The following is a 115,343-nucleotide window of genomic DNA, read 5'->3' as shown; positions in this document are numbered from 1 at the left end:
TTCACCAAACGCCTCGGCCTTAATTGGCCCCTGCGTGGCTGCAATCGTATCTTGAATGGCTGGCTTCACGTCCGGCGCGAAATCCTTCCTGACGGCTTCCGTCGGCAGGTATAAATAGCCGTCCGCCGTTTTGGCAATGCCCGCGCTGCCCGGCGGTGCAGGGTAGCTTCCTGCCAGGTCCGCCGTCGACTGGCCGGAGTCCGGCGCGAAAGCCGCCACATACACCAGCGATTTTACCCGCGCATCGTTGCCCGCTTCGCTAATCACGGTGCCGCCCCAGGAGTGACCCACCAGCACTACGTCACCCTGCGCGCGGGCGATGGCCCGCTTTGTGGCGGCAACGTCATCTTTTAGCGACGTGAGCGGCAGCTGGACGGCAATGACCTCTGCGTGCTGTTTCTGCAACAGGGTAATGACCTTATTCCAGCTGCTGCCGTCGGCAAACGCGCCGTGGACCAGCACGACGCTGGTTTTACTCTGCGCAAAGGCGCTGGCGGAAAGCGCCAGCAGGCCTGCCGTGACTACAGACAGTGCTTTCATCTTCAGACTCCTTAAAAATGGTGGACCGCCGCGTGGGGCGGGACGGTGAATTCAACGGTTTTGTGGTCGAGCGGCTTGTGCGTCGGGTCGGCCAGAATTATCGTCACCTTGTGTTTACCGGCGGGCAGCCCCACCAGGATCACCGGCTCTCCGCTGGTGTCAGCCCAGTGCCACGGCGCATCATCCACCACCACGTGAATGTGCCCAATGCGCGGGGTGACCTTGAGCGCGTCGGGCCCGAATACCGGCTCGATGCGAAGGTTTTCGGCGCGGTACTGGATAAACACCGCGCCTTTGCTCAGCGGCCCGGCAAGCGGCGGATCGACGATCAGTTTTGCAGGCGGCTGCGGCTGCGCCAGCGGGGCAACGGCGGCGGGGCCGTTAACGTCCGCGGCGCTCAGATTGTCCAGGGGAGTGGCCTGGGCACCTGCGACGGATGTCAGGACAAGCAGGGGGAAAAGTACGTAGCGACGAATCATTGCTCTCTCTCCTCATCAGTTCTCAATGGCGACAGGGAAAGAAAACCATTTTTATGTATCGGAGATATTTGCCGGAGGGGGCGTTTTGTACCCGTTTGTCACCGTGGCCCGCGGGATACAGTGCGATACAGTTTGCCTCCCGGGACGGCGCACAATGGCTATCGCCAGCCCGGCAATCAGCAGCGTCAGGCCCGTCGACACCCCCATTGCACCCGCGATCCCCAGCGTTTTATTTAGCCACGCATAGGCATACGGTGAGGCTGCAGCCATCAGCTGGCCGGGAATAAGCAGCATGCCCGTGCGGCGGGCATAGCTTTCCGCGCTAAACAGCTCCAGCGGCAGGGTGGCTTTGACAAGGGTAACCAGCCCGTTGATGGCCCCATAGCCCAGCACAAAGCCGGCCGCACACCAGACAAACAGGGCGCTGCTCAACCCAACAAGAAAACAGAGCGGCATGGCGAGAGCGGTAAAAAGCGTTAATGTGAATGGCGTTAAGCGAGCCCCCGCCAGTACCTCCAGCGAGCGCGCGCCTGTCTGGCCGATTCCCCACAGCATGCCGATAGCGACCGGCAGGCCGTAGTGGGCAATAAACTCCGGCAGATGGGTGGAGGTGCCGTTAGAGACAAAGGTGATGAGGGCAATGAAGGCGGCATAAAGCCAGCCGTTTCGGCGCTCGTTGTTCAGCGGCGGTGCGGCGATTTTCGTCGTCACCGTCAGCCGCTGCCGGGGAAGCGTGCGGATCAGCAACGCGCTCAGCAGGCCAAGCAGGGCATAAATGCGTAATGCGTCCTGCCAGCGCATCACGTGAAGCAGCGCATCGCCCAGCGGCCAGAAGACGACAGAGGCCAGCCCGCCCGCCAGCGTGACGCGCGAGATTGTTCTTCGCGCCTGTTGTCCGTAGAGGTTGACCAGCGCGGCGAACAGCGCATCGTACAGCGACAGGCGCATTCCCACGCCCGTGACCAGCCAGGCGCCGTACCAGCCATAAAGCGTCCGGATATACGCCATACAGGCGCAGCTTGCGGCGATCAGCAGCGTTCCGCCCATCACCACCTTTTGACCGCCAAAGCATGCCAGCAGGCGGGCGACAAAAGGGGAAACCGCCGCCATCACCAGCATCGCCAGCGTCAGGCCGAGGTAAATCTGCGGTGACGACCATCCCCGGTCGGCTGAAATGGCCAGCGCAAAGGTGCCGGGCATATAAAACGAGATCCCCCAGTTGATGAGCTGATTGCACCCGGCCGTAAGGGCGAGGCGGTGTGGCAGGGCAGGTGTTTCCATGAGTGTTCATTCCGCTATGCAGTTGTCCAGAGCATAACGGGCGCGGTATTGTGCTGGCAGGGCCGCAACCTTATGCGCGGTATAAGAGAAACTTTGAATGACGACGCTTAATCTGGGCTATCTCGCCACCTTCCGTCTGGTGATACAGCGCGGCAGTTTTTCAGCGGCAGCGGACGTGCTGGGCCTCTCCCAGCCCGCCGTCAGCCTGCAAATACGCCAGCTGGAGCAGTTTCTGCAAACGCGGCTGGTGGAGCGTACCGGGCGAGGGATTAAGGCGACGGCTGCCGGAGAAACCTTGCTGGCGCACGGGGAGCGTATTCAGCAGGTGGTGGATGACGCCATCCGGGCCGTGAATGCGTTTAGCCACGACGTAAGCGGCACCATTACGCTTGGCACGGGGGCAACGGCCTGCATCCATCTTCTGCCGCCGCTGCTGGAGCAGCTACGCCGCGACTATCCGCTCCTGAGCGTGGGGGTGACGACGGGCAACACCCTCGACATCGTCAGAGCTATCGAAGAGAACCGTCTCGATATGGGGCTGGTCACGCTGCCGGTGAGTGGCAGAGCGCTGGACGTGATGCCGGTGATGGACGAAGAGTTTGTCTTTATCGCCTCAAGGGAACAGCAGGCAGCTTTCAGGGACTTCACCCCAGCCGCGCTGCACGTTCATCCGCTGATAGCCTTTGAATCAGGTAGTGGCACCCGGGCGCTGATCGACGGCTGGTTTGACGGCCAGGGTTTAGCGATCGCGCCGGTGATGCAGCTTGGCAGCATCGAGGCGATCAAACGCATGGTTCGCGCAGGGCTGGGCTACAGCATCGTGCCGCGCATGGCGGTGGAACAGGAGGTCGATCGCGAAGGGCTATGCGTGATGTCGCTGAAGCCCATGCTGCAGCGGCAGCTGGCGGTGGTCATGCGGCAGGATAAAATCCTCAGCAAAGGGATCGCGGCCCTTATTCGGCTCGTGCAACATCCTTCGGCGGGTTAGCGGTCAGCGGTGTCGACGGTCAGGCTGGATTGCTGCGACTGGGTTTTATCCTGATGGTGGTACCAGGCGCCAATCGAAGAGTAAACGAAGCGGCCAAAGAAAAACAGGAAGCTGATGAGCAGTATGATGCGGGTCATTCGGGTGTTAAATCGATGTCGTTTGCGCATACGCGTGACCTGACTCACTCTGTTTTTCCTGGATAAGCCCTTCCGGGCGATAAGGATATTAAGGCACAGCGGGAAGATGGGGTCAATTCTGTGATGTGTAAATAACCGTCAATGTTTACATTAATTAATGTTATTGAAAATAATCAACGCATTTACCATATTGATAATATGAAGAAAAAGATGTCGAAAAAACGCCACAAAATGTTATTTGCGTAAAGTAGTTTGATTTATGTCAACGGATTCCCGGCCCTGATATTTAAAATCCTTCCTCCACACTGTTCGCCCGACATGCTGCCGGGCGGCGCGTACGTCAGGTTGGATGCCTGTCTTTATTTCCCTCTGGAGCGATAGGGGTTTAACCGGGCATCTATGACTATTCTCGCTTTCCTGAAAAACAATGCAAACCGCTGGTGGGCATTGCCGCTTATTTTACCTGTGGTTTTACTTCCCGCGCTGAGCGTTGCGAATACGTTTACGCAGCTGGGCGACGGCATTGTGGCACTCTATTATTTACCGCTCTCATTTTTGCTTTCGCTGATGATGTTCTTTGGCCTGGAAGCGCTGCCCGGGATCGTATTATCCCTGTTTATCCGCTATTACCCGTCGGTCGGGATGTTTGAAACGGTTGCCGGTGTGCTCCATTTTATCGTCCCTTTAGTGCTCAGCTGGGGCGGCTACCGGGTGTTTGCGCCCAGACGCAATATGACGGCGTACGGCGACATCCGCTTGATGGCGCAGCGCATCTTCTGGCAGGCCTTCTGCCCCGCGACGCTGTTTCTGATGCTGTTTCAGTTTGCCGTGTATCTGGGCGTGTATGAGAGCCGCCAGAGCCTTGCGGGATTAAACCCTCTTAATATTCGTACGCTCATCAACTACCAGGCGCTGCTGGTCAGCGGGCTGACGGGCGTGCCGCTGAGCTATCTGCTGATCCGCCTGATTCGCCATCCGCGCTATATCAAAAGTCTTCTCTCGCAGATCCGTGCCCAGATAGACAAAAAGGTGACGGTCGCTGAGTTTGTGCTTTGGGCGATTGCGCTAGGCGGGCTGCTTACGCTGCTGCTGCTCCCGATGAATGAAAACAGCTCCATATTCACCACAAACTATACCCTGTCGCTGCTGATGCCGGTGATGCTCTGGGGCGCGATGCGTTTTGGCTATAAGCTGATATCGCTGATCTGGACGCCGGTGCTGCTGGTGTCTATTCACTACTATTATCACTATATCCCGCTGAACCAGGGGTATGACATTCAGCTGGCGATCACCTCGTCCAGTTACCTGGTCTTCTCGTTTGTGGTGATTTATATGTCGATGCTGGCGACTCGCCAGCGCGCCGTGAATAAACGCTCCCGCAGGCTGGCGCTGCTCGACCCGGTCGTCCATATGCCTAACCTGCGGGCGCTGTCGCGCGATCTGGCGAAGAATCCGTGGTCGGCGCTCTGCCTGCTGCGCATTCCGGAGCTGGAAATTCTGGGCCGAAATTACGGCGTGCTGCTGCGTATTTTGTACAAACAGCAGCTGGCGCAGTGGGTAAACGGTACCCTCCAGCCCAACGAGCAGGTGTATCACCTCACCGGGTATGACATGGCGGTGCGGCTCAACGCGGAATCGCACCAGCAGCGAATTGAAACCCTGGACGAGCATATCAAGCAGTTCCGCTTTGTCTGGGACGGCATGCCGCTGCAGCCGCAGGTGGGCGTAAGCTACTGCTATGTCCGGTCCCCGGTTAACCATCTTTATCTGGTGCTGGGTGAGCTGGGGGTGGTGGCCGATCTGTCACTCTCCTCAAACCATCCGGAAAATCTTCAGCAGCGTGGTGCCGTCCATTTGCAGCGCAGCCTGAAGGATAAAGTCGCGATGATGAGCCGCCTGCAAAAGGCGCTCGATAACGACGAATTCACCCTGCTGGTTCAACCCGTTCGCGGCCTGCGTGGCGATCGCTATCACGAAGTCCTGCTGCGGATGCCGGATACAAACGGGCTATTGATCTCTCCCGACCAGTTCCTGCCTGTCGCGCAGGAGTTTGGTTTGTCCTCCCGGGTGGACCTGTGGGTGCTTGAGCATACGCTGCGCTTCCTGGCCGCGCATCGCGAGAGCCTGCCCGGCCAGCGTTTTGCCATTAATCTGGCCCCCTCAACCGTATGCCGGGTGCCGTTCCCGCTTGAGGTGAGTCGCCTGCTGGCGAAATACGCCATTGAGCCGTGGCAGCTGATTTTTGAGGTGACGGAGTGCAGCACCTTCGGCAGCGGGGAGCAGGCGCTACACATCCTCCAGCAGTTGCAGAAAATGGGGGTACGCATTGCGATTGATGATTTCGGGACCGGCTATGCAAGCTATGCGCGGCTGAAAAGCGTGGATGCCGACATTCTCAAGATCGACGGCAGCTTTATCCGCAATATCGTCAACAACAGCCTGGATTATCAGATCGTGGCGTCTATCTGCCATCTGGCGCGCATGAAGAAGATGCTGGTGGTGGCAGAGTATGTCGAGACCGAGGAGATACGTAGCGCGGTTCACGCGCTAGGCATCGATTATGTGCAGGGCTATCTGATTGGCAGGCCAGCGCCGCTTGAGTCACTGCTGGAAACGGAGGCGTCCTGCGCGGACGCCTGAACCGTTACGCGGCGACGTCAGCGCTCTCTTCTTCAATTTTGAGCAGCCAGCCGGTGACCGCTTCCCAGTACTGTTGTTCTTTTTCCAGGTCCAGCAGGACCAGCGCATTCTGGCTGAACCAGTCGTGCGGGAAGCTCAGCGTCCAGTGATGGTCGTCGGTTTTAAGCTTCAGCGTGGGCGGCGTGGTGGTCGCCTGACGCTGGTTATTGAGTAGCACGCCAAGACGCAGCAGCTGAATGAGCGGCAGGAACTGCTTTTTCTTGAACAGCGTGAAGCGCGGCAGGTCGTCGAGCTTGATGGCTTTGCGGTGATACCGCACCAGGGTCGCCATCATGGTTTGCTGCTCCTGGTTGAAGCCCGGCAGATCGCTGTTTTGCAGAATATAGGCCGAATGGCGGTGCATCCCGCTATGGTTGATGTTCAGCCCCACCTCATGGAGCATCGCGGCCCATTTTAACAGCGCGGCAAGCTGCGGGTGCGCGAGCTTCGGATTCTGCTCTTCCCACTGCTCGTACATCTGCACCGTGGTGTCCAGCACGCGCTTCGCCTGCTCGCGGTCGATGTTGTACTGGTTAGCCAGGCTTTGCGCGGTGCGGCTGCGAATATCCTGATGGCGGAAACGGCCTTCCATTTCGTACAGCACGCCTTCGCGCAGCGCGCCGTCGGAAAGGCGCAACTCTTTAATGGCGAGAGCGTCAAACACGCCGCAGAGGATGGCCAGCCCCGGCACGAAGACCGCCTTACGCTCGTCGGAAAGACCTGGCAGGCTTAAGGCGTCAAAACTTTTATGCTTCAGCACTTCGTCGGTCAGCAGCGTCAGGCGTTCGGGCGTGATGAACCCGTCTTTTTCACCCATTGCCAGCAGCACCTCATGTGCCGCTTTGATGGTGCCTGACGCGCCCAGCGCCACGTTCCAGCCCTGAATACGGTACTGCCAGGCCAGGTTTTCCAGTTTCTGGACAGCTGCCATACGCGCACGCTGGAAGTTCTCGCGGGTGATGGTGCCGCCCGGGAAATACATCTGCGCGAAGCTGACGCAGCCCATACGGCGGCTTTCCACCAGGCGAGGCTCAAAGTCTTCGCCGATCACCAGCTCCGTAGAACCGCCGCCGATGTCGATTACCAGCTTGCGCCCTTTTTCCGGCTGGGTGTGTTCGACGCCCATGAAAATCAGACGCGCTTCCTCGTTACCGGAGATGATCTCAATCGGGTAGGGGATCACCTTTTCGGCCCGCTTGAGAAACTCTGGCGCGTTCAGCGCCTGGCGCAGGGTGTGGGTGCCCACAATGCAGACGCTGGAGGGCGAGAAGCCCTGCAGGCGTTCAGCAAACAGCGACAGGCAGTTTAACCCACGCTCCATTGCCTCTTCGCTGAGCATGCTGCGTTCATCAAGGCCATCCGCCAGGTGCACGCGCTGCTTCAGACGACCAATGATCTGCAGCGCGCCATCCACCTCACGGGCGATGACCATATGGAAACTGTTAGAGCCTAGATCGACCGCGGCGAATTCCTGCGGGCGTGGGGTCTTATCATTTATCGGCATAGGTTAATCGGGTTGCTCGAGTGATTTGATATAGTCGTAAATCGCCAGTTGCGACCGCACTTTGCGGCGGTTGCCGCGCGGTACATAGCGGTTACTGAGTTCTTTGTCGATATAGCGTGCTTTCACGGTATCGCTGAACAGAATCTCGATGATGTCGAGGATCTGCTGCTTCAGGCGCGGATCCAGCAGCGGTGCCGCGACTTCAATTCGGTAGTCAATATTGCGCGTCATCCAGTCTGCCGAAGAGAGATAGACCTGTTTATCACCCGCATTATCGAAAATATAGACCCGATCGTGTTCCAGGTAGCGGTCAACAATGCTGATCACGCGAATATTGTCGCTGATGCCTTCCAGTTCCGGGATCAGCGAGCACATGCCGCGGATCAGCAGGTTAACCGGTACGCCGGAGCTGGACGCGGCGTACAGCCTGTCTACCAGCCCTTTGTCCACCAGGTTGTTGAGCTTCAGCGTGATGCCGGACGACAGCCCTTTCTGGGCATTGGCGATCTCTTTATCGATCATATCGTACAACAGACGGCGCGAGTTCTGCGGCGAGACCAGCAGATAGTCGAAGCTTACCGGACGGTACGGGTTCTCAATAAAGTTAAAGACCCGGCGCACCTCGTTGGTGATGCGGGCATCGGCGGTCAGCAGCGAGTAGTCGGTATAGATTCGCGCCGTTTTCTCGTTAAAGTTCCCGGTACCGATGTGGGCGTAGCGCACCACCTCGTCGCCCTCTTTACGGGAGATCAGGAACAGCTTGGCGTGAATTTTCAGCCCCGGCGCGGAGAAGATGACGTGTACACCGGCTTCCGTCAGACGACGCGCCCAGTGAATGTTCGCCTCTTCGTCGAAGCGCGCCTGCAGCTCCACCACCACGGTCACTTTTTTGGCGTTGTGCGCCGCGTGGATCATCGCATCGATGATGCGGGAATCTTTTGCCACGCGGTAGATGTTAATTTTGATCGCCAGCACGCTCGGGTCGAACGAGGCCTGACGCAGCAGTTCCAGCACGTGTTCAAAGGTGTGATACGGATAGTAGAGCAGGACATCGCGTTCGCGGATGGCGTCAAAACCGTTGCGGAATTTATCGAACCAGAGATGGCGCAGGCGCGGCAGCGGCTTGTTCACCAGATTGGCTTTGCCGACGTTCGGGAAACCGATAAAGTCTTTAAAGTTGTGGTAACGGCCACCCGGCACGATGGAGTCATAGCGCGAAATGGTCAGCTTCTCGCGCAGCATCTCCACCATGGCGTCCGGCATATCGCGCTGATAAACAAAGCGCACCGGCTCGGCCGTCAGGCGCTGTTTCAGGCTGGAGGACATCAGCTCCATCAGGCTGGCTTCCATCTCGTGCACCAGGTCATATTCGGCGTCACGGGTCATCTTCATCGAGTAGGCGTTTAACGCATCGTAATCGAAGAAGCCTTTGAAGATGTCGTCCAGACAGTAGCGCAGGATATTATCGAGCAGGATCATCGGCTTGCGTCTGCGCGGGGTTTCCGGCGGCAGGTTCACAAAGCGCGGCACTTTGTCGGACGGGATCTCCAGCAGCGCGTAACGGATAGATTCACCGCGGATAATTTCCACAGCCAGATAGGTGTAGTCATCTTTCAGGAACTGCACCAGATCGGTTTCGCGGTTGATGAGAATCGGGGTAATGTGCTGGCGCAGGTACTGTTTAAAATAGTGGCGCAGCCAGTTTTGTTGGTTAACGGAAAGCTGACGTTCGTTAATCAGGAAGATTTGATTACGCGCCATCTCCAGCAGCAGTTCGTTATACAGGCCGTCAAATTCCTGATCGGCTTTCAACACGCGGGACTGGATTTTGCCCAGCAGGTGCCGCGAGTGCGAGTTTAGGCCCTGTTCTTCGCTGATGATGATGCGTCTCTTTAGCTCGGCAAAGCGAACCTTGTAGAACTCATCCAGGTTGTTGGAATAGATGCCCAAAAAACGCATGCGTTCGATCAGCGGGTTACTTTTGTCAGCCGCTTCCTGGAGTACACGTTCGTTAAATGCTAACCAGCTTAGCTCTTTCTCGATATATAACTTTTCCTGACCCATTACAGCTCACACTCCAGTTCAATCACAGGACGTGGTAAATCCGTCTCGTCCTTATTATGGCGAGCATTTCCACGATATGTCCAACAGTGCCAGAAAAGTATGACAGTTATTTTTTTTGTTGGGGAATTTAGAGGGTTGGGGGAGGGGGGCGCTGCGCTTATCACGACCTACGGGATCGTAGGCCCGTGCAAGCGAAGCGCCGCCGGGCAATTCAAAGAGACTACTCTTCGGCAGCATGACCCTGTGGGGGTAACTTCACGCCATCCAGCCAGGCTGCGCCGTCGCGCATTTCAAGACGCCCGTCAACAAACCAGCTTACCACCAGTGGGTAAATGGCATGCTCCTGGGTCTGCACGCGTTCGGTCACGTCTTCTTCGCTGTCGCCGTCAAAGACCGGGACTTTGGCCTGCAGGATCACCGGACCGCCGTCCAGCTCGTCGGTCACGAAATGCACGGAGGTGCCGTGCTCCTCATCGCCGTTTTCCAGAACCTGACGATGGGTGTGCAGGCCGGGATATTTCGGCAGAAGAGAAGGGTGAATATTCAGCAAACGTCCGGCGTAGTGCGCGACAAAGGCCGGGCTCAGAATGCGCATATAGCCCGCCAGCACCACGACGTCCGGCGCGTAGGCATCAATCTCCTGAACCAGCTCGCGGTCAAAGGCTTCACGCCCGGCGAACTGGCTGGCTTCCAGCGCGTGCGCGGGTATGTTTGCTTCCCGCGCGCGCTCAAGGCCGAACGCGTCGGCCTTGTTGCTGAATACTGCCCGAATGGTGCCGTTGATTTTCTTCTGCTTGCAGGCGTCTATGATGGCCTGCAAATTACTTCCGTTGCCGGAAATGAGCACCACGATGTTTTTCATTCAATGACCACACGCTGTTCGGAATCGGAGGCTTTAATCGTACCGATTTTCCACGCGTTTTCACCTTTCTCGGTCAGCAGCTTGACCGCTTTATCCGCTTCGCTTGCCGGCAGGGCGATAACCATGCCCACGCCGCAGTTAAAGGTGCGGTACATTTCGTGAGAGCTCACGTTGCCTGCGGTCTGCAGCCAGTTAAAGACCGCTGGCCACTGCCATGAGGACTCGTCGATCACCGCCTGGGTGTTGTCCGGCAGCACGCGCGGGATGTTTTCCCAGAAGCCACCACCGGTCAGGTGGGCAATAGCGTGCACGTCAACGTTCTCGATCAGTTCCAGCACGTTCTTCACGTAGATGCGGGTTGGGGCCAGCAGATGGTCAGCCAGCGGTTTCCCTTCAAGCTCGGTCGTCTGTGGGTCGCAACCGCTCACCTCGAGGATTTTACGCACCAGGGAGTAGCCGTTGGAGTGCGGGCCGCTGGAGGCCAGCGCGATCAGCACATCGCCATCCGCCACTTTGCTGCCGTCAATAATTTCTGATTTTTCTACTACGCCGACGCAGAAGCCTGCGACGTCATAATCTTCGCCGTGATACATGCCCGGCATTTCCGCGGTTTCACCGCCGACCAGCGCACAGCCAGACTGCAGGCACCCTTCGGCGATACCGTTGATCACGCTTGCCGCGGTATCCACGTCCAGTTTGCCGGTCGCGTAGTAATCGAGGAAGAACAGCGGCTCTGCGCCCTGAACCACCAGGTCATTCACGCACATCGCGACCAGATCGATACCGATCGTGTCGTGACGTTTTAAATCCATCGCCAGGCGTAGTTTGGTGCCTACACCGTCAGTTCCCGAGACCAGAACAGGTTCACGATATTTTTGCGGCAGCGCGCACAGTGCGCCGAATCCACCCAGACCACCCATCACTTCCGGGCGGCGGGTTTTTTTCACCACACCTTTGATTCGGTCAACCAGCGCATTACCTGCGTCAATATCAACACCGGCATCTTTGTAGCTGAGAGAAGTTTTGTTGGTCACGGCTTAAATCCCCACGCGATTGCATAGCTAGTAAGAAAAATCGGCGCAATTCTAACAGTCCAGGCAAACGTTTGCGAGCCTATTCTCGGCGAGAGGATCTTTTTTTACGCGCAGCCTGCCAGTGCGCCCAAACTTGCGTCTGTTCACGAAAATGAAACCGGTTTCGGTATTCTCCTTGCAACCCGAAACGGCTTTGCACATCATTCAACTGAAACCGGTTTCTGTAATTGTTTTTGCAGAAAATAACGCAGAATGAGGGAAAGCGAATGTCAGGATTTAAAGCAGATTTTCTGTGGGGCGGTGCGGTTGCGGCGCACCAGCTGGAAGGCGGCTGGAAAGAAGGGGGGAAAGGCGTAAGCGTAGCCGACGTCATGACTGCAGGCGCGCACGGCGTGCCGCGTGAAATCACCAACGGCGTGCTGCCGGGGAAAAATTACCCTAACCATGACGCCATCGATTTCTACCACCGCTATAAAGAAGACATCAAACTCTTTGCCGAGATGGGGTTCAAATGCTTCCGCACCTCTATCGCCTGGACGCGCATTTTTCCGAGAGGGGACGAGCTTGAGCCGAACGAGGCTGGCCTGAAATTCTATGACGACCTGTTCGACGAGTGCCTGAAGTACGGCATCGAACCGGTTATTACCCTCTCTCACTTCGAGATGCCTTTCCACCTGGTCACCGAATACGGCGGCTGGCGCAACCGTAAGCTGATCGACTTCTTCGTTCGTTTTGCAAAAGTGGTTTTCCAGCGCTATCAGCATAAAGTGAAGTACTGGATGACCTTTAACGAGATCAACAACCAGGCCAACTTCCACGAAGACTTTGCGCCGTTCACCAACTCCGGACTGAAGTACGCGCCGGGCGAAGACCGTGAGCCGGTGATGTTCCAGGCCGCGCACTATGAGCTGGTGGCCAGCGCGCTGGCGGTGAAGGCGGGGCGCGAGATTAACCCGTCCCTGCAGATCGGCTGCATGATTGCCATGTGCCCAATCTACCCGCTGACCTGCGCGCCGGACGACATGATGATGGCGATGAACGCCATGCACCGCCGCTACTGGTTCACCGACGTGCACGTGCGCGGCAAGTACCCGCAGCATCTGCTCAACTACTTCGAACGTCGCGGCTTCACGCTGGATATCACCGAAGAAGATAAAGCCGCGCTGACGCAGGGCTGCGTGGATTACATCGGGTTTAGCTATTATATGTCCTTCGCCACCAAGGCGACGGCGGACAACCCGCAGCTGGACTATGACGAAAGCAAGAGCCTGGTCTCCAACCCGTACGTGCAGAAATCCGACTGGGGCTGGCAGATTGACCCGGTGGGGCTGCGCTACTCCCTCAACTGGTTCTGGGATCACTACCAGCTGCCGCTGTTTATCGTTGAAAACGGTTTTGGCGCAATCGACGTGCAGGAGAGCGACGGCACGGTGAACGACCAGTACCGCATTGGCTACCTGGCCGCCCACATCCGCGAGATGAAAAAAGCGGTGGTGGAGGATGGCGTAGACCTGATGGGCTATACCCCGTGGGGCTGTATCGACCTGGTGTCTGCCGGTACCGGTGAAATGAAAAAACGCTACGGCTTTATCTTTGTCGATAAAGACAATGAAGGCAACGGCACGCTGAACCGCAGCAAGAAGAAATCGTTCGACTGGTATAAGCAGGTGATCGCGAGCAACGGGGAGCAGCTATAATTGCCCGGTGGCGCTGCGCTTACCGGGCCTACGGGATGTGTAGGCCGGGTAAGCGTTAGCGCCACCCGGCAGAACCCCGCACCCAAGCCGGAGCCCAGCCTCTGGCTTTTTTGTTTTTGATTGATGTACATCAAGCAACATGGGTATGGCCTAATCCGAAAAAAGCGGTATAATCCCGCGATTTTTTTGCGGATGCCATTCAGAGGAGAAAGAGAATGAAGATTGTGGAAGTGAAACACCCACTCGTTAAACACAAGTTGGGCCTGATGCGTGAGCATGACATCAGCACGAAGCGTTTTCGCGAACTGGCCTCTGAAGTCGGCAGCCTGCTGACCTACGAAGCGACCTCTGATCTGGAAACGGAAAAAGTCACCATCGAAGGCTGGAACGGTCCGGTACAGGTTGAGCAGATCAAAGGTAAGAAAATTACCGTCGTGCCTATCCTGCGTGCCGGTCTCGGCATGATGGAAGGCGTGCTGGAGCACGTGCCAAGCGCGCGTATCAGCGTGGTGGGGATCTACCGTAACGAAGAAACCCTCGAGCCGGTTCCTTACTTCCAGAAGCTGGTGTCCAACATCGACGAGCGTATGGCGCTGGTGGTTGACCCGATGCTGGCAACCGGCGGTTCAATGATTGCCACTATCGACCTGCTGAAAAAAGCGGGCTGCAGCAGCATTAAAGTGCTGGTGCTGGTTGCGGCACCGGAAGGGATCGCGGCGCTGGAAAAAGCGCACCCGGACGTTGAGCTGTATACCGCCTCTATCGACCAGGGTCTGAACGAGCACGGGTACATCATCCCGGGGCTCGGCGATGCCGGCGATAAGATCTTTGGTACGAAATAATCGAATAACGATAAATAAGCCGACTTTGATAGTCGGCTTTTTTTTGAATAAAACACCAACAACGATACTACTCAGAGGAAAACACTATGACGCGCCGTGCTATCGGGGTGAGTGAAAGACCGCCGCTTTTACAGACTATCCCGCTTAGTTTGCAGCACCTGTTCGCCATGTTTGGCGCAACCGTGCTGGTGCCAATCCTGTTCCACATTAACCCGGCTACCGTGCTGCTGTTCAACGGCATCGGTACGCTGCTGTACCTCTTCATCTGTAAAGGCAAAATCCCGGCGTATCTCGGGTCAAGCTTTGCCTTTATCTCTCCGGTGTTATTGTTGCTGCCGCTGGGTTATGAGGTCGCGCTGGGCGGCTTTATCATGTGTGGCGTACTGTTCTGCCTGGTCTCCTTCATCGTGAAGAAAGCCGGGACCGGCTGGCTGGACGTGATGTTCCCACCAGCGGCGATGGGTGCTATCGTGGCCGTCATCGGTCTCGAACTGGCGGGCGTGGCGGCGAATATGGCCGGTCTGCTGCCTGCGGACGGCCAGTCACCGGATTCCAAAACCATTATCATCTCGCTGGTGACGCTGGGCGTAACGGTGTTTGGCTCCGTGCTGTTCCGCGGCTTTATGGCGATTATCCCGATCCTGATCGGCGTGCTGGCAGGCTATGCGCTCTCCTTCGTGATGGGCGTGGTGGATACCACCCCGATTGCCGAGGCGCACTGGTTCGCGCTGCCAACCTTCTACACGCCGCGCTTCGAATGGTTTGCGATCTTCACCATTCTGCCTGCGGCGCTGGTGGTGATTGCGGAGCACGTCGGCCACCTGGTGGTAACGGCGAACATCGTTAAGCGCGATTTAATCCGCGATCCGGGCCTGCACCGCTCCATGTTTGCGAACGGTTTCTCCACCATCATCTCCGGTTTCTTTGGGTCTACGCCAAACACCACCTACGGTGAAAACATCGGCGTGATGGCGATTACCCGCGTTTACAGCACCTGGGTTATCGGCGGCGCGGCGATCATTGCCATTCTGCTCTCCTGCGTCGGCAAGCTGGCGGCAGCGATTCAGATCATCCCGGTTCCGGTGATGGGCGGCGTGTCTCTGCTGCTGTACGGAGTAATTGGTGCCTCCGGTATTCGCGTGCTGATTGAATCTAAAGTGGATTACAGCAAAGCGCAGAACCTGATCCTGACATCGGTGATCCTGATTATCGGCGTGAGCGGGGCGAAGGTGCACATCGGCGCGGCCGAGCTGAAAGGCATGGCGCTGGCAACCATCGTCGGCGTGGGCCTGAGCCTGATTTTCAAGCTGATCTCCGTGATCCGTCCGGAAGAGGTGGTGCTGGACGCTGACGAAAACGAAAAAGCGTCACACTGATCCTATAACCGGGCGGACGATCCGCCCGGTTCTCTCCTTGCAGGTTCCGTGTTAAACTCCATGCCGATTTTATGTCAGATCTGGTTGAGGTACTTCTGAACGGACCGGCACAGCTCTCTCTGCCACTCTATCTCCCTGACGACGAAACGTTTGCGAGTTTCTGGCCGGGTGATAACCCCTCTTTACTGGCTGCACTGCAAAACGTGCTGCGTCAGGAACACAGCGGATACATCTATATCTGGTCACGCGAAGGCGCGGGGCGCAGCCACCTGCTGCATGCCGCCTGCGCGGAGCTCTCTGCGCGCGGTGATGCGGTAGGCTATGTGCCGCTGGATAAACGAACCTGGTTTGTCCCTGACGTGCTGGAGGGGATGGAACATCTCTCCCTGGTCTGCATCGATAACATCGAATGCGTGGCGGGGGATGAGCCGTGGGAAATGGCTATCTTTAACCTCTACAACCGCATTCTGGAATCGGGCAAAACCCGGCTGCTGATCACTGGCGATCGTCCGCCTCGCCAGCTGAATCTGGGACTGCCGGATCTGGCGTCTCGCCTGGACTGGGGCCAAATCTATAAGCTTCAGCCGCTGTCGGACGAAGATAAGCTTCAGGCGCTACAGCTGCGCGCAAAGCAGCGCGGCTTTGAGCTGCCGGAAGACGTGGGCCGTTTCCTGCTGAAGCGGCTGGATCGCGAAATGCGTACGCTGTTTGACACGCTGGATCAGCTCGATCGCGCCTCCATTACCGCCCAGCGCAAGCTGACCATTCCGTTTGTGAAAGATATTCTGAAGCTATAGTTGTGCCGGGTGGCGGCTGCGCCTTACCCGGCCTACATATGGCACCCGTAGGCCCGCTAAGCGCAGCGCCACCGGGCGAAACCATCAGAGGATCTCGAGCACGTCTTCCGGCGGGCGTCCAATGCGCGCCTGGCCGTTCGCCACGACAATCGGGCGCTCAATCAGCTTTGGATTTTCAACCATCGCCTGTATCAGCTGAGCCTCGGAGAGACGGCTGTCATCCAGGTTAAGCGACGTATACAGATCTTCTTTCTTGCGCATCAGATCTCGCGCACTGCCCATGCCCAGCATATGCAGCAGTTGGCGGAGGGTCTGCGCGTCCGGTGGGGTGTCGAGGTACAGCACCACCTCCGGCTCCACGCCGTTAGACTTCAGCAGGCTCAGGGTATCGCGGCTCTTGGAGCAGCGCGGGTTGTGGTAAATTTTTACGGCGTCTGTCATGACGTGAATTCTCCTTGATTACATCTTCTCGTACGGCTTGAAGCGCTGCTGCAGGCCGCGAAGCTGATCGATACGCGCGTCGTATCGGGCCTGCTGGAGGCTGCCGAGTTTGACCTGCGAGCTGGCGCTACTGAGCGCGGAAATGGCCTGATCGAGGCGCCCCACCAGGGCAAAGCCTTCTGCGCGTGCCGCCAGCTCCTGATCGCGGTTGCCGAGCTGGGCTTCCGCCTGAGCGAGCAGATCCCAGCCGTTTTGATCGTCTTTATTATTAAAGGTGTAGCGGTTCAGGATGGTCGCCGCTTCACCCGGCTGGCCGCCCTGCAAGTAAGCATTCGCCAGGTTAAGCTGCAGCACCGGGTTGGTACGGACGTCTTTTGCCCCTTTCAGGCGGTTAATCGCATCGGCAGGCTTCTTCTGCCCCAGATCGATATCCGTTGACAGATCGAGGTACCACGGGTTGTTTGGGTCGGCAGCCAGAAGCGGCTGCAGCGCCTTACGCGCCTCGTCGTATTTGCTGGCTTCCATCGCCTGGAGCGCCTGACCATACTGCGCGGCGTTCTTCTCGCGCACGTTGCCTTTCGCCAGGGTATCCAGCAGGTCGCTGGTGAGCTGGTTACGCCCGGAATTGTACATCCCCAGCGTTCTCACCTTCGCCATGTAGAAATCCTGCGAAGACTGGACCACGACCGGGCGCATCTGGTTGGCACGGTTACGCGCGTCCGACAGACGGCTTTCAGGCAGCGGGTGCGTGAGCAAAATTTCCGGTGGACGGGAAGAATAACGCGCCTGATCGAGCAGTTTTTCGAGGAAGCTCGGCATGGCCTGCGGATCAAAGCCTGAGCGCTGTAACACCTGAATGCCGATGCGGTCCGCTTCCTGCTCGTTCTGCTGGGTAAAGCTGATCATCCCCTGGCGCGTTCCTGCCAGCGTACCGGTCAGCGCTGCCATCCCGGCCTGCGGGCTGGCCATCGCCAGCAGAATCGATCCCAGTGCGCCCACCCAAGTGAGGGGAGCGTTACGTTTCTGGTCTTCCATCGCTCGCGCCAGGTGACGCTGGGTGACGTGCGAAATTTCGTGCGCCATCACCGAGGCCAGTTGGCTTTCGTTGTCTGAGTAACGGAATAACGCCGAATGCAGCACCACGTTACCGCCAAAGAAGGCGAAGGCGTTGATTTCGTCGTTATTGATTAAATAGAAATGGAAGGGGGTTCTGACCGAATCGGCGTGTGCCACCAGACGCATTCCCAACCCGTTTATGTACTGTACCAGCAAAGGGTCGTTAATCAGCGGGGCGCTGCCGCGCAGCTGGCGAACATAGTAATCCCCCATTTGCATCTCTTGCCCAATAGAGAGCGTGCTTCCTGCTGTGGTGCCCATGTCCGGCAATGTATCGGACGAGTCAGCAAAAGCGGGCAACACCTGACCGACCGTCACCGCGGCAATCAGTGTTGCAACCAGTGTTTTTCTCAATTGCCTGAACATAACCACTGTCCTGTATGTTGGATGTGCTAATTTGACCGATGAACCGGCATATCGTTCATCTCTGCTGCCCTGCGAGTGTAGCCGTGTTGTAGCATGAAGAAAATCCCATTCATCAGGCTTTTGCGGATTGCGATCGGGATACAAAAAGCGAAAGTCTTTTTTGTGACAGTTAGATACAATTCACCGTCTCACTCCCGCCATTCGATTCAGGGAAGGGTTGTATGCTCGAAATGTTAATGCAGTGGTACCGGCGTCGCTTCAGCGACCCGGAAGCCATTGCTTTGTTGGTTATTCTGGTTGCCGGGTTCGGTATCCTGTTCTTCTTTAGCGGTCTGCTCGCCCCTCTGCTGGTGGCGATTGTGCTGGCTTACCTGCTGGAGTGGCCCACGGCGCGCCTGGAACATATCGGCTGTTCCCGCCGCTGGGCGACCAGCATCGTGCTGGTGCTGTTTGTTGGCATCCTGCTGCTGATGGCCTTTGTGGTGATGCCGGTTGCCTGGCAACAGGGAATCAACCTGATCCGCGATATGCCCGGCATGTTGAACAAACTCTCTGATTTCGCTGCCACGCTGCCGCGCCGTTATCCTGCGCTGATGGATGCCGGGATTATCGACGCGATGGCCGAAAACATGCGCGCCCGCATCATGACGATGGGCGATTCGGTGGTGAAGTACTCGCTGGCATCCCTGGTCGGACTGCTGACGCTGGCGGTCTACCTTGTGCTGGTGCCGCTGATGGTCTTCTTCCTGGTGAAAGATAAAGACCAGATGCTCAACGCCGTGCGCCGTATTCTGCCGCGCAACCGCGGGCTGGCGGGGCAGGTCTGGGAAGAGATGAACCAGCAGATCACCAACTACATTCGCGGCAAGGTGCTGGAGATGATTGTCGTGGGGGTCGCCACCTGGATTGGCTTCCTGATTTTCGGCCTGAACTACTCGCTGCTGCTGGCGGTGCTGGTGGGGTTATCGGTCCTGATCCCGTATATCGGCGCGTTTGTGGTGACCATTCCGGTGGTTGGCGTGGCGTTGTTCCAGTTTGGGCTGGGGACCGAGTTCTGGAGCTGCTTCGCGGTGTACCTGATTATTCAGGGGCTGGACGGTAACCTGCTGGTACCGGTGCTGTTCTCCGAAGCGGTAAATCTGCATCCGCTGGTGATTATCTTATCGGTGGTGATTTTCGGCGGGCTCTGGGGATTCTGGGGCGTGTTCTTCGCCATTCCGCTGGCAACGCTGATTAAAGCGGTTGTCCACGCGTGGCCGGATGTGCCGGCGGTAGAAGAGCAGTAAGTTTTGCCGGGTGGCGCTGCGCTTACCCGGCCGACTTATCCTTGTAGGTCGGGTAAGGCGAAGCCGCCACCCGACACTCACTTTCAGGCACTTTCTTTCAGCCAGTTCAACACCACGTCGTGGTGGTTGCTGGTTTTGAAGTCGTCAAACACGTGTTCAACTTTACCGTCAGCGTCAATCAGGAAGCTGATGCGGTGAATGCCGTCGTAGGTTTTACCCATAAACGTCTTCTCGCCCCAGACGCCGAACTGCTCGCAAACCTGATGATCTTCATCAGAAAGCAGCGTGAAGTTCAGCAGCTCTTTTTCAGCAAATCGTGACAGCTTTTCTGGTTTATCGGTGCTGATACCCAGCACTTCCACGCCGACTTTCTTCAACTCATCCATGTTGTCGCGTAAGCCGCAGGCCTGTACGGTGCAGCCGGGGGTCATGGCTTTCGGGTAGAAATAGACCAGAACACGCTGTCCCTGGAAGTCGGTCAAATTTACTTGCTCGCCGTCTTGATCCGGTAAGCTAAATTTCGGTGCGATGTCACCGGCTTTCAGTGGATTCATTACTCAACTCCATCCTGTTCGTGCTGCGAATAATTGACGACGCTTATACTGCCCTGCGCGTTTAATTCTGTACAGAGGGCTTTGAACGCTTGCTCGATATTTGACGCATCCTGTGATGCAGGACTGTGCGCAGTAATTTGAATAAAGAGCGTGGGAACCGTGCTTGCGTCGCCCGGCTGTGTGCGGGAAACGAGCTCGGCGATGTTCATCTGATGGCTGTCAAACAGCGCGGTGAAGCGCTCAATCAGATGCGGAGAATCAGGCACTTCAACCTGCACCCAGACGGTAGAAGGCATAGCCGGACGCGGTCGCGCGGTGGTGCGCTTCATGACGATCAGCAAGTCCAGCTCGGCGCCTTTCAGCGGCAGGGTCGATTCAATCAACGTGATGGCGTTCCATGTCCCGGAAAGCAACATAATGAATGTGAACTCTTCGCCGAGCATGGCCAGACGGCTGTCTTCGATATTACAGCCGCAGCTGCTTACGTGGCGGGTGATGGTGTTCACGATACCCGGCCTGTCGGCACCCAGCGCAGTGATAACCAGGTAATGTTGTGATGAGGTTGTCAAACCTGTTCTTCCTTTGCATGGTTAAGTCTTCCTAAGGAAAGCATAAAAAAAACATGCATACAACCGCCTGAGGGCCTCAGGTCGCTTGCTTTTATTACAGTTCCAAACGTACCATTGAGACTCTTGTTCGCACAGAGGATGGCTCATGTTCACGGGAAGTATTGTCGCGCTTGTAACACCGATGGATGAAAAAGGTAACGTCTGCCGGTCTAGCATGAAGAAGCTGATTGATTACCATGTCGCCAATGGAACCTCGGCGATCGTTTCGGTAGGGACTACCGGTGAATCTGCAACGCTGAGCCACGACGAGCACGGCGATGTGGTTATGCTGACCCTGGAACTGGCTGACGGACGTATTCCGGTCATCGCGGGCACAGGCGCGAATGCCACCGCAGAAGCGATCAGCCTGACTAAACGTTTTAACGACAGCGGCATTGTCGGCTGTCTGACGGTAACCCCTTACTACAACCGTCCCACTCAGGAAGGTTTGTTCCAGCACTTCAAAGCCATCGCTGAACATACTGACTTGCCACAAATTCTGTATAATGTGCCGTCCCGTACTGGTTGCGATATGCTGCCGGAAACCGTTGGCCGTCTCTCGGAAGTAAAAAATATTATCGGTATTAAAGAGGCGACAGGGAACTTAAGCCGCGTTCATCAGATCAAAGAGCTGGTTTCAGACGACTTTATCCTGTTGAGCGGTGATGATGCGACCGCGCTGGACTTTATGCAGCTCGGTGGTCATGGCGTGATCTCCGTAACGGCAAACGTTGCGGCGCGCGACATGGCTGAAATGTGCAAACTGGCCGCGGCCGGTCACTTTGATGAAGCGCGTGTCATCAATCAGCGTCTGATGCCGCTGCACAATAAATTATTTGTCGAACCCAATCCGATCCCAGTGAAATGGGCATGTAAGGAGTTGGGGCTTGTAGCAACCGACACGCTGCGTCTGCCAATGACACCGATTACCGACCACGGTCGTGATATCGTCAGGGCAGCGCTGAAGCATGCCGGTTTGCTGTAGAGTTTAGGGAGATTTGATGGCTTATTCAGTACAGAAGTCGCGCCTGGCGAAGGTTGCGAGTGTTTCGCTTGTTATGCTGCTCGCTGCCTGTAGTTCAGACTCGCGCTACAAGCGCCAGGTGAGCGGTGATGAATCCTATCTGGATGCGACCCCGCTTGCTGAACTTCACGCACCGGCTGGTATGATCCTGCCGATTCAGAACGGCGATTATAATATTCCCGTGACCAACGGCAGCGGCCTGGTCGGTAAAGCGCTTGATATTCGTCCACCAGCACAGCCTCTGGCGCTGGTTAACGGGGCGCGTACCCAGTTCACCGGTGATACCGCGTCTCTGATGGTTGAGAGCGCGCGCGGTAGCACGCTGTGGCCACAGGTTGTCAGCGTCATTCAGTCGAAGAACTACACCATCGATAAACGCGATGACGCCAGCCAGACGTTAACCACCGACTGGATCGAATGGAACCGTCTGGATGAAGATCAGCAGTACCGCGGTCGCTATCAAGTCTCCGTAAAACCACAGGGTTACCAGCAGGCGGTCAACGTTAAGCTGTTGAACCTGGAGCAGGCGGGTAAACCGGTTGCGGATGCCTCGTCCCTGCAACGTTACAGCACCGAAATGCTGAACGTGATTGCCGCAGGTCTGGATAAAACCGCGACCGATGCCGCCAACGCCGCGCAGAGCCGCAACGGTGTAACCTTCGATGTCCAGAGTGGCGCGGACGATACCGGCCTGCCAATGCTGGTGGTGCGCGCACCGTTTAACCAGACCTGGCAGCGTCTGCCAGCGACGCTGGAAAAAGTGGGCATGAAAGTGACCGACAGCACCCGCTCAACCGGCAGCATGACGGCAACCTATAAGCCGCTCTCCGACAGCGCGTGGCAGGAACTGGGTGCGAAAGATCCTCAGCTTGCCTCCGGTGACTACAAAATTCAGGTCGGTGACCTTGATAACCGCAGTAGCCTGCAGTTTATCGATCCAAAAGGTCACACGCTGACCCAGTCGCAGAACGATGCGCTGGTCGCTGTCTTCCAGGCAGCATTCAGCAAATAAATACGAGGGCTGGTGAATCCAGCCCTTTTTATTTTCGTGCTACGCAAACGTGTGCGTGGCATAATATTCCCAGTTTTGAACACAAATCATCACACCAGGAGTAATGAAGATGCAGAAGCAAGCTGAGTTGTATCGTGGCAAAGCGAAGACCGTATACAGCACGGAAAACCCGGATCTGTTGGTGCTCGAGTTCCGCAATGATACGTCAGCAGGGGATGGCGCACGCATTGAGCAGTTCGATCGTAAAGGCATGGTGAACAACAAGTTCAACCACTTCATTATGACCAAACTGGCCGAAGCGGGTATCCCGACTCAGATGGAAGCGTTGCTGTCCGATACGGAATGTCTGGTGAAAAAACTGGATATGGTTCCGGTTGAGTGCGTTATTCGTAACCGTGCGGCGGGCTCCCTGGTGAAGCGTCTGGGCATTGAAGAAGGTATCGAACTGAATCCACCGCTGTTCGATCTGTTCCTGAAAAACGACGCCATGCACGACCCGATGGTCAATGATTCCTACTGCGAAACCTTCGGCTGGGTGAACAAAGAGAACCTGGCGCGCATGAAAGAGCTGACCTACAAAGCCAACGACGTGCTGAAAAAATTGTTTGATGACGCGGGCCTGATCCTCGTCGACTTCAAGCTGGAGTTTGGTCTGTTCAAAGGCGAAGTGGTGCTGGGTGATGAGTTCTCTCCGGACGGCAGCCGCCTGTGGGACAAAGAAACCCTGGATAAAATGGACAAAGACCGTTTCCGTCAGAGCCTGGGTGGCCTGATTGAAGCCTACGAAGCGGTTGCTCACCGTTTAGGCGTTAAGCTCGACTAACTCCCTCACTTGCCAAAGGATGTTCGCATCCTTTGGCGTCTTACCTTTGTTTCCTATGGTAATCTTGCCGTTAACCGCCTACGATCATAGCTATTATAAATGGAATAGTTCGAGGTGGTTATGCGCTGGCAAGGGCGTCGTGAAAGTGACAATGTAGAAGACAGACGCAGTGATGGCGGCGGCGGTCCTTCCATGGGGGGACCCGGCTTCCGCTTACCCAGCGGCAAGGGCGGTATTATCCTGCTGATAGTGGTGCTGGTCGCGGGGTATTACGGCGTCGATCTCACCGGGTTAATGACCGGTCAGCCGCTGCAACAGCAGCAGCATTCTCAGCGCTCCATCAGCCCGAATGAAGATGAAGCGGCCAAATTTACCTCCGTGATCCTCGCCACAACGGAAGATACGTGGGGTCAGCTGTTTGAGAAGATGGGGCGTACCTACCAGCAGCCGAAGCTGGTGATGTACCGGGGCGCCACCCGCACCGGATGCGGTACCGGACAGTCCGTGATGGGGCCGTTCTACTGCCCGGCGGACGGCACCGTCTATATCGATCTCTCCTTTTACGATGACATGAAACGCAAGCTTGGCGCTGATGGCGATTTTGCCCAGGGCTACGTGATCGCGCATGAAGTTGGCCATCACGTGCAAAAGCTGCTGGGGATTGAGCCAAAAGTGCGCCAGCTGCAGCAAAATGCGTCTCAGGCGGAAGTGAACCGTTTGTCCGTCAAAATGGAGCTGCAGGCGGACTGCTTCGCGGGCGTCTGGGGCCACAGCATGCAGCAGCAGGGCGTGCTGGAATCCGGCGATCTTGAGGAGGCGCTGAATGCCGCTCAGGCGATCGGTGACGACCGTCTTCAGCAGCAGAGCCAGGGGCGCGTCGTGCCGGACAGCTTCACCCACGGTACCTCACAGCAGCGCTACAGCTGGTTTAAACGCGGTTTCGACAGCGGCGACCCGGCGCAGTGTAATACCTTCGGCAAAGCGATGTAATGCTGGCGTTTGATCAGCTGATACGCGAGCTTGAGCGCACCGGCCATCGTCGGCTGGTGGTGCTCAGCGGCGAGGCGCAGTGGACGTTGAGTCAGGCGACTGACCTGCGTAATACCCTGCCGGGAGACTGGCTGTGGCTGGATGATAATCCCTCTAAAGCCCTCAGCGGACTGCTGGGACGCGAATATCGGCATGCTGTCTTTGACGCGCGCGCCGGGTTTGACGTCTCAGCGTTCGCCGCGCTCAGCGGAACGCTGCGCGCCGGAAGCCTCCTTGTACTGCTGGTTCCTCCGCTTGCTGACTGGGCCGACAGGCCAGACAGCGATTCTTTGCGCTGGAGCGACAGCGCGGAGCCGATCGCCACTCCACACTTTGTGCACCACTTCTGCCGGACGCTTGCCGCCGATTCGGATGCGATTGTCTGGCAGCAGCATCGTCCCTTGTCCGTTCCCGTTGCGCCGGATTTACCCGCCTGGCAGCCTGCCAGCGGCGCACCGCAGCGTGAGCAGGCGGAGATCCTCGACGCGCTTCTGACCATGCCTGCGGGCATTGCCGCGGTAACGGCACCGCGCGGGCGCGGAAAGTCAGCGCTGGCGGGGATGCTGCTCAGTAGCATTCAGGGGCGTGCGGTGGTCACGGCACCGGCTAAAGGGGCAACGGATGTCATTGCGCGCTTTGCAGGCGAGCATTTTCACTTTATGGCCCCGGATGCGCTGCTGGCCTCCACGTTGCAGGCCGACTGGCTGATTGTCGATGAAGCTGCTGCCATCCCGGGCCCGCTGCTGGAAAAGCTGGTCACGCGCTTTCCGCGCGTAGTGTTAACCACCACGGTGCAGGGCTATGAAGGGACGGGCAGGGGTTTCCTGCTGAAGTTTTGCGCCCGTTTTAGCGGATTGCGGCATTATGCCTTATCGACCCCCATTCGCTGGGCCGCCGGATGTCCGCTTGAGCGATTCGTGGCGAATGCTCTGTTATTTGATGATGCGCTTATCGACCGCAAACCGGAAGGCGACGTGCGTATAACGCCGCTGGCGCCGCTGATGTGGGAGAGCGACCCGGCACGCGTGGCAAGCGTGTATGAACTGCTGTGTGCGGCACACTACCGCACGTCACCGCTCGATTTACGCCGGATGATGGACGCGCCCGGCCAACACTTTGCTGTTGCCGGGACGGAGGCAGAGATTGCAGGCGCGCTCTGGCTGGTGGAAGAGGGCGGGTTGTCCCCTGAGCTTAGCCGCGCCGTGTGGGCGGGATACCGGCGTCCACGCGGAAATCTCGTGGCGCAGTCCCTGGCGGCGCACGGCGGCTCTCCGCTCGCGGCGACGCTGAAAGGGCGACGGGTTAGCCGCATTGCGGTTCACCCCCTGCGCCAGCGGGAAGGCATCGGGCAACGGCTTATCCGTAGCGCCAGCGGGGAAGATTATCTGTCGGTGAGTTTCGGTTATACCGACGAGCTGTGGCATTTCTGGCAGCGGTGCGGGTTTGTGCTGGTGCGGATGGGGAGCCATCGGGAAGCCAGCAGCGGCTGCTACACGGCGATGGCGCTGCTGCCGCTGAGCGAGGCAGGGCATCGGCTGTGCGCGCAGGAACATCAGCGTTTGTGCCGGGATATGCGCGTCCTGTCGGCCTGGAACGGTGAAAAGATCCCGGTGGACGACGGCTGGGAAGCTACCCTTAATAGTGATGACTGGCGGGAGCTGGCGGGGTTTGCTTTTGCCCATCGCGCGTTTTCAACCTCGGTTGCTGCGCTGACGCGGTTGTTGCTCACCGTTGATATGCCGCTTCCGGCCCTGCGGGGGAAAATGGCTGGGAAAACGGATGAGGCCGGGCGAAAAGCGTTGCTGGCAAAGCTGCGCAGTGAAACTGCGCAAGCGCTTGAAAGCCTTGATTATCCCCGCTGCCAGCAGTTGAAGGACGCCATTTTGCAATGGCAATTTTTTCAATGACTTCTTCAGTAAAGTGGCATGGTCATTCCCGCCGGGAGGCGTAGAATCCAGGTCATCTATTAAGGAGACCACCATGAAACATGACCATTTTGTTGTTCAAAGCCCTGACAAACCGGCTAAACAGTTACTGCTTCTGTTTCATGGGGTTGGCGATAATGCCGTCAATATGGGTCAGATTGGCAGCTGGTTTTCGCCCGTTTTCCCCGACGCGCTGATTGTCAGCATTGGTGGCGTAGAGCCATGCGGCCCGAACGGGCGCCAGTGGTTCTCGGTTCAGGGCGTGACGGAAGAGAACCGTCAGGCGCGCATTGATGCCATCATGCCGACCTTTATCGAGGTCGTCCGCTACTGGCAGCAGCAGAGCGGCGTAGGAGCCGATGCCACCGCGCTGATTGGCTTCTCGCAGGGGTCAATCATGTCGCTGGAAAGCGTAAAGGCGCAGCCAGGTCTGGTGTCACGGGTGATCGCGTTTAACGGCCGTTTTGCGACGTTACCGACAAGCGCAACCACGCAGACCACGATCCACTTAATTCACGGCGGTGAAGACCGGGTGATTGAACTCTCGCATGCGGTTGCTGCCCAGGAAGCGCTGATTCGGGAAGGTGGGGATGTGACGCTGGATATCGTTGACGATCTGGGCCACGCCATTGACGACCGCAGCATGCAGTTTGCGCTCGATCGTTTACGCTATACCGTACCGAAGCACTACTTTGATGAAGCGCTCAGCGGCGGTAAGCCGGATAACGATGATATTGTTGAGTTTATGTGAGGCTATCCCCTCTCCACAGGAGAGGGGATACAGACCGGTTACTTCTTCTGGTCTTTCTTCGGCCAGTCGTCGTCATCGTCCCACTTGTCGTTGAAATCACGGTGCGGGGGAAGATCCGGTTTGTTGGCGAGAAATTTTTTATGGTCCACGCGCTTAAGGTCTTTAATCACGTTAAGCAGTACGCCGACCAGAAAAACCAACACCAGAACCCACCAGTACTTTGAAAGCCAATCCATTCGCTATTCCTCTCAGAGCGTTCGTCAGGCGACGATTTGCTCCATAATACGTTGATACATACGGGCCAGCAGTTGTAAATCTGCCGCATTGACACACTCATTTATTTTATGAATGGTTGCGTTCACTGGCCCCAGTTCGACAACCTGAGCACCCATACGGGCGATAAAGCGTCCGTCTGAGGTACCACCCGTTGTCAGCAGCTGTGGCTTAATTTCATTATAGTGCTCGATGGCGTTCACCACCGCATCCACCAGTTTGCCACGCTGCGTCAGGAACGGCTGGCCGGAAAGCCACCACTCCACGGTATAGCGCAGCTGATATTTTTCCAGCAGGGCGATAACGCGCGCCTTGATCATCTCATCGGTCAGTTCCGTGCTGAAGCGGAAGTTGAACTGGACGAAGTAATCCCCCGGGATCACGTTATTGCTGCCGGTTCCGGCCTTGACGTTTGCTATCTGCATGCTGGTCGGCGGGAAGAACTCGTTACCCTTATCCCACTCAATCGCCACCAGCTCGCTCAGCATTGGCGCGGCGCGGTGGACCGGGTTATCGGCGAGATGCGGATACGCAACGTGGCCCTGAACGCCGTGAATGGTCAGGTTACAGGTCAGCGAGCCACGGCGTCCGTTTTTGACGACGTCACCCACCACTTCGGTGCTGGACGGCTCACCGACCAGACAGTAGTCGAGACGCTCGTTGCGTGCCATCAGCGCTTCAACGACCTTTACGGTACCGTTGTGCGCGCTGGCTTCTTCGTCGGAGGTGATCAAAAACGCGAGACGGTTTTTGTGGTTCGGATGCTGCGCCACAAAGCGCTCTGCCGCCACGACCATCGCCGCCAGAGAGCCTTTCATGTCTGCCGCGCCGCGACCAAACAGCATGCCATCCCGAATGGTCGGCTCAAACGGCGGGTTAATCCAGCGATCCGCATCACCGGCGGGAACGACGTCAGTATGCCCGGCGAAGGCCAGCGTTTCGCCCTGTCCGCGCCACGCCCAGAAGTTCTGGGTATCGCCAAAATCCATGCGTTCAACGGTAAAACCGATGGCGCGCAGGCGTTCAATCATAAGAGCCTGACAACCTGCGTCGTCCGGGCTAAGGGAAGGACGGCGAATAAGCTGCTGAGTCAGCTCAATGACCGGGCATGACATAAACTACACCTCAACGAAAAAAGTCGGAATAAAGGGTTTCACTGAAACCCAGCAGCATAGGCTGCCCTGGCGCGCAGAGCAATGGGCGTTTGATAATTGCCGGCATCTCGAGCATCAGTTTTGCCGCGCTGTCGGCATCTTTGATGCTGGCGCGCAGAGAGTCGTCCAGTTTACGCCAGGTGGTACCGCGGGTGTTCAGCAGGGCTTCCCAGCCCAGTTCGCGAATAGCGCTATGCAGAAATTCTGCATCGAGCCCATCGGCACGGTAATCGTGGAAGCGGTACTCTACGCTGTTAGCGTCCAGCCAGCGGCGGGCTTTTTTGATGGTGTCGCAATTTTTAATGCCGTACATCACAACCATGGTGAATCCTTTTGATGTTCTGATAATTAAATGTTCAGTAAATTCGAAGATATATCCTTAAGTGGAATATAACACATTCAGGAATTGTCTGGATTAATGCGCCTGCTTAATTCGACTCACAACTGTACGCTGAATATTCTTTCATCATTTAAGCATAGATGTCCATAAACTTTAAAAACCCAATAAACTCAGCCAATAAAATAAAACTCACCCGTTCGTAGGGTTATTTCAAAATATTGCTGGCCGTCACAAAAAATTGAGGGCTCTCCGTTCATATTTATCATAAATCCCCGCAGGACGTGGGGTACAATCACAGCAATTGGTTAAATAGTCTTCACAATGATGGTACGTTTTTGTAGAATGCGCATAATAATAAGAGAGGTTGTTATGATTGAACGTGAACTGGGGAACTGGAAAGATTTTATCGAAGGCATGCTTCGTAAATGACATTCAGTAAGAATTGCAAGAGCACTAAAATAAGTAAAATAACCATAGTGTGAATTAATCACACAGTAAAAAGGCGGCCGATAAAGCCGCCTTTTTTTATTTCAACCACTTACTCAGGACGTTCCTTTAGCGGGAAGCGGCGACGCACCAGCACAAAGAACAGCGGAACGAAGTAAATGGCCAGGATGGTGGCCGAAATCATGCCCCCCATCACCCCCGTGCCGACGGCATGCTGGCTGCTGGAACCTGCGCCAGTGCTGGTCGCCATCGGCAGCACACCAAAAATAAACGCCAGCGACGTCATCAGGATCGGACGCAGGCGCTGACGGCAGGCGTGCAGCGTGGCGGCCATCAGTTCGTGGCCTTTGGCATTCATCTCGTTGGCAAACTCAACGATCAGAATGGCGTTTTTCGCCGATAGCCCAATGACGGTGAGCAGGCCCACCTGGAAGTAAACATCGTTCTCCAGGCCGCGCATCCAGGTCGCGAGTAGCGCACCGATAACCCCAAGGGGCACGACCAGCATGACCGAGAACGGGACCGACCAGCTCTCATACAGAGCGGCAAGGCAGAGGAAGACCACCAGCAGCGAGAGCGCGTAAAGGGCGGGGGCCTGCGCCCCTGAGAGACGCTCCTGGTAAGACATGGCCGTCCACTCGAGACCAAAACCGGCGGGCAGCTGTTGCACCAGTTTTTCCATGGTGTCCATGGCGGTACCGGTGCTGACGCCCGGCGCGGCTTCCCCGACGATTTCAACCGCAGAATAGCCGTTATAGCGTTCCAGGCGTGGCGATCCGCTCTCCCAGTGCGAACTGGCAAAGGCGGAGAACGGCACCATGCCGCCAGCATTATTTCTGACAAACCAGCGGTTAATATCATCCGGCAGCATGCGGAACGGCGCGGCGGACTGGACATACACTTTTTTCACGCGGCCGCGATCCATAAAGTCATTCACATAGCTCGACCCCCACGCCGTTTGCAGGGTGTCGTTGATATCGTTGATCGAGACGCCCAGCGCCTGCGCCTTACGCTGGTCGATATCCACCTGAAGCTGCGGGCTGTCGTCGAGGCCGTTATGGCGAACGCGGGTCAGGCCAGGATCGTTGCCTGCCAGCGCTAACAGCTTATCGCGTGCCGCCATCAGCGCCGTATGGCCTGCACCGGCGTGATCCTGCAGCTCCATATCGAACCCGGCGGAACTGCCCAGCCCGCTTATCGCCGGCGGACTGCTGGCAAAGACGCGCGCCTCTTTGATGTGCGCAAAGGCTTTTGTCGCACGTTCAATAATGGCAAACGAGGTGCCCGTCCGGGTATCGCGCTCGTCCCAGTCCTTCAGGCGGACAAACATGCGGGCGACGTTCTGCCCGTTACCACCCGGGCCGGAGCCGACGGTGGAGAAGACAGACACAACGTTGTCTTTCTCTTTGGTGAAGAAGTACTGTTCCACTTTCTGCACCACTTTCAGCGTCTGCTGCTGCGTTGCGCCGCTCGGAAGCTGCACCGAGGTGGTGAACATCCCCCGGTCTTCCATCGGCAGGAACGAGGTGGGCAGGTGCAGGAACAGCCAGACCATGCCGCCCAGCAGCACAACGTAAATCATCATCCAGCGCAGGCTGCGGTGCAGTACGCGACCGACGGCAGATTCATACCGCGCGGCGTTGCGGTTGAACATGCGGTTAAACCAGCCGAAGAACCCTTTCTGCCCGTGATGCTCCCCTTTGTGCAGTGGTTTCAGAATGGTGGCACAGAGCGCGGGGGTGAGGATCAGCGCGACCAGCACCGAGAGCACCATCGCCGAGACGATGGTGATCGAGAACTGGCGGTAAATCGCCCCGGTGGTGCCGCCAAAGAAGGCCATCGGGATAAAGACGGCCGACAGCACCATCGCAATCCCGACCAGCGCCCCCTGAATTTGCCCCATGGACTTGCGCGTCGCCTGGCGCGGAGAGAGCCCTTCTTCGCTCATGATGCGCTCGACGTTTTCAACCACCACGATGGCATCATCCACCAGAAGGCCGATTGCCAGCACCATCGCAAACATCGTCAGGGTATTAATGCTGTACCCGAAGGCGTAGAGCACCGCAAAGGTCCCCAGCAGCACCACCGGGACGGCAATGGTGGGGATCAGCGTCGCGCGGAAGTTTTGCAGGAACAGGTACATGACCAGGAACACCAGCGCGATGGCTTCGAGCAGAGTCTTCACCACGTCCTCAATGGAGGCTTTAACGAAGGAGGTGGTTTCATAGGCGACTTTGTACTCCAGCCCGTGCGGGAAATACTGCGACAGCTCGTCCAGACGGTCTAACACCAGTTTTGCCGTCGCCATTTCGTTCGCGCCGGAGGCCAGTTTAATCCCCAGACCGGAGGCCTGATTGCCGTTAAAGCGGCTCAGGTAGTCGTATTTCTCCGCCCCCATTTCCACCGTGGCGACATCGCCGAGGAGCACTTCCGACCCGTCCTGATTCACGCGCAGGGTGATATTGCGGAACTGGTCCGGCGTCTGCAGCAGGGATTGCGAATTAATGGTGGCGTTCAGGGCTTGCTTATCAACGGAAGGCGTTCCCCCCAGTTGCCCCACGGCAATCTGGGCGTTCTGGGCTTTAATGGCATCCGTCACGTCGGTTGCCGTCATCTGGTAGCTGTTCAGCTTGTTGGGATCGAGCCAGATACGCATGGAGTATTGTGAGCCGTAGGCGTCAATATCCCCGACGCCGTTGATCCGGCTGATGGGATCCTGAATATTACTGGCGACGTAGTCCGCGATGTCCTGTTTATCCATCGAGCCATCTGTCGAGACAAAGGCGATGGTCAATATGTTGGTATCGCCGGTTTTACGCACGGTCACGCCCTGGTTTTGCACCGCCTGGGGCAGCTTGCGCATGGCCGACTGCAGCTGGTTTTGGACCTGCTGCACCGCTTCGTCCGGGTCGGTGCCCGCCTTAAAGCTCAGGGTGACCGTCGCCTGTCCCGTGGCGCTGCTTTGCGAGGACATGTACATCAGGTTATCCAGACCCGTCATGTTCTGCTCGATAACCTGCGTCACGGTATTTTCCAGCGTTTGTGCCGACGCGCCGGGGTAGTTTGCGGTGACGCGCACGTTCGGCGGTGCCAGGTCGGGGTATTGCTCAACGGGAAGTGAAGTAATCGCCAGGACGCCTGTCAGACACAACAGGATGGCAAGCACCCAGGCAAAAATGGGGCGATCGATGAAAAAATTCGCCATGAAAGTGTGACCTCGTTTTGCTGCACGTCATTATTGTTTATTGCCCGCATAACTTTAGCGGTAAGGCCCAGGTCAAACGTGGAGAAATAAAGGAGATAGTGTAAATTATCATGCGCTTTTCCCTGCGCTTCCCTCTTTACCGTTATTTACCCGTTAACGGCAAAGGCGCCGGGAACGTCACGCTGACCAGCGTGCCGCCGTTTTGCGGCTGCGAGAAGTGCAGCACTCCTCCAAGCCGCTGCGCGCGTTCGCGCATGATGTTCAGCCCGTAATGTCCCGGCGGCTCGCTGGCTTCGCCAATCCCGATGCCGTTGTCGCGAATGCTGACGCTGTGTGTACCGTCCGCTGCAGTCACGCAGCTGACGGTGATTTCGCTCGCCTGCGCGTGCTTAATGGCGTTCAGCACCGCCTCACGCACGATCTGCAGCAAATGCACCTGCTTTTGCGCGTCCAGCGCCAGCGAGGAGAGGCGGCAGTCGAGATGCAGTTTCGCCTCAGTCTGGCTCTGCAGCCCGTCGAGTGACTCCTGCAGCGCCGCGGGTAAATTCGCGTGGTTCAGCGTCAGGCGGAAGGTGGTCAGCAGCTCGCGAAGCTGCTGCCAGGCGTTGTTCAGCTCACGGGAGAAGTCGGTGATAATGGCCTGCGCTTGGGTATTTTCTTCCGGCACGGCGCGTTTGAGCAGCGCAAGCTGAATGCGCAGATACGACAGCACCTGCGCCAGCGAATCGTGCAGCTCGCGGGCAATGGTGGCGCGCTCTTCCATCAGCAGCAGCTGCTGGTAATGCTTTTGCGCCTGGTTAAAGTACAGACCGCGCCCGAGCATGGTCGCCACGCTTCTCATCAGCGGAAGGGGGACGCTGTCCGCCTCGCTTTGCCAGCGCAGCTCGCCGTAGAGCGTGTCCTGCATCAGTACCGGCAGGTTTTGCAGAGGGATACCCTCAGCCTCCGTCCCTTCACACAACCGCCAGTCGTCGCTGGTGCGCAGTTCCAGATAATTCATCTGCGTATAGTCATGGACAATCTGCAGGATATGCCGGAAACAGTGGCTGTCTATCTGGCCGGTATTGAGCGCCTGCGAGCACTTGAACAGCATGTCGAGCTGCTGGTGGGCTTCGTGCAGGTGCCGCGTCTTTTCCGCAACCGAGGCTTCGAGCGAACGGTAGAGCGTATCGAGCTCGGCTGACATGTGGTTAAAGGCGCGTGAAAGCTGGCCCAGCTCGTTCGGCAGGGCGCTATCCGGCGCAGGAGTGGCAAATTCGCCGCGCTCAATGCGTTCGCTGGCCGCCACCAGGTTATTCAGCGGCAGCACCACCTGACGACGGATGCGTCGCAGGGTAAACAGCGTCAGCAGCAGGATCCCGAGTGCGCCAGCCAGCGAGAGCAGGGTGACCGTCTGAATTTTATGTTCGGTGTAGTGCTGGAGGGCGAGCACAAAGGCATCAATGCGGCCGACAAAATCTTCAATATTGCGTTGATACCACGCGCTGTCGCCGCGGGCGATATGCGCATCCATCTCCTGCCAGGCCACATGCAGCTGCTGATAGCGTGCTTTCACATTGTCCGGGACGTACCAGCGGTTCAGCTTCTGCAGGGCAGGCGCGCCGAGCGTCTGTTGCCAGCTCTCGCGATGTGCCGAAAGGGACGGGCTGTTGCGCTGCATCTCGTAGCCCAGACGATAGCTCTGCATGCGCAGTGAGCCAGCGATGTTGATGGCTTCGGCATCGCGCTGGCTGCTGGCCAGCGTCAGCAACGCGACGGTGCTGCTGAGTACGGATAGGGCAATGATCGAAAAGAAAGCCCAGGCAAGGCTTCCGGAAACGGGTCGTTTAACGGTCACAGAACGGCTCTCTGAATAAAATTGATCTGCCACAGGTTCACTGGAAATAATTGGGCGCTTCAGGCATTTGAACATTGCCCGAACGCACCGTGATGCGTAAATACCATACTCTTATAAAGAGAAAGGTTATTGAACCAAAAACAGGTGTGGTTATGAATCGTTTTATTATGGCTAACAGCCAGCAGTGCATTGGGTGTCGCGCCTGCGAAGTCGCCTGCGTGATGGCGCACAACGATGAGCAGCATGCCCTGAGCGAGCGCCATTTTCATCCCCGTATCACGGTCCTGAGATCCGGCGAGAAGAGCCACCCCGTGACCTGTCATCATTGCGAAAATGCACCCTGCGCGCAAAGCTGCCCGAACGGCGCCATCAGCAAATGCGATGACAGCGTACAGGTGAATCAACAAAAATGCATCGGCTGTAAGGCCTGCGCGGTGGCCTGCCCGTTTGGCACGATGGAGATTATTGTCACTCCGCTCAACAATGGCAGCGTGAAGGCCTCGGCGAATAAATGCGATCTCTGCCTGACGCGTCCACACGGCCCGGCCTGTATCGAAAATTGCCCCGCAGATGTCCTCTCCCTGGCGACGCCTGCCGTGCTGGATAATCTGGCGAAATCGCGCCGACAGCGCACGGCCTGCCTGGAGGCGCAACCCTGGCATGGTGCTGAGGCCGTCAGCGTAGACGCGCCGCGTACCAAACTGCAGCAGATGCAGGCGACGGCGCCCCGCGGCGAGCCCGATAAGCTGGCTGCCGCCGAACGCGTGAGCCATTTTAGCGAAATTTACCTGCCGTTCCGGGCCGAACAGGCCGCCCGCGAGGCGTCGCGCTGCCTGAAGTGCGGCGAGCACAGCATTTGCGAATGGACCTGCCCGCTGCACAACCACATTCCGCAGTGGATTGAGCGCCTCAACGCGGGGGATATCACCGGCGCGGCTGAGCTTTCTCATCAGACCAACTGTTTACCTGAAATTACCGGCCGCGTCTGTCCGCAGGACCGGCTATGCGAGGGTGCCTGCACGCTGCGTGAAGCGGCGGGCGGCGTGACCATCGGCAACATTGAGCGTTATATCGCCGATCGGGCGCTGGCGATGGGCTGGCGGCCGGATATGTCCTCCGTCACGCCGTCAGGTAAACGTGTCGCGATTGTCGGCGCGGGGCCCGCCGGGCTGGCGTGCGCCGACGTGCTGGCGCGCCACGGCGTGAGCGTGACGGTCTATGACCGGCATCCGGAGATCGGCGGTTTGCTGACCTTTGGCATCCCGGCATTTAAGCTCGACAAATCGCTGCTCGCGCGGCGCAGAGAGATATTTACCGCGATGGGGATCCGCTTCGAGCTGAACTGTGAGGTGGGCCAGGACGTGTCGATGTCACAGCTAAAGCACGATTACGACGCCCTGTTTATTGGGGTGGGAACCTATCGTTCGATGAAGGCGGGTATCCCGAACGAGGACGCGCCAGGGGTCTACGACGCGCTGCCTTTCCTGGTGGGCAACACGCGGCATGTTATGGGGCTGGAGGCGACGGCCAGCGAACCGTTCATCGACACCCGTGGCCTGAACGTGGTGGTGCTGGGCGGAGGCGACACCGCGATGGACTGCGTCCGCACTGCGTTACGTCACGGGGCGGCAAACGTCACCTGCGCCTATCGTCGGGATGAGGCCAACATGCCAGGCTCGAAGAAAGAGGTGAAGAACGCCAGAGAAGAGGGGGCCGCGTTTGAGTTTAACGTTCAGCCGGTTGAGCTGACGCTGGATCCGAACGGTAAGGTCAACGGTATCCGGATGCTGCGAACCGTGCTCGGTGAACCGGATGCGCAGGGACGGCGTCGGCCCGTTCCGGTGGCGGGCAGCGAGTTTGTGATGGCTGCGGATGCGGTCATCATGGCGTTTGGTTTTAATCCTCACGCGATGCCCTGGCTGCAGGCGCAGGGGGTTGAAACGGACGACTGGGGACGGATCGTGGCCTCGGTCGAAAGCCGCTACCGTTACCAGACGACCAACCCGCAGATCTTCGCCGGGGGCGATGCGGTACGCGGCGCGGATCTGGTGGTGACCGCGATGGCGGAAGGACGTCATGCCGCGCAAGGGATACTCGACTGGCTGGGAGGTAATGCGCCACAGCATCATTAATCCGGCGGGCGACAAAGCGGGATTCACGGCGTAGTATAGGACGACTCATTGTGTCGTGGAGCCCGTATGACCCTGAAAATAGACGTTATCAAAGACAAAATTCTCTCTGAAAACTACTTTGTCCTGCGTAACATCACCTACGATCTGACGCGTAACAACGGTGAAGTGATCCGCCACAGGCGCGAGGTCTACGACCGCGGCAACGGGGCAACTATCCTGCTCTATAATCGTGAAAAGCAGAGCGTGGTGCTGATCCGCCAGTTCAGGGTGGCAACATGGGTCAATGGCAACCCGGACGGACGTCTGATTGAAACCTGCGCGGGCCTGCTCGATGACGATGAGCCGGAAGTCTGCATCCGCAAAGAGGCCGTCGAAGAGACCGGCTTCGAAGTGGGCGAGGTCAAAAAGGTTTTCGAGCTGTTTATGTCGCCGGGCGGCGTGACGGAAATCGTCCATTTCTTCATCGCGGAATACAGCGACGCGCAGCGCACTCACCGGGGCGGCGGCGTAGAGGATGAAGATATCGAAGTGCTGGAGCTTCCTTTTGCCCGGGCGCTGGAGATGGTGCGTTCAGGCGAAATCAGGGATGGTAAGGCGGTGATATTACTGCAGTATTTACAGACTACCGGGCTGATGAATACCCCTTTCGAACGGATATAGCCTGTTTTTCGGGTATATCTGATAAATCCGATTGAGCAACCCCGGCGGGAACACGAAGATACTGCCCAGTTACGCGTTTTCGTTCCGGGATTGTGCCATTCATGCGCTACAGCGTCTTTTTATTTTCCCTGTTTTATGTGCTCCTCGCGCCGCAGGTGCGGGCTGCACCCGCGCAGCAAGCCTTTTCTGACTGGCAGGTGACCTGCAATAACCAGAACTTTTGCCTTGCCCGCAACACGGGCGAACACCGTGGTCTGGTCATGACGCTCACCCGAAGCGCCGGGGCGAAAACGGATGCCACGTTGCGTATCGATCTTGGCGGGCTTGATACGCCTTCCGTGAAAGAGCCTGAGATTGCCCCCCGACTGCTGCTGGATAATGTTCCCCTGAAGCTGGACAAACAGCGCTGGCAACTCACGCCCTGGCATCTGAAAACGGACGATGCGGCCACCATCACCGCCTTTCTGAAAAATATCCAGGAAGGGAAGGCCCTGACCCTTCGCGGCGGTAAGCAGGTGATTTCTCTGAGCGGTCTGAAAGCCGCGCTGCTGTTCATTGATGCGCAGCAAAAGCGCGTGGGCAGTGAAACCGCGTGGATCAGAAAAGGTGACGATCCGCCGTTAAGCGTACCGCCCGCACCCGCCCTGAAAAAGGTGGCGACCGTTAATCCTACCCCAACACCGCTTTCCCATGCCGAACTGAACGACCTGCTGGATTATGGCACCGGCAGGATGAACAGCAGCCAGTGCTCGCTGGATCCTAACCGCCGGGAAGTGCGCGTCACCGCGTTGACCGATGACAAGGCGCTGCTGATCGTCAGCTGCGAGGCGGGGGCCTATAACACCGTCGATCTGGCGTGGCTGGTGTCACGTAAGAAACCGTTCTCTGCCCGCAGCGTCAGGCTGCGTCTGCCGTTTACGCCGTCAAGCGACAGCAGCGAAATAGAGTTGATGAACGCCAGCTTTGATGAGAAGACGCGCGAGCTGACCACGCTCTCGCTGGGGCGCGGTATGGGCGACTGTGGGTTCCAGACGCGCTGGCGGTTTGACGGCCAGCGTTTCCGCCTGGTGCGTTATGCTGAGGAACCCAGCTGCGATAACTGGAACGGGCCAGACGCCTGGCCCACGCTGTGGATCACGCGGTAGCTTTTAGCCGGGTGGCGGCTTCGCCTTACCCGGCCGACAAAAAAACGAGCCGTAGGCCGGGTAAGCGATAGCGCCACCCGGCAGGCAGACCGCACGACAGAAACGTAGGCTGGGTAAGCGACTGCGCCACCCGGCAAAGCAGACAGCTCCCCGTTACTGTTTACGGAAAAAGTCGTTATACAGCATATAAAGATGCGCCGCGCTCCAGGAGAAGTTAGGCGCGCCCTGCTGCGCGCCGGTCAGCGGGTTGTAGTTTTCCTGAATCGGGCCGTCGGACGTTAACCCCTTCGCGTGCTTAAAGAAGTTTTCTGCCAGCGTTTGAGCCTGCTCACGGTAACCATAGCGTTCCATCCCTTTCAGGCCAAACCAGAACTGGTCGACCCACACCCGGCCTCGCCAGTAGATATCCGGACCAAATGCCGGGTTGGTGAGCGCGGCAGTCCCGAGCGGCACATAGGTATTGAACTCTTTCGGATCCAGCATCACCTTCACCACGGCATCCGCATGCGCCTGCGTTGCCGCACCGTTAAACAGTGGCGACCAGCCTTCCGACCCTTTACCGCGCTCGACGATAGGCTTGCCTGCGCAGCCGTTCGCCAGCGGTTTATCCTCGATACGGATGTCATAGTAAAAACCGCTCTTCGCGTCGAACATGCAGGTATTGATGTAAGTCGCGAGCTTATCCGCCAGCTGGCGATAGCGGCTGGCCTCCTGCTCTTTACCCAGCAGGCTCGCCATTTGCGCCAGATAGTGATTGTCGCTGTACATGTAGCTCGCCTGATCGACGGACTCCTGCAGCAGCGAATAGCCCAGCAGCTTGCCCTCGTTATCGCGGTTTTCGGCAAATTTCACCGTCCAGTCGCTGCGCTTGCCGCCGTTTTCAACGTATTTATCCAGCTGGGCCTTATCGATAAAACCGAAGACGGCGGCATCATCGCGGCCTGACTCCCACGAGGCTGCAACCTGCGCCGGGATCTCCAGACTGTCGTAATGGCCCTTGTCGATCACCCGGGCATAGTTGTTCAGGCCGGAAAGCGATTCCTCTTTATCGCCTTTTTTGACCGTAAAGAGCATCTCCCCGCTGGCGGTGTTATGGGCTTTGTCACGCGTCGCGCCGTACTCCGGCACACCGTTGCCGTTATGGTCGCGGTTGCGCAGCCACCAGTCGTGGTAAGCCACCAGTTTAGGGTACATTTCCGCCAGCCAGGCTTTATCCTGCGTGGTGTTATACACCTCCATCACCGACCACGCAGCCAGGCTTGGTTTAGTATTGCGCTCATTCCAGTTACCGCCGTCGCCGCCGCGTTCCGGGTTCAGGTTCCAGGCGATGAGATCCGGCACAAAGCCGGCATCCTGCGGGCGTACCGGATCGTCGGGTTTGATTTGCCAGGAGAAGACCGCGCGAATGTTCTCTTTGGCGATATCCGGGTTGAAATGCGACATGGCAAACGCCTGTTTCCAGGTATCCCACGGCCAGGTCTGGTTGCCGGAGAACCACCGTCCGGTGACGGATGGCGTCACCGTGTTATAGCGCACCGCGCCGCCGGCCGAACGCCAGTTGCCGTTCAGCGTCTCGATGGCCTTCACCGCCACGCGCGTTTGCTCTGGGGTCGCATCAGGGTTGGTCAACCCTTTCTGCAAATAGCCTTCCCAGCGCCGTTGCGAGGCCGCCATATAGGCTGCCGGGCGTGCCAGAATATCGCGGATCTGCACCTGCTCGCGCTTCACCTCTTCGGCATTCAGCAGATGGGAGTAGGTGGTATACAGCGTGGTGCTGCCGGTAACGTGCGCCCGGCTGGTAAAGCGATGCCCGTCGATGGTGGTGTCAACGGGGAGGGATTTATGAACCTGATATTCGGAACTGCCGGAGGTCAGCAGATCCCAGGTGGAGCGCACTTTGCCAAAAGTCACTTTCAGGCCGTCACGTGTGGGGACCAGCCTGCGCTGATAGTCTGGATACGCGGCGTCGATAGTCTTATCCGACAGCGGTTTGCCCTCTTTGGCCTCCAGTTTTTCCAGCAGTTCGCCGTCCCACACCAGCTCGAGTGGTGCCTTGCTGGTGATGCGGGTCTCCAGCAGCGAGGTGCGCGCGGTGGCAAAGCGCAGCGTCATCGCGATCTGCACATCTTTCGCGTTCAGCTTCTGCACCAGCGCGCCGGGAAGGCTGTAAGCCTCAAGGGTAAAATCGACTTTTTTGCCGTTCTGATACACGCTCAGGCGATCGAAATTGGTCGCCATAAAGTTGATGTACTCTTCGGTGAGCAGCGCTACGCCGGGAAATCCTCCCTGGGTCTGCGGCCCGTTCGGCAGCAAATGACCATGCCAGGCACCCAAATCGAAAAAGGGATTAAACCGCTGGTGGTCGTCAGCGTCGAAATCGTGCATATATTCCGGCGCACCGGAACGGTTGATGACGTTTTTAAAATCAGCAGGGGTGGCGGCGTGAGCCGAAAAGCTGATCGCCAGCGCGCAGGCCAGCGGTGTAAGGCTGAGTTTCATATTGGAAGATCCTTTTACCAGTAGAAATATTGCATCAGGAAGAGCTGATCGCTCGGGTCGCCGGAGGCATTTTTCATATAGAAGCGGCTGTCGGCTGCGGTGGCAAAGCGTCCACCGCCGTACTCATACCAGATGCCGAACTGCATAAATGAGGTTGTTTCATCGGCGGCATTGTCCGGGCGGTGCTTTGCATAGCTGTAAGCGGTGGAGAGATAGACACCTTTTAACGCTTCAACCATGGCGCTGACCATATAGCCAGTTTCAGTCCCGGAGACGCCCTTGCCGCTGGCGCGTCCGGTGTGATGCCAGGCGCGCGCCGCCAGATTGGGCGACAGAATGCCGGTCAGGAAAAGTTGTCCCGTGCCGTCGGTGACCTCAAGTCCGTTCATCCAGGTGACATCTTTGACGATGTCATACTGGATATAGCCGTTGGCCATTGCCGGATAGGTATACTTATCGTCATAGCGATCGTATTTACCAAAATGCAGCCAGGCTTTGCTTTCGTCATGGTGCCCCGCAGGCGTGGCGGTGACGCTATAGCGCAGGTTCCCGGAGAGGTTCTGCACCTTCAGCGCGTACATAATGTCGCGGGTGTTGGGGATCACGTAGCCCAGATCGGGCGTGAAATCTCCCCACCACTGCAGGTCATCAAGCGATGAGTCCTGACGCAGGCTGAGCATGATTTCGGTGTTGCTGTCGGTCTTGTAGCCGCCGTACAAGCGGTTAAGCCCACCTTCAAATCCGCCCCAGCTGTGATCGGGCACCCAGGCATTACCCTGATGGTCAGCCTGTACGGTCCAGCCCTCGCCGTAAATCAGGCCGAACCAGTGTCCTTGCTTCATTTCCAGACCGCCCTCAATATAGGTGCCGTCACTGTATTTATGTTTATTCTGACCTTCTAAATCCATATATCCGCCAACACCCAGTTCGCCATAAAAACGAAACGACGGAGAGGTAATTTCCGGGGTTCGGGTATCGTCATGTTCAGCGGGTCTGGCTTCTTCTGCGGCAAATACGGGGCAGCAGAAAGAGAGGGCAGCGAGTGCCCCAATTGTTTTCTCTTTAATTTTCATGCACTCATCCCAATGAGAGAATATCCATGCCTTTAGCGTTAGTGAAGATTTGAGGCAGGTGACGCTTCTGTTTGTTGTTGTTCTTTTGATAATCCCTTGACGTATTTGCTGTATTTCCACCAGGCAAATCCGAGGAATAACACAATGCCACCGACGTTATAGAAAATAATCGTCAGAATATTGGCACCGGTGGGGAAAGTTGAGGCCACAAAGCCGATGGCAAAAATCACAATCAGCATCGACACCACCACAATACCGGTGGTGCGCGAGCCCATTTGGAAGTCGCGCGGGAGATGATCGAGCTTACGACGCATGTTCAGGTAGGCCAGCATAATGAACAGCGGCGGCAGCATGGAGGCAGCAGCGGTCATATTGATGACGGTGTTCATTAGCTCCTGCGCGGTATTCGACCCCATGGTTGGGATAATCATGAGCGGAATGACGATCAAATACTGGATCCACGCCGCGCGCGCCGGAACGCCGTTCTCGTTCAGCGCCACGGTTTTTGGCCCAAAAATGCCGCTTGGGATCTCAGAGAAGAAGATTTTGACTGGCGTTGCCGTCCACATTAGCAGGGAGCCGAACATTGCGGTAAAGGAGACCAGGCCGACAAAGCGGTTCATCAGCACCTCCGGCAGGCCAAACCATACCGCCAGACCGTGGAACACCTGCACTGAGCCGCCGGTAAATTTCAGTTCTTTACTGCTGATGAAGACGTTAATCAGCACCGAAGAGATGGAGTAGAGCACGCCGATGAAAATGCCCGCCAGAATGATCACCTTCACGAAGGATTTTGAGCCTCCCTTAACGTCGTTAACGTATACCGCAACGGACTCTGCGCCCCCGGCAGCCATGAATATCCAGGTGGTGATGCCGAGGAAGGCCCAGTTGAAGTTGGGGATCATCGCGTCAACGGTAATCGGGTCGGCTGGCTGGACGCCGCCCACCAGCGCCCCGCCGGCCAGCAGAATGTAGGAGAGGGTGAGCAGCAGCATCAGCGTAGAGGTCACAGAGGTGATCGGCCCCAGCATTTTCGCCCCGTTGGTGGAGACCCAGGTCGAAAAGGCAAACAGCACCATGCTCAGTACTGTGGTGGCGAACGGCGTAAGAATGTACTCATACCCCAGAAAGGCGTAAGAGGCGTAGGCAATAACGCGCGGTAATAACGAGGTGAAGAAAAACAGGTTCACGAACCAGTAGGTGTAGGCGGTAATAAACGCCCATCGCCCGCCCAGCGAGCTTTTCACCCAGGCATACACGCCTGCTTCGGAGTTTTTATTCAGGGAGACAAATTCCGCGATAATCAGGCAGAAAGGAATGAAGTAGAACAGGGTGGCTAAAAAGAACATCGGCGCGGAGGCCAGCCCCAGCTCAATGTTGTTATTAATCACGTTGTTAAAACTGAATACGGCGGCAAACGTCAGCGACAGCAGGCCGAATTTGCCGATGGTATTACGTTTGGTAGTTTCAGACATAATCTTTCTCCGGGTACGAGGAGGAGGGCGGTGCTTCATTGGCACCGCTGGATTTTTTATTTGTTATGGAAATAGCCGTCTTCGATGGTCACATAGAGGACGACTTTTTTGGCCGGCGTTTCGCTGATAAAGCGATACGCCTCGTGGTTTTCACATATCACGATCTGTCCCTCGCGCACCTGTTCGGTTTGACCCACGCCTTTCAGGTATTCGCGGTCGGTTTCATCTCGGTAGCACTCCACAAGCTGAAGGGCATCTTTTGCGGCGTATTCAATTTTCTGCGCGCCCTGCAGGTAGTAATGCACCTCGAAATAGCGGCGATGGCCGACGAACAGCGCGTCAGTGCGGGTATCATTGGTCACGCGGTAGGCCAGAGAGTCGCCAATCGAGTGGGCAACGCCGGGCTGGATGTTGTCGATGTTATTAATGGCCTCTACGCAGCGCTGCCATTTACGGCCCGTGCGATAACGCTGCTGGAACTGTTCCAGGCTGTCGAGAACGATCATTTGTCTGCCTCGCTGTGCGAATTCATGGAGAAGAAACCGGTGCCGAACCGATGGCGCGCCAGCGCCTGCGCGGCGGTGTGTCCGCCTTCCAGCGGAAGCAGGGTGAAGCCGTAGCGGAACGGTCTGAACCAGACGCGCCAGGTATCCAGCACTTCGCTTCCCCAGGAGTTGGAGCCTAAGCCCAGTACCTGGTGGTCGAGATTGAGGGTAATGTCCTCGCCACGACGCAGTTCGTTGCAGTGCTGCGCAGCGTGGATGTTCTCTGCTGTGTAGCGCCAGGCGCTGAGGTGAATCGGCTGCTCAGGCACCACCAGCAGGCCGCTGCCGTGTCGGCTGGCAAGCGTTGCCCAGCGCACCTGTTGGCGGTTGCCGTTGTTCTGCGGGAACGGGTAGTTCTCAAACATCTCATCCACCGTGGTGTGCCACAGATCGACGGTGCTGGCCTGCTGGCTGTCCGGATAGTTCTCTCCGGGTCCGCGTCCGTAGTAGCTCACCTGGTCGAATTCCCCGTTGATGCCGAGGGTAAAGCCGATGCATGGGATAATGTGCGGATAATCACCGTAGCGTTCTCCGCTCAGCTCAACGTTGATTTGCCCGTCGGCGGCGATGCGCCAGCGATAGGTACAGCGCATGCCAAAATCAAATACCGGCGGAGCAATCAGCGTGCGGGTCGTAATGATGACCGCATCGTCCTGCTGCTCGATCTCAAATCCGCGCAGGTGCTCCTGCATAATCTGCAGGTGGTTGGGCTGCCACAGGCCCTCATACTCCTGCTTGTGGTTATCGATCGTCGGCTTGAAGAAATTAATCTTTGGCTCGCGGGTGAGGTTTTCCTCACCGTTAACCTGCCAGGAACAGAATTTCCCCGTCACTTTTGAGAACCGTGCGCGGAAGTTGTGCCCGGTCACGGTGCAGTTCAGGCGGTCTTCGTCCAGCAGCAGCGGCGTCGCATTGGGGTTAATAAACGGCGTGGCGTGAGCCGTACGCGCCTTTAGCGGGAACTGGTACACCGCGATCTCGTGCCCGGCTTCGCTGTAGCGCGTGCGGCTGTTTTTGCTGATACGCACGGTCAGGAACGTTTCGCGCTCGTCGGATTCCGGCAGCTCCAGGCGCAGGCTGCGCGCGCTGTTGGGGGCGAGGCCGGTGATTTGCAGCGGCTGGCTGTAGCGCGTTTCACCTTCTGCCCGCACCTCGACCAGCAGGGTGTAATCATCCAGGCTAGTGAACCAGAAGCGGTTTTCAACGCGCAGCTCGCCGTTCTGCCAGCGCAGTTTGACCGGGGCAATCACCTGCTTATATTCACGCAGCCCCGGACCCGGCGTTTGGTCGGAGTAGATCAGCCCGTCGAGGCAGAAGTTATAATTATTCGGGTAGTCGCCAAAGTCGCCGCCGTAGGCGTAATACGTATTGCCGCTGGCATCTTCCGCCTGAATGCCGTGGTCGCACCACTCCCAGACGTAGTGGCCCTGAATGCAGTCGTGGCGATCGAAGACGTTTTGATATTCCGTTAACCCGCCTGGGCCGTTGCCCATCGCATGGGCGTATTCGCAGATAATGCGCGGTTTGGCGTGGGGATATTCACCGAATAAATTCATCAGCGGCACGCGGGTGTACATGGTGGAGATGATATCCACCACCTCGGCATCGCGATCTTCTTCGTAATGCAGCAGGCGCGTGTCGTCCAGCGCCTTCGCGGCCCGGGCCATGGCGCGAATATTGCAGCCGTAGCCGGACTCGTTTCCAAGCGACCAGATGATGATTGAAGGGTGGTTTTTCTGGGCGTGAATATGGCGCTCGATGCGCTCAACGTACACCGGTTCCCATACCGGATCGTCCGTGATGCGGCTCAGGTCGCCGACGTTGGCAAAACCGTGGGATTCCACATCTGTCTCCGCCATCACGAACAGGCCGTAGAGGTCGCACAGCTCGTAGAAGCGCGGATCGTTGGGGTAGTGGGCAGTGCGTACCGAGTTGATGTTGTGCTGCTTCATCAGGATCAGGTCGCGCTCGACGCGATCCATGCCCACAGCGCGGCCCTTCAGGTGATCGTTGTCGTGACGGTTTACGCCGTGCAGCTTCAGGTAGCGGTTGTTCACGTAGAACAGACCGTCGCGTACCTTGATGTCGCGGAATCCGATGCGCTGCGGGATAACCTCCAGCGTCTGCCCGTACTCATCTTTTAGCGTTATCACCAGATGGTAGAGGTAGGGCGATTCTGCAGACCACTGCTCAGGCTGTTTGACCTCAATGCTAAAGGTCGTTTCCGCGCTGCGGGTCACGGTCAGGCCGTTGGTCATGCCCTGATGGAGCATCGTCTCGCCATCGTACAGGGCATACTCCATCGACACGGCTGAAGCCTGCGGGGCCAGGTTTTCCAGCTCAAGCTGGCAGAAGAGGGTGGCGTCTTTCCAGGCCTCGTCAAAGGTGGTTTTAATCGTGATGTCGCGCACGTGGGTCGGATTTTTGCCGATCAGATAAACGTCGCGGAAAATACCGGCCGTCCACCACATGTCCTGATCCTCAATGTAGGTCGAATCCGCCCACTGCAGCACCCGCACGCACAGCAGGTTTTGTCCGCTGCGCACCGCGTGGCTGATATCAAACTCGGCGGTCAGTCGACTGCCCTTGCTAAAGCCAATGTAGTGACCATTCACGTAGACTTCGTACCAGGTTTCGACGCCGTCAAACTTAATGAGGGTCTGCTTCCCCTGCCAGCCGTCCGATAGGGTGAAGTGGCGCTGGTACGCCCCGGTTGGGTTGTCTGCAGGTACCCACGGCACGTCTACCGGGAAGGGAAAGCCTTCATCGGTATACTGCAGCTCGCCGTGGCCTTCCATCTGCCACATGGCGGGTACGGTAATGTCGCCCCAGTCGGCCATGTATTCAGAGGTGAAGTTTTCCGGTACCAGAAGGGGATTGGTGAAAAAGCGAAAGTTCCACTTACCGCTCAGAGACAGAAAGTGGCTGCTGGCTTCGCGAGCAAAGGTGCGAGCCTGTGCGACGGTGTCGTAAGAGAAGAAGTATGCACGCGGCGCAAGCCGGTTCTCATGCATGAGTTGAATATTTTCCCAGCGATTCATGCGATCTCCCTGTTGGGGGTAAACATCATTGCTGGGAATTTTAGTAAATATTTTACTAAATAAAATCAGTGAAATTGATTTGCTTTAACTCGATCACGAAATAAAAAAATGCCGGGCATGCCCGGCATCGTGTAAAACGAGGGAGTTTAGCGGGTCGTGCCGCGCAGTTTCAGCACGCTCGGCACGAAAACCTGAAGCGGCAGCGTCCGGCCGTCGCGGGCTTTTTCCAGCAGCAGATTCACCCCCTGGCTGCCCATCATTTCCGAGTGGATACGTACGGTCGAGAGCGGTGGAAAGGTGAAGCGGGCGGTCGGGATATCGTTGACGCTGATGAGCGAAATATCCTCCGGGATAGCCAGCCCTTTTTCGTGGATAGCGCGCAATACGCCGATGGCAATGGAATCCGATGCCACAAACAGCGCAGTGGGCCAACTGTCCCGGGCCAGCATGGTTTTTGCCAGTTCGTATCCGGATGAGCTGGAAAAACCGCCGCGCCAGATATCCTCTTCTGACACCACTCCTTTCAGGCGGCCATACTCCACGAAAGCGGCTTCGCGGATATCGGCTTTGCCGGGCTCATCTTCCCCACCGATAAAGCCGATGCGCTTAACATCCTGACGAATAAAGAAATCAACGATCTGCTTGCTGATGCGGGAGAGATCAATGTCAACGGAATCGTACTCGCTGCCGGGCTCGTGGAAATCGATAAAGCAGACGTTGTCCGTCAGGGCCATCGCGGTACGACGAATGGCTGAGGCAGGCTTGCCCACAATCAGTACGCCGGTGAGTTTTTTAATCTCAGGCAGGGTAGCATTGGCGTAACAGTTGCTCAGTTCGACGCCCAGCTTTTCACACTGCGTCTCAATGCCGTGGCGGATGGCAAGGTAGTAAGGGTCGTTAATCTCCAGCTCTTGCTGGTAGCTGTAGAGCGCCAGAATGTGTTGCTGACCCACCGCGGCAGACTGCATTTTGCGGGACGTGGTACTCTTATATTCCAGCTTTTCAGCAATCTCCAGAATGCGGTGTTTGGTCTCTTCTTTTACGTTCAACGTTGGGTCATCGTTTAAAACCCGGGATACCGTCGCCAGCGAAACGCCAGCCTCCGTCGCGATGTCTTTGAGCGTAGCCATGTTTGTCCTTATTCCCCACGTGATAACCCATTGTAAAGGATGGGGCAGGACATGCATCAGTTTTTACTAAATATCCTGCCCATTGCTTCCGATAAATGCTGTGCTAGTATTTAGTAAAATTTTACCTGGAGGGAAAGAATGGATACCGTAGCTTACGATGATTTTGCAAAGCTGGAGATCCGCGTGGGGACGATTGTGAACGTTAAGCGCCACGCCAACGCAGATAAACTCTACATCGCCCAGATTGATGTGGGGGGAAGAACGCTGCAAACCGTCACCAGCCTGGTGCCGTATTACCGGGAAGAGGAGCTCATGGGAAAAACGGTGGTGGTGCTGTGTAACCTGGCGAAAGCGAAGATGCGCGGCGAAACGTCTGAATGCATGTTGCTCTGCGCGGAAACCGATGACGCCAGCGAAAGCGTGTTGTTAACGCCGGAGCGGGCGATGGCGGCAGGGGTTCGGGTGGTATAAAAAAGGGTGGCAATGCCACCCGATTTTTTGTAGGCCGGGTAAGCGACAGCGCCACCCGGCAACGCAGGCCGCACTACAGCACGCTCAGCGCCTTCTCCACCACGTTCTCAACCGTAAAGCCGAAGTACGGGAACAGCTTATCGGCAGGGGCGGACTCACCGTAGCCCCGCATGCCCACTATCGCTCCTTTGAGCCCGACATACTTGTACCAGTAGTCGGCAATACCGGCCTCCACCGCCACGCGCGCCGTGACGCTGGACGGCAGGACCGATTCCCGGTACGCCTCGTCCTGGGCGTCAAAGATATCCGTGGAAGGCAGGGAGACGACCCGCACCGCGTGGCCCTCGGCGGTCAGTTTCTCCGCCGCTTTCACCGTGATTTCCACCTCTGAACCGGTCGCAATCAGGATCACGTCCGGCTTGCCGCCGCTGTCTTTCAGGATATAGCCGCCGCGAGCGATGTTTTTCACCTGCTCTGGCGTGCGCTCTATCTGCGCCAGATTCTGGCGTGACAGGATCAGCGCCGTCGGGCCGTTATGGCGTTCTACCGCCAGCTTCCAGCCCACCGCCGCTTCGACCTGATCGCATGGGCGCCAGGTGCTGAAGTTGGGCGTTAAACGCAGGCTCGCCAGCTGTTCCACCGCCTGGTGGGTGGGGCCGTCTTCTCCCAGACCGATGGAGTCGTGGGTATAGACCATAATCTGCCGCGCCTTCATCAGCGCTGCCATGCGCGCCGCGTTACGGGCGTACTCGACGAACATCAGGAAGGTGGCGGTGTAGGGCACGAAGCCGCCGTGATGAGCGATGCCGTTGGCGATCGCGGTCATCCCGAACTCACGCACGCCGTAGTGGATATAGTTCCCGGCAATGTCCTCTTTCAGCGATTTCGAGCCCGACCAGATGGTCAGGTTACTCGGCGCCAGATCCGCCGAGCCGCCCAGCAGTTCAGGGAGAAGAGGGCCAATCGCATTCAGGGTGTTTTGCGACGCCTTACGGGTGGCGATTTTTGCCGGGTTGGATTGCAGGTTTTCAATCAGCGCCTGAGTTTTATCGTCCCAGTCCTCCGGCAGACCGCCGCTCATGCGGCGGGAAAACTCGGCGGCCAGATCCGGGTGCGCTTTTTTGTAGGCGGCAAATTTCTCGTTCCAGGCGTGCTGGGCTTTTTCACCCGCTTCACGGGCATCCCATGCTCTGTAGATCTCTTTCGGGATTTCAAATGGTGGGTATTTCCAGCCCAGCTTCTGGCGGGTCAGCGCCACTTCTTCGTCACCCAGCGCCGCGCCGTGCGCCTCTTCTTTGCCCGCCTTGTTCGGTGAGCCGAAGCCGATAACCGTGCGGCAGATAATCAGGGACGGTTTGTCCTTCACGCTCTGCGCTTCCTGAATCGCTTTTTTCACCGCCTCAGGATCGTGGCCGTCGATCTCGTGCACCACGTGCCAGTGGTAGGCCTCGAAGCGTTTTGCCGTGTCGTCAGTGAACCAGCCTTCGGTTTCCCCGTCGATGGAGATGCCGTTGTAATCGTAGAACCCGATCAGCTTGCCCAGCCCCAGGGTGCCCGCCAGGGAGCAAACCTCGTGGGAGATCCCCTCCATCAGACAGCCGTCACCCATAAACACGTAGGTGTAGTGATCGACAATCTCGTGGTCCGGCTGGTTGAACTGTGCCGCCAGGGTACGCTCGGCAATCGCCAGCCCGACCGCATTTGCCAGCCCCTGACCGAGCGGCCCGGTGGTGGTCTCCACGCCCGGCGTATAGCCGATCTCCGGGTGTCCCGGGGTTTTGGAGTGCAGCTGGCGGAAGTTTTTCAGCTCCTCAAGCGGCAGATCGTAGCCGGAAAGGTGCAGCAGGCTGTAGAGCAGCATCGAGGCGTGACCGTTGGAGAGAATAAAGCGGTCGCGATCGTACCAGGTGGGGTCATTCGGGTTGTGCTTCAGGAAGTCGTTCCACAGCACTTCGGCAATATCGGCCATGCCCATCGGTGCGCCGGGGTGGCCGGAATTGGCTTTCTGCACGGCATCCATGCTGAGGGCGCGGATGGCATTGGCGAGCTCTTTACGGGACATAGTTCACTCCGTGGCAAGGTTAAAGTTTGGCGGCGAGAAGGTCTTCAAGTTTGCGCTGGTCGACGGCGAACAGGCGGATACCTTCCGCCAGTTTTTCCACAGCCATCGCGTCCTGGTTGTGCTCCCAGCGGAACTCCGCTTCGGTCATGGCTTTCGGTTTTGGCAGAACGGTAGAGGTTGGCACCAGCTTGCGGATCACCGTCTCTTCTTTGTCCTGTAGTTCTTTGAGCAGGTTAGGGGAGATGGTCAGGCGGTCGCAGCCTGCCAGGGCAAGGATCTGCTCGGTACGGCGGAAGCTGGCCCCCATCACGATGGTTTCGTAGCGATGCTGCTTGTAGTAGTCGTAAATATTGCGCACCGATTTCACCCCCGGGTCCTCATCCACCACGTATGGATCCATCGGCTGTTTCGCCTGGTACCAGTCGTAGATGCGGCCTACAAACGGTGACACCAGGAACACGCCCGCTTCGGCACAAGCGCGCGCCTGGGCAAAGGAGAACAACAGCGTCAGGTTGCAGTGTATCCCCTCTTTTTCCAGCACCTCTGCGGCGCGGATGCCTTCCCAGGTCGACGCCAGCTTGATCAGAATGCGTGATTTATCGATCCCCTGCTCCTGGTAGAGTTCCACCAGACGACGCGCTTTATTAATGCTCTTTTCTTTATCGAACGAGAGGCGGGCGTCGACTTCGGTCGAGACGCGGCCCGGAATGCTTTTAAGAATTTCCGCACCAAAATTAACCGCCAGCTTGTCGCTGGCTTCGGCGACCTGCTGCTCCTGCGTTTTCCCGCGCTGCTTACCGTAGGCAATGGCGTCATCAATCAGATGACTAAAATGGGCAAGCCCGGCTGCCTTGAGCAGTAGCGAAGGGTTAGTGGTCGCATCCTCCGGCTGGTAGTGACGAATCGACTCGATATCGCCGCTGTCGGCGACCACGGTGGTGAATTGTTTGATGCCGTCTAGCTGGTTCATAAATGATTACTCCTTGGAAATAAAAGAGTTAGATGAGTGCGTTAGTTCACACTTCTGGAAAAATCATGATGGACTTAACAAAAAAGCATAGCAGACGGGGGAGGCATTGCTTTTGAGACGGGTAACATGGCTGTTATAAATTGATAACAATTTTTAATGTGTGATGGTGAGAGTTTGGCAGCCTTCAAAGTTTAGGAGGCAGTCTGAGGCGATACTAGGCGGCACACCAGGGTGTGCAACCGGATCGCTTTCGTCACCCTTTTGACCGATACGTGAAAGGATAAATAAGATGGATGAGCAGTTGAAACAGAGTGCCCTCGATTTTCACGAGTTCCCTGTCCCGGGCAAAATTCAGGTCTCCCCAACCAAACCGCTGGCAACCCAGCGCGATCTGGCGCTGGCCTATTCGCCGGGCGTAGCGGCCCCGTGTCTGGAAATCGAAAAAGATCCGCTGGCGGCCTACAAATATACCGCGCGTGGCAACCTTGTTGCCGTGATCTCTAACGGCACGGCGGTACTGGGTCTCGGTAACATCGGCGCGCTGGCCGGTAAGCCGGTGATGGAAGGCAAGGGGGTGCTGTTCAAGAAATTCGCCGGTATCGACGTGTTTGATATCGAGGTGGACGAGCTCGATCCTGACAAATTCATCAACGTGGTGGCCGCGCTGGAGCCGACCTTCGGGGGGATCAACCTGGAAGACATTAAAGCGCCGGAATGTTTCTATATCGAGCAGAAGCTGCGCGAGCGTATGAACATTCCCGTGTTCCATGACGACCAGCACGGTACGGCCATTATCAGCACCGCTGCCATTCTCAACGGCCTGCGGGTGGTGGAGAAAAATCTCTCCGACGTGCGCATGGTGGTTTCTGGCGCAGGCGCCGCGGCCATCGCCTGTATGAACCTGCTGGTGGCGCTGGGTATGCAGAAACACAACATCGTGGTCTGCGACTCCAAGGGCGTGATTTACAAAGACCGCGAGCCGAACATGGCGGAAACCAAAGCAGCCTATGCGGTAGAAGACGACGGTAAACGCACGCTTGAGGACGTGATCGACGGCGCGGATATCTTCCTCGGCTGCTCGGGTCCGAAGGTGCTGACCCAGGAGATGGTGAAGAAGATGGCGCGCGCGCCGATGATCCTGGCCCTGGCCAACCCGGAACCGGAAATTCTGCCGCCGCTGGCGAAAGCGGTGCGTGAAGACGCCATTATCTGTACAGGACGTTCCGACTACCCGAACCAGGTCAACAACGTGCTCTGCTTCCCGTTCATCTTCCGCGGCGCGCTGGACGTCGGCGCGACGGCAATCAACGAAGAGATGAAGCTGGCCGCCGTGCACGCCATCGCGGAGCTGGCCCACGCTGAGCAGAGCGAAGTGGTTGCCTCAGCCTATGGCGATCAGGATCTGAGTTTTGGCCCGGACTACATCATTCCAAAACCGTTCGACCCGCGTCTGATTGTCAAAATTGCCCCTGCGGTGGCCAAAGCGGCGATGGATTCCGGCGTGGCGACGCGTCCGATTGAGGATTTCGACGCTTACGTCGATAAACTCACCGAGTTTGTCTATAAAACGAACCTGTTCATGAAGCCGATCTTCTCTCAGGCGCGCGCCGACGCCAAGCGCGTGGTGCTGGCGGAAGGGGAAGAGGCGCGCGTGCTGCACGCTACTCAGGAGCTGATCACCTTAGGCCTGGCGAAGCCGATTCTGATTGGTCGTCCGAGCGTGATCGAAATGCGTATCCAGAAGCTGGGCCTGCAGATTAAGCCGGGCGTCGACTTCGAGATCGTCAACAACGAATCCGATCCGCGCTTCAAAGAGTACTGGAGCGAATACTACGCGATCATGAAACGTCGGGGGATCACCCAGGAGCAGGCGCAGAAAGCCGTCATCAGCAACACGACGGTGATCGGCGCGATCATGGTTCATCGCGGCGAGGCGGATGCGCTGATCTGCGGCACCATCGGCGATTACCACGAGCACTTTAGCGTGGTGCAGGAGATCTTCGGCTATCGCGACGGCGTGCACACCGCCGGGGCGATGAACGCCCTGCTGCTGCCAAGCGGCAACACCTTTATTGCCGATACCTACGTTAACGACGATCCCACCCCGGACGAGCTGGCGGAGATCACCGTGATGGCCGCTGAGACCGTGCGTCGCTTTGGTATCGAACCGAAGGTGGCGCTGCTGTCGCACTCTAATTTTGGTTCGTCTAAATCGGCGGCGGCCTGCAAAATGCGTGAGACGCTGGCGCTGGTGCGCGAGCGCGCGCCGGAGCTGATGATTGACGGGGAAATGCATGGCGATGCGGCGCTGGTGGAGAGTATCCGTAACGAACGTATGCCGGACAGTCCGCTGAAGGGATCGGCAAATATCCTGATTATGCCGAACGTGGAAGCGGCGCGTATCAGCTATAACCTGCTGCGCGTCTCCAGCTCTGAAGGGGTAACCGTAGGACCGGTGCTGATGGGCGTGGCTAAACCGGTGCACGTGTTAACGCCGATTGCCTCCGTGCGCCGTATCGTGAATATGGTGGCACTGGCGGTGGTTGAGGCGCAGACGCAGCCGCTGTAATCGCTGCGTGTCGGGTGGCGCGTTCGCTTACCCGACCTACGGGTTGAGTAGGCCGGATAAGCGCAGCGCCATCCGGCAGTTACACCCAATCCCGAACCTGAATAAACTCTTTTAAGGCAGCCTCCGGGCTGCCTTCTTTTGGCTCGTAGCAGTATTCCCAGCGCACCAACGGCGGCATCGACATCAGAATCGACTCCGTGCGCCCGCCGGTCTGCAGGCCGAACAGCGTCCCGCGATCCCACACCAGGTTGAACTCCACGTAGCGCCCGCGGCGGTAGAGCTGGAACTCACGCTCGCGTACGCCGTAGTCGGTGTTTTTACGGCGTTCGACGATGGGCAGATAGGCGTCGGTATAGCCTTCACCTACCGCGCGCATAAAGCTGAACGCGGTATCAAAATCAGGCGTGTTGAGGTCGTCAAAGAACAGCCCGCCGATGCCGCGCTGCTCGTCGCGGTGCTTCAGGTAAAAGTAGTCGTCGCACCACTTTTTATATTTCGGGTAAACGTCTTCGCCAAACGGCAGACAAAGGTCCCGCGCGGTGGTGTGCCAGTGCACGGCATCCTCTTCGAAGCCGTAGTAGGGCGTCATGTCGAAACCGCCGCCAAACCACCAGACCGGATCGGCCCCCTGCTTTTCGGCAATGAAAAAGCGCACGTTGGCGTGGCTGGTCGGCACAAACGGGTTGTGCGGATGCACCACCAGCGAGACGCCCATCGCTTCGAAGCTGCGGCCTGCAAGCTCAGGACGATGTGCCGTCGCAGACGCGGGCATGGCGTCGCCATGAACGTGGGAAAAATTCACCCCGGCCTGTTCGAAGATGCCGCCGTTACGCAGCACGCGACTGCGTCCGCCGCCACCGGCCTCGCGCTGCCAGGTATCTTCCTGAAATTCTCCGCCGTCTGCGGTGGCCAGTTTCTGGCAAATCTCATCCTGCAGCTGCAGCAGGAACGTTTTGACCAGTTGAGCATTGGGTTTCATCAACGTTTCCTGGAGTGCGCTTTTTGGTTATCGAACCAGTTGAAGTAACTGATAATGCCGGAAGCGATGGCGTTGGCAATCTTCTGACGAAACGCCGCGGTGCCGAGGAGTCGCTCCTCTTCCGGGTTGGTAATGAACGAGGTTTCCACCAGTACGGACGGGATGGACGGTGATTTCAGCACCACGAACGCCGCCTGCTCGGTGCCTTTACTGTGCAGTCGATGCACCGGCTTAATCTTTTTCAGAATATGCGAGCCGAGCGTCAGGCTGTTTTTGATCGTATCCGTCTGTACGAGGTCGAACAGCACCTGCTGTAGCAGGTGGTCCTTGTCCGTGGCTTTCTTCCCGGCGACTTCATCCGCCCGGTTTTCGCGATCGGAGAGGTATTTCGCCATGGCGCTACTGGCACCGCGGTTGGAAAGCGCAAACACCGAGGCGCCGGCGGCAGACGGGTTGGTAAAGCCGTCGGCGTGAATCGACATAAACAGATCCGCCCCGTGCTGGTGGGCGATCTCTACGCGGTCATACAGCGGAATAAAGGTATCGCCAGAGCGCGTCAGGCGGGCGTCAATGCCGTTGCTGCGTAAAATCGCCCGCACATTTTTTGCAATCGCCAGCACGACGTGTTTTTCTTTCGACCCGTTTTTGCCGATGGCGCCGGTATCAATACCGCCGTGGCCCGGGTCGAGCATCACCAGACGCTTCGCGCCCGGCTTTTTCGTTTTCGGTTTGCTGTGTCCGTTACTGGTTTTGAGCGTGCTCTCGTCTTTCGCCTGAGCCTGCTTTGCGATGCCCGTTAACGTTAAGGCCGCCAGCCCCGCTTTGAGAACCTGACGACGCGATGTGAGTGCTTTTAATGGTTTGAATGTGCTCATGCGGCCTGAATACTAAAAAATGGGGTCCTGGTGTTATATCGTATCGCGTTTAGCGTTACGACAGTCCATAGTGAGAATTGTTTTACTTTTCATTTCAATACGTGACAAAGTGACATTATGCCAAATTTTGGCGAGATTTTCCCCGGTTATTGGCTAAAGGCGTGGTTCGCGCCATAATCACTGTTTTTAAACCCGAAAAGGCGGTTAATACCATGGAGATACGCGTTTTTCGCCAGGAAGATTTCGAAGAGGTGATCACCCTTTGGGAGCGCTGCGATCTGCTGCGTCCGTGGAACGATCCGGAAATGGATATCGAACGTAAGGTGAATCACGACGTCAGTCTGTTTCTGGTCGCGGAAGTCAATGGCGAGGTCGTGGGGACAGTCATGGGCGGTTATGACGGCCATCGCGGCTCGGCCTATTATCTGGGCGTGCACCCGGAATACCGTGGTCGCGGCATCGCCAACGCGCTGCTCAACCGGCTCGAGAAGAAGCTGATCGCCCGCGGCTGTCCGAAAATCCAGATCATGGTGCGGGAAGATAACGACGTGGTGCTGGGCATGTATGAACGCCTGGGCTACGTACACGCTGACGTGCTGAATTTAGGGAAGCGTCTCATCGAAGATGAAGAGTACTGAGATCCATCCGGCAGACTATGACGCGCAGGGGCGCGTCAGGCTGCCCTTTTTATTCTGGTGCGTTCTGCTGCTCCAGGCCCGGACCTGGGTGCTGTTCGTGATGGCCGCCGCGTCGCGCGGGCAGGGCGACACGCTGCTGACGCTCTTTTATCCCGATCACGATGCCTTCTGGCTCGGCTTGCTGCCGGGCGTACCGGCGGTGGTGGCTTTCTTATGCAGCGGCCGACGGCATACGATCCCGCGTTTGTGGCGCGCGCTTCGTGGGCTGCTGATCCTTGCCCAGATTGCGCTGCTCTTCTGGCAGCCGGTACTCTGGTGGTACGGTGAACCGCTGACGGGCATCGGCGTTGCGCTGGTGGTTGCCGATATTGTGGCGCTGCTGTGGCTGCTGACCAACCCGCGCCTTCGCGCCTGTTTTGCGCCGCAGGATGATTAATGCGGCACTTTTTGCCGATGTCGCACTCCAACAAGCGTTGATTTAACACGTAAGGACGTTTCAATGAAATCGCTGCGTTTACTCTTATGCGCTCTCCCGCTGGCATTGACCGGCTGTTCGACGCTCTCCTCCATTAACTGGTCCGCCGCGTATCCGTGGAACTGGTTTGGCTCATCAACGGAAGTGACCGAGCAGGGCGTGGGGAAAATTACCGCCGCGACGGCGCTGGATCAGAATGCTATTCAGGATGCGCTCAGCAGCGATTACCGCCTGCGCAGCGGCATGAAAACAGAGAATGGCAATATAGTGCGCTATTACGAAGCGCTGAAGGGCGATAAGCTGGCACTGGTGATCAACGGTGACAAAGGCACGGTAAACCGGATCGCGGTGATGGACGAAGATATTCCGACCGCCAGCGGCGTGAAGGTCGGGACCCCGTTTAGCGATCTTTATAAGCAGGCCTTTGGCAACTGCTCCAGCGCGCCATCCGACGACAAGGTTGCAGTGGAGTGTAAGGCGGAAGGCAGTCAGCACATCAGCTATGTTTTTACCGGCACCTGGAGCGGTCCGGAAGGGTTGATGCCGTCTGACGACACGCTGAAGAGCTGGAAGGTGAGCAAAATACTCTGGAAGCAGTAATTTGCGTCTGAACAAACCGCCTCGCTGAAATCCGGGTATAATAGCCGCCATCAATGCCACGCTGACGTGGCATCTTTATTTCAGGAGGAGCGATGTCTCAGGTTCAGAGTGGCATTTTGCCAGAACATTGCCGCGCGGCGATTTGGATTGAAGCCAATGTCAAAGGGGACGTGGATGCCCTGCGTGCGGCCAGCAAAGCGTTTATTGATAAACTGGCGACCTTCCAGGCCAAATTCCCGGAAGCCCACCTCGGCGCCGTTGTTGCGTTTGGCAATAACGTCTGGCGTCAGCTGAGCGGCGGCGAAGGGGCGGAAGAGCTGAAAGACTTCATTCCTTACGGCAAAGGCCTGGCTCCGGCGACCCAGTACGACGTGCTGATCCACATTCTTTCTCTGCGTCACGACGTGAACTTCTCCGTTGCCCAGGCGGCGGTGGCGGCCTTTGGCGACAGCATTGAGGTGCAGGAAGAGGTTCACGGTTTCCGCTGGGTCGAAGAGCGCGATCTGAGCGGCTTCGTCGACGGAACGGAAAACCCGGCAGGGGAAGAGACGCGTCGTGAAGTCGCGGTAATCAAAGACGGCGTGGACGCGGGCGGCAGCTACGTGTTCGTGCAGCGCTGGGAGCATAACCTCAAGCAGCTTAACCGCATGAGCGTGCACGACCAGGAGATGATGATTGGCCGTACGAAAGAGGCCAACGAAGAGATCGACGGTGATGACCGTCCGGTCACCTCGCACCTGACCCGCGTTGACCTCAAGGAAGACGGTAAAGGACTGAAGATTGTCCGCCAGAGCCTGCCGTACGGCACGGCAAGCGGCACGCACGGCCTCTACTTCTGCGCCTACTGCGCGCGCTTGTATAATATTGAACAGCAGCTGCTGAGCATGTTCGGCGATACCGACGGCAAGCGCGACGCCATGCTGCGCTTCACCAAACCGGTGACCGGCGGCTACTACTTCGCGCCGTCCGTTGAGCGTCTGCTGGCGCTGTAAAACCGCTCTCCATACGTAGGCCGGGTAAGCGTTAGCGTCACCCGGCAATTTTCCCTGCCCCTTATTCCCTTTTCTGCTTCTAAATCACCAAACGGTATATAAAACCGTTACTCCTTTCATCCCCGTTATAAATATTATGACTATAAGATAGTCATCACATTTATAAGGGTGCGCAATGGCCGTTACTGTACTGAAAAAAGGAACTCTGGCGCTGGCAGGTTTACTGCTGGTGGCACAGGCGCAGGCGACTGAACTGTTGAACAGTTCGTATGACGTCTCCCGCGAGCTGTTTGCCGCCCTTAACCCCCCGTTCGAACAGCAGTGGGCGAAAGACAATAACGGCGACAAGCTGACCATCAAGCAGTCCCACGCCGGTTCGTCCAAACAGGCGCTGGCCATTCTCCAGGGGCTGAAAGCGGATGTGGTGACCTACAACCAGGTCACCGACGTGCAGATCCTGCATGACAAAGGCAAGCTCATCCCGGCGGACTGGCAGAGCCGTCTGCCGAACAACAGCTCGCCGTTCTACTCCACCATGGGTTTCCTGGTGCGCAAGGGCAATCCGAAGAATATCCACGACTGGAGCGACCTGGTGCGTTCCGACGTGAAACTGATTTTCCCGAACCCAAAAACCTCCGGTAACGCGCGTTACACCTATTTAGCGGCGTGGGGCGCGGCGGACAAGGCTGACGGTAACGATAAAGCCAAAACCGAGCAGTTCATGACCCAGTTCCTGAAAAACGTCGAAGTGTTTGATACCGGCGGCCGCGGGGCGACCACGACTTTCGCAGAGCGCGGTCTGGGCGATGTGCTGATCAGCTTCGAGTCGGAAGTGAACAACATTCGCAAACAGTATGAAGCGCAGGGCTTTGAGGTGGTTATCCCGAAAACCAACATTCTGGCCGAATTCCCTGTCGCATGGGTGGATAAAAACGTGCAGGCAAACGGTACCGAGAAAGCGGCAAAAGCCTATCTCAACTACCTGTACAGCCCTCAGGCGCAGACCATCATTACCGATTACTACTACCGCGTGAACAACCCGGACGTGATGAACAAGCTGAAAGATAAATTCCCGCAGACCGCGCTGTTCCGCGTGGAAGATCATTTTGGCTCCTGGCCAGACGTGATGAAAACGCATTTTGCCAGTGGCGGTGAGTTAGACAAACTGCTGGCGGCGGGGCATAAGTAATGTTTGCAGTATCGACTAAACGCGTGCTGCCGGGCTTTACCTTAAGTCTCGGGACCAGCCTGCTGTTCGTTTGCCTGATCCTGCTGTTGCCGCTCAGCGCCCTGGTGATGCAACTTGCGCAGATGAGCTGGGCGCAGTACTGGGACGTGGTCACTAACCCCCAGGTGGTGGCGGCCTATAAGGTGACGCTGCTGTCGGCGTTTGTCGCCTCCATTTTTAACGGCGTGTTCGGCCTGCTGATGGCATGGATTTTAACCCGCTATCGCTTCCCGGGCCGCACGCTGCTTGACGCCCTGATGGATCTGCCGTTTGCGCTGCCGACGGCGGTCGCCGGCTTAACCCTCGCGTCGCTCTTCTCCGTGAACGGGCTGTACGGCGAGTGGCTGGCGAAATTTGACATCAAGGTGACCTATACCTGGCTCGGTATCGCGGTGGCGATGGCCTTTACCAGCATCCCGTTTGTGGTGCGTACCGTGCAGCCGGTGCTGGAAGAGTTAGGTCCGGAATACGAAGAAGCGGCGGAAACGCTGGGCGCCACGCGCTGGCAGAGCTTCCGCAAGGTGGTGCTGCCGGAGTTGTCTCCGGCGCTGATGGCGGGCGTCGCGCTGTCGTTTACCCGCAGCCTCGGGGAGTTCGGCGCGGTGATTTTTATCGCCGGGAACATCGCCTGGAAAACGGAAGTGACCTCGCTGATGATTTTCATTCGCCTGCAGGAGTTTGATTATCCGGCGGCGAGCGCGATTGCTTCGGTGATTCTCGCGGCCTCGCTGCTGCTGCTGTACTCGATTAACACTCTGCAAAGTCGCTTTGGTCGACGTGTGGTAGGTCACTGATGGCGGAAGTTACGCAATTGAAGCGATACGATGCGCCCCGCATCAACTGGGGTAAATGGTTTCTGATTGGGGCGGGCGTGCTGGTGTCCGCCCTCATTCTCGTCGTGCCGACGATTTATATCTTCGTTCAGGCGTTCAGCAAGGGCCTGATGCCCGCGCTGGAAAACCTGGCGAACCCGGATATGCTGCACGCCATCTGGCTGACCGTGCTGATTGCCCTGATTACCGTTCCGGTGAACCTGGTGTTCGGTACCCTGCTGGCGTGGCTGGTGACGCGCTTTAACTTCCCGGGACGTCAGCTGCTGCTGACCCTGCTGGATATTCCGTTTGCCGTGTCGCCTGTGGTGGCGGGCCTGGTGTACCTGCTCTTTTACGGCTCCAACGGCCCGCTGGGCGGCTGGCTGGATGCGAATAACCTGCAGATCATGTTCGCCTGGCCAGGCATGGTGCTGGTTACCATCTTCGTGACCTGTCCGTTTGTGGTGCGTGAGCTGGTGCCGGTGATGTTAAGCCAGGGGAGCAACGAAGACGAAGCGGCGGTGCTGCTGGGGGCTTCGGGCTGGCAAATGTTCCGCCGCGTGACGCTGCCGAACATTCGCTGGGCGCTGCTTTACGGCGTGGTACTGACCAACGCCCGCGCGATTGGCGAGTTCGGTGCTGTTTCCGTTGTTTCCGGATCCATTCGCGGTGAAACCCTGTCGCTGCCGCTCCAGATTGAACTGCTGCAGCAGGACTACAACACCATCGGCGCCTTTACTGCCGCAGCGTTGCTGACGCTGATGGCCATTTTGACCCTGTTTTTGAAGAGTGTGGTGCAGTGGCGTTTAGAAAATCAGGAAAAACGTCTGCATCAGGAGGGAAATCATGAGCATTGAGATTGCCAATATTAAGAAGTCTTTTGGTCGCACCCAGGTGCTGAATGATATCTCGCTGGATATCCCTTCCGGACAAATGGTGGCGCTGCTGGGACCGTCTGGCTCCGGCAAAACCACGCTGCTGCGTATTATCGCCGGGCTTGAGCATCAGACCAGCGGGCACATCCGTTTCCACGGTACCGACGTGAGCCGCCTGCACGCCCGCGATCGTAAAGTGGGCTTTGTGTTCCAGCACTACGCGCTGTTCCGCCACATGACCGTGTTTGACAACATTGCGTTTGGCCTCACGGTGCTGCCGCGTCGCGAGCGCCCGGATGCGGCAACCATTAAGGCGAAAGTGACCAAACTGCTCGAGATGGTGCAGCTGGCTCACCTGGCGGACCGTTTCCCGGCCCAGCTGTCCGGCGGGCAGAAACAGCGCGTGGCGCTGGCGCGTGCGCTGGCCGTTGAGCCGCAAATTCTGCTGCTGGATGAACCCTTTGGCGCGCTGGATGCACAGGTGCGTAAAGAGCTGCGCCGTTGGCTGCGTCAGCTCCATGAAGAGCTGAAATTCACCAGCGTCTTTGTGACCCACGACCAGGAAGAGGCGATGGAAGTCGCGGATCGCGTGGTGGTCATGAGTCAGGGCAACATTGAGCAGGTTGACGAGCCGGAGCAGCTCTGGCGTGAACCGGCGACCCGCTTCGTGCTGGAGTTTATGGGCGAGGTGAACCGTCTGCAGGGCACCATTCGCGGTGGGCAGTTCCACGTCGGCGCGCACCGCTGGCCGCTGGGCTATACCTCCGCCCACCAGGGTCCGGTCGATCTGTTCCTGCGTCCGTGGGAAGTGGATGTGAGCCGTCGAACCAGCCTGGATTCACCGCTGCCGGTGCAGGTGCTGGAAGCGAGCCCTAAAGGGCACTATACCCAACTGGTGGTACAGCCGCTGGGCTGGTATACCGAGCCGCTGACGGTGGTCATGCGCGACGACGTCCCGCCGCATCGGGGAGAACGCCTGTTTGTCGGTCTGCAGCATGCCCGTATTTATCACGGCAAGGAACGCATCGAGACGCGCGAGGATATTGCTCTGGCGGAGTCAGCCTGATAGGTTAGGATTACGTAGTTTTGCCGGGTGGCGCTGCGCTTACCCGGCCTACAATATGACGTATGTAGGCCCGGAGCGCTGCGCGCCACCGGGCTTTTTATTGGACAGCGATCATGAATACCTTAGAAAAGACCATCGGCAACACGCCTCTGGTCAAGCTTCAGCGCATGGGGCCAGACAACGGCAGCGAAATCTGGGTCAAACTCGAAGGCAATAATCCGGCGGGGTCGGTGAAAGACCGCGCCGCGCTGTCGATGATCGTCCAGGCCGAAAAGCGTGGTGAAATCAAGCCGGGCGACGTGCTGATTGAAGCCACCAGCGGCAACACCGGTATCGCCCTGGCCATGATTGCGGCGCTGAAAGGCTACCGCATGAAGCTGCTGATGCCGGATAACATGAGCCAGGAGCGCCGCGCCGCGATGCGTGCCTACGGAGCCGAGCTGATTCTGGTGACCAAAGAGCAGGGGATGGAAGGCGCGCGCGACCTGGCGTTAGAAATGGCCGAGCGCGGTGAAGGTAAACTGCTCGATCAGTTTAATAACCCGGACAACCCGTACGCGCACTACACCACCACCGGCCCGGAAATCTGGCAGCAAACCGACGGGCGAATCACCCATTTTGTCTCCAGCATGGGTACCACCGGCACCATTACCGGGGTATCGCGTTTTCTGCGCGAGCAGGATAAAGCCGTCACCATTGTCGGCCTGCAGCCGGAAGAGGGGAGCAGCATTCCGGGCATTCGCCGCTGGCCGGCGGAGTATATGCCCGGCATCTTTAATGCGCAGCTTGTGGACCAGGTGCTGGATCTTCACCAGCGCGAGGCGGAAAATACCATGCGTGAGCTGGCCGTGCGCGAAGGCATCTTCTGCGGCGTCAGCTCGGGCGGCGCGGTAGCGGGCGCGATGCGGGTGGCGCAGGCAAACCCGGGCGCGGTGGTGGTGGCGATTATTTGCGATCGCGGCGATCGCTATCTGTCTACCGGCGTCTTTGGTGAAGAGAGTTATTCGCAGGGGGCGGGAATTTAAGCGTCATGGAGATGATTCTATTCCGGGATAACACCCGGGCGCAGCAAACCGATATTGTCGCGGTGCAGTCGCAGGTGGTGTATGGCAGCGTGGGAAACAGCATCGCGGTGCCGAATATTCGAACCCACAGGCTGAACGTCACCGCCGTGCCAACGGTACTGTTCAGCAACACGCCACACTATGACACGTTCTACGGCGGCGTGATCCCCGACGAGTGGTTCAGCGGCTATCTGAAGGCGCTGGAAGAGCGCGAGATCCTGCGCGAGCTTAAGGCGGTCACTACCGGCTATATGGGAAATGCCAGCCAGATCGTCCTGCTGGCGCAGTGGCTGAAGGCGGTCAAAGCGCAGCATCCTGACCTGCTGGTGCTGGTCGACCCGGTTATCGGCGATATCGACAGCGGAATGTACGTGAAGCCCGAGATCCCCGAGGCGTATCGGGAGCACCTGCTGCCGCTGGCGCAGGGGATTACGCCAAACGTCTATGAGCTGGAAGTGCTAAGCGGCAAACCGTGCCGCACGCCGGAAAGCGCCATCGCGGCGGCACAGGGACTGCTCTCTGACAGCCTGAAATGGGTGGCGATCACCAGTGCGCCTGTCGCTGACGACCCGCAAAACATCCACGTGGTGCTAGTGACGAATGAAGGCGTTACCGTCAGTGCGCATCCGCGGGTAGAAACCGATCTGAAAGGGACGGGCGATCTGTTCTGTTCAGAACTGGTGAGCGGCATTGTTGAGGGGAAAACCGTTGCCGATGCCATTCGCATGGCTGGCGATAGGGTGACGGACGTGATGCTCTATACCCAGTCGAAAGGCTACGACGAGCTTATCCTGCCGGCATAAACAAAAATGGCGCCCGAAGGCGCCATTTTACTGTGCGGCAAGAATTACTTCTTGATGCGGATAACCGGGGTTTCACCCACGGTGACGCTGCCAGACAGTTTGATCAGTTCTTTGATTTCGTCCATGTTGGAGATAACAACCGGAGTCAGGGTAGACTTGGCTTTTTCTTCCAGCAGTGGCAGATCGAATTCAATCACCGGGTCGCCAACTTTAACACGCTGGCCTTCTTCCGCGATACGTTTGAAGCCTTCGCCTTTCAGTTCAACGGTGTCGATACCGAAGTGAACGAACAGTTCGATACCGCTATCAGATTCGATAGAGAACGCATGGTTGGTTTCAAAAATTTTACCGATGGTGCCGTCAACTGGAGCAACCATTTTGTTGCCAGTTGGTTTGATAGCAATGCCATCACCAACGATTTTCTCAGCAAACACTACATCCGGCACGTCTTCGATGTTGACGATCTCGCCGGAGAGCGGAGCAACAATCTCAATAGTTCCGGAGTCTTTCTTATCATCAGAAACCAGAGATTTCAGTTTATCGAACAAACCCATGATCTTCTCCTAAGCAGTAATTTGGGCCGCATCTCGTGGATTAGCAGATTGTTTTTTCTTCAATGAACTTGTTAACCAGCGTCATTAACTCGTCCGTTGTCGGTTGAGCAAGAGCCTGCTCTGCTAACACCTTCGCATCTTCGAAGTTCGTGTTACGGATAATCTTCTTAATGCGCGGGATGGAAATGGCGCTCATAGAGAATTCGTCCAGACCCATACCCAGCAACAGAAGTGTAGCACGTTCGTCGCCTGCAAGCTCACCACACATGCCAGTCCATTTACCTTCTGCATGAGAAGCATCAATAACTTGCTTGATCAAGTTCAGTACGGACGGTGACATTGGCTGGTAGAGATGTGAAATCATATCATTACCACGGTCAACTGCCAGGGTGTACTGCGTTAAATCATTGGTACCGATACTAAAGAAATCAACTTCTTTGGCTAAATGACGCGCAATGGTCGCCGCCGCTGGTGTTTCCACCATCACGCCGATCTCGATTGACTCGTCAAACGCTTTACCTTCGTCGCGCAGTTCCTGTTTGTAGATTTCGATCTCTTTCTTCAGTGCACGCACTTCTTCAACAGAGATGATCATTGGGAACATGATGCGCAGCTTACCGAACGCAGAGGCACGCAGGATCGCGCGAACCTGGTCACGCAGGATCTCTTTACGATCCATTGCGATACGGATTGCACGCCAGCCCAGGAACGGGTTCTCTTCTTTCGGGAAGTTCATGTACGGCAGCTCTTTGTCGCCACCGATGTCCATGGTACGGACGATAACCGCCTGAGAGCCACACGCTTCAGCCACGGCTTTATACGCGGCAAACTGCTCTTCTTCTGTAGGCAGCGCGTCGCGGTCCATGAACAGGAATTCAGTACGATAGAGACCGACGCCTTCCGCACCGTTGCGCTCAGCGCCATCAACGTCGCGGACGGTACCGATGTTTGCGCACACTTCAACCTGATGGCCGTCCAGGGTGATGGCTGGCAGGTCTTTCAGCTTAGCGAGTTCCGCTTTTTCAGTCGCAACCTGCTCCTGAACCGCGCGCAGTTTATCGATCTCTTCATTGGTTGGGTTGACGTAAACCAGATTGTTTACGGCATCCAGAATCAGATAGTCGCCGTTTTTCACCTGAGAGGTGACGCTACCGGTACCCACGATGGCAGGCAGTTCCAGAGAACGCGCCATGATAGAGGTGTGGGAGGTACGGCCACCCGCGTCGGTGATGAAACCGAGGACCTTTTTCAGGTTCAGCTGTGCGGTTTCAGACGGGGTGAGGTCAGCAGCAACCAGGATCACTTCATCCTGAATTGCGCTCAGGTCGATAATGGCCAGGCCCAGGATGTTGCGCAGCAGGCGCTTACCGATGTCACGTACGTCAGCCGCACGCTCTTTCAGGTATTCATCATCCAGTTCTTCCAGGGCAGTTGCCTGACCTTCGATAACTTCATGCGCAGCCGCGTCGGCCGTCATGCCTTTATCTTTAATCAGGGCTATGATTTCCTGCTCCAGCTCCTCATCTTCGAGCAGCATGATGTGCCCTTCGAAGATGGCTTCTTTTTCTTCACCGAAAGTTTCGCCAGCTTTAGTTTTGATTGCTTCCAGTTGCGCAGATGCCTTGGCACGACCGCTCAGAAAACGTTCAACTTCCTGATCAACCTTGTCGGCAGAAATTTTTTTCCGGTCGATGACGATCTCGTCTTCTTTCAGCAGCAGTGCCTTGCCGAAAGCGATACCCGGGGATGCTAAAATGCCTGAAATCATAACCCTACCTTACTTGTGACTGATATTTAAAAGAACCCGGAAACTTACTCGAGCTCAGCCATCAGTTTTACCAGATGCTCAACTGCTTTCTGCTCGTCTTCACCTTCCGCAGAGATGGTGACAACGGTGCCCTGAGTCAGGCCCAGAGTCTGCAGTTTGAACAGGCTTTTTGCGCTCGCGCTTTTGCCGTTGGAAGTCACAGTGATTTCAGAAGAAAAGCCTTTTGCTTCTTTAACAAACTGAGCAGCAGGGCGGGTGTGCAGACCGTTCGGAGCGGTAATGGTAACTTCTTGCTGGAACATTGTATTTCCCCAACTTATAGGTTTAGTGTTGTGGAACTAAAGTCTAGCCTGGCGACTGAACTTTAGCCTGTATTGTTAGCGCTGACGTTTCGATCGTCATTAAACATTATGCAGCGAAAGCAAGACTTGAACCAAATCATAAAATCGATTCAGCAAGGGTATTTCGTTCGCTGATTAATTTCACGCATCAAAATAATTGCTGGTTTAAATACCAGACCCTTCGGGGTGAAGCAATGCCAGGAGGGGTAAAAGTTTGAAGCAGGCCACAAAAAAGCACCTGAAAAGGTGCTTTTTTACGCGTTATTAACATGCTGGCACTACTGTTGCAGCTCTTTTTCAGTGAAGAGATCGGCAAACAGCGCGGTGCTCAAGTAACGCTCACCCGAGGAAGGAAGGATAACCACAATATTCTTATTGGTAAAGGCTTCATCTTCCTGAAGCTTGAGCGCTGCCGCAACGGCCGCACCGGAAGAGATACCCGCCAGAATACCTTCTTCATCCATCAGGCGACGCGCGGTAGAGATGGCTTCTTCGTTCGTAATGGTGATCACTTTATCGATCAGCTTCAGATCCAGGTTGCCCGGAATGAAGCCTGCGCCAATACCCTGAATTTTGTGCGGGCCGGGTTTGAGTTCTTCCCCCGCCAGCGCCTGGGTGATAACCGGTGAGTCAGTCGGCTCAACGGCAACGGTAATCAGATCTTTTTTACCCTTCGTGCCTTTAATATAGCGTGACACGCCGGTCAGCGTACCGCCGGTACCCACGCCGGAGATAAAGACGTCAACCTGGCCGTCAGTATCTTCCCAGATTTCCGGGCCGGTGGTCTTCTCGTGAATTTCCGGGTTTGCCGGGTTGCTGAACTGCTGCAGCAGCAGGTATTTCGCCGGATCGCTGGCCACAATCTCTTCGGCTTTCTGAATGGCACCTTTCATGCCCTTCGCGCCTTCGGTCAGCACCAGGTTCGCGCCCAGCGCTTTAAGCAGCTTACGACGCTCGATGCTCATGGTTTCAGGCATGGTCAGCGTCAGCTTATAGCCGCGCGCGGCAGCAACATAGGCCAGAGCGATCCCGGTATTGCCGCTGGTCGGTTCCACCAGCTCAACGCCAGGCTTCAGTACGCCACGTTTTTCAGCATCCCAAATCATGTTGGCACCGATGCGGCATTTTACGCTGAAGCTCGGGTTACGTGATTCGACCTTCGCCAGGATGCGTCCATTACCGATACGGTTCAGTCGAACCAGGGGCGTATGACCGATAGTCAGCGAGTTGTCTTCATAAATCTTACTCATGGCCTGTCCTTAACTGTATGAAATTGGGATACCGACCCAGCATACCTGCTAAGCAGGTAGGGGGAAGTAAGGAATTCGCATATCTATATACTGCAAGGAAATAATGGGGATCAGTATGGAATAAGGGGCGGCATAAGCCACCCCTGCTTTACACATTTTTGCATTATTTCCATAACGCGTGCTTAGCACGGTAGCAGTCCACCCACATTGCCGTCGCGCCGCAGACGGCAACCGGCATGATGAACAGATTCAGGAAGGGGATCATGGTAAACAGGCTGGTCAGCGCACCAAACTGCATATTGGCAACCTTCTGGCTGCGCAGGGCAGTGCGCATCTCTTTAAACGGTACCTTGTGGTTGTCGAACGGATAGTCGCAGTACTGGATGGCCAGCATCCAGGCGCTGAACAGGAACCACAGCACCGGTGCCACCGTCTGGCCAATGCCGGGCACAAAATAGAGGATAAGCAGCACAACCGCGCGGGGCAGGTACCAGGCGAACTTTTGCCATTCACGCTTCATAATGCGAGGGAGGTCTTTCATGATCCCCCATATGCCCGTGTCCGGCGGTGTTGCGCCGGTAAGGCGCGCTTCCAGCTGTTCCGCCAGCAAACCGTTAAACGGTGCGGCTATCCAGTTGGCAATCGTCGAGAAGAAGTAGCCAAACACCAGCAGCACGGAGATCACTGCCACCGGCCAGAGCAGGTAGTTAAGCCACTGCAGCCAGTTTGGCACATGGCTCATCAGCGACGGGATCCAGCTCTCCAGCTTTGTGAACAGCCACCAGAACGCGCCGCCCATCAGAATAATGTTGATCAACAGCGGCAGGATGACGAAGCGTCGAATACCCGGCAGGGAGACCAGTTTCCAGCCCTGAGAAAAATACCAGACGCCGCTGCGCGGGGGGGAAGAAGATGTTGAAACCATAGCCAGGCTGTACTCCTTTTTACACAACCAGTGGAATTGCCCGCCTATATTATCCACTTACGGACCAATGACCAGTTCGGAAATGTTCGAAAAACCAGCAAAAAGCACGATTTCCTTCATCTTTATGCTGTGAATGCTCTGCACACACTTGCACTTGACGTAAACGGCAAATACTCTTAGTGAGTAAATGTTTGCCGTGGTGGCAAGGTGTTAGAACAACAGAGAATATAATGATGCAGGATTTGCGTCTGATATTAATCATTGTTGGCGCGATCGCCATAATCGCTTTACTGGTACATGGTTTCTGGACCAGCCGTAAAGAGCGTTCCTCGATGTTTCGCGATCGCCCACTGAAGCGCATGAAGTCCAGTCGTGACGACGATGACAGTGAAGATGACATCGATGGAAGCGACGACGACGGCGTGGGTGAAGTTCGTGTTCATCGGGTCAATACTGCGCCCGGCGTAGGCCATGGGGAGCATGAAGCGCCTCGTCCTTCGCAGCACCAGTATCAACCGCCGTATGCTTCTGCACAGCCGCGCCAGCCAGCGCCGCAGCCTGTGGAAGAACCGGTGCGCCAGCCGCCGCAACAGCCTGTCTATCAGCAGCCTGCTGCGCCACAACCGGTTCAACAGCAACCGGTGCAGCAGCCCGTGCAACAGCAGCCTGCGCAGCCGGTACCACAACCGCAGCAGCCTGTTCATGTTCAACCTGCGCCGCAGCCCGCGCCAGCCCCGCACGTTGAGCCTGAGCCCGTTGCAGAGCCAGAACCGGTTGTTGAAAAACCGCAGCGTAAAGAAGCGGTGATCATCATGAACGTGGCCGCGCATCACGGTAGCCATCTCAACGGTGACGTTCTGCTTAACAGTATTCAACAGGCAGGCTTCAAGTTTGGCGATATGAACATTTTCCATCGTCACCTGAGTCCTGACGGTAGCGGCCCGGCGCTGTTCAGCCTGGCCAACATGGTTAACCCAGGTACCTTTGATCCGGACATGACCGGTGATTTCGTTACGCCTGGCGTCACTATCTTTATGCAGGTGCCGTCTTACGGCGACGAACTGCAAAACTTTAAGCTGATGCTGCAGTCCGCTCAGCATATCGCTGACGAAGTCGGCGGTGTGGTGCTCGACGATCAGCGTCGAATGATGACCCCGCAGAAACTGCGCGAGTATCAGGACCGCATCCGCGAAGTTAAGGAAGCTAACGCGTAATCGCCGCGTTGACTTCAACTCCTCCTCAACCCCCGCATGTCGGGGGTTTTTTCTCATTGATGGTGTGATATGGACTCAATCGAACAACAACTCACTGAACTGCGAACCACGCTTCGCCATCATGAATATCTCTATCATGTTATGGACGCACCGGAAGTCCCGGATGCGGAGTATGACCGCCTGATGCGTGAGCTGCGGGAATTAGAGGCGCAGCATCCAGAACTCATCACGCCGGATTCCCCCACCCAGCGCGTCGGCGCAGAGCCGCTGGGGGCCTTCAGCCAGGTGCGGCATGAAGTGCCGATGCTGTCGCTGGATAACGTCTTCGATGAAGAGAGCTTCCTCGCGTTTAACAAGCGCGTGCAGGATCGCCTGAAAAGCAGCGACGCGCTCACCTGGTGCTGCGAGCTGAAGCTGGATGGCCTCGCCGTCAGCCTTCTCTATGAAAACGGCGTGCTGGTGCGTGCCGCGACGCGTGGCGACGGCACGACGGGTGAAGACATCACCACTAACGTGCGTACCATCCGCGCGATCCCGCTGAAGCTTCAGGGTGACAACATTCCTGCGCGTCTGGAAGTGCGCGGCGAGGTGTTCCTGCCGCAGGCGGGCTTCGAGAAAATTAACGAAGAGGCGCGTCGCACCGGCGGGAAAGTGTTTGCTAACCCGCGTAACGCGGCGGCGGGCTCGCTGCGTCAGCTTGACCCGCGCATCACTGCGAAGCGACCGCTTACTTTCTTCTGCTACGGTGTCGGTATTCTGGAGGGCGGCGAGCTGCCGGATACCCATCTCGGGCGTCTGCTGCAGTTTAAGGCGTGGGGGCTGCCGGTGAGCAACCGAGTTCAGCTCTGCGACTCGCCGGAAGCGGTACTGGCGTTCTACCACAAGGTGGAAGAGGATCGTCCGACGCTCGGCTTTGATATTGATGGCGTGGTCATCAAGGTGAATTCACTGGCGCTGCAGGAGCAGCTGGGCTTCGTGGCGCGCGCGCCGCGCTGGGCGGTGGCGTTTAAGTTCCCAGCTCAGGAGCAGATGACCTTCGTCCGCGACGTGGAGTTCCAGGTGGGACGTACGGGGGCCATTACCCCGGTCGCCCGTCTGGAGCCGGTGCAGGTGGCGGGCGTGCTGGTGAGTAACGCCACGCTGCATAACGCCGATGAAATCGACCGCCTGGGCCTGCGTATTGGTGACAAAGTGGTGATTCGCCGCGCGGGGGACGTGATCCCGCAGGTGGTTAACGTTGTGGAGTCAGAACGTCCTGACGATACGCGCGAGGTTGTCTTCCCAACCCATTGCCCGGTGTGTGGCTCGGACGTTGAGCGTGTGGAAGGTGAAGCCGTGGCGCGCTGTACGGGGGGCTTAATCTGTGGCGCACAGCGTAAAGAGTCACTGAAGCACTTCGTTTCCCGTCGCGCAATGGACGTGGACGGCATGGGCGACAAGATTATCGATCAGCTGGTTGAGAAAGAGTATGTCCACACGCCAGCGGACCTCTTCAGGCTGACCGCAGGTAAACTGACCGGCCTAGACCGCATGGGGCCAAAGTCAGCCCAGAACGTAGTTAACGCGCTGGAGGCCGCCAAAGAGACCACCTTCGCCCGCTTCCTGTACGCGCTGGGCATTCGTGAGGTGGGTGAAGCCACGGCTGCGGGGCTGGCGGCGTATTTTGGTACGCTGGAGGCGCTGGAAAAGGCGAGCATCGAGGAGCTGCAGAAAGTCCCGGATGTCGGCATCGTCGTCGCCACGCACGTCTTTAACTTCTTTGCCGAAGAGAGCAACCGTAACGTCATCGGCGAACTGCTGGAAGAGGGCATTAAATGGCCCGCGCCGGTGGTGGTTAATGCTGAAGAGATCGACAGTCCGTTCGCCGGTAAAACGGTGGTGCTCACCGGCAGCCTGAGCCAGCTTTCACGCGACGACGCCAAAGCCCGTCTGGTGGCGCTGGGGGCCAAAGTGGCGGGCAGCGTGTCGAAGAAAACCGACCTGGTGATTGCCGGAGAAGCGGCGGGTTCGAAGCTGGCGAAAGCCCAGGAGCTCGGCATTGAGGTTATCGACGAAGCGGAAATGATGCGTCTGTTAGGAGAGTAACGTGGAGAAAGAGCAGCTCGTTGAGATCGCCAATACCGAGATGCCGTTTGGTAAATACAAGGGCCGCAGGCTGATTGATTTGCCGGAGGAGTATCTGCTGTGGTTTGCCCGTAAGGATGAATTTCCGGCAGGGCGACTGGGCGAGCTGATGGCGATAACGTTACTGATCAAAACCGAGGGGCTGACCCAGCTGGTGCAGCCCCTGAAACGTCCTTAAGCCTTCGCGGCGCGGGTCGCTTCCTGCGCCAGTTTTTCGGTCTGGCGTTTGTAGCGACGCGCGAGCACCGCGCAGACCATCAGCTGGATCTGATGGAAAATCATCAGCGGCAGTACCATCATCCCAATCACCGAAGTCGGGAACAGAATGTTGGCCATCGGGATGCCGTTCGCCAGGCTCTTCTTCGAACCGCAGAACACAATCGTAATTTCATCCGCTTTGTTGAAGCCGCACTTACGTGCCACAAAGACGTTTACCGCTATTACAATCGCCAGCAGGACAATGCTGACCACCACGATAAACAGCAGCGAGCCTGCCCCCACCTTGTGCCAGATCCCGTTCACGACCGCTTCGCTGAAGGCGGAGTAAACCACCAGCAGAATCGAGGTCTGGTCGGTTTTTGAGATCCACTTTTTATGCTTCGCCACAAACGCCCCGGTCCACGGACGGGAGAGATGGCCCAGGACAAACGGCAGCAGCAGCTGCAGACAGATTTTGCCCACCTGCTCAAGGTTACCTTCCGCACCGTGCATGTTCATCAGCAGGCCCACCAGCAGCGGCGAGACGAAAATCCCCAGCAGGCTGGAGGCTGATGCCGAGCAGACCGCGGCCGCCACGTTCCCTCCCGCGAGAGAGGTAAAGGCAATGGCGGACTGCACCGTGGCCGGAAGAATACAGAGATACAGGAAGCCGGTGTAGAGCGCCGGGTCGACGTTAACCGGCGCCCACCAGGCAAACAACACCCCGAGGATCGGGAACAGAATAAACGTGCTGCACATCACCCAGAGGTGCAGTCGCCAGTGGCTACCGCCCGCGATAATGGCTTCACGGGAGAGTTTTGCGCCGTGCATAAAGAACAGCAGCGCGATGGCGGCCGTCGTCAGTCCTTCAAAGAACGGGACGAACCCGCCGCGAGCGGGAAAGAACGAGGCCAGTAAAACGGTAACCACCAGGGTGAGCGTAAACGGATCAACAATACGAAATAGTTTCATAATGACTCCTGAAAACAGATGTCGCTATTGTGCTTTTTTCCATTTGAGAAATAAAATTGATTTATTGCATCCATTCATGAATTAAACAGATGAATTATTCCTTACGCCAGCTTCGCATTTTCGTCACCGTCGCCCATGCCCGCAGCTTTAGCCGGGCAGGGGAGATGATTGGCCTGAGCCAGTCGGCGGTCAGCCACAGCGTGAAAGAGCTGGAGAATCAGACGGGGGTAAGATTACTTGATCGTACCACGCGCGAAGTGGTGTTGACCGAAGCCGGGCAGCAGCTGGCTCTGCGCCTTGAACGGCTGCTGGATGAGCTGAACAGCACGCTCAGAGACGTGGGGAGACTGGGCCAGCAGCTTTCGGGTACCGTGCGGGTTGCGGCCAGCCAGACGATCTCTGCGCACCTTATCCCGCAGTGTATTGCCGAGGGAAGCCATCTCTACCCGGACATTGATTTTGTGCTGCATGACAGACCGCAACAGTGGGTGCTGGAGAGCATCCGCCAGGGAGATGTCGATTTTGGTATTGTTATCGATCCCGGCCAGGTGAGCGATCTGGAGTGCGAAAGCGTACTTTCAGAGCCCTTTTTGCTGCTCTGCCGTGACGACGATCCGCTGGCCGCGTTACCGGAGGTCAGGTGGCAGTCACTGCAGGGCGCGAACCTGGTTTTACAGGATTATGCCTCGGGCAGCCGTCCGCTGATTGATTCCGCGCTGGTGGATCAGAGGGTCAAGGCTGCAATCGTGCAGGAGATTGGTCACCCGGCGACGCTGTTTCCCATGGTGGAAGCCGGCATTGGCATCAGCGTATTGCCCGCCCTGGCGCTTCCCCTGCCGCAGGGAAGTCGACTGGCCGTGAAGCGGTTGATGCCCGTTGTCGAGCGAAAGCTAATGCTGGTGCGGCGAAAAAATCGTTCACTCTCGGGGGCGGCGCAGGCTATCTGGGAAGTGGTGCGTATCCAGGCACAGCGATTAACCGAGGCCCGCATACGCGATCCACTGTTTAACGCATCAGAAGATTAGATGTAGATATCAATCTGATTAGTGTCTGACGGGCTATTCACGCCTTCCACTTTGCCCAGTTTTTGTTCCTGCTTCTTCTGGGCCTCTTCGGCCTGCTGGCGCTGCAACGCGGCGAGCTGCGCCTGCAGCACTTTGATCTGGGTCTGAATCAGTTCCTGCTGCTTTTTCTTTTCATCGGTGCTGATGGGGCTGTTCGACAGCTCTTTTAACTGCTGGGTCAGCTTTTTGATCTTGTCGAGAATGCGGGTGATTTGCGCAGAGATATCGTTACTGCTCGAAGTGCCACTCGCGCCGCTGGTTTGTATCTGTTGGGTTGAAGCCTGAATGGTCGTCATACTTTTTCCTCGCGTTATAAAACAGAGGTATCGGCACCGACGGGATTAGCTTGAGCAAAACTGCCATATCTGGCAGGGAGTTGCATCGATACACAATCAGTATTGATGGTGCGGTGAAAGTGTATTGGAGGTCACCGGCAGGCTGCGGATATAAGACGTAAGTCATGCGATCCCCGCATCGCGATCTTCATCCTTAAGGAGCCTCTATGACCCTCTCGAATAATCCGTGGTACTGCGCCGACATCATTCGCGCCGCTAAGCCGAACTTCACGCCTCGCGTGGCATTTATTCTCGGCTCTGGCCTGGGTGCCCTTGCCGACCAGATTGATGACGCCGTTTCCCTGAGCTACGAAACGCTGCCTGGCTTCCCGGTGAGCACCGTGCATGGCCATGCCGGGGAGCTGGTGCTCGGGCATCTTGCCGGGGTGCCGGTTGCCTGCATGAAGGGGCGCGGCCATTTCTATGAGGGGCGAGGGATGACCATCATGACCGATGCGATCCGTACCTTTAAGCTGCTGGGGTGCGAACTGCTGTTTAGCACCAATGCGGCGGGCTCGTTGCGCCCGGACGTTCAGCCAGGCAGTCTGGTTGCTCTGAGCGACCATATTAACACCATGCCGGGCACGCCGATGGTAGGGCTGAACAATGAGCGCTTTGGCGAGCGTTTCTTCTCGCTGGCCAATGCTTACGACGCGGATTACCGCGCCATTCTGCAAACCGTGGCGACGAAAGCCGGCTTCCCGCTCCATGAAGGGGTGTTTGTTTCTTATCCCGGACCGAACTTCGAGACGGCGGCCGAGATCCGCATGATGCAAATTATCGGCGGCGATGTGGTGGGCATGTCCGTAGTGCCGGAAGTGATTTCCGCGCGTCACTGCGGCCTGAAGGTCGTGGCCGTTTCTGCGATTACCAATCTCGCGGAAGGGCTGGGCGATATCAAACTCTCGCATGAACAAACCCTCGCTGCCGCTGAGCTTTCCCGCCAGAACTTTATCAATCTTATCTGCGGTTTTCTTCGCCATATTGCCTGAGTAAAACAATAAAGTGGCCCGTGAGGGCCACACTGCTATAAGGAATGGGTTATGAGCATCACGACTCGCTTAAAGATGATGTCCTTTATGCAATATTTTATCTGGGGGAGCTGGCTGGTTACCCTCGGCGCTTACATGATTAACACCCTACACTTTACCGGCTCCGACGTGGGCATGGTGTACAGCTCCAAAGGACTTGCCGCGATTGTTATGCCCTCGCTGGTGGGAATTATTGCCGACAAATGGCTGCGGGCAGACCGCGCCTACGTGATTTGTCATCTCGTTTGCGCCGTCGCGCTCTGCTATGCCGCACAGGTTAATGAGCCGGGCCTGATGTTCTGGGTCATGCTGGTGAATGCGATGGCCTTTATGCCCACGATTGCGCTGTCGAATACGATTTCTTACTCCTGTCTTGAACAGGCAGGGCTGGATACGGTGAGCCATTTTCCGCGAGTGCGGGTGTATGGCACCGTGGGCTTTATTGCCGCGATGTGGACCATAAGCCTGATGGGGGCGGAGCTGAGCAACCTGCAGCTCTATATGGCGGCTGCCGCGTCCGTGCTGCTGGCGCTCTATTCTCTGACATTGCCAGCCATTCCGGTGGCGAAAACAAAAACCTCTCCGTCGCTGGCCAGCAAGCTGGGCCTCAATGCGTTTGTCCTGTTTAAACAGCCCCGCATGGCGGTGTTCTTTTTATTCGCGATGCTGCTGGGGGCCGTGCTGCAGATAACCAACACGTTTGGCAGCCCCTTCCTGCATGATTTTGCGCGTAATCCAGCGTATACCGATAGCTTTATCGTCAAATATCCGTCCATTCTGCTCTCCGTTTCGCAAATCTCTGAAGTGTTCTTCATTCTGACCATTCCGTACTTCCTCGGACGCTTTGGTATTAAAACGGTCATGCTGATGAGCATGGTGGCCTGGATGCTGCGGTTTGGGCTGTTTGCCTTTGGCGATCCGTCTGCAACAGGCTTTGTGCTGCTCATGCTCTCAATGATTGTCTACGGCTGCGCGTTCGACTTTTTCAATATTTCCGGCTCGGTGTTTGTCGAACAAGAGGTGAGCGCCGATATCCGCGCCAGCGCACAGGGGCTGTTTATGACAACCGTTAACGGTATCGGGGCCTGGTTCGGATCGGTGTTGAGCGGTATGGTCGTCGATTATTTCTCGGTGGACGGAGTGAAGGACTGGCAGACGATCTGGCTGGTATTCGCGGCCTATGCCCTGGCGCTCGCGGTGGTGTTTTATTTTAGCTTTAACTATCGCCACACCTGCAAAAACAGCGAGATGCGCACAGTTGCGCATTAAATTTCCCCTCTGGACGATGAAAGGCTTTAAGGTAGGCACATAAGTGTTATCGCCAGGATATGTTTTGATGGAACGCGCCTATCGGACCGATCTCAAGCTGCTGCGCTATTTTCTGGCCGTGGCTGAGGAGCTGCATTTTGGACGGGCTGCGGCCCGTCTCAATATGTCTCAGCCGCCGTTGAGCCTGCATATTAAAGAGCTGGAAGGCCAGCTGGGGACGTTACTGTTTATTCGCCATTCACGGAGCGTCGCGTTGACGCATGCCGGTAAGGTGCTGATGGAAGAGTCCCGTCGTTTGCTTGCCGGTGCAAACCAGGCGCTGGCTCGCGTCGAGCAGATTGGCCGGGGGGAGGCAGGGCGCATTGAGCTGGGTATTGTCGGTACCGCCATGTGGAGTGAGGTGCGCACGGTGATGCGCGCTTTTTTGAAATCGCACCCGAATGTAGATGTCGTATTCCGCGAGAAATCCCCGGTCATGCAGATGGCGCTGCTTGAGCGCCGGGAGCTGGATGTGGGCATCTGGCGAATGGCAACCGAGCCCACCGCTGGGTTTACCAGCGTACGGTTACGTGAGGCCGCGTTTCTGGTGGCGATGCCGGAAGATCACCGGCTGGTGAGCGAATCATCGATTGCGCTCGCAGAGTTGCAGGACGAATATTTTGTCACGATGCCTTCAGCGCATTCTGACTGGGCATTTTTACATCGCGTCTGCCAGCAGGCCGGGTTTTCGCCGATGATCGTGCGTGAAGCCGTTGAGCCGCAAACGGTACTGGCGATGATCAGCATGGGCATGGGGATTACGCTTGCCGCAGACAGTTACGCGCAAATGCAGTGGCCGGGCGTGGTGTTCCGCCCGCTGAAAGAGCGTATACCGGCAGATTTGTATGTGGTGTATGACGAGAAGCAGGCGACGCCAGCGGTGAAGACGCTAATTGAAACGTTAACAGTAGTGTGATGGTTTCGTAGGCCTGATAAGCGTAGCGCCATCAGGCTATGTTTTTTACGCTCAGTACCGCAGATAGCAAAAAAGCGCCTTTAGGGCGCTTTTTTGCATTGGTGGGTCGTGCAGGATTCGAACCTGCGACCAATTGATTAAAAGTCAACTGCTCTACCAACTGAGCTAACGACCCGAAATGGTGGGCGATGACGGGCTCGAACCGCCGACCCCCTCCGTGTAAAGGAGATGCTCTACCAACTGAGCTAATCGCCCATTTCGGAACTGCTGCGATAAGGTGAGAATGGTGGGCGATGACGGGCTCGAACCGCCGACCCCCTCCGTGTAAAGGAGATGCTCTACCAACTGAGCTAATCGCCCAATCTCAATTCTTATCTACACTGCGAGTCTACCGAAGTAGATGGTGGGTGATGACGGGCTCGAACCGCCGACCCCCTCCGTGTAAAGGAGATGCTCTACCAACTGAGCTAATCACCCCCGCTGTGTGGAGTCGCATTATAGGGAGAGTTGAAAATGAGTCAACGCATTTTCTAAAGTTTTTATTCGTTCGTCGTAAAATTAAGCAAAACGATCGCGAAACGGGCAGTGGCGCATGATTTCTAAACAAAAATCGCAAACTCGGGCCCGATTCAGGGAACAACATTGAGGAATCGCCGCACAGTGATAGAATATTGCCCATCGTTTTTTCCCCAGGATTTGCCGATTGCCGGCATCTTTATAACGTAAGGCCATTTCATGAAAATCAAAACTCGCTTCGCGCCGAGCCCGACAGGCTATCTGCACGTCGGTGGTGCACGTACCGCTCTCTATTCCTGGCTTTTCGCACGCCACAACAAAGGTGAGTTCGTGCTGCGTATTGAAGACACCGATCTTGAGCGCTCCACGCCAGAAGCAATTGAAGCCATTATGGATGGGATGAACTGGCTGAACCTGGAATGGGACGAAGGTCCCTATTTCCAGACCAAACGCTTTGACCGCTATAACGCCGTCATTGATGAGATGCTGGTCGCGGGCACGGCGTATAGATGCTACTGCTCCAAAGAGCGTCTGGATGCGCTGCGCGAAGAGCAGATGGCGAACGGTGAGAAGCCGCGTTATGACGGCCGCTGCCGCCATGACCATAGCCAGCATGCTGCTGATGAGCCTTGCGTCGTGCGTTTTGCTAACCCGCAAGAGGGGTCTGTGATCTTTGACGACCAGATCCGTGGCCCGATCGAATTCAGCAACCAGGAGCTGGACGATCTGATCATCCGTCGTACCGATGGTTCCCCAACCTACAACTTCTGCGTGGTGGTTGACGACTGGGATATGGAAATTACCCACGTTGTGCGCGGTGAAGACCACATCAACAACACGCCACGTCAGATCAACATTCTGAAGGCGCTGAACGCGCCGGTGCCTGTCTATGCGCACGTCTCCATGATCAACGGTGATGACGGCAAAAAACTGTCTAAACGCCACGGTGCGGTGAGCGTCATGCAGTATCGCGACGACGGCTATCTGCCAGAAGCGCTCCTGAACTATCTGGTGCGTCTGGGCTGGGCCCACGGTGACCAGGAGATCTTCAGCCGCGAAGAGATGATCGAACTCTTCTCTTTGAGCTCAGTCAGCAAATCCGCCAGCGCGTTTAACACTGACAAGCTGCTGTGGCTGAACCATCACTACATCAATACCATGCCGCCAGAATATGTGGCGACGTATCTGCAGTGGCACATTGAGCAGGCAAATATTGATACCCGCACGGGCCCTGAGCTGGCGGATCTGGTGAAACTGCTCGGCGAGCGCTGCAAAACGCTGAAAGAGATTGCTGAAAGCTGCCGCTACTTCTATGAAGAGTTTGATGCGTTCGATGCGGACGCCGCGAAGAAACACCTCCGCCCGGTTGCGCGTCAGCCGCTGGAAGTGGTGCGTGACAAGCTGGCTGCCCTCACCGAGTGGACCGCTGAGAATGTGCATCACGCCATTCAGGCGACGGCGGACGAGCTGGAAGTCGGTATGGGTAAAATCGGTATGCCACTGCGCGTTGCGGTGACCGGTGCAGGTCAGTCTCCGGCGCTGGACGTAACGGTTCATGCCATCGGCAAATCACGCAGCGTGGCGCGCATTAACAAGGCGCTGGACTATATCGCTGAACGTGAAAATCAGCAGTAATCACCTCTAAGAAAAAAACGGCAGGGTAACCTGCCGTTTTTTTTATGCCTCTTTTTCCTCGATACCCAGACGTGTAAGAAAACCGTGAATGCCTTCGCGTTTCAAAAAGGCGTCCAGACGCTTCTGTTCTGACGGCGTCATACTCTCCAGCGTCTCTATAATGCCCGGAGACAGGTTTGAAGAGGGGCCATTATAGGCAGACGTGGCCTCCGCGAGATGGTAAACCGCCTGACGGTTGCGGATCGCCGGGAGACTCATTATATGTTCCTTCACGCGTGCATCGACATGAATGAGCCGCGCGCGACCGCCTTTCACGCCGTTGAGCCCTTCGGTTTTCCAGCCCTGCTGACGTATCCAGCGATTGACCGTTTGTCTGGCGACGCCCAAACTTTCCGCCAGCTCTTCCGTGGTCATTTTGCTCCGTAATCTTTTCATATCAGTCCCGATCGCGTATCCCTAAACGTTGCAACAATCCGGTGATCCCTTCCCGTAATAACAGCGATGTCATCTGCTTCTGCTCTTCCGGCGTCATTTCATTAGCCAGCGTCAGGAGGAGGGTATGAAGCGAACGATCATGGCTGGTGCCTTCTGGCAGTTCGGACGTTTCGCTTGCCCGACGTGCGCTGCGGATAAAGTCACGGACTTTTTCGTTCACATGTACCAGGCGCGCTTTTCCGCCCTGGACGCCTGGTTTTGGTGACGTAATCCAACCCTCTTTGCGTACCCATTTATTGATGGTCTGGCGGCTATAGCCAGTGAGCAGGGCTAACTCTTCTGGCGTCATTCGTTCCTTGATCATACAATTTCCTGAATATCTGTGGGGTTAATTAACGGCTCATTTTATAGCACCGTTTTACGTGAAAACGTGACAGGCTTAACTCCTGATTACGAGCACGCTCGCAAAGTGATTCATTTGCATGATTTTTCGGCGATCGAACGGCGGTCATTCATTTTGCCGTTGACACTCCGCAGCGGAATTCATATTATGCCGCCCGTCAACATGACAGCTTTACGATGGGGCTATAGCTCAGCTGGGAGAGCGCTTGCATGGCATGCAAGAGGTCAGCGGTTCGATCCCGCTTAGCTCCACCAAACTCTGAACCCAACAGAGTGCGGTCAGTAAAGTCACATGTGGGGCTATAGCTCAGCTGGGAGAGCGCTTGCATGGCATGCAAGAGGTCAGCGGTTCGATCCCGCTTAGCTCCACCAAAATTGTAAACCCTCGTCATATGACGAGGGTTTTTTTTATCTGTTTGTAACGTCCATTACTGCATTTTGTTATCAAAAAGAAGGTATTCCTGTACCTCTCCTCAATCGACATCAATAAACCAGTCTATAAATAGACTTGAACTTGATTCGTGCAATTAATAAACCTATTATCCATCCGGTCAATGATTCGAACGGATAATATATTCCCCAATTTAATGAATAGAAAAACGTATAATAATGTAAAGATATTTATGATTGCCCTGGCACTTTGCCTGATTGCGGTACCTGTCTCCCGTTATCTCTCTCCGCGTGCAATTGTTAATGGTCATGACGTTTATTTAGCATGGTTGCCACTCAGCGTGATGCTGGCGGTAATTTTGATATTTGGGCGCCGGGCAATTCTTCCCATTGTGTTAGGTTTTACTGTCACTAATTTATTTTATGTTAATTTAGCACCGCTACAATATTCAGTTTTGCTTTTCTGTCAGACCTTTGCGCTGTTCGCGGCGTGCGGCCTGCTGCGCCTTATGCTGGGCAAGCGCTGGCGCCACAGCATTCCTAACAAGCACATTGGGCTACGTATATTCTGGCTCGGTTTTATGGTGCCGTTAGGTATTAAGCTGTCGATGTATATGGCAGGCTATTTGTTTGATTTTCCGGTGACTATTTCAACCTATTTTGGCGAAGGAACGGTAATTTATAACGTTGTGGATATTCAAAGCCTGATATGCGCGGGGCTGATTTTTACCATGATGTTCTATTACCCATTAAGAATGATAATTAATCCTCGTTATGCCATCGCCTTCTGGCGGCGAAGCGTGAAGCCCGTGTTTTATCACAAGAATCCGTTATATATTTTTGTCTGGCTGATGCTCTTAGGCTTCATTCTCGTCATTTTATGTGGTCCTTTTGAATCACCGGTCATTGCGGGCTATTTGATGCCGCTGATTTTTATTCTTTTTACCTTAGCGATAAGCCGCCTGACCTATGCGTTGATTTCTCTGCTGTGGGCCACCTCAGCGCTCCTGCTGCTGACCTACAACTATAACTTCCTTAACGGGGTGGAATCGGGCCATTCGCTCTCCTTTATCCTCTCCGTGCTGATCTCTTTCGCCATCTGCTTACTTTACATGTCGCGAATTTACCAGCGCAGCGAGTGGCTGAAGCGGGGCTGGCAGGACAGGGCGCTGACCGATCCTCTTACCGGTTTGCCCAATATTCGTGCGCTGGAGGATTACCTTGAAATCCATCCGGATGCCAAAGTGTGCATTCTGCGCATGGACAATCTGGAGTTTTTGAGCCGCCACTACGGCATTATCATGCGGGTCCACTGCAAACGAACGATCGCCACGTCGCTTCAGCCGCTCCTGCAAAAAGATGAGCTGCTCTTCCAGCTACCCGGAAGCGAGTTGGTGCTGGTCTTGCTCGGGCCGGAAATTGCTGAACGTCTCCAGCATATGGTCGATCGGCTCAACAGCAATAAGATTTTCTGGAACAACACCGGGCTGGATATTGAGTTTGGCGCGTCCTGGGGAATGGTAGAAAACGGCGAAAAGCTGCATCACACGCTGGGGCAACTGAGCTGGCTGGCAGAACAGGCCTGCGGAGAGCAAAATGTACTCGCGCTCACGAATAGCCTTGAGGTGGCCTCAGGACAGACGACAGAGCGTGTCCTGATGCTGGCTCGGATTAAGCATGCCCTGGAGGCGGGGCAGTTCCATTTGTATGCGCAGCCGATCCAGAAGGCGGACGGAAGTGGGTACTATGAAATCCTGACGCGAATGGAGAGCGAGGGGGAGATTATTACCCCTGACCGCTTTATTCCGCTGATTGCGCAGTTCAACCTCAGCCACCGGTTTGATATGTGCGTCATGGAAAAATTACTGGTGTGGCTGCGCGATAACCCTGCAACGCACGCTGGCGCCCGTTTTTCCGTCAACCTGATGCCGCTGACGCTGATGCAAAAAGAGGTAGCGACCGAGATTTGCGCGCTGTTTGAACGGTACGGCGTGGCACCGCAGGCCGTCGTGATTGAGATTACCGAAGAGCAGGCATTCTCTAATTCAGGCTCGAGTATCAACAATATTCAGCAACTGCGGGATTACGGTTTCCGGATCGCCATTGATGATTTTGGTACTGGCTACGCTAACTATGAGCGTCTCAGACGCCTGCAGGCGGACATCATTAAAATCGACGGCTGCTTTGTGAAAGACATTTGTACAGACGACATGGATGCAATGATCGTGCAGTCGATGTGTAATCTGGCAAAGACGAAATCGCTCTGCGTCGTCGCGGAATATGTGGAAACACCGGCACAGCGGGAGATGCTGCTCCGCTTCGGTGTGGATTACCTGCAGGGCTACCTGATAGGTAAACCCAAACCGCTGGAAGAATTACGGGCATAAAAAAACCGGGAGCCAGGCTCCCGGTTTTTCTTTAGCGATAAACGTTACAGAACCAGTGCCGCAATGGACGCGGACAGGACGCTCACCAGCGTAGAGCCATAAACCAGCTTCAGGCCAAAGCGAGAAACCACGTTACCCTGCTCTTCGTTCAGGCCTTTAATCGCACCCGCGATAATCCCGATGGACGAGAAGTTCGCGAAAGAGACCAGGAACACGGAGAGGATGCCTTCCGCGCGCGGAGAAAGCGTGCTGGCAATTTTCTGCAGATCCATCATCGCAACGAATTCGTTAGAAACCAGCTTGGTTGCCATGATACTGCCCACCTGCAGCGCTTCGTGAGCCGGAACACCCATCACCCATGCAACCGGGTAGAAGATGTAGCCCAGAATGCCCTGGAAGGAGATACCCAGCACCGCGGCGAACAGGGCGTTCAGGCCAGAAATCAGCGCAATGAAACCGATCAGCATGGCGGCAACGATGATCGCGACTTTGAAACCCGCCAGGATGTATTCACCCAGCATTTCGAAGAAGCTCTGGCCTTCGTGCAGGTTTGACATCTGGATATTCTCTTCACTGGCGTCAACGCGGTACGGGTTGATCAGCGACAGAACGATAAAGGTGCTGAACATGTTCAGAACCAGCGCAGCCACCACGTATTTTGGTTCCAGCATGGTCATATACGCGCCCACGATAGACATGGAAACGGTAGACATTGCGGTTGCCGCCATGGTGTACATGCGGTTGCGGGACATCTTGCCGAGAATATCTTTATACGCGATGAAGTTCTCAGACTGACCGAGGATCAGGGAACTGACGGCGTTGAAAGATTCCAGCTTACCCATGCCGTTCACTTTGGATAACAGGAAGCCAATTCCACGGATCACGAACGGCAGAACGCGGATGTGCTGCAGAATACCGATCAGCGCGGAGATGAAGACGATAGGGCAGAGAACCTTTAGGAAGAAGAACGCCAGGCCTTCGTCGTTCATTTTACCGAAGACAAAGTTGGTCCCTTCGTTGGCAAATCCGAGCAGTTTTTCGAACATTTCGGAGAAGCCTTTCACGAAGCCGAGGCCTACGTTGGAGTTCAGGAAGAACCACGCAAGTAAAACTTCAATGACCAGCAGTTGGACAACATAACGAATACGAATTTTTTTGCGGTCTGTGCTGACCAGCAATGCGAGTGCAGTAACGACAACAAGTGCCAGGACAAAATGAAGGACGCGGTCCATATTTGCTCCAAATATGAGGCAGGTTTAATTTTCGTGCACATTCTATGTAACAAGAGAAAAGAAAACGAGATCGAGGACACACTATAGTTACATCCTGTGACGAGTCTCAAAAATAGTGATCCACAATACATTTTTGTTATGTTAGGTAAATGAGTGAAAAGTTAAGTTTGTGTGCTAGTCTTCACAAAAGAGTCCGCGATTTGAGTTTCTGTTAGATCGCCCAGCTTACCCGCCCATCTATCGTTCAAAGCTATCAGAGAAATCACTGCAAACTTTATAAATGATCTTGATAATCATTCTCATTTTGATAGCATTAAACATAGCAAAGGCTATATTTCAGAGGCAGAAATGACAAACAGTCGCGTAGAGGGTAGCAGTGGCAGAGCAGCGCGCAAGTTGCGGTTCGCATTAATGGGACCTGCGTTCATCGCTGCCATTGGTTATATCGATCCAGGTAACTTTGCGACCAATATTCAGGCCGGGGCCAGCTTCGGCTATAAGCTGCTCTGGGTGGTCGTCTGGGCTAACCTCATGGCGATGCTGATTCAGATGCTCTCCGCAAAGCTGGGGATTGCGACGGGTAAAAACCTGGCGGAGCAAATCCGCGACCATTATCCGCGTCCCGCCGTCTGGCTCTACTGGGTTCAGGCTGAAATCATCGCCATGGCTACTGACCTCGCTGAATTTATCGGCGCAGCAATCGGCTTTAAGCTGATTCTGGGCGTGTCGCTGTTGCAGGGGGCGGTACTGACCGGGATTGCCACGTTCCTGATCCTGATGCTACAGCGTCGGGGTCAAAAGCCGCTGGAGAAGGTCATTGGCGGTCTGCTGCTGTTTGTGGCGGCGGCCTATATTGTCGAACTGATTTTCTCACAGCCGAATCTGGCGCAGCTCGCTAAAGGGATGGCGATCCCAAGCCTGCCAACCTCGGAAGCGGTGTTCCTGGCCGCCGGCGTGCTGGGAGCGACCATCATGCCGCACGTGATTTATCTGCACTCCTCGCTGACGCAGCATCTCCACGGTGGGACGCGTAAAGAGCGTTACTCCGCCACCAAGTGGGACGTCGCGATCGCCATGACCATCGCGGGGTTTGTCAATCTGGCGATGATGGCAACGGCAGCCGCCGCTTTCCACTTTAACGGTCATACCGGTATTGCCGATCTCGACCAGGCGTATCTCACGCTGGAGCCGCTGCTGAGCCATGCTGCCGCCACGATATTTGGCCTTAGCCTGGTGGCTGCTGGTCTCTCTTCTACAGTGGTGGGTACGCTGGCAGGCCAGGTGGTGATGCAGGGGTTTGTCCGGTTCCATATTCCGCTGTGGGTGCGCCGCTCCGTCACCATGCTGCCGTCATTTGTGGTGATTTTGATGGGGCTCGACCCCACGCGAATTCTGGTCATGAGCCAGGTGCTGCTGAGCTTTGGTATTGCGCTGGCGCTGGTCCCGCTGCTGATCTTTACCAGCGATAAAACCCTGATGGGTGAGCTGGTCAACTCGACGCTGGTGAAACGGACCGGGTGGGCCATCGTGGTGGTGGTGGTGGCGCTGAACCTGTGGTTGCTGATTGGCACAGCGTTGGGGCTGTAAAAGAAAAAGGAGCCATGAGGCTCCTTTTTGCTGTTAGTCGTGGCCGTGGTGGCCATGTCCGTGACCTTTGCCGCGACCCCAGCCGCCGCGACGGTCGTCACGATCCCGCCAGCCTTCACGGTAACCGCGCTCATAGGCGCTGTCTTTATACCAGCCGCGGTGTCTGCCGTTATCATGTTTCCACCAGCGATCGCCGCGCCACTCATAGTGACGATGCCAGTAATCACGGTCGCGCCAGTAGCCGCCGTCCCAGTATCTGCCGTAGTCGTCACGATCGCCAATTTGTAATTTTACTGATGGCAACAGGGTGATTTCGCCCGCAGTGGCGATCAGCGGCGCCGAAGCCAGTAATACCGCTGCAAGAATCAGTGACCTGAACATACTCTTTCTCCTTCACGATCGGGGCCTTTGTAGGGCCTGTTAACGCAATTTTACGAGTTGGTAAACCTTCGTATCATCGCCTCAACTCCGAATTCCTGGGTGAGAGCACTTTTTGCTAAAAGCGGTGTTATTTTGAGCTGCTGAGGATCGCGTCTATGCGGGCCAGCTCTTCCTCTGTGAAATGGCGGTTTGCCAGCATCCCCACAGCGTCATCAATCTGAGCCGTTTTACTTGCCCCAATCAGCACCGACGTCACTGCCTCATGGCGTAATACCCAGGCCAGCGCCATCTGGGACAGCTTCTGGCCGCGACTTTCTGCCAGGGCATTCAGCTTCCTGACTTTTTCCAGTTTCTCTTCGGTGAGCTGATCGGGTTTAAGGAACTGACTGCCGCTTGCCGCGCGTGAGTCTGCAGGAATGCCGTTCAGATAGCGATTGGTCAGTTGCCCGCCAGCCAGCGGCGAGAAGGGAATACAGCCGACCCCTTTTTCCTGCAACACGTCCAGCAGTCCCGCTTCCGGCGCACGTTCAAAGAGGGAGTATTTCGGCTGGTGGATCAGGCAGGGTGTCCCGAGGTCATTAAGGATATCAATCGCCTGGCGAGCCAGAACCGCCGGGTAGTTGGATAATCCGACATACAGAGCCTTCCCCTGACGCACCACATGGTCAAGCGCTTTCATGGTTTCCTGTAGCGGCGTTTCCGGATCTGGCCGGTGATGATAGAAGATATCCACATACTCCAGCCCCATGCGCTTCAGGCTTTGATCGAGGCTTGCCAGCAGATATTTGCGCGATCCCCAGTCGCCGTACGGACCCTCCCACATGGTATAACCCGCTTTGGTGGAGACGATCAGCTCGTCGCGCCAGGGCAGGAAATCCTCCTGCAAAATACGGCCGAAATTACGTTCCGCGGATCCGGGAGGCGGGCCATAGTTGTTGGCAAGGTCGAAATGCGTAATGCCCAGATCGAACGCACGCTGTAAAAGTTGACGGCTGTTTTCGATAAGGGTGGCGTCACCAAAGTTATGCCACAGCCCAAGCGAGATGGCGGGCAACCTGAGCCCGCTTCGTCCGCAGCGGCGATACTCCATTGTCCCGTAACGATTTTTGTCCGGCTGATAACCCATTTTCGTAACCTCTGGCGCTGAAGTGAAAAATCAGTGTATGCGTTTACATTTACGTGAAAAAAAGCAGCATAGCGCAGCCTTTTTTGTAAAGCATTCTTTCCATGTCCTTCTTATCGCCAATTCTGGACACCCATCACGCTTATTTAATACTCAAGGTGAGGTCAAAACATTAGAAGGATACCTGTTTATGCGTACCCCATACTGCGTCGCCGATTACCTGCTGGACCGTCTTACAGATTGTGGAGCCGATCATCTGTTTGGCGTGCCGGGCGACTATAACCTGCAGTTTCTCGACCATGTAATAGACAGCCCGGATATCTGTTGGGTGGGCTGTGCCAACGAATTAAACGCCTCTTACGCCGCTGACGGATATGCACGATGTAAGGGCTTCGCCGCGCTGCTGACGACATTTGGCGTAGGAGAGTTAAGCGCCATGAACGGCATTGCGGGCAGCTACGCCGAGCACGTTCCGGTCTTGCATATTGTGGGTGCGCCGGGGATGGCATCACAGCAAAGAGGGGAGCTGCTGCACCATACGCTGGGCGACGGTGAGTTTCGTCACTTTTATCATATGAGCGAGCCGATCACCGCTGCGCAGGCGATCCTGACCGAACAAAACGCCTGTTATGAAATCGACCGGGTGTTAACGACCATGCTCCGGGAGCGTCGCCCCGGCTATCTGATGCTGCCTGCCGACGTGGCAAAAAAAGCCGCCACCCCTCCTGTAAACGCTCTCACGCTCCGGCATACGCATGCCGATAGCGCCTGCCTGAAAGCATTCCGGGATGCTGCAGAAAACAGGCTTGCCAGGAGCAAGCGTACTGCACTGCTGGCCGATTTCCTTGTCCTGCGCCATGGCCTGAAGCATGCGCTACAGAAATGGGTCAAAGACGTGCCGATGGCACACGCCACCATGCTGATGGGCAAAGGGATATTCGACGAGCGTCACGCTGGTTTTTACGGCACCTACAGCGGTTCGGCGAGCGCTGGCGCGGTAAAAGAGGCGATTGAAGGGGCGGATACCGTACTGTGCATCGGCACGCGATTTACCGATACCCTGACCGCCGGCTTCACGCATCAGCTCACCCCGGCGCAGACGATAGAAGTTCAGCCTCATGCCTCACGCGTTGGTGATATCTGGTTTACCGGCATCCCCATGCTTCAGGCAATCGAAACGCTGGTGGAGCTGTGCAAACAGCACGTGCACGAGACGCCCGTGCCGTCCTCTCAAAGCGCGATGGCCTACCCGCAGCCGGATGGCTCGCTGACGCAGGCGAATTTCTGGCAAACGCTGCAGACGTTTATTCGTCCGGGAGACATCATTCTTGCGGATCAGGGCACCTCGGCCTTCGGCGCGATCGACCTTCGTCTGCCGGCTGATGTGAATTTTATCGTCCAGCCGCTGTGGGGATCGATTGGCTATACGCTGGCGGCGGCATTTGGCGCACAAACGGCCTGCCCGAACCGGCGCGTGATTGTTCTGACGGGGGATGGCGCGGCGCAGCTCACCATCCAGGAGCTCGGCTCGATGCTGCGGGATAAACAACACCCCATCATTCTGGTCCTTAACAACGAAGGGTATACGGTGGAAAGAGCGATCCATGGGCCTGAGCAGCGGTATAACGACATTGCGCTATGGAACTGGACGCAAATCCCGCAGGCACTGAGCCTTGATCCTCAGGCCCAGTGCTGGCGGGTCAGTGAAGCGGAGCAATTGGCGGACGTCCTTGAAAAAGTGGCGCATCACGAGCGGCTCTCGCTGATTGAGGTGATGCTGCCGAAAGCCGATATCCCACCGCTGCTGGGGGCGATCACCAAAGCGCTGGAAGCGCGCAATAGCGCCTGATTATTTGTCGTTTCGCCAGGCCATCATCATCGGTTTGCCCGCCAGCAGGAGCCAGGCGGGCAACATCACGATACAAAGCAGAGGGAAAAGCGTCGAATCCGGTACGACGACCGCCGCCATAAACAGGCTTAGCCACGCGTCGCGCGTGACCACCAGAACCAACCCCAGAATAGAACAAGAGACGGTAATCGCCGCCGGGACCGCATCGACATGCTCGTGCAGCATCAGCCCCAGCGCGACGCCGACAAAGACCGCCGGGAAGATACGTCCACCACGGAAACCGCAGGCGGCCGCTACCACCAGCGCTGCCAGCTTGATCACGGCAAACAGCAGATAGTCGGAGACGCTAAATATCTGGCTGAAAGCCAGCTGCTGCATCTCGTCCAGCCCTTTAAACAGCGTAACCGGCCCGCCGATTGCGCCTAAAATACCGAGGATCAAACCGCCAGCTCCCAGAATTAACACCGGGTGTTTGAGTCGATGCATCAGCCGGTGCAGACGTGGAAGACACCATACTGCCACCATGCCCAGCGCAATGGCGATGGCGACGACGATGGCGCCGCTGAAGATATCGGCGATTTGCATCTGGCCGTAGTGGGGCAGGGAGAGTGAAAAATGGGGATGGAAAAACAGGCTGGTGGTCAACGCCCCGGCAGCGGCGGCCATCAGCGGAGCAAACAGTTTATCCCAGAGCGGGACATCGTTATTACTACTGAGCGTCTGCGAAAAGATCAGTGCTGCCGCCACGGGCGTGCCGAAAAGCGCCCCGATGGTGCCTGCTGAGGCGAGAATGGTCCAGTCCAGCGCGCCGACGCGGGGCAAAATGCGTGAACCGAGAAAAACCGCCAGGCCAATATTCACGGCCATAATCGGATGCTCTGGCCCCAGGCTAACGCCGCCGGCCAGACCGAGAATCAACGCAATAATCAGCCCCGGCAGTGCCGAAGGGGAAACCGGGGCACCAATCAGCGGTTCCTGCGCCGGGTCTGGTCCAGCATGGCCGGGACTGAAACGGATCACCAGGCCCACCGCAATACCGGTTAACGTCAGCATCCCAACGATCCAGGCAGGAGAGTCAGCGGTGACGCCCAGTCCTGCAGGAAGCGCGTTCCATAATAGTGTTTGCAGCACCGACGCGACTTTCATCACGACGATGAGCACCAGACTTGAAACCACGCCAATGATGAGCGCCGGAATGGCCAGCAACAGCATGGTTCTGGCTCGCGGGTGGAGCATGATGATTTCCTTGTATAAAACGGTATGACGTTACTTTGCACATTAAGCCTTATGGCAATAGTGCAAAAGGTGCTGAAACGGTAAAGTTATTCTGTGACGAAGATCGATAATCCATGGGCATTCACCTTCCGGTCGTTGTTGTTATCACGCCTTGAATTTACAGTGTCCCAAAGATTTATTCTGACTTTAGCGGAGCAGTAGAAGAATGACAAAGTATGCTTTGGTAGGTGATGTGGGCGGCACGAACGCGCGCCTCGCATTATGCGATATAAGTAGCGGTGAAATTTCCCGGGCGAAAACCTATTCCGGGCTGGATTATCCAAGTCTTGAGGCTGTTGTTCGCGTCTATCTGGACGAGCATCAGGTAGGCGTCGAAGATGGCTGCATCGCCATTGCCTGTCCGATAACCGGCGACTGGGTCGCCATGACCAACCATACCTGGGCATTCTCCATCGCCGAGATGAAAAAAAACCTCGGCTTTGCGCATCTTGAAATCATCAATGACTTCACCGCGGTGTCCATGGCGATCCCGATGCTGAAGTCTGAGCATCTGATCCAGTTCGGTGGCGCTGAGCCGGTCGAAGGTAAGCCGATTGCGGTTTACGGGGCCGGTACCGGTCTGGGCGTTTCACATCTGGTGCATGTTGCTCAGCGCTGGGTGAGCCTGCCGGGTGAAGGCGGTCACGTTGACTTTGCGCCAAACAGCGAAGAAGAGGGCATTATCCTCGAAGAATTACGCGCGGAGATCGGCCACGTCTCCGCCGAACGCGTGCTGTCAGGGCCGGGGCTGGTGAACCTGTACCGGGCGATTGTGAAGTCGGACGGTCGTCTGCCGGAAAACCTGCAGCCGAAAGACGTTACCGAACGCGCGCTGGCGGACAGCTGCATTGACTGCCGTCGAGCCCTGTCGCTGTTCTGCGTGATTATGGGACGCTTCGGCGGCAACCTGGCGCTGACGCTGGGTACCTTCGGGGGCGTTTATATCGCGGGCGGCATTGTGCCGCGCTTCCTCGACTTCTTTAAAGCCTCTGGCTTCCGCGGCGGGTTTGAGGATAAAGGGCGCTTCAGAAGCTACGTGCAGGACATTCCGGTTTATCTGATCGTGCATGATAACCCAGGCCTGCTGGGGTCGGGTGCCCACCTGCGTCAGGTTCTCGGTCAGATTCTCTGATGCCTGGCCCTCTCCCACGGGAGAGGGCTTTTTCGTTACAGGTGCATAAGCTGGCGGAACTCTTTCACCTTGCTGCGGCTCACCGGCACCTGAAAATCCAGATCCTTCAGGCGCAAGATATAGGTGTTGTTAAACCACGGTTCGATCTCGCGGATCTTGTTTAAATTCACGCAGAACGAGCGGTGGCAGCGGAAAAAGTGCGACGCAGGCAGCTTGCTGCAAAACTCGGTGATGTTCATCGCCATCACGTAAGATTCCCGCCGCGTATAAACAAACGTCATCTTTTCATGGGCTTCGGCATAGTAGATATCATTGACCGGCGTCACGATGATGCGCTCATCTTTGACCAGATTAATGGTGTCGTTTTCCCGTACCGTTGGGCTGGCGCTTGCAGGGGCGGTCTGCTGCTGCCATGCGGCCTCCAGCTTTTGCAGCATGCTGACAATCCGCGACTCCTGGTAAGGCTTAAGGATATAGTCAAACGCTTCCAGCTCGAAGGCCTCTACCGCGTGCTCTTTCCATGCGGTAACGAACACAATAAACGGCTTATGGGCAAACTGATTGATGTTTTGCGCCAGCAATACGCCATCCAGCGACGGAATGTTGATATCCAGGAAGATAGCGTCGACCCGGTTATGCTGCAAAAACTTCAGCACGTCCAGACCGTCATCAAAGGTGCCCACAATCTCCATCTGGCTGTGGGTGTTGATAAGCCAGGTTAGCTCCTGTTGAGCCAGGATTTCATCTTCTACGATGATGACTTTCATGGGTTACTCCACCTGGGGCAACAGTGATGTTGTTGAATGAACGGGAGTGCGCTCGTTCGGGACGTAAAAGGCAATTTCGGTGCCCGGTTCAAGACGCTGAATGTGTAGCCCATCACCGTAAAGCAGCTTGACTCGGTGATGCACGTTCAGCAGGCCGATTTTATTTCCGGGCATCTCGTTAGACTCCACGCGCTCAATAACTTTTGGATCAATGCCGTGTCCGGTATCGCGCACCGCAATACGCACGCGGTTGCCGCTTTCGGTGACGCTGATGGTGACGACGCCTTTGCCTTTACAGGGTTGAATGCCGTGAACAATCGCGTTTTCGACCAGCGGCTGGATAAGCAGGCTCGGGATCACGCAGTTGACCTCTTCATCAATATCGTAAATGACCGTGAGCTTGTCGCCAAAGCGCGCCTGCTCAATCGCGATGTAGTCTTTGATCTGATACAGCTCTTTTTTGATGTCGATCTGCTCGTCATCTTTCAACTCGATGTTGTAGCGCAGATAGCGGGACAGGTTAAAAATCAGCTGTCGCGCGGTGTCCGGATTAAGACGTATGGACGAGGAGATCGCGTTCAGCGCGTTAAACAGGAAATGGGGATTGATTTTGCTCTGCAGCGCGCGCAGCTCTGCCTTATTTGCCATCTCACGCAGCTGTTCTGCACGGGAGACTTCCAGCTGGGTGGAAATAATCTGCGACAGGCCAATCGCCATCTCCTGGAGCGAGGAGGTGATCTGATGCGCGTGACAGTAATAAATTTTCAGGGTGCCCGTCACGACGCCTTTCTCCCACAGCGGGATCACCAGCATCGAGTGGATTTCCGGCGTTCGGTGGGCTTCGTCATTGTTTTTAATGATGATTTTACCGTAGTTGATCGCCTGTCTGGTGGTTGGGCTGATGGTGTCATCGTTGTCGCGATAGTTGTGTTCCCCGACGCCAACGTAGGCCAGCACGTGGTCAATGTTGGTGATGGCGACGGCGTCTGCGTGGATGTCGTGGCGGATAATCTCGCAGACCTGACGCAACGACTCCGCGTTAACGTGGCGAAAAAGCGGCAGCGTTTTGTTGGCGATATCCAGTGCCAGCTTGGCCTGACGGGCGGCGCTGGCCTCTTTTTCCCCTTCAACGCTTTGCACCAGAAGCACGATAAAACCGATGCACACGCTGCCCAGGATCATCGGAATCCCGATTTTCGAGACAATATCCAGCCCCAGCGCGGTGGTCGGGGCCCAGACGACGACCAGGATCATGGTCAGCGTTTCGCATACCATGCCTGCGACGATCCCGGCGCGCCAGCGCTGTTTTTTCGGGATTTTGCGGCTGATCCAGCCGGAGAGCACCCCGGCGATAATGCTGGTAATAAAACAGGGCACCGCCGTGACGCCGCCGATATCAATCAGGTAGCGATGGGTTCCGGCAATCACGCCGGTGATAACGCCCACCCACGGGCCAAACAAAATTCCGCCGGACATCACGGCGATAATGCGCACGTTAACCAGCGAGCCCTCTACTGGCACGCCTGACCAGGTGCTGAACAGGGCGAACAGCGAAAAGATGGCGGTAACGGCCAGCAGCTCTTTTGGCGAGTGGGCGGATTTGTGCAACAGCTCGCGAAACAGGCGAATGCGGATGAGGAAGAACAGGCAAATCAGCATTAATGCCGCACGGTCAAAAACCGCCAGCAGCATAGTGAATATTTCGTGCACGAGTAGACCTGGGAAAACGGGAAAGAACCATGATAAAAAACCTGACGCGTATTGACCAGCTATCCGTCAGGTTTATCAAATGAGGAAAAACCATAATTCTTAAAGGGGATTGTCCGGCGGTCACGGACACGGCCAGATTTTTTATAGCCAGCGTATCGTCAGGTAACTGTTTTGATATCATCCTGTTAAATAACGGCTATCAGAAAGCCAACCCTGAAACAGGGGCTTCCGCTTTTTGGCACTGCCGGGTTCCGGTTTTCAGGCGATCGCTTTTTTTTCATTTCCCTCTCGACAGCATGATTTTTTTCAGGTTATTTTCTAAGCATGCCACATCGGTGGCAGCGTCGCTCGGACGGTCCGGGCGCTAACGTTAATCTGAGGAATCTATGGCTGAATTCAGTCCTGAACGCCGTTTTACGCGTATCGATCGTCTCCCCCCTTATGTTTTCAATATCACTGCTGAACTGAAAATGGCTGCGCGTCGGCGCGGCGAAGATATTATTGATTTCAGCATGGGTAACCCTGACGGCCCAACGCCGCCGCATATCGTTGAAAAGCTCTGCACGGTTGCCCAGCGTCCGGATACGCACGGCTACTCGACCTCTCGCGGTATTCCCAGATTACGTCGCGCGATCTCGCGTTGGTATCAGGATCGCTATCAGGTTGATATCGATCCGGAAAGTGAAGCGATTGTCACCATCGGCTCGAAAGAGGGGCTCGCTCACCTGATGTTGGCCACGCTGGATCATGGCGATACGGTGCTGGTGCCTAATCCAAGCTACCCGATCCACATCTACGGCGCGGTGATTGCCGGGGCGCAGGTCCGTTCCGTTCCGCTGGTGGAAGGTGTCGATTTCTTTAACGAACTTGAGCGTGCGATTCGCGAAAGTTATCCGAAACCGAAGATGATGATCCTCGGTTTCCCGTCAAACCCAACCGCCCAGTGTGTGGAGCTCGATTTCTTCGAGAAAGTCGTCGCCCTGGCCAAGCGGTATGACGTGCTGGTGGTTCATGATTTAGCCTACGCTGACATCGTCTATGACGGCTGGAAAGCGCCTTCCATCATGCAGGTTCCGGGCGCGCGTGACGTGGCGGTCGAGTTCTTTACGCTGTCAAAAAGCTACAACATGGCAGGCTGGCGCATTGGCTTTATGGTGGGTAACAAAACGCTGGTGAGCGCACTGGCGCGCATTAAGAGTTACCACGACTATGGTACCTTCACGCCGCTACAGGTCGCGGCTATTGCTGCCCTGGAAGGCGACCAACAGTGCGTTCACGAGATTGCCGCCCAGTATAAGCGCCGCCGTGACGTGTTGGTAAAGGGCTTGCATGAAGCGGGCTGGATGGTGGAAATGCCGAAGGCGTCTATGTACGTCTGGGCAAAAATTCCGGAGCCGTACGCGGCGATGGGATCGCTGGAGTTTGCCAAAAAACTGCTGCAGGATGCGAAGGTGTGCGTATCACCGGGCATTGGCTTTGGTGATTATGGCGACACCCATGTGCGATTTGCCCTGATTGAAAACAGCGATCGCATTCGTCAGGCGGTGAGGGGCATCAAGAGTATGTTCCGGGCCGACGGCCTTCTTTCGTCGAAGAGCGTGTCTGAACATCCCGCGTCGACATGACATAAAAAAACAGGAGCCGATGGCTCCTGTTTTTTTGACTGCATGTTCTTCACTAGATCATCAGGGCAAAGGTTCCGGCCCAGACTAAAACAATCACCGAAATGCCCATAAAGAAATATTTCACGTTTCATCGCTCCGCGTATCTTGTGGTACGCATTTAAAAACAGAGTCCACCTGATTATAGAGAACTGAAATCCGGTCAAAACGGAAATGAGAATTTTCCCGTTACGCCGCTCACTCCAGCTCAGAATTCTGTGCTTTCCTGTTGCCAGACGGCGCTAATGTACGCCTAAAAATGAGGGGTGACAAGAGGGATTTTTTTAAATAATTTCCGTTACTTACGAGTGTCGTGGAACGGCGACAGTTTGATTTCGCATCGCAATAAATTCACTTTGGGCGACGCAATGAAAGACGATTTCTCAACGGGATGACAGGTGATTGAAAAGGTTAGTTTCTTAGCGAAACTAACCTTAATGAAAGGCTTAAATATAGAGCGAGGCTTCGCCAAGAGGGCGGGTTTTGAAACGACGATGCATCCACAGATACTGCTCTGGCGCACGCATGATTTCAGTTTCGATGACTTTATTGATAAACGCCGCGGCTTCGCACTCGTTTTCCGGATAGTTAGCCATTTCAGGAGAGATGTGCAGACGATAGCCTGATTTATCTGCTTTTCTCACCATCGTTACGGTCAGCATTGAGGCGCCTGACAAACGAGATATGACAAAGGTGCCGTTAGTCGTCGCAACATCTTTAACCGCAAAGAAAGGCGCAAAGCTGCTGCCTTTACGTCCATAATCCTGATCGGGTGCAAACCAGACGGCTTCACCTTTCTTCAGGGCACCGACCATACCGCGCAGATTGTTACGGCTGATCATCGCCTTATTGGAACGCATGCGGCCACGCGTCTGGACCCACTCCATCAGCGCACTGTTGTGTGGTCGATAGGTCGCCATCATTGGCTGGCACAGGCCCATCACGCGGCCACCCAGTTCCAGCGACATAAAGTGAACGCCGACGACCATCACGCCGCGTTTTTGCATCTGCGCGCGTTGCAGGTTATCCAGTCCTTCTACATCAAACCACTTACGGACACGCTCATCCGACCAGAACCAGGCCATGCCGGTTTCAAGCAGCGCCATGCCGATAGACTTAAAGTTTTCAGCGATGAGCTTCTCGCGCTCTTCGGCATTGTACTGCGGAAAGCAAAGCTCAATATTTTTCCGCGCAATAGATTCGCGACGTTTCAGGAAGACGCGCGAAGCGCTGCCCAGTTTCGACCCCAGCAAACGCAGTACAGGGTACGGAAGTTGAACCAGCAGCCAGAGAACGCCAAGACCAAACCATGTAAACCAGTAACGCGGGTGTAAAAACGCGCGTTGAAATTTGGATTGAGACAAAATAGTGAAACCTATGTGAAGCCTGTAAAGGTAGCGCAGAGTTTGCGATACGACGTGCCGATAAGACCGTTCTTCAAGGTGATGGTTGCAGGCTTTACCGAACTTTACGGCGTTGCCTGGCCACTGCTGATTTGGGCGGGCGGCGTAATGTAGCACCGTTATACGATATGTGCTATTACTCGTTTTTGATTAAAAAAGCGGCAGTTCGGAAGGTGATTGATTTTACAGATTTTATAGGCAGTCGCATGAAAGCGCCTTTCCTGCCTGAGCGGAAGGCAAAAGCGTTAGCGCTCATAGGGAAGGCGTAAAGAAAAAAAACGGTATTGTTGATTTGCGCCAAATTAAACATTTACGCCTTTATTTATTCCTCCGCATAATAAATAAGAAATTTCTTCGTGAAAATTCTTAAGCGTTATTCATACCATCAATGGAATAGCCATCTGCTTTCATCCATTCCTGTCTTCGTTTAATCGTGCCGCAATAAGATATTGTCGTTCTTTCGCGCTTTTTGAAGTAATGCTGTGATGCAAATCAAAACAAGAAGTTTTTATAAACATCTCTCTGGCTACAACCCCTTCTGCGATACAAATATTCGATTTGTGCGAAAAGAGCAGTTTCTTTTCCTGATTTAGTTGGCCTATTTACGATAATGTATTAGTGGAAAATTCTTAAGAAAATTCTTGTATCGGATTAATGATCTGTGTATTTGATTTTGTTCCGATCATTATTCTATTATTGCGCATCAAGAACGATACCGTGAAGTTGGCATAGCAAAACAAAGAGGGATGATTAGATGGCTGACAGTTTTCAGAATGAGGTGCCTAAGGCACGTATTAACCTGAAGCTTGACCTGCATACTGGCGGAGCAAGCAAGAAAATGGAATTACCCTTGAAATTGCTTGTTGCGGGTGATTTCAGTAATGGGCAGGAATCTGCGACAATATCTGAACGCGAAAAGATTAACATCACCAAAAATAATTTTGACAGCGTTCTTTCCGAATATTCCCCAAAAGTTAACCTGGCCGTTAAAAATACGCTGTCTGACGATGGTGGCGAGGACAACATTCAGCTGACTTTCCAGAGCATGAAAGATTTCACGCCAGAGCAGGTGGCTGCCCAAATTCCACAGCTGAAGGCGATGCTGGCAATGCGCAACTTGCTCCGCGATCTGAAAGCCAACCTGCTGGATAACCAGACTTTCCGAAAAGAGCTGGAGAAAATCGTTCTTGACCAGTCACTTAGTGCTGAGTTGCGAAATGAACTATCCGCACTGGCTTCAAAAAAACCTTAACCATCATGCTGTTTTAACGGATTAATCAAGGAATGCTCATGTCTGTACAAAATAATACTGCTGGCGGGGAAAGCGTGGTGCTGGAACGCCCTGCTGTGGGTGGGGTATACGCTTCACTGTTTGAGAAAATCAATCTTAACCCTGTCTCCGAACTGAGCGCGCTGGATATCTGGCAAGATGCGCAGGCGATGTCGGATGCGACCGCTGACGAGCGTCTCACCGCAGGTATGCAGGTCTTTCTGGAATGCCTGACCAAGGCAGGCTCGAAGGTCGAAAAACTGGATAAAAGCCTGATCGATCACCACATCGCTGAGCTCGATTACCAGATAAGCCGCCAGCTCGACGCCGTTATGCACCATGAAGAATTTCAGGCGGTTGAGAGCCTGTGGCGCGGCGTGAAGTCGCTGGTTGATAAAACGGATTTTCGCCAGAACGTAAAAATTGAGCTTCTGAGCATGTCTAAAGAAGACCTTCGCCAGGACTTTGAAGACAGCCCGGAAATTATCCAGAGTGGTCTCTATAAACACGCCTACATTGATGAATACGATACCCCGGGCGGCGAGCCGATTGCGGCGCTGATTTCCGCTTATGAGTTCGATGCTTCAGCGCAGGATGTCGCTCTGCTGCGCAACATCTCTAAAGTATCTGCGGCTGCACATATGCCATTTATCGGCTCGGCAGGCCCGAAATTCTTCCTTAAGGAGTCCATGGAAGACGTCGCGGCGATTAAAGATATTGGTAACTATTTTGACCGCGCAGAGTACATCAAGTGGAAATCGTTCCGCGATACGGACGACGCTCGCTACATTGGTCTGGTGATGCCCCGCGTACTGGGACGTTTACCGTATGGCCCGGATACTGTTCCGGTTCGCAGCTTCAACTATGTTGAAGAAGTCAAAGGTCCGGATCACGACAAATACCTGTGGACGAATGCGTCGTTTGCCTTCGCGTCCAACATGGTGCGTAGCTTTATCAATAATGGCTGGTGTGTACAAATCCGTGGCCCGCAGGCTGGCGGTGCGGTTCAGGATCTGCCTATCCATCTGTATGACCTGGGTACCGGCAATCAGGTAAAAATCCCGTCTGAGGTCATGATCCCTGAAACGCGTGAATTCGAGTTCGCGAATCTGGGCTTTATTCCTTTGTCCTACTATAAAAACCGCGACTACGCCTGCTTCTTCTCAGCCAACTCCGCCCAGAAACCGGCGCTGTATGATACCGCAGATGCAACGGCCAACAGCCGCATCAACGCCCGTCTGCCGTACATCTTCCTGCTGTCGCGTATCGCCCACTACCTGAAGCTGATTCAGCGCGAGAACATCGGTACCACCAAGGATCGCCGACTGCTGGAGCTTGAGCTGAACACCTGGGTCCGCAGTCTGGTGACCGAAATGACCGATCCGGGCGACGAACTTCAGGCTTCTCATCCACTGCGTGATGCAAAAGTGGTGGTGGAAGATATTGAGGATAACCCGGGCTTCTTCCGCGTGAAATTGTATGCGATTCCGCACTTCCAGGTGGAAGGGATGGACGTCAACCTGTCGCTGGTTTCCCAGATGCCGAAAGCCAAATCCTAAGGCGAGGGGAAATCAGGGATGAAAATTCATCGTCCGTTATGGAATGAAGGGGCGCTTCTGGCCCCTCAGCAGTTCCAGCAGCAGTCTGAATGGGATGCATTTTCCCGGGCCGGTATTGCCGCCCGCGGAAATGCCTTCCCCTGGGGCGTTGGGCGGGTTGAGCTGGATGACGCGATGCTGGCCTCTGGCCGCGTGCAGGCACAGTCGCTTCGTCTCTGGCTCCCGGATGACACGCTGGTTGATACCCGGTTCAGCGACCTGCCACCGGAGCCGCGTGAAATCGAGGCACCGACTTCTGCCAGCAATGTCCAGGTAACGGTGTATGTGGCGTTACCGGTGATGCAGGCCGGGATCGTAAATGTGCAGACGGACAAGGTACCAGCAGAGCGTCCGCTGCGCTATCGGGAAGCCTGGGAAACGATCGCTGATCGTTTCGGTCAGGAAGAAGAGTCGATGGCTGTGGCCCGCTTTAATCTGGCATTCCGTTTCGGGCATGAAGATAACAGTGCCTGGGATACCTGCGCCATTGCCCGTCTGATGCAGAACGGGGAGGGGGGCTGGCGTCAGGATCCGGATTTTATCCCGCCTATGGCGATGTTCTCGGCAAGTCATAATTTGTGTGAGCGCCTGGCATTACTTAATCGCCAGTTGCGTTCCCGCCGCCAGCGTCTGATGTCAATGCGTCGAGAGAGCAACGACAGGATGGCTGATTTTGCTGTCGCTGATGTTTCGCTTTTCTGGCTGCTGAATGCACTGAATTCTCATGCGAGGGTGCTCTCTGAGTATGAGCGTTTCCCTGACAGACATCCTGAGCAGGTCTGGGTCGAGCTGGCGCGTCTTGCCGGCAGTATGCTGACCTTCTCACTTGATCACGATCTGGATGCCATTCCGGGTTATGAGCACAGTGCGCCGGAGAAAACATTCCCGCCACTCTTTGACCTTATCAGCGAACTGCTGGAATCCAGCCTTCCGTCACGTGTGGTGGCTGTCCGTATGGAGCGCATGGATCCGGAAACCTGGAAAGCGGTGCTGCACGATATTCGTCTGCGCGATGAGGCCGATTTCTATCTTTCCGTTCGAACAAATCAGCCACTCTGGCAGATTGCAGAGCGCTTCGCAAAAGTCTGTATTGCCGGTGCCCCAGCAAGCGTAGGCGAAGTGTCCGGTCTGGCTGTTGAAGGTATTGGCCTCATTGCTCTGAGCCGTGTGCCTGCTGCGCTGCCGGTGCGTCTGGAAAACCAGTACTTTGTGCTGGATATGGAATGTGCTGCCGCCCGTGAAATGCTAGATCAGGGGGTCTGCGCCTTCTATGTCCCGTCCGTGCTCGGCGAACTTGAGCTGGAACTGTTTGCGGTGCTGCGCTCATGATAAAGGACTTCGACATTGATGCCCTGTTGGCAGAAACCTGGCTCACCGTGGCGCAATTGCGTCATGGCGGGCAGATAACGGACGGCCCGGCACTATATGCCGCGTGTAAAGCGCAGGTTGAAAGTGTGCGCGAGGCGCTGGACAGGGCAGGCTTTGATACTGAAAGTATCGATCACATTACCTACGCGCAATGTGCCCTGCTGGATGAAACTGTTCTGAACCGCAGGCCGGAGCCGAAAACTGCTGTAGCGGATGTCATCAGAACAGACGCCACAGAAAGTTTTCCCACCGATGAAATGTCCCGTGACCTGCTGAACATCACCACGCTGGACGCGGGGCAGATAGCCTGGCGTTCAGCCCCGCTGCAAGCGCTGTACTTTGGCTCATTGCGTGCTGGTGAAGCGCTCTATGACCGTATCGCGGAGATACTGCGACATCCTGCGCCTGAACCTGCGGTGCTGACCTGTTACCAGCGGGTGCTGGCGCTTGGTTTCCAGGGGCAGTACCGGTTGTCCGGCGTTGTGCAGTCCCGTCGTGATGAGGTTATTGCAGCACTGAATGAGCGTGTGCCTGCGCTTGGAACCGGCTCCTCCCTGGTGGTGCAGAAGACCGGACGGCGTCGTTACAACCTGCTGCGTTCCGTCTGGTTCTGGATTGTGCTGGCGGTGATCCTGACTGGTGTTGTGTGGCTGGGCGGTCATTTGTGGCTGCAGGACCTGCTGCACCAGCAACTTCCGGAGCAACCCTGATGCATGGACGAACACTTGCCCGGGCTGCCGTACCGGTATTGCTGTGCCTTACCGCGGTGTTGTGGCTGTTATGGGGTTTTCTCACATGGCCAGTCGCAGGAAAATCGGTTCTGACGCTGCTCCTTATACTGACTTCAACTGCCCTTATCCGTCGGCGTTACCGTCAAAGGCAGCCTGCACAGCAGATCGATGAAGCTGGTAACTTCCCGCCAGAAAGCCATACCGGACCGGTGGTGTTGGTTTGTGGGGATGTGGATGATGCCATATTTGCAGCAAGCTCGTGCCGGGGTACAGCACAGGGCTGGTATATCCGGATAACGGAACTGGTCGGACTCACGCCGTTTGCAGAGCGTCTGCTGGCCCGCACCCCGACGATGGCAGGCCAGCTCGCTGTAATGTTCCGCTGTCTGCCGGACCAGCATGAAGATGAGGCACTGTTGCGCGCTTCCCTGAAGGCGTTGCGCCTGCAGATGAAGCAGTTGCGGGACCTGACCGGCTATAGCGTGCCGGTTGTCCTGAGCACCGAATTCAGCGGTCCGGAAACACCCTGGATAGTGGTGCGGGGAGATACAGCCCTGGTGTGTCCGGAAGACGAATCTGCCGTCACCCTCAGTGAATGGCAGCAGTCCCCGCAGGCGGCCTTTATTCAGCCTTATCTGACTCAGGCGACAACGCTGCTTCACTCCGTGATGCTGAATGAACTGGGCAAAGCGGACAGGCTGTATCCGGCCGTACGACCATTTGCAGTGACCATGCGTCTCGGGTCGGTATTCACCTCGACAGCCGCGCTGTGGCCACAATTATTGTTCCGCCAGACCCGCATAGTACCTGCTTGTCATGTCACGGCGTATGAGCCGCGCTGGCATTTTGCCGATTCGGTACTCCCTCTGCTGGCCCCTTATACTACCCCATTGCAGGGTGGGAAAACCGGTCGTCGGGTTGTGATAGTTCTGCTGTTATGCGCCCTCGGTGCCATTGTCCTGTCCGTGCGGCATAACCTGTCGCTTATCCGTAAGGTCAGCGCCGACCTTCAGCGCTGGCAGGTTATCCCAATGAACCACTATGTCCCGAAAGCTCAGGCCCTGCTTGCCCTGCAGCAGGACGCATTGTTGCTGGAGCGCTGGCAGCGTCAGGGAGAACCCCATCGTTACGGGCTAGGACTTTATTCTGGCAACCGCCTGTGGTTGGCGGTGCAGCAGGCCATAGATACTTATGTACCTCCACCGCCACCACCAAAACCGAAGCCAACGCCGGTACCAAAAATTGTCCGTCTTGACAGTATGTCGCTGTTCGATTCCGGCAAATTCATGCTGAAAACCGGCTCCACCAAAATGCTGGTCAATTCTCTGGTCGGCATTAAGGCCAAGCCGGGCTGGCTGATTGTGGTCGCGGGTCACACGGATAACACCGGTAATGCATTACTGAACCAGACGTTGTCTCTGAAACGCGCCGAAGCGGTACGCGACTGGATGCGGGACACGGGCGACGTGCCCGAAAGCTGTTTTGCGGTGCAGGGCTATGGCGCAAGCCGTCCTGTCGCAACCAATGACACCCCGGAGGGCCGCGCGCTCAACCGCCGTGTCGAAATCAGTCTGGTACCGCAGGCCAATGCCTGTCAGATACCGGGCCACACCTAGGCGTCATCGCAGGATGATGGCGCATCACTACACAATGGAGAGTAATTCCATGGCAATTCCTGTTTATCTTTGGCTGAAAGACGACGGCGGTGCGGACATCAAAGGGTCTGTGGACGTTCAGGATCGTGACGGTAGCATCGAGGTGGTTGCACAGGAGCATAACCTGTATATCCCAACCGACAACAACACCGGCAAGCTGACCGGCACCCGTATCCACACACCGTTCCTGTTCACGAAGGAAATCGATTCCTCCAGCCCGTATCTGTACAAGGCGGTGACAACCGGTCAGACCCTGAAATCCGCTGAATTCAAGTGGTACAAAATCAACGACGCGGGCCAGGAAGTGGAGTACTTCAACACCAAACTGGAAAACGTGAAGGTAGTGAAAGTGAATCCTGAAATGTATGACATCAAGGATCCTTCTAAAGAGAAGCACAACCACCTTGAACGCGTTGAACTGCGATACGAAAAAATCACCTGGACCTACAAAGACGGCAACATCATTCATTCCGATTCCTGGAACGAACGCGCCACGGCGTAATCCTGATGCGGGCAGGTTTTCCTGTCCGCAGTTTTTTGCTGAGTGCCTGAGTTGCGGGCACTCAGCAAAGAAAAAACAATCTGCCTGCCTGACCTTATGCGCTTTGGTGAACAGCGAGGGGCGGTAGCGTGTCCAGGAACCGACAAAGAGAGAATCTCATGGAAAATCCAGCCATCCTGTTACGTCGTCTGAACCCTTACTGTGCCCGAGCGATGGAAGGCGCAGCTTCGCTCTGTCAGACCCGTGCCCATGCCGAAATTCTGCCGGAGCACTGGCTGCTGAAGCTGCTGGAGCAAGGGGAAGGTGACCTGACCGTGTTGGCGCGTCGCTATGAATGGGATATGGATGGCATCTGGCAGGATTTACTTGGCTGGCTCGACAGACAACCTCGCTCCGTGCGCCATCGGCCCCAGCTCTCTGATGACATCCAGACTCTGATGCAGCAAGCCTGGCTACTTGCCTCACTTAATGGCGAAGAGCACATTCGCAGCATCCATCTGCTGATGGCCCTGGTTGAAAAACCAAAACTGGCACGTTGTGACGGCCTTTGGCCGTTGTTAACGCTTGCTCAGAGCCAGCTGGAGCGCCTGCGACCGTTGCTGGATGCGCAATCGGATGAGCGTCCAGAAATGCAGCACGAAGCCGAGCTGGCACAGAACCACGGTGGTGAGGTGGAGTTTGTCGGGCGTCCGGCTGGTGTGGAAATGAAAGAGGGGGAACTGAGCCCTGCGCTGCAGAACACGCTGGATAAATTCACCCTCGATGTCACCGCCAAAGCGAAGGAAGGGAAGATCGATCCGGTGTTTGGCCGTGACACAGAAATCCGTCAGATGGTGGATATCCTCTCTCGTCGCCGCAAAAACAACCCGATTCTGGTCGGTGAGCCGGGCGTAGGGAAAACCGCACTGGTTGAAGGTCTGGCATTGCGTATTGCCGAGGGTAATGTGCCTGAATCCCTGAAAACGGTCACTCTGCGTACCCTTGACCTGGGCCTGCTGCAGGCCGGTGCAGGCGTGAAAGGCGAGTTCGAACAGCGGCTGAAAAACGTCATCGATGCGGTGCAGCAATCCCCGTCCCCGGTCCTGCTATTTATTGATGAAGCGCATACCATCATCGGCGCGGGCAACCTGGCAGGGGGCGCCGATGCAGCGAACCTGCTAAAACCGGCGCTGGCGCGTGGCGAACTGCGTACTATTGCGGCCACTACCTGGAGCGAGTACAAGCAGTACTTCGAACGCGACGCGGCCCTGGAGCGTCGTTTCCAGATGGTAAAAGTCGATGAGCCTGACGATGACACAGCCTGCCTGATGCTCCGTGGTTTGAAATCCCGTTACGCCGAGCACCATCACGTGCACATTACCGACGATGCGGTGCGCGCTGCTGTTACGCTTTCCCGCCGCTACCTCACGGGCCGCCAGTTGCCGGATAAGGCGGTTGATCTGCTCGACACCGCCGCAGCGCGCGTCCGAATGAGCCTCGACACGGTACCGGAACAGCTGACCTGCATTCGCTCGCAGATTACCTCTCTTGAAATGGAGAAGCAGGCGCTGCTGGAAGATATTGCTGTCGGCAATCAGAGCCATGGTGAACGCCTGACCGTCATTGAGCAGGAAGAGAACGCTCTTATCGTTGCTCTCGACGAGCTTGAAACGCAGTACGGGCAGGAACTGAAACTCACCGAACAACTGCTGGAAAGCCGCCAGGACATCTCCCGTCAAAGCGAGACGCGCACGCTGCAGCAGGAACTGAACGGCATGCAGCACAGCAACCCGCTGCTCTCTCTGGATGTTGACGTACGCACCGTTGCCAACGTGATTGCCGACTGGACGGGCGTTCCGCTCTCCTCCCTGATGAAAGATGAACAGACCGAACTGCTGACACTCGAAAACGAAATCGGCAAGCGCGTGGTCGGGCAGGACGTGGCGCTGACCGCCATCGCCCGGCGCCTGCGTTCGGCAAAAACGGGTCTCACGTCCGAGAATGGTCCGCAGGGCGTGTTCCTGCTGGTTGGTCCGAGTGGCACTGGTAAGACCGAAACTGCACTGGCGCTGGCGGACGTGCTGTACGGCGGTGAGAAATCCCTCATCACCATCAACCTGTCCGAATACCAGGAGCCGCACACGGTGTCGCAGCTGAAAGGCTCGCCTCCGGGTTACGTGGGTTACGGTCAGGGCGGCATTCTCACCGAAGCGGTGCGCAAGCGCCCGTACAGTGTGGTGCTGCTCGATGAGGTGGAAAAAGCACACCGTGACGTCATGAACCTGTTCTATCAGGTATTCGACCGCGGCTTTATGCGTGACGGTGAAGGGCGTGAAATCGACTTCCGCAACACCGTCATCCTGATGACCTCCAACCTCGGCAGCGATCACCTGATGCAGTTGCTGGACGAACAACCAGAATCCACCGAAGGCGACCTGCACGAACTGCTGCGCCCGATTTTACGCGACCACTTCCAGCCGGCACTGCTCGCCCGCTTCCAGACCGTGATTTACCGTCCGCTGGCCGAAGCGGCGATGCGCACCATCGTGGAAATGAAGCTGTCACAGGTCAGTAAGCGCCTGAACCGTCACTACGGCCTGACCACGCATATTGATGGCAGCCTGTATGACGCGCTGACCGCCGCCTGCCTGTTGCCGGACACCGGCGCGCGCAATGTCGACAGCCTGCTCAACCAGCAAATCCTGCCGGTGCTGAGCCAGCAACTGCTGACCCACATGGCCGCGAAACAGAAACCGGACTCCCTGACGCTCGGCTGGAATGACGAAGAGGGGATAGTGCTTGAATTTAATGCCGCGAAATCATAACGCAGAACGGAATTATTTATTATTAGCAACGGAATGTTGCTGTTACTGCCAATAAAAAGGAAGAAATATATGACGTTTAAAAAAATTGTCCCGGCGGCTATTGCTCTGACCTTTACAGCAAATGCTTATGCGGGATTGTTTAGTTCATCCGATGATTTTAAATGTGGCAGAGAAGACGCCGTTAAAGCTCTTTCGGATTCTTTTCGCAGTGATGCTTCAGGCCTGCTGCAAAGTGATTACCTGACAAAATCCAGATACAGTTATGACAAACCCGTTGCTGACTATCAGAATAAGCTTAATAGCCTGGTGGTTGGCGTCAGTAATGTCTCTACGTCTGGTAATGGAAGCTATGGTCTGAATTGTAGCGCAACTATCTCAGTGAAGGTGCCACAGGAAACACTGGATGTGGTGAGTAGCGAACCAGACTATTTGCATTCCATTACAGGGAACTATGGCAAACTGAATAATGGAAGCGTGGTCTGGAGTGATGTCAGTTACAGCGCTAAGCTTGCAGACAATGGTAAGGATGTCATCTTCAGCGAGTTTAACCGTACAGATTTGTCTGATGCCCTTTTCAATATCAGTGTATTGTCCATTAATAAAAGCCAGATTATTCATGCTCAGTTTAAAGGTGCGCTGGATTCTGCTAAGGCCGAATATAAAATTTCAGACCGCAACCTGAATTCCGTTTGGCGAGAACTCCCGGACTCTTCGCGAAATGCGTTAAAAAAAGAACAGCTGGCATGGGTGAATGAAAAAACTACTAAGTGCGGGAAATTGTCGGATGCGGAATCGAATAGTGTTGATATGAAACACCGCATCGAAATTTATCAGTGCCAGACAAAAATGACCAATGAGCGCATTGATTTCCTCAGTGGCAATAATTAATTGATTGTCGCTGGTGTTCTGTAAGGGAGATAAGAGATGAGTAATACTGCTATCGGTCTGGCACAGAAAAAAATCAATGAAGCTCTGGGGTTGTCCCGTTATCGCTTAGACGTCCATGACTGCCCGCATTTTCTCGATGTCCTGCGCTATCGTGCCACTGAAACCCTGAGCCAGCCGTGGCACTACGATGTCACCTTCACCTGTGCGGCGAGCATTGCCAGCAATGAGGTGATGCTGAAACCGGCATCTTTCACCTTTCAGACGCCATTGTTTGATGGCACGCTGGCTGCGCCGGTGCGCACAGTATACGGCGTGGTGGATACATTCCGTCGGATCTCCGTGTCAGGGGATGAAATCACCTACGCCCTGCGACTCGTGCCGCGTATTGCCCTGATGCACCATACCGAACGATGCGCGGTATATCTCAATCAGTCCGTACCGGAAGTGGTTGAGCAGATACTGCGCTCTCACGGACTGGAAGGAGCGGATTTTGAATTTCGTCTGTCGCAGGCCTACCCGGTCCGGGAGCTCATTACCCAGTGGCGTGAGACAGACCTGGCTTTTGTTCAGCGCCTGCTGGCCGAAGTTGGTATCTTCTGGCGCTTTGAGATGGATGGCCGCATTGAACAGGACGTGGTAATTTTCCAGGACAGTCAGATGCAGTATCAGTTTGGTGTAAAGCTGCCCATTATTCCGCCGTCACGCACCAGCGACAACGGACAGGAGAGCGTCTGGGATATTCGGCCGAAAGACCGCGTGGTCACCGGTAGTGTGGCTACCCGCGACTATAACTACCGCGATGCGCTGGCCCCACAGGACAGTTCGGTGACGGTTCGCCAGGAGGGCGGGGCGACCACCGGTGAGGTGTATCACTATGCCGAGCCGTTCCTGAGTGAAGGGGATACGGAAACGCCGGAGAGCGGTGCCTGGTATGCCCGCCTGCGCCATGAGCGCTACCTCAATGCCCAGCAAACAGTAACGGGGCGCGCAAGTAGGCCGGTTCTGGCTCCGGGCGAAGTACTGGAGCCACAGGGCAGTGGGCTGCCTGACTCGCTGAAGAACGGCATCGTCATCACCGGTATTCACACATCAGGTGCACGCGACAAAGGCTTTCGACTGCACTTTACGGGCATTCCTTACAGCGAAACGGTCTGTTTTCGTCCGGCCCTGTTGAACCGCCCGGTGGTGGCCGGCTCCCTGCCTGCCCGGGTGGAAAGTGATGAAAAGCATGACACCTATGCTTACCTCGACAATCAGGGACGCTACCGTGTCCGGCTTGATTTTGACCGCAACAGCACTGAACAGGGCTATGCCTACCTTTGGCTTCGCCTGGCGAAACCTTATGCCGGGGATACCTACGGCTTCCACTCCCCGCTGCTTGATGGCACTGAAGTCTCGGTGATGTTCGACGGCGGTGACCCTGACCGGCCGTATATTGCCTACGCTCAGCACGATTCAGAACACCCGGACCACGTCACCCGTGATAATCACACGCGCAACATCTGGCGTACGGCCGGAGACAACAAATTCCGTCTGGAGGACAAGCGTCAGGAAGAGCATTTCAAGCTGGCGACGCCGTTTGGCAAGACGCAACTCAACGGCGGTCACGTTGTAGATAGTGAGCGTGAGCCCCGCGGAACCGGTTTTGAACTGCGCACCGATGAATACGGGGCGCTGCGTGCCGGACGGGGGATGTTCCTGACTGCTGATGCCCAACCGGCGGCACAGGGCAAAATGCTGGATATGGCGCCGGCTATTGAACGCCTGAACCAGTCAGCGGCCGAAATGAAGCGGCTCAATCTGCTTGCGCAGCAGGCTCAGGCACTCACCTGTGACCTCGAAAGCCAGAACAGACTGCTGGAAAACCGCCTGAGAGACCTTCAGTCCGCGGCACTACTCGGCAGCGCACCGCAGGGCGTGGCGTTCACGTCGGGTGAGCATCTTCAGATGACCAGCAAGCAGAACACCATCCTGAGTGCAGGTCAGCATCTGGATATGGGAGCAATGAAGAACATCACGCTGGCTGCCAGTGAGTCTGTCGGGCTGTTTGCTCATCAGTCCGGGGCGAAGATGATTGCTAATCAGGGGGATGTTGAGATCCGCGCTGAAGCGAGTTCGATGGAGATGACATCTGAGCTGCTGTTTACCATCAGCAGTAACAAGGATGAACTGCTCATTAGTGCGCCTAAACTGCGACTTAACGGCGGCGGCTCCAGTATCACGCTGGACAACGGCGGCATTCTGGAAGAAACCCCGGGAGATTACCTGGTCAAATCCGCGCATTACCGCTCACCGATGGCGGGTGGCAGCATGGATATTACGCCGCCCAGGTTTAGCCAGACAAACGCCAGCGTGACGCCGCCTAAAACACGTAATATCCCTTCACGTTAAGGATAACCGGAATGAAAATCTGTTTTCCTGCCCGAAAAGCGAATGGCGAGCAGTACGCCACCCTGGATGACATGATGCAGCCGCTCTGTCAGGAGCCACACGGCTCCTGGCTGGCCGGAACGAATAACATGTGGCACGGCGGGATCCACATCACCCGTAAGAGTGCCCCGGGTTCTGTGCTGACAAACGAGACGGCAGACACGGCGGTGCCGCTTCAGTTTATGGCGGGCGGCGAAGTGGTGGCCTGGCGCATTAATCAGGACTATCTGACCGGTAAATACATCAATAACCCGCTGCAGTATTCCGGTACGTTTGTGCTGGTTAAATCGACCTGTACCCCCGATCCCGAAAAAAAGGACAACAGCCTCGATTTTTACTCGCTGTATATCGGGCTTGCTCCGCTGTCTGCCTTTCCGGAGCACAAGCTGTATCAGGTTACTGACAAGGGGGACGGGCTGAGTCAGCGCGAATACACCGGCAAAGAAAAAGACGGAGATAAGGCGCCGGTTGCGAAGGATAAGCTGAAAACGGGCGACAGCGTCATTGTGCTGCGTGAGCTCACCTTCGACCTGAAGGGACAGACACAGACGTTCGGGCTTGCCCGGATGCTCAACAGCAAATCCGAAATGACCGGCGGGGCGTTCTGGGTGTCGCTTGACCCGCAATATATGACACCTGCCGGTAAACAGCGGGCACACCTGCCGGCCTGGATGCAGCAGGCTGTAGCGCAGGGCACATTTGATACCGTCGTTAAACCGGCAACCAGAATGGAAGTTGCAGCTGGTRATGCCGTGGGTTACCTCGCGGAAGACATTGCCCCCTGCGACTTACACGGTGTRGAGAAAAGTGCGTTCGCACACATTGAAGTAATCAGTACCGACAGCCGGATGGTCGATTTTCTGCGCAATAAGGCACAGGTGAAGAGCGGCCCGAAATTTGTTCATATCCACCCGGAGAGTTCTGTCTATGCCCGTTCCGGGGATACCTTCACCAAAACTGAAGGTAAGGTGAAGAAAGACATTCACAAAATTATGCCGCAGGACAAATGCCATCCGTTCACTGACAGCAGCGGCAAGCGCTGGTTTGATATCGGGGACGGGGCCTGGGTAAGCGAAGACGATGTCGATGCGGATATCGGCCAGTACGACCTGGACAAACTGGGCTTTAAAGCATTTGAAGAGCCGTCCACATCCGATATGACGAAATCCCTGCGTGAGGGGTGGATCAAGGACGGGTTCACCAGAATTGCTGAGTGGGTACGCCCTGAACGTGGTATCCGGGAAAAACAGGTCTCTGACTACTATAAATCCCTGCTGCAGAAAATGGACAGTGACAACAGTGGTGACCTTTCCGGCGAAGAACTGCGCCAGGCGGTGAATTACGCGGAACTGGATGTCAGGGATATCGCGGCACGAATGGTGGTCAGACACGACAGTGAGTGGTTTGGCGGCAGCAGCCATCACCGGTGGAGAACATTTTTAAAACAGCTGGATCCGCTGTGCATCAGCTATGTCAGACAGTGGTTTGACAACATGGAATGGATGAGCAAGGTGGACGGATTAAGTGGTGGTGCGCCTGTCTGGCATATGCATCCAGTGGTGTTTTTGGATGCAATTGCTGAAAAATATGGTGACACTATTGATTTCAATACGACTTTAGGTGTGTATCGGATATCAAAAAAATCAGCCGAATTCATTTTATCTTGGGAAGCATATGCTCCCAAACCCTATGTTCCAGGTGGGGATCAGTCAAGCGGAGTTACTGTCGGATATGGTTATGATTTAGGGCAACAGACGACATCATCAGCTCGCGAATTATTAAGTGCTTATTACTCAAATGCACAAGTTGAAAGATTACTGACTGCAATCGGGAAAAAAGGTGATAATGCTAGGGCAATCGTTCATGGGCTGGCAGATATAACCATAACGAAAGATAAAGCTTTAGATATGGCAATGGTTCTAAAGCAAAGGTATTGCCAGAAAGTTGTGGATGCTTATCCACAGGCTATTAATCTACCACCGGATAGCGCGGGAGCAATGCTATCATTAATTTACAATCGTGGGCCATCATTAGCACTTCCTAAACCAAATGATCCAATAGATAATCGACGAGAAATGAGAGAGATTCGAGATGACTTCGCTCAAGGAAATGAAATTAAAATCCCGAGCCGCCTACGAAGTATGAAACGCTTATGGTCAAATCAGCGAGGTTTGATAAGACGCCGTGAAGGAGAAGCCCAGTTGATCGAGAACGAATTAGGTAAAGGTGATTAAAATGAAAAATATTATAATTAAATTCATAGCCTTAAGCATGCTTTTAGTATCATCATTGGTTTATGCTTGTGGTGATAATCCCAATGCAATGGCTCAAGGTCCATTCAAAGATAGTGCATTTAATAATGGGGTTATTTGTTTTCAAAACTCTCCAGATAAAAGAGATGTTAATTTTTATCAAAGTTATTCATCCGTTAACGGGAAGGTTAACAAAATTATTGATACCTTTAGTTATTCTGATGCTCCCGCTGAGGTTTCCTCCGTATTCTTTACCACTCTTGATGGCAAGAGAAGTGTGGTTGTTCTTCTGCGCTGGAATGTTAATTATTTCACTAATGGTGTACAATATCCATATCAATATGAAGTAAAGGCATATAATGCTACTAAAGACTCAGGTTATGAGTTGTTCTTGGATTCAGATAGGGACCCAAATTTATCAGGTTTTCAAACAAAAAATAATGAAAAGATATCTAACTATAAATTAGATAATGCGAGCAAGATAAAAAAATATTTACACAGTAAATATGGCGATTGATTTCAGTATGCTAAGCAATTGGCTCGGGTTGGGGGCTAATGATTAATTGGTAAGGTGAATTTTCATGAAGAATAAATATATTTCACTGGCACTCTCAGTGCTTATATTATCTTCAATTGCAAAAGCTGACCCTCCAAGTGAGTGGGTTAATTTTGAGAGAATAAAAGAGGCATATTCTAAAGCAGATGCTGAACTGAATTTTGTATATAGACAGCAGCTACAGGAGTATAAGAAGGAGGGGGCGGGGTTTTATGGATAAAGTGAATCGCGCGATATATATCTTAAAAATCTCAATTGGCATGGATAAAAATGCGTGACGCTAGCTGTGATTATGAAAATTATGAGTCCAAAACAGAGGCTGCATTCTCCAGTATATATGAGAAATGTTTGTTAGATAAAACAAATGAACGGATTGAATATCTTAAGAAATACAACTGAATTGTGTTGAGTACGTATTCTCTCGTTGGGTAATCAAAGGATTAAATGTACCTTCTGAAAATCCGCTGTCTGCCTTTCCGGAGCACAAGCTGTATCAGGTTACTGACAAGGGGGACGGGCTGAGTCAGCGCGAATACACCGGCAAAGAAAAAGACGGAGATAAGGCGCCGGTTGCGAAGGATAAGCTGAAAACGGGCGACAGCGTCATTGTGCTGCGTGAGCTCACCTTCGACCTGAAGGGACAGACACAGACGTTCGGGCTTGCCCGGATGCTCAACAGCAAATCCGAAATGACCGGCGGGGCGTTCTGGGTGTCGCTTGACCCGCAATATATGACACCTGCCGGTAAACAGCG

The 115,343-nt window shown here is 55.9% G+C and carries 100 protein-coding genes and 6 tRNA genes (1 of these 106 running past the window's edge); 58 read left to right on the top strand and 48 right to left on the bottom strand.

Features of this window, described 5'->3' with window-relative positions; genetic code table 11:
- The 3 genes in view from BFG58_RS10000 to BFG58_RS09990 are tightly spaced (at most 51 nt apart) and all read right to left on the bottom strand, a layout consistent with a single transcriptional unit that may run on beyond the window.
- On the bottom strand, nucleotides 1–540 hold the 5' portion of the coding sequence (locus BFG58_RS10000) for an alpha/beta fold hydrolase (protein WP_069719752.1). 204 nt of this gene lie to the left of the window's left edge; only the first 540 of its 744 coding nucleotides appear in the window; the start codon lies at nucleotides 538–540; its stop codon lies off the left edge, out of view.
- Between the two features lie 11 nt (nucleotides 541–551).
- Nucleotides 552–1,019, bottom strand: a complete 468-nt coding sequence (locus tag BFG58_RS09995) for a DUF6130 family protein (RefSeq protein ID WP_063622244.1) — start codon at nucleotides 1,017–1,019, stop codon at nucleotides 552–554.
- 51 nt (nucleotides 1,020–1,070) lie between these two features.
- Nucleotides 1,071–2,300, bottom strand: a complete 1,230-nt coding sequence (locus BFG58_RS09990) for an MFS transporter (protein ID WP_069719751.1) — start codon at nucleotides 2,298–2,300, stop codon at nucleotides 1,071–1,073.
- Between the two features lie 97 nt (nucleotides 2,301–2,397).
- Here BFG58_RS09990 and BFG58_RS09985 point away from each other — a divergent pair, with 97 nt between their 5' ends.
- Nucleotides 2,398–3,288: a LysR family transcriptional regulator gene (locus tag BFG58_RS09985; protein ID WP_069719750.1), complete on the top strand. Its 891-nt coding sequence runs from the start codon at nucleotides 2,398–2,400 to the stop codon at nucleotides 3,286–3,288.
- Here BFG58_RS09985 and BFG58_RS09980 read toward each other — a convergent pair.
- Complete coding sequence (locus tag BFG58_RS09980; protein ID WP_021241815.1) at nucleotides 3,285–3,473, bottom strand: YfgG family protein; 189 nt, start codon at nucleotides 3,471–3,473, stop codon at nucleotides 3,285–3,287. The genes BFG58_RS09985 and BFG58_RS09980 overlap by 4 nt on opposite strands.
- 351 nt (nucleotides 3,474–3,824) lie before the next feature.
- Here BFG58_RS09980 and BFG58_RS09975 point away from each other — a divergent pair, with 351 nt between their 5' ends.
- Nucleotides 3,825–6,065, top strand: coding sequence for an EAL domain-containing protein (locus BFG58_RS09975; RefSeq protein WP_069719749.1), 2,241 nt, complete (start codon nucleotides 3,825–3,827; stop codon nucleotides 6,063–6,065).
- Nucleotides 6,066–6,069: 4 nt separating this feature from the next.
- Here the strand turns inward: BFG58_RS09975 and ppx are convergent, their stop codons facing one another.
- From ppx to purM, 4 genes are all read right to left on the bottom strand, one after another.
- Nucleotides 6,070–7,608 (bottom strand): exopolyphosphatase, encoded by a 1,539-nt coding sequence (gene ppx / locus BFG58_RS09970; protein WP_008501646.1) that lies wholly within the window; start codon nucleotides 7,606–7,608, stop codon nucleotides 6,070–6,072.
- 3 nt (nucleotides 7,609–7,611) lie between these two features.
- Complete coding sequence (ppk1, locus tag BFG58_RS09965; RefSeq protein ID WP_048029611.1) at nucleotides 7,612–9,672, bottom strand: polyphosphate kinase 1; 2,061 nt, start codon at nucleotides 9,670–9,672, stop codon at nucleotides 7,612–7,614.
- A gap of 220 nt (nucleotides 9,673–9,892) precedes the next feature.
- A complete protein-coding gene (gene purN, locus BFG58_RS09960; RefSeq protein WP_021241814.1) occupies nucleotides 9,893–10,534 on the bottom strand; it encodes a phosphoribosylglycinamide formyltransferase in 642 nt (213 codons plus the stop codon).
- Nucleotides 10,531–11,568 (bottom strand): phosphoribosylformylglycinamidine cyclo-ligase, encoded by a 1,038-nt coding sequence (gene purM / locus BFG58_RS09955; protein WP_025758936.1) that lies wholly within the window; start codon nucleotides 11,566–11,568, stop codon nucleotides 10,531–10,533. The genes purN and purM overlap by 4 nt, the downstream gene beginning before the upstream one ends.
- Before the next feature lie 266 nt (nucleotides 11,569–11,834).
- Here purM and BFG58_RS09950 point away from each other — a divergent pair, with 266 nt between their 5' ends.
- The 4 genes from BFG58_RS09950 (at nucleotide 11,835) to BFG58_RS09935 (ending at nucleotide 16,280) form a co-directional block, all read left to right on the top strand.
- A complete protein-coding gene (locus BFG58_RS09950; protein WP_069719748.1) occupies nucleotides 11,835–13,265 on the top strand; it encodes a 6-phospho-beta-glucosidase in 1,431 nt (476 codons plus the stop codon).
- Between the two features lie 215 nt (nucleotides 13,266–13,480).
- Nucleotides 13,481–14,107: a uracil phosphoribosyltransferase gene (upp, locus tag BFG58_RS09945; RefSeq protein WP_008501641.1), complete on the top strand. Its 627-nt coding sequence runs from the start codon at nucleotides 13,481–13,483 to the stop codon at nucleotides 14,105–14,107.
- Nucleotides 14,108–14,193: 86 nt separating this feature from the next.
- A complete protein-coding gene (gene uraA, locus BFG58_RS09940) occupies nucleotides 14,194–15,483 on the top strand; it encodes a uracil permease (protein WP_032675304.1) in 1,290 nt (429 codons plus the stop codon).
- Between the two features lie 95 nt (nucleotides 15,484–15,578).
- Nucleotides 15,579–16,280, top strand: a complete 702-nt coding sequence (locus BFG58_RS09935) for a DnaA inactivator Hda (RefSeq protein WP_213014348.1) — start codon at nucleotides 15,579–15,581, stop codon at nucleotides 16,278–16,280.
- Nucleotides 16,281–16,364: 84 nt separating this feature from the next.
- Here the strand turns inward: BFG58_RS09935 and arsC are convergent, their stop codons facing one another.
- Nucleotides 16,365–16,721, bottom strand: a complete 357-nt coding sequence (arsC, locus tag BFG58_RS09930; protein ID WP_032675303.1) for an arsenate reductase (glutaredoxin) — start codon at nucleotides 16,719–16,721, stop codon at nucleotides 16,365–16,367.
- Nucleotides 16,722–16,739: 18 nt separating this feature from the next.
- A complete protein-coding gene (gene bepA, locus BFG58_RS09925; RefSeq protein WP_045908582.1) occupies nucleotides 16,740–18,203 on the bottom strand; it encodes a beta-barrel assembly-enhancing protease in 1,464 nt (487 codons plus the stop codon).
- 221 nt (nucleotides 18,204–18,424) lie between these two features.
- On the opposite strand from bepA, the gene BFG58_RS09920 reads away from it, so the two are divergent.
- Nucleotides 18,425–19,489, top strand: coding sequence for an AI-2E family transporter (locus BFG58_RS09920; protein WP_045908583.1), 1,065 nt, complete (start codon nucleotides 18,425–18,427; stop codon nucleotides 19,487–19,489).
- Between the two features lie 83 nt (nucleotides 19,490–19,572).
- On the opposite strand, the gene bcp is transcribed toward BFG58_RS09920, so the two are convergent.
- Complete coding sequence (gene bcp, locus BFG58_RS09915) at nucleotides 19,573–20,043, bottom strand: thioredoxin-dependent thiol peroxidase (protein WP_008501635.1); 471 nt, start codon at nucleotides 20,041–20,043, stop codon at nucleotides 19,573–19,575.
- The gene (locus BFG58_RS09910; protein ID WP_023325845.1) at nucleotides 20,043–20,612 is read right to left on the bottom strand and encodes a glycine cleavage system transcriptional repressor; all 570 of its coding nucleotides are present in this window, start codon (nucleotides 20,610–20,612) and stop codon (nucleotides 20,043–20,045) included. Before BFG58_RS09910 ends, bcp begins: the two co-directional genes overlap by 1 nt.
- A gap of 145 nt (nucleotides 20,613–20,757) precedes the next feature.
- Between BFG58_RS09910 and dapA the strand changes: the two genes are divergently transcribed.
- The 6 genes from dapA (at nucleotide 20,758) to ypfH (ending at nucleotide 27,215) form a co-directional block, all read left to right on the top strand.
- On the top strand, nucleotides 20,758–21,636 hold the full coding sequence (gene dapA / locus BFG58_RS09905) for a 4-hydroxy-tetrahydrodipicolinate synthase (RefSeq protein WP_008501633.1): 879 nt from the start codon (nucleotides 20,758–20,760) through the stop codon (nucleotides 21,634–21,636).
- Nucleotides 21,637–21,652: 16 nt separating this feature from the next.
- Entirely contained in the window at nucleotides 21,653–22,687 is a 1,035-nt protein-coding gene (gene bamC, locus BFG58_RS09900; protein WP_048029613.1) for an outer membrane protein assembly factor BamC, read from the top strand.
- Nucleotides 22,688–22,796: 109 nt separating this feature from the next.
- A complete protein-coding gene (gene purC, locus BFG58_RS09895) occupies nucleotides 22,797–23,510 on the top strand; it encodes a phosphoribosylaminoimidazolesuccinocarboxamide synthase (RefSeq protein ID WP_008501631.1) in 714 nt (237 codons plus the stop codon).
- Between the two features lie 120 nt (nucleotides 23,511–23,630).
- Nucleotides 23,631–24,500: a neutral zinc metallopeptidase gene (locus BFG58_RS09890; protein WP_028016137.1), complete on the top strand. Its 870-nt coding sequence runs from the start codon at nucleotides 23,631–23,633 to the stop codon at nucleotides 24,498–24,500.
- On the top strand, nucleotides 24,500–26,446 hold the full coding sequence (locus BFG58_RS09885) for a tRNA(Met) cytidine acetyltransferase TmcA (protein ID WP_069719747.1): 1,947 nt from the start codon (nucleotides 24,500–24,502) through the stop codon (nucleotides 26,444–26,446). The genes BFG58_RS09890 and BFG58_RS09885 overlap by 1 nt, the downstream gene beginning before the upstream one ends.
- Before the next feature lie 73 nt (nucleotides 26,447–26,519).
- Nucleotides 26,520–27,215 (top strand): esterase, encoded by a 696-nt coding sequence (gene ypfH / locus BFG58_RS09880; RefSeq protein ID WP_069719746.1) that lies wholly within the window; start codon nucleotides 26,520–26,522, stop codon nucleotides 27,213–27,215.
- 38 nt (nucleotides 27,216–27,253) lie between these two features.
- On the opposite strand, the gene BFG58_RS09875 is transcribed toward ypfH, so the two are convergent.
- Genes BFG58_RS09875 through BFG58_RS09865 form a run of 3 tightly spaced genes read right to left on the bottom strand, consistent with a single transcriptional unit; the run spans nucleotide 27,254 to nucleotide 28,964 of the window.
- Nucleotides 27,254–27,451: a YpfN family protein gene (locus tag BFG58_RS09875; protein WP_008501627.1), complete on the bottom strand. Its 198-nt coding sequence runs from the start codon at nucleotides 27,449–27,451 to the stop codon at nucleotides 27,254–27,256.
- A 24-nt stretch (nucleotides 27,452–27,475) separates the two neighbouring features.
- On the bottom strand, nucleotides 27,476–28,603 hold the full coding sequence (gene dapE / locus BFG58_RS09870; RefSeq protein WP_023294260.1) for a succinyl-diaminopimelate desuccinylase: 1,128 nt from the start codon (nucleotides 28,601–28,603) through the stop codon (nucleotides 27,476–27,478).
- 10 nt (nucleotides 28,604–28,613) lie between these two features.
- Nucleotides 28,614–28,964 carry an ArsC family reductase gene (locus BFG58_RS09865; RefSeq protein WP_023294259.1) on the bottom strand — a complete coding sequence of 117 codons (351 nt, stop codon included), beginning with the start codon at nucleotides 28,962–28,964 and terminating at the stop codon, nucleotides 28,614–28,616.
- Between the two features lie 387 nt (nucleotides 28,965–29,351).
- Between BFG58_RS09865 and ypfM the strand changes: the two genes are divergently transcribed.
- Nucleotides 29,352–29,411 (top strand): protein YpfM, encoded by a 60-nt coding sequence (gene ypfM / locus BFG58_RS23815; RefSeq protein ID WP_015572204.1) that lies wholly within the window; start codon nucleotides 29,352–29,354, stop codon nucleotides 29,409–29,411.
- Between the two features lie 109 nt (nucleotides 29,412–29,520).
- Here ypfM and acrD read toward each other — a convergent pair whose 3' ends face one another.
- Together acrD and narQ are read right to left on the bottom strand one after the other, a co-directional pair.
- Complete coding sequence (gene acrD, locus BFG58_RS09860; protein WP_069719745.1) at nucleotides 29,521–32,634, bottom strand: multidrug efflux RND transporter permease AcrD; 3,114 nt, start codon at nucleotides 32,632–32,634, stop codon at nucleotides 29,521–29,523.
- A gap of 142 nt (nucleotides 32,635–32,776) precedes the next feature.
- Entirely contained in the window at nucleotides 32,777–34,471 is a 1,695-nt protein-coding gene (gene narQ / locus BFG58_RS09855) for a nitrate/nitrite two-component system sensor histidine kinase NarQ (RefSeq protein WP_069719758.1), read from the bottom strand.
- Nucleotides 34,472–34,623: 152 nt separating this feature from the next.
- On the opposite strand from narQ, the gene aegA reads away from it, so the two are divergent.
- From aegA to BFG58_RS09840, 3 genes are all read left to right on the top strand, one after another.
- Nucleotides 34,624–36,603, top strand: coding sequence for a formate-dependent uric acid utilization protein AegA (gene aegA / locus BFG58_RS09850; RefSeq protein WP_069719744.1), 1,980 nt, complete (start codon nucleotides 34,624–34,626; stop codon nucleotides 36,601–36,603).
- Between the two features lie 66 nt (nucleotides 36,604–36,669).
- The gene (nudK, locus tag BFG58_RS09845) at nucleotides 36,670–37,263 is read left to right on the top strand and encodes a GDP-mannose pyrophosphatase NudK (RefSeq protein WP_048029618.1); all 594 of its coding nucleotides are present in this window, start codon (nucleotides 36,670–36,672) and stop codon (nucleotides 37,261–37,263) included.
- A 101-nt stretch (nucleotides 37,264–37,364) separates the two neighbouring features.
- Nucleotides 37,365–38,408 carry a DUF1176 domain-containing protein gene (locus BFG58_RS09840; RefSeq protein WP_069719743.1) on the top strand — a complete coding sequence of 348 codons (1,044 nt, stop codon included), beginning with the start codon at nucleotides 37,365–37,367 and terminating at the stop codon, nucleotides 38,406–38,408.
- Between the two features lie 153 nt (nucleotides 38,409–38,561).
- Here BFG58_RS09840 and ygjK read toward each other — a convergent pair whose 3' ends face one another.
- From ygjK to ebgR, 6 genes are all read right to left on the bottom strand, one after another.
- On the bottom strand, nucleotides 38,562–40,907 hold the full coding sequence (gene ygjK, locus BFG58_RS09835; RefSeq protein ID WP_069719742.1) for an alpha-glucosidase: 2,346 nt from the start codon (nucleotides 40,905–40,907) through the stop codon (nucleotides 38,562–38,564).
- A gap of 14 nt (nucleotides 40,908–40,921) precedes the next feature.
- Nucleotides 40,922–41,980 (bottom strand): protein YgjJ, encoded by a 1,059-nt coding sequence (gene ygjJ / locus BFG58_RS09830; RefSeq protein ID WP_069719741.1) that lies wholly within the window; start codon nucleotides 41,978–41,980, stop codon nucleotides 40,922–40,924.
- A 38-nt stretch (nucleotides 41,981–42,018) separates the two neighbouring features.
- Entirely contained in the window at nucleotides 42,019–43,455 is a 1,437-nt protein-coding gene (locus BFG58_RS09825) for an amino acid permease (protein WP_069719740.1), read from the bottom strand.
- Between the two features lie 56 nt (nucleotides 43,456–43,511).
- Nucleotides 43,512–43,961: a beta-galactosidase subunit beta gene (locus BFG58_RS09820; protein WP_063622229.1), complete on the bottom strand. Its 450-nt coding sequence runs from the start codon at nucleotides 43,959–43,961 to the stop codon at nucleotides 43,512–43,514.
- Nucleotides 43,958–47,041 carry a beta-galactosidase subunit alpha gene (gene ebgA, locus BFG58_RS09815; protein WP_069719739.1) on the bottom strand — a complete coding sequence of 1,028 codons (3,084 nt, stop codon included), beginning with the start codon at nucleotides 47,039–47,041 and terminating at the stop codon, nucleotides 43,958–43,960. Before ebgA ends, BFG58_RS09820 begins: the two co-directional genes overlap by 4 nt.
- Nucleotides 47,042–47,187: 146 nt before the next feature.
- Entirely contained in the window at nucleotides 47,188–48,171 is a 984-nt protein-coding gene (gene ebgR / locus BFG58_RS09810; RefSeq protein ID WP_069719738.1) for a transcriptional regulator EbgR, read from the bottom strand.
- A gap of 138 nt (nucleotides 48,172–48,309) precedes the next feature.
- Here ebgR and BFG58_RS09805 point away from each other — a divergent pair, with 138 nt between their 5' ends.
- The gene (locus BFG58_RS09805) at nucleotides 48,310–48,642 is read left to right on the top strand and encodes a tRNA-binding protein (protein WP_063622226.1); all 333 of its coding nucleotides are present in this window, start codon (nucleotides 48,310–48,312) and stop codon (nucleotides 48,640–48,642) included.
- Nucleotides 48,643–48,715: 73 nt separating this feature from the next.
- Here the strand turns inward: BFG58_RS09805 and tkt are convergent, their stop codons facing one another.
- Both tkt and tal read right to left on the bottom strand, forming a co-directional pair.
- Nucleotides 48,716–50,704, bottom strand: coding sequence for a transketolase (gene tkt, locus BFG58_RS09800; RefSeq protein WP_069719737.1), 1,989 nt, complete (start codon nucleotides 50,702–50,704; stop codon nucleotides 48,716–48,718).
- 19 nt (nucleotides 50,705–50,723) lie between these two features.
- Complete coding sequence (gene tal, locus BFG58_RS09795) at nucleotides 50,724–51,674, bottom strand: transaldolase (RefSeq protein ID WP_045909457.1); 951 nt, start codon at nucleotides 51,672–51,674, stop codon at nucleotides 50,724–50,726.
- 289 nt (nucleotides 51,675–51,963) lie between these two features.
- Between tal and maeB the strand changes: the two genes are divergently transcribed.
- The gene (gene maeB / locus BFG58_RS09790; protein ID WP_045406103.1) at nucleotides 51,964–54,243 is read left to right on the top strand and encodes an NADP-dependent oxaloacetate-decarboxylating malate dehydrogenase; all 2,280 of its coding nucleotides are present in this window, start codon (nucleotides 51,964–51,966) and stop codon (nucleotides 54,241–54,243) included.
- Between the two features lie 79 nt (nucleotides 54,244–54,322).
- On the opposite strand, the gene hemF is transcribed toward maeB, so the two are convergent.
- Together hemF and amiA are read right to left on the bottom strand one after the other, a co-directional pair.
- Nucleotides 54,323–55,222, bottom strand: a complete 900-nt coding sequence (gene hemF, locus BFG58_RS09785; RefSeq protein ID WP_069719736.1) for an oxygen-dependent coproporphyrinogen oxidase — start codon at nucleotides 55,220–55,222, stop codon at nucleotides 54,323–54,325.
- Nucleotides 55,222–56,097, bottom strand: coding sequence for an N-acetylmuramoyl-L-alanine amidase AmiA (gene amiA / locus BFG58_RS09780; protein ID WP_045325904.1), 876 nt, complete (start codon nucleotides 56,095–56,097; stop codon nucleotides 55,222–55,224). Before amiA ends, hemF begins: the two co-directional genes overlap by 1 nt.
- Nucleotides 56,098–56,309: 212 nt before the next feature.
- Here amiA and BFG58_RS09775 point away from each other — a divergent pair, with 212 nt between their 5' ends.
- The 10 genes from BFG58_RS09775 to pdxK all read left to right on the top strand — a co-directional run bounded on the left by BFG58_RS09775 (nucleotide 56,310) and on the right by pdxK (nucleotide 64,650).
- A complete protein-coding gene (locus BFG58_RS09775) occupies nucleotides 56,310–56,735 on the top strand; it encodes a GNAT family acetyltransferase (protein WP_008501614.1) in 426 nt (141 codons plus the stop codon).
- The gene (locus BFG58_RS09770) at nucleotides 56,722–57,171 is read left to right on the top strand and encodes a DUF2919 domain-containing protein (RefSeq protein WP_045909454.1); all 450 of its coding nucleotides are present in this window, start codon (nucleotides 56,722–56,724) and stop codon (nucleotides 57,169–57,171) included. The genes BFG58_RS09775 and BFG58_RS09770 overlap by 14 nt, the downstream gene beginning before the upstream one ends.
- 63 nt (nucleotides 57,172–57,234) lie before the next feature.
- Complete coding sequence (locus BFG58_RS09765) at nucleotides 57,235–57,810, top strand: RpoE-regulated lipoprotein (protein ID WP_045909453.1); 576 nt, start codon at nucleotides 57,235–57,237, stop codon at nucleotides 57,808–57,810.
- Between the two features lie 92 nt (nucleotides 57,811–57,902).
- Nucleotides 57,903–58,802 (top strand): Dyp-type peroxidase, encoded by a 900-nt coding sequence (locus tag BFG58_RS09760; RefSeq protein WP_048226164.1) that lies wholly within the window; start codon nucleotides 57,903–57,905, stop codon nucleotides 58,800–58,802.
- A gap of 175 nt (nucleotides 58,803–58,977) precedes the next feature.
- Nucleotides 58,978–59,991: a sulfate ABC transporter substrate-binding protein gene (locus BFG58_RS09755; RefSeq protein WP_023344640.1), complete on the top strand. Its 1,014-nt coding sequence runs from the start codon at nucleotides 58,978–58,980 to the stop codon at nucleotides 59,989–59,991.
- Entirely contained in the window at nucleotides 59,991–60,824 is an 834-nt protein-coding gene (gene cysT, locus BFG58_RS09750) for a sulfate/thiosulfate ABC transporter permease CysT (RefSeq protein ID WP_004123378.1), read from the top strand. The genes BFG58_RS09755 and cysT overlap by 1 nt, the downstream gene beginning before the upstream one ends.
- Nucleotides 60,824–61,699, top strand: coding sequence for a sulfate/thiosulfate ABC transporter permease CysW (gene cysW, locus BFG58_RS09745; RefSeq protein ID WP_069719735.1), 876 nt, complete (start codon nucleotides 60,824–60,826; stop codon nucleotides 61,697–61,699). The genes cysT and cysW overlap by 1 nt, the downstream gene beginning before the upstream one ends.
- Nucleotides 61,689–62,783, top strand: a complete 1,095-nt coding sequence (cysA, locus tag BFG58_RS09740) for a sulfate/thiosulfate ABC transporter ATP-binding protein CysA (RefSeq protein WP_008501607.1) — start codon at nucleotides 61,689–61,691, stop codon at nucleotides 62,781–62,783. The genes cysW and cysA overlap by 11 nt, the downstream gene beginning before the upstream one ends.
- Before the next feature lie 113 nt (nucleotides 62,784–62,896).
- Entirely contained in the window at nucleotides 62,897–63,808 is a 912-nt protein-coding gene (gene cysM / locus BFG58_RS09735) for a cysteine synthase CysM (protein WP_069719734.1), read from the top strand.
- 5 nt (nucleotides 63,809–63,813) lie between these two features.
- Nucleotides 63,814–64,650 (top strand): pyridoxine/pyridoxal/pyridoxamine kinase, encoded by an 837-nt coding sequence (pdxK, locus tag BFG58_RS09730; protein WP_069719733.1) that lies wholly within the window; start codon nucleotides 63,814–63,816, stop codon nucleotides 64,648–64,650.
- Nucleotides 64,651–64,694: 44 nt separating this feature from the next.
- Here the strand turns inward: pdxK and crr are convergent, their stop codons facing one another.
- The 5 genes from crr to cysZ all read right to left on the bottom strand — a co-directional run bounded on the left by crr (nucleotide 64,695) and on the right by cysZ (nucleotide 69,488).
- Nucleotides 64,695–65,204 (bottom strand): PTS glucose transporter subunit IIA, encoded by a 510-nt coding sequence (gene crr / locus BFG58_RS09725; protein ID WP_003861316.1) that lies wholly within the window; start codon nucleotides 65,202–65,204, stop codon nucleotides 64,695–64,697.
- A gap of 40 nt (nucleotides 65,205–65,244) precedes the next feature.
- Nucleotides 65,245–66,972 carry a phosphoenolpyruvate-protein phosphotransferase PtsI gene (gene ptsI / locus BFG58_RS09720; RefSeq protein WP_023332954.1) on the bottom strand — a complete coding sequence of 576 codons (1,728 nt, stop codon included), beginning with the start codon at nucleotides 66,970–66,972 and terminating at the stop codon, nucleotides 65,245–65,247.
- 44 nt (nucleotides 66,973–67,016) lie between these two features.
- Nucleotides 67,017–67,274 (bottom strand): phosphocarrier protein Hpr, encoded by a 258-nt coding sequence (gene ptsH / locus BFG58_RS09715; protein WP_045909449.1) that lies wholly within the window; start codon nucleotides 67,272–67,274, stop codon nucleotides 67,017–67,019.
- 317 nt (nucleotides 67,275–67,591) lie between these two features.
- Nucleotides 67,592–68,563, bottom strand: a complete 972-nt coding sequence (gene cysK / locus BFG58_RS09710) for a cysteine synthase A (protein WP_045909448.1) — start codon at nucleotides 68,561–68,563, stop codon at nucleotides 67,592–67,594.
- 163 nt (nucleotides 68,564–68,726) lie between these two features.
- The gene (cysZ, locus tag BFG58_RS09705; RefSeq protein ID WP_069719732.1) at nucleotides 68,727–69,488 is read right to left on the bottom strand and encodes a sulfate transporter CysZ; all 762 of its coding nucleotides are present in this window, start codon (nucleotides 69,486–69,488) and stop codon (nucleotides 68,727–68,729) included.
- Between the two features lie 230 nt (nucleotides 69,489–69,718).
- On the opposite strand from cysZ, the gene zipA reads away from it, so the two are divergent.
- The 3 genes from zipA to BFG58_RS09690 all read left to right on the top strand — a co-directional run bounded on the left by zipA (nucleotide 69,719) and on the right by BFG58_RS09690 (nucleotide 73,004).
- On the top strand, nucleotides 69,719–70,702 hold the full coding sequence (gene zipA / locus BFG58_RS09700) for a cell division protein ZipA (RefSeq protein ID WP_048226152.1): 984 nt from the start codon (nucleotides 69,719–69,721) through the stop codon (nucleotides 70,700–70,702).
- A 69-nt stretch (nucleotides 70,703–70,771) separates the two neighbouring features.
- Nucleotides 70,772–72,787, top strand: a complete 2,016-nt coding sequence (gene ligA / locus BFG58_RS09695) for an NAD-dependent DNA ligase LigA (protein ID WP_048029625.1) — start codon at nucleotides 70,772–70,774, stop codon at nucleotides 72,785–72,787.
- 1 nt (nucleotide 72,788) lies between these two features.
- Nucleotides 72,789–73,004 (top strand): DUF3820 family protein, encoded by a 216-nt coding sequence (locus BFG58_RS09690; protein ID WP_003861328.1) that lies wholly within the window; start codon nucleotides 72,789–72,791, stop codon nucleotides 73,002–73,004.
- Here the strand turns inward: BFG58_RS09690 and BFG58_RS09685 are convergent.
- A complete protein-coding gene (locus BFG58_RS09685) occupies nucleotides 73,001–73,996 on the bottom strand; it encodes a bile acid:sodium symporter family protein (RefSeq protein WP_045909444.1) in 996 nt (331 codons plus the stop codon). The genes BFG58_RS09690 and BFG58_RS09685 overlap by 4 nt on opposite strands.
- An 89-nt stretch (nucleotides 73,997–74,085) precedes the next feature.
- On the opposite strand from BFG58_RS09685, the gene BFG58_RS09680 reads away from it, so the two are divergent.
- On the top strand, nucleotides 74,086–75,021 hold the full coding sequence (locus BFG58_RS09680) for a LysR family transcriptional regulator (protein WP_069719731.1): 936 nt from the start codon (nucleotides 74,086–74,088) through the stop codon (nucleotides 75,019–75,021).
- On the opposite strand, the gene BFG58_RS09675 is transcribed toward BFG58_RS09680, so the two are convergent.
- On the bottom strand, nucleotides 75,018–75,356 hold the full coding sequence (locus BFG58_RS09675; protein ID WP_045909442.1) for a FlxA-like family protein: 339 nt from the start codon (nucleotides 75,354–75,356) through the stop codon (nucleotides 75,018–75,020). The genes BFG58_RS09680 and BFG58_RS09675 overlap by 4 nt on opposite strands.
- A 206-nt stretch (nucleotides 75,357–75,562) precedes the next feature.
- On the opposite strand from BFG58_RS09675, the gene xapA reads away from it, so the two are divergent.
- The 3 genes from xapA to BFG58_RS09660 all read left to right on the top strand — a co-directional run bounded on the left by xapA (nucleotide 75,563) and on the right by BFG58_RS09660 (nucleotide 78,650).
- Entirely contained in the window at nucleotides 75,563–76,387 is an 825-nt protein-coding gene (gene xapA, locus BFG58_RS09670) for a xanthosine phosphorylase (protein WP_069719730.1), read from the top strand.
- Between the two features lie 51 nt (nucleotides 76,388–76,438).
- Entirely contained in the window at nucleotides 76,439–77,695 is a 1,257-nt protein-coding gene (locus BFG58_RS09665; protein ID WP_069719729.1) for a nucleoside permease, read from the top strand.
- A 67-nt stretch (nucleotides 77,696–77,762) separates the two neighbouring features.
- On the top strand, nucleotides 77,763–78,650 hold the full coding sequence (locus BFG58_RS09660; protein WP_069719728.1) for a LysR family transcriptional regulator: 888 nt from the start codon (nucleotides 77,763–77,765) through the stop codon (nucleotides 78,648–78,650).
- Between the two features lie 99 nt (nucleotides 78,651–78,749).
- Here the strand turns inward: BFG58_RS09660 and BFG58_RS09655 are convergent.
- From BFG58_RS09655 to BFG58_RS09640, 4 genes are all read right to left on the bottom strand, one after another.
- Nucleotides 78,750–78,825 (bottom strand) — tRNA-Lys (locus tag BFG58_RS09655).
- 4 nt (nucleotides 78,826–78,829) lie between these two features.
- Nucleotides 78,830–78,905, bottom strand: a tRNA-Val gene (locus BFG58_RS09650).
- Between the two features lie 29 nt (nucleotides 78,906–78,934).
- A tRNA-Val gene (locus BFG58_RS09645) sits at nucleotides 78,935–79,010 on the bottom strand.
- Between the two features lie 41 nt (nucleotides 79,011–79,051).
- Nucleotides 79,052–79,127, bottom strand: a tRNA-Val gene (locus BFG58_RS09640).
- A gap of 258 nt (nucleotides 79,128–79,385) precedes the next feature.
- Between BFG58_RS09640 and gltX the strand changes: the two genes are divergently transcribed.
- Entirely contained in the window at nucleotides 79,386–80,801 is a 1,416-nt protein-coding gene (gene gltX / locus BFG58_RS09635; protein ID WP_069719727.1) for a glutamate--tRNA ligase, read from the top strand.
- A 42-nt stretch (nucleotides 80,802–80,843) separates the two neighbouring features.
- Here gltX and BFG58_RS09630 read toward each other — a convergent pair whose 3' ends face one another.
- Nucleotides 80,844–81,236, bottom strand: coding sequence for a YfeC-like transcriptional regulator (locus BFG58_RS09630; protein ID WP_069719726.1), 393 nt, complete (start codon nucleotides 81,234–81,236; stop codon nucleotides 80,844–80,846).
- A gap of 1 nt (nucleotide 81,237) precedes the next feature.
- A complete protein-coding gene (locus BFG58_RS09625) occupies nucleotides 81,238–81,600 on the bottom strand; it encodes a YfeC-like transcriptional regulator (protein ID WP_045909399.1) in 363 nt (120 codons plus the stop codon).
- Nucleotides 81,601–81,817: 217 nt separating this feature from the next.
- Between BFG58_RS09625 and BFG58_RS09620 the strand changes: the two genes are divergently transcribed.
- The 3 genes from BFG58_RS09620 to BFG58_RS09610 all read left to right on the top strand — a co-directional run bounded on the left by BFG58_RS09620 (nucleotide 81,818) and on the right by BFG58_RS09610 (nucleotide 84,415).
- A tRNA-Ala gene (locus BFG58_RS09620) sits at nucleotides 81,818–81,893 on the top strand.
- Nucleotides 81,894–81,934: 41 nt separating this feature from the next.
- Nucleotides 81,935–82,010, top strand: a tRNA-Ala gene (locus BFG58_RS09615).
- Between the two features lie 215 nt (nucleotides 82,011–82,225).
- The gene (locus BFG58_RS09610; RefSeq protein ID WP_063622214.1) at nucleotides 82,226–84,415 is read left to right on the top strand and encodes an EAL domain-containing protein; all 2,190 of its coding nucleotides are present in this window, start codon (nucleotides 82,226–82,228) and stop codon (nucleotides 84,413–84,415) included.
- Between the two features lie 44 nt (nucleotides 84,416–84,459).
- On the opposite strand, the gene BFG58_RS09605 is transcribed toward BFG58_RS09610, so the two are convergent.
- A complete protein-coding gene (locus BFG58_RS09605) occupies nucleotides 84,460–85,647 on the bottom strand; it encodes a NupC/NupG family nucleoside CNT transporter (protein WP_045909397.1) in 1,188 nt (395 codons plus the stop codon).
- A gap of 348 nt (nucleotides 85,648–85,995) precedes the next feature.
- Between BFG58_RS09605 and BFG58_RS09600 the strand changes: the two genes are divergently transcribed.
- On the top strand, nucleotides 85,996–87,234 hold the full coding sequence (locus BFG58_RS09600) for an Nramp family divalent metal transporter (protein ID WP_048029632.1): 1,239 nt from the start codon (nucleotides 85,996–85,998) through the stop codon (nucleotides 87,232–87,234).
- A 33-nt stretch (nucleotides 87,235–87,267) separates the two neighbouring features.
- On the opposite strand, the gene BFG58_RS09595 is transcribed toward BFG58_RS09600, so the two are convergent.
- Both BFG58_RS09595 and mgrA read right to left on the bottom strand, forming a co-directional pair.
- Entirely contained in the window at nucleotides 87,268–87,615 is a 348-nt protein-coding gene (locus BFG58_RS09595; protein ID WP_045909395.1) for a DUF2502 domain-containing protein, read from the bottom strand.
- A gap of 127 nt (nucleotides 87,616–87,742) precedes the next feature.
- Entirely contained in the window at nucleotides 87,743–88,741 is a 999-nt protein-coding gene (gene mgrA, locus BFG58_RS09590; protein WP_069719725.1) for an L-glyceraldehyde 3-phosphate reductase, read from the bottom strand.
- Between the two features lie 187 nt (nucleotides 88,742–88,928).
- On the opposite strand from mgrA, the gene ipdC reads away from it, so the two are divergent.
- Nucleotides 88,929–90,587: an indolepyruvate decarboxylase gene (gene ipdC / locus BFG58_RS09585; protein WP_069719724.1), complete on the top strand. Its 1,659-nt coding sequence runs from the start codon at nucleotides 88,929–88,931 to the stop codon at nucleotides 90,585–90,587.
- Here ipdC and BFG58_RS09580 read toward each other — a convergent pair whose 3' ends face one another.
- Complete coding sequence (locus tag BFG58_RS09580) at nucleotides 90,588–91,823, bottom strand: ion channel protein (RefSeq protein ID WP_045909392.1); 1,236 nt, start codon at nucleotides 91,821–91,823, stop codon at nucleotides 90,588–90,590.
- A 205-nt stretch (nucleotides 91,824–92,028) separates the two neighbouring features.
- Between BFG58_RS09580 and glk the strand changes: the two genes are divergently transcribed.
- Complete coding sequence (gene glk, locus BFG58_RS09575; RefSeq protein ID WP_069719723.1) at nucleotides 92,029–92,994, top strand: glucokinase; 966 nt, start codon at nucleotides 92,029–92,031, stop codon at nucleotides 92,992–92,994.
- A gap of 35 nt (nucleotides 92,995–93,029) precedes the next feature.
- Here the strand turns inward: glk and BFG58_RS09570 are convergent, their stop codons facing one another.
- A complete protein-coding gene (locus tag BFG58_RS09570; RefSeq protein ID WP_023294232.1) occupies nucleotides 93,030–93,761 on the bottom strand; it encodes a LytTR family DNA-binding domain-containing protein in 732 nt (243 codons plus the stop codon).
- Nucleotides 93,762–93,764: 3 nt separating this feature from the next.
- Complete coding sequence (locus BFG58_RS09565) at nucleotides 93,765–95,471, bottom strand: sensor histidine kinase (RefSeq protein WP_045909389.1); 1,707 nt, start codon at nucleotides 95,469–95,471, stop codon at nucleotides 93,765–93,767.
- Nucleotides 95,472–95,857: 386 nt separating this feature from the next.
- Here BFG58_RS09565 and alaC point away from each other — a divergent pair, with 386 nt between their 5' ends.
- Nucleotides 95,858–97,096, top strand: a complete 1,239-nt coding sequence (gene alaC / locus BFG58_RS09560; protein ID WP_048029637.1) for an alanine transaminase — start codon at nucleotides 95,858–95,860, stop codon at nucleotides 97,094–97,096.
- A 52-nt stretch (nucleotides 97,097–97,148) separates the two neighbouring features.
- On the opposite strand, the gene ypdK is transcribed toward alaC, so the two are convergent.
- Nucleotides 97,149–97,220 (bottom strand): membrane protein YpdK, encoded by a 72-nt coding sequence (ypdK, locus tag BFG58_RS23810; protein ID WP_099458937.1) that lies wholly within the window; start codon nucleotides 97,218–97,220, stop codon nucleotides 97,149–97,151.
- Between the two features lie 358 nt (nucleotides 97,221–97,578).
- Complete coding sequence (lpxP, locus tag BFG58_RS09555; protein ID WP_139125304.1) at nucleotides 97,579–98,499, bottom strand: kdo(2)-lipid IV(A) palmitoleoyltransferase; 921 nt, start codon at nucleotides 98,497–98,499, stop codon at nucleotides 97,579–97,581.
- 12 nt (nucleotides 98,500–98,511) lie between these two features.
- Here lpxP and BFG58_RS24080 point away from each other — a divergent pair, with 12 nt between their 5' ends.
- The 14 genes from BFG58_RS24080 to BFG58_RS24275 all read left to right on the top strand — a co-directional run bounded on the left by BFG58_RS24080 (nucleotide 98,512) and on the right by BFG58_RS24275 (nucleotide 114,988).
- Entirely contained in the window at nucleotides 98,512–98,649 is a 138-nt protein-coding gene (locus BFG58_RS24080) for a hypothetical protein (RefSeq protein WP_159427010.1), read from the top strand.
- Between the two features lie 640 nt (nucleotides 98,650–99,289).
- Complete coding sequence (gene tssB / locus BFG58_RS09550) at nucleotides 99,290–99,787, top strand: type VI secretion system contractile sheath small subunit (protein ID WP_045909386.1); 498 nt, start codon at nucleotides 99,290–99,292, stop codon at nucleotides 99,785–99,787.
- A 32-nt stretch (nucleotides 99,788–99,819) separates the two neighbouring features.
- On the top strand, nucleotides 99,820–101,364 hold the full coding sequence (gene tssC, locus BFG58_RS09545) for a type VI secretion system contractile sheath large subunit (RefSeq protein ID WP_045909385.1): 1,545 nt from the start codon (nucleotides 99,820–99,822) through the stop codon (nucleotides 101,362–101,364).
- 18 nt (nucleotides 101,365–101,382) lie between these two features.
- Nucleotides 101,383–102,732, top strand: coding sequence for a type VI secretion system baseplate subunit TssK (tssK, locus tag BFG58_RS09540; RefSeq protein ID WP_069719721.1), 1,350 nt, complete (start codon nucleotides 101,383–101,385; stop codon nucleotides 102,730–102,732).
- On the top strand, nucleotides 102,729–103,481 hold the full coding sequence (tssL, locus tag BFG58_RS09535) for a type VI secretion system protein TssL, short form (RefSeq protein ID WP_069719720.1): 753 nt from the start codon (nucleotides 102,729–102,731) through the stop codon (nucleotides 103,479–103,481). The genes tssK and tssL overlap by 4 nt, the downstream gene beginning before the upstream one ends.
- Nucleotides 103,481–105,118, top strand: a complete 1,638-nt coding sequence (locus tag BFG58_RS09530) for an OmpA family protein (protein ID WP_069719719.1) — start codon at nucleotides 103,481–103,483, stop codon at nucleotides 105,116–105,118. Before tssL ends, BFG58_RS09530 begins: the two co-directional genes overlap by 1 nt.
- Nucleotides 105,119–105,167: 49 nt before the next feature.
- Nucleotides 105,168–105,659: a type VI secretion system effector Hcp gene (gene hcp / locus BFG58_RS09525; RefSeq protein ID WP_039339792.1), complete on the top strand. Its 492-nt coding sequence runs from the start codon at nucleotides 105,168–105,170 to the stop codon at nucleotides 105,657–105,659.
- Between the two features lie 158 nt (nucleotides 105,660–105,817).
- Nucleotides 105,818–108,463: a type VI secretion system ATPase TssH gene (gene tssH, locus BFG58_RS09520; protein ID WP_069719718.1), complete on the top strand. Its 2,646-nt coding sequence runs from the start codon at nucleotides 105,818–105,820 to the stop codon at nucleotides 108,461–108,463.
- A gap of 69 nt (nucleotides 108,464–108,532) precedes the next feature.
- Nucleotides 108,533–109,351, top strand: a complete 819-nt coding sequence (locus BFG58_RS09515; RefSeq protein ID WP_069719717.1) for a lysozyme inhibitor LprI family protein — start codon at nucleotides 108,533–108,535, stop codon at nucleotides 109,349–109,351.
- A 36-nt stretch (nucleotides 109,352–109,387) separates the two neighbouring features.
- The gene (locus tag BFG58_RS09510; RefSeq protein ID WP_069719716.1) at nucleotides 109,388–111,742 is read left to right on the top strand and encodes a type VI secretion system Vgr family protein; all 2,355 of its coding nucleotides are present in this window, start codon (nucleotides 109,388–109,390) and stop codon (nucleotides 111,740–111,742) included.
- An 11-nt stretch (nucleotides 111,743–111,753) separates the two neighbouring features.
- Nucleotides 111,754–114,015, top strand: a complete 2,262-nt coding sequence (locus BFG58_RS09505; RefSeq protein WP_069719715.1) for a pesticin C-terminus-like muramidase — start codon at nucleotides 111,754–111,756, stop codon at nucleotides 114,013–114,015.
- Between the two features lies 1 nt (nucleotide 114,016).
- Nucleotides 114,017–114,550: a hypothetical protein gene (locus BFG58_RS23805; RefSeq protein WP_139125303.1), complete on the top strand. Its 534-nt coding sequence runs from the start codon at nucleotides 114,017–114,019 to the stop codon at nucleotides 114,548–114,550.
- Between the two features lie 64 nt (nucleotides 114,551–114,614).
- Nucleotides 114,615–114,809 carry a hypothetical protein gene (locus BFG58_RS24280; protein WP_254665196.1) on the top strand — a complete coding sequence of 65 codons (195 nt, stop codon included), beginning with the start codon at nucleotides 114,615–114,617 and terminating at the stop codon, nucleotides 114,807–114,809.
- Between the two features lie 50 nt (nucleotides 114,810–114,859).
- A complete protein-coding gene (locus tag BFG58_RS24275; protein ID WP_254665195.1) occupies nucleotides 114,860–114,988 on the top strand; it encodes a lysozyme inhibitor LprI family protein in 129 nt (42 codons plus the stop codon).
- Nucleotides 114,989–115,343: the final 355 nt, after the last annotated feature.

This window comes from Enterobacter sp. ku-bf2 (assembly GCF_001742765.1).
GTDB lineage: Bacteria > Pseudomonadota > Gammaproteobacteria > Enterobacterales > Enterobacteriaceae > Enterobacter > Enterobacter quasiroggenkampii.
The sequence above is the reverse complement of the archived record's forward strand: the minus strand, read 5'-3'. Positions and strand labels throughout refer to the sequence as shown.

Excerpts from the sequence above, each read along its gene's own strand:
- BFG58_RS09995 (WP_063622244.1), bottom strand. The coding sequence starts at position 1,019 with ATGATTCGTCGCTACGTACTTTTCCCCCTGCTTGTCCTGACATCCGTC.
- BFG58_RS09990 (WP_069719751.1), bottom strand. The coding sequence starts at position 2,300 with ATGGAAACACCTGCCCTGCCACACCGCCTCGCCCTTACGGCCGGGTGC.
- BFG58_RS09985 (WP_069719750.1), top strand. The coding sequence starts at position 2,398 with ATGACGACGCTTAATCTGGGCTATCTCGCCACCTTCCGTCTGGTGATA.
- BFG58_RS09975 (WP_069719749.1), top strand. The coding sequence starts at position 3,825 with ATGACTATTCTCGCTTTCCTGAAAAACAATGCAAACCGCTGGTGGGCA.
- ppx (WP_008501646.1), bottom strand. The coding sequence starts at position 7,608 with ATGCCGATAAATGATAAGACCCCACGCCCGCAGGAATTCGCCGCGGTC.
- ppk1 (WP_048029611.1), bottom strand. The coding sequence starts at position 9,672 with ATGGGTCAGGAAAAGTTATATATCGAGAAAGAGCTAAGCTGGTTAGCA.
- purN (WP_021241814.1), bottom strand. The coding sequence starts at position 10,534 with ATGAAAAACATCGTGGTGCTCATTTCCGGCAACGGAAGTAATTTGCAG.
- BFG58_RS09950 (WP_069719748.1), top strand. The coding sequence starts at position 11,835 with ATGTCAGGATTTAAAGCAGATTTTCTGTGGGGCGGTGCGGTTGCGGCG.
- upp (WP_008501641.1), top strand. The coding sequence starts at position 13,481 with ATGAAGATTGTGGAAGTGAAACACCCACTCGTTAAACACAAGTTGGGC.
- uraA (WP_032675304.1), top strand. The coding sequence starts at position 14,194 with ATGACGCGCCGTGCTATCGGGGTGAGTGAAAGACCGCCGCTTTTACAG.
- arsC (WP_032675303.1), bottom strand. The coding sequence starts at position 16,721 with ATGACAGACGCCGTAAAAATTTACCACAACCCGCGCTGCTCCAAGAGC.
- bepA (WP_045908582.1), bottom strand. The coding sequence starts at position 18,203 with ATGTTCAGGCAATTGAGAAAAACACTGGTTGCAACACTGATTGCCGCG.
- BFG58_RS09920 (WP_045908583.1), top strand. The coding sequence starts at position 18,425 with ATGCTCGAAATGTTAATGCAGTGGTACCGGCGTCGCTTCAGCGACCCG.
- bcp (WP_008501635.1), bottom strand. The coding sequence starts at position 20,043 with ATGAATCCACTGAAAGCCGGTGACATCGCACCGAAATTTAGCTTACCG.
- dapA (WP_008501633.1), top strand. The coding sequence starts at position 20,758 with ATGTTCACGGGAAGTATTGTCGCGCTTGTAACACCGATGGATGAAAAA.
- bamC (WP_048029613.1), top strand. The coding sequence starts at position 21,653 with ATGGCTTATTCAGTACAGAAGTCGCGCCTGGCGAAGGTTGCGAGTGTT.
- purC (WP_008501631.1), top strand. The coding sequence starts at position 22,797 with ATGCAGAAGCAAGCTGAGTTGTATCGTGGCAAAGCGAAGACCGTATAC.
- BFG58_RS09890 (WP_028016137.1), top strand. The coding sequence starts at position 23,631 with ATGCGCTGGCAAGGGCGTCGTGAAAGTGACAATGTAGAAGACAGACGC.
- BFG58_RS09885 (WP_069719747.1), top strand. The coding sequence starts at position 24,500 with ATGCTGGCGTTTGATCAGCTGATACGCGAGCTTGAGCGCACCGGCCAT.
- ypfH (WP_069719746.1), top strand. The coding sequence starts at position 26,520 with ATGAAACATGACCATTTTGTTGTTCAAAGCCCTGACAAACCGGCTAAA.
- BFG58_RS09875 (WP_008501627.1), bottom strand. The coding sequence starts at position 27,451 with ATGGATTGGCTTTCAAAGTACTGGTGGGTTCTGGTGTTGGTTTTTCTG.
- dapE (WP_023294260.1), bottom strand. The coding sequence starts at position 28,603 with ATGTCATGCCCGGTCATTGAGCTGACTCAGCAGCTTATTCGCCGTCCT.
- BFG58_RS09865 (WP_023294259.1), bottom strand. The coding sequence starts at position 28,964 with ATGGTTGTGATGTACGGCATTAAAAATTGCGACACCATCAAAAAAGCC.
- acrD (WP_069719745.1), bottom strand. The coding sequence starts at position 32,634 with ATGGCGAATTTTTTCATCGATCGCCCCATTTTTGCCTGGGTGCTTGCC.
- aegA (WP_069719744.1), top strand. The coding sequence starts at position 34,624 with ATGAATCGTTTTATTATGGCTAACAGCCAGCAGTGCATTGGGTGTCGC.
- nudK (WP_048029618.1), top strand. The coding sequence starts at position 36,670 with ATGACCCTGAAAATAGACGTTATCAAAGACAAAATTCTCTCTGAAAAC.
- BFG58_RS09840 (WP_069719743.1), top strand. The coding sequence starts at position 37,365 with ATGCGCTACAGCGTCTTTTTATTTTCCCTGTTTTATGTGCTCCTCGCG.
- ygjK (WP_069719742.1), bottom strand. The coding sequence starts at position 40,907 with ATGAAACTCAGCCTTACACCGCTGGCCTGCGCGCTGGCGATCAGCTTT.
- ygjJ (WP_069719741.1), bottom strand. The coding sequence starts at position 41,980 with ATGAAAATTAAAGAGAAAACAATTGGGGCACTCGCTGCCCTCTCTTTC.
- BFG58_RS09825 (WP_069719740.1), bottom strand. The coding sequence starts at position 43,455 with ATGTCTGAAACTACCAAACGTAATACCATCGGCAAATTCGGCCTGCTG.
- BFG58_RS09820 (WP_063622229.1), bottom strand. The coding sequence starts at position 43,961 with ATGATCGTTCTCGACAGCCTGGAACAGTTCCAGCAGCGTTATCGCACG.
- ebgA (WP_069719739.1), bottom strand. The coding sequence starts at position 47,041 with ATGAATCGCTGGGAAAATATTCAACTCATGCATGAGAACCGGCTTGCG.
- ebgR (WP_069719738.1), bottom strand. The coding sequence starts at position 48,171 with ATGGCTACGCTCAAAGACATCGCGACGGAGGCTGGCGTTTCGCTGGCG.
- BFG58_RS09805 (WP_063622226.1), top strand. The coding sequence starts at position 48,310 with ATGGATACCGTAGCTTACGATGATTTTGCAAAGCTGGAGATCCGCGTG.
- tkt (WP_069719737.1), bottom strand. The coding sequence starts at position 50,704 with ATGTCCCGTAAAGAGCTCGCCAATGCCATCCGCGCCCTCAGCATGGAT.
- tal (WP_045909457.1), bottom strand. The coding sequence starts at position 51,674 with ATGAACCAGCTAGACGGCATCAAACAATTCACCACCGTGGTCGCCGAC.
- maeB (WP_045406103.1), top strand. The coding sequence starts at position 51,964 with ATGGATGAGCAGTTGAAACAGAGTGCCCTCGATTTTCACGAGTTCCCT.
- hemF (WP_069719736.1), bottom strand. The coding sequence starts at position 55,222 with ATGAAACCCAATGCTCAACTGGTCAAAACGTTCCTGCTGCAGCTGCAG.
- amiA (WP_045325904.1), bottom strand. The coding sequence starts at position 56,097 with ATGAGCACATTCAAACCATTAAAAGCACTCACATCGCGTCGTCAGGTT.
- BFG58_RS09775 (WP_008501614.1), top strand. The coding sequence starts at position 56,310 with ATGGAGATACGCGTTTTTCGCCAGGAAGATTTCGAAGAGGTGATCACC.
- BFG58_RS09770 (WP_045909454.1), top strand. The coding sequence starts at position 56,722 with ATGAAGAGTACTGAGATCCATCCGGCAGACTATGACGCGCAGGGGCGC.
- BFG58_RS09765 (WP_045909453.1), top strand. The coding sequence starts at position 57,235 with ATGAAATCGCTGCGTTTACTCTTATGCGCTCTCCCGCTGGCATTGACC.
- BFG58_RS09760 (WP_048226164.1), top strand. The coding sequence starts at position 57,903 with ATGTCTCAGGTTCAGAGTGGCATTTTGCCAGAACATTGCCGCGCGGCG.
- BFG58_RS09755 (WP_023344640.1), top strand. The coding sequence starts at position 58,978 with ATGGCCGTTACTGTACTGAAAAAAGGAACTCTGGCGCTGGCAGGTTTA.
- cysT (WP_004123378.1), top strand. The coding sequence starts at position 59,991 with ATGTTTGCAGTATCGACTAAACGCGTGCTGCCGGGCTTTACCTTAAGT.
- cysW (WP_069719735.1), top strand. The coding sequence starts at position 60,824 with ATGGCGGAAGTTACGCAATTGAAGCGATACGATGCGCCCCGCATCAAC.
- cysA (WP_008501607.1), top strand. The coding sequence starts at position 61,689 with ATGAGCATTGAGATTGCCAATATTAAGAAGTCTTTTGGTCGCACCCAG.
- cysM (WP_069719734.1), top strand. The coding sequence starts at position 62,897 with ATGAATACCTTAGAAAAGACCATCGGCAACACGCCTCTGGTCAAGCTT.
- pdxK (WP_069719733.1), top strand. The coding sequence starts at position 63,814 with ATGGAGATGATTCTATTCCGGGATAACACCCGGGCGCAGCAAACCGAT.
- crr (WP_003861316.1), bottom strand. The coding sequence starts at position 65,204 with ATGGGTTTGTTCGATAAACTGAAATCTCTGGTTTCTGATGATAAGAAA.
- ptsI (WP_023332954.1), bottom strand. The coding sequence starts at position 66,972 with ATGATTTCAGGCATTTTAGCATCCCCGGGTATCGCTTTCGGCAAGGCA.
- ptsH (WP_045909449.1), bottom strand. The coding sequence starts at position 67,274 with ATGTTCCAGCAAGAAGTTACCATTACCGCTCCGAACGGTCTGCACACC.
- cysK (WP_045909448.1), bottom strand. The coding sequence starts at position 68,563 with ATGAGTAAGATTTATGAAGACAACTCGCTGACTATCGGTCATACGCCC.
- cysZ (WP_069719732.1), bottom strand. The coding sequence starts at position 69,488 with ATGGTTTCAACATCTTCTTCCCCCCCGCGCAGCGGCGTCTGGTATTTT.
- zipA (WP_048226152.1), top strand. The coding sequence starts at position 69,719 with ATGATGCAGGATTTGCGTCTGATATTAATCATTGTTGGCGCGATCGCC.
- ligA (WP_048029625.1), top strand. The coding sequence starts at position 70,772 with ATGGACTCAATCGAACAACAACTCACTGAACTGCGAACCACGCTTCGC.
- BFG58_RS09685 (WP_045909444.1), bottom strand. The coding sequence starts at position 73,996 with ATGAAACTATTTCGTATTGTTGATCCGTTTACGCTCACCCTGGTGGTT.
- BFG58_RS09680 (WP_069719731.1), top strand. The coding sequence starts at position 74,086 with ATGAATTATTCCTTACGCCAGCTTCGCATTTTCGTCACCGTCGCCCAT.
- BFG58_RS09675 (WP_045909442.1), bottom strand. The coding sequence starts at position 75,356 with ATGACGACCATTCAGGCTTCAACCCAACAGATACAAACCAGCGGCGCG.
- xapA (WP_069719730.1), top strand. The coding sequence starts at position 75,563 with ATGACCCTCTCGAATAATCCGTGGTACTGCGCCGACATCATTCGCGCC.
- BFG58_RS09665 (WP_069719729.1), top strand. The coding sequence starts at position 76,439 with ATGAGCATCACGACTCGCTTAAAGATGATGTCCTTTATGCAATATTTT.
- BFG58_RS09660 (WP_069719728.1), top strand. The coding sequence starts at position 77,763 with ATGGAACGCGCCTATCGGACCGATCTCAAGCTGCTGCGCTATTTTCTG.
- gltX (WP_069719727.1), top strand. The coding sequence starts at position 79,386 with ATGAAAATCAAAACTCGCTTCGCGCCGAGCCCGACAGGCTATCTGCAC.
- BFG58_RS09630 (WP_069719726.1), bottom strand. The coding sequence starts at position 81,236 with ATGAAAAGATTACGGAGCAAAATGACCACGGAAGAGCTGGCGGAAAGT.
- BFG58_RS09625 (WP_045909399.1), bottom strand. The coding sequence starts at position 81,600 with ATGATCAAGGAACGAATGACGCCAGAAGAGTTAGCCCTGCTCACTGGC.
- BFG58_RS09610 (WP_063622214.1), top strand. The coding sequence starts at position 82,226 with ATGAATAGAAAAACGTATAATAATGTAAAGATATTTATGATTGCCCTG.
- BFG58_RS09605 (WP_045909397.1), bottom strand. The coding sequence starts at position 85,647 with ATGGACCGCGTCCTTCATTTTGTCCTGGCACTTGTTGTCGTTACTGCA.
- BFG58_RS09600 (WP_048029632.1), top strand. The coding sequence starts at position 85,996 with ATGACAAACAGTCGCGTAGAGGGTAGCAGTGGCAGAGCAGCGCGCAAG.
- BFG58_RS09595 (WP_045909395.1), bottom strand. The coding sequence starts at position 87,615 with ATGTTCAGGTCACTGATTCTTGCAGCGGTATTACTGGCTTCGGCGCCG.
- mgrA (WP_069719725.1), bottom strand. The coding sequence starts at position 88,741 with ATGGGTTATCAGCCGGACAAAAATCGTTACGGGACAATGGAGTATCGC.
- ipdC (WP_069719724.1), top strand. The coding sequence starts at position 88,929 with ATGCGTACCCCATACTGCGTCGCCGATTACCTGCTGGACCGTCTTACA.
- BFG58_RS09580 (WP_045909392.1), bottom strand. The coding sequence starts at position 91,823 with ATGCTCCACCCGCGAGCCAGAACCATGCTGTTGCTGGCCATTCCGGCG.
- glk (WP_069719723.1), top strand. The coding sequence starts at position 92,029 with ATGACAAAGTATGCTTTGGTAGGTGATGTGGGCGGCACGAACGCGCGC.
- BFG58_RS09570 (WP_023294232.1), bottom strand. The coding sequence starts at position 93,761 with ATGAAAGTCATCATCGTAGAAGATGAAATCCTGGCTCAACAGGAGCTA.
- alaC (WP_048029637.1), top strand. The coding sequence starts at position 95,858 with ATGGCTGAATTCAGTCCTGAACGCCGTTTTACGCGTATCGATCGTCTC.
- tssB (WP_045909386.1), top strand. The coding sequence starts at position 99,290 with ATGGCTGACAGTTTTCAGAATGAGGTGCCTAAGGCACGTATTAACCTG.
- tssC (WP_045909385.1), top strand. The coding sequence starts at position 99,820 with ATGCTCATGTCTGTACAAAATAATACTGCTGGCGGGGAAAGCGTGGTG.
- tssK (WP_069719721.1), top strand. The coding sequence starts at position 101,383 with ATGAAAATTCATCGTCCGTTATGGAATGAAGGGGCGCTTCTGGCCCCT.
- tssL (WP_069719720.1), top strand. The coding sequence starts at position 102,729 with ATGATAAAGGACTTCGACATTGATGCCCTGTTGGCAGAAACCTGGCTC.
- BFG58_RS09530 (WP_069719719.1), top strand. The coding sequence starts at position 103,481 with ATGCATGGACGAACACTTGCCCGGGCTGCCGTACCGGTATTGCTGTGC.
- hcp (WP_039339792.1), top strand. The coding sequence starts at position 105,168 with ATGGCAATTCCTGTTTATCTTTGGCTGAAAGACGACGGCGGTGCGGAC.
- tssH (WP_069719718.1), top strand. The coding sequence starts at position 105,818 with ATGGAAAATCCAGCCATCCTGTTACGTCGTCTGAACCCTTACTGTGCC.
- BFG58_RS09515 (WP_069719717.1), top strand. The coding sequence starts at position 108,533 with ATGACGTTTAAAAAAATTGTCCCGGCGGCTATTGCTCTGACCTTTACA.
- BFG58_RS09510 (WP_069719716.1), top strand. The coding sequence starts at position 109,388 with ATGAGTAATACTGCTATCGGTCTGGCACAGAAAAAAATCAATGAAGCT.
- BFG58_RS23805 (WP_139125303.1), top strand. The coding sequence starts at position 114,017 with ATGAAAAATATTATAATTAAATTCATAGCCTTAAGCATGCTTTTAGTA.
- BFG58_RS24280 (WP_254665196.1), top strand. The coding sequence starts at position 114,615 with ATGAAGAATAAATATATTTCACTGGCACTCTCAGTGCTTATATTATCT.
- BFG58_RS24275 (WP_254665195.1), top strand. The coding sequence starts at position 114,860 with ATGCGTGACGCTAGCTGTGATTATGAAAATTATGAGTCCAAAACAGAG.